Annotated in this window: 88 protein-coding genes and 1 rRNA gene (1 of these 89 only partly in view); 27 read left to right on the top strand and 62 right to left on the bottom strand. The window is 72.8% G+C overall.

The genetic code is table 11. The annotated features are described in order from the left end of the window. The 11 genes from ACH34S_RS40065 to argC all read right to left on the bottom strand — a co-directional run. Positions 1-104 (bottom strand): 16S ribosomal RNA (locus tag ACH34S_RS40065); the annotation flags it as partial. 618 nt (positions 105-722) lie between these two features. Continuing rightward, positions 723-2,000, bottom strand: coding sequence for a tyrosine--tRNA ligase (gene tyrS / locus ACH34S_RS40060; RefSeq protein WP_395958154.1), 1,278 nt, complete (start codon positions 1,998-2,000; stop codon positions 723-725). A 99-nt stretch (positions 2,001-2,099) separates the two neighbouring features. Next, positions 2,100-2,738, bottom strand: coding sequence for a DNA-3-methyladenine glycosylase (locus tag ACH34S_RS40055; protein WP_395958153.1), 639 nt, complete (start codon positions 2,736-2,738; stop codon positions 2,100-2,102). A gap of 4 nt (positions 2,739-2,742) precedes the next feature. Then, positions 2,743-4,161, bottom strand: coding sequence for an argininosuccinate lyase (argH, locus tag ACH34S_RS40050; RefSeq protein WP_395958152.1), 1,419 nt, complete (start codon positions 4,159-4,161; stop codon positions 2,743-2,745). A 215-nt stretch (positions 4,162-4,376) separates the two neighbouring features. Next, positions 4,377-5,573 (bottom strand): argininosuccinate synthase, encoded by a 1,197-nt coding sequence (locus tag ACH34S_RS40045; RefSeq protein ID WP_395958151.1) that lies wholly within the window; start codon positions 5,571-5,573, stop codon positions 4,377-4,379. A 69-nt stretch (positions 5,574-5,642) separates the two neighbouring features. Beyond that, positions 5,643-6,146, bottom strand: a complete 504-nt coding sequence (locus ACH34S_RS40040) for an arginine repressor (RefSeq protein ID WP_395958158.1) — start codon at positions 6,144-6,146, stop codon at positions 5,643-5,645. 8 nt (positions 6,147-6,154) lie between these two features. After that, complete coding sequence (gene argF / locus ACH34S_RS40035; protein WP_395958150.1) at positions 6,155-7,075, bottom strand: ornithine carbamoyltransferase; 921 nt, start codon at positions 7,073-7,075, stop codon at positions 6,155-6,157. Further along, positions 7,072-8,301, bottom strand: a complete 1,230-nt coding sequence (locus tag ACH34S_RS40030; protein ID WP_395958149.1) for an acetylornithine transaminase — start codon at positions 8,299-8,301, stop codon at positions 7,072-7,074. The genes argF and ACH34S_RS40030 overlap by 4 nt, the downstream gene beginning before the upstream one ends. Continuing rightward, positions 8,298-9,236 (bottom strand): acetylglutamate kinase, encoded by a 939-nt coding sequence (gene argB, locus ACH34S_RS40025; protein ID WP_395958148.1) that lies wholly within the window; start codon positions 9,234-9,236, stop codon positions 8,298-8,300. The genes ACH34S_RS40030 and argB overlap by 4 nt, the downstream gene beginning before the upstream one ends. Further along, positions 9,233-10,390: a bifunctional glutamate N-acetyltransferase/amino-acid acetyltransferase ArgJ gene (gene argJ, locus ACH34S_RS40020; protein ID WP_395958147.1), complete on the bottom strand. Its 1,158-nt coding sequence runs from the start codon at positions 10,388-10,390 to the stop codon at positions 9,233-9,235. Before argJ ends, argB begins: the two co-directional genes overlap by 4 nt. Then, positions 10,387-11,415, bottom strand: a complete 1,029-nt coding sequence (gene argC, locus ACH34S_RS40015) for an N-acetyl-gamma-glutamyl-phosphate reductase (protein WP_395958146.1) — start codon at positions 11,413-11,415, stop codon at positions 10,387-10,389. Before argC ends, argJ begins: the two co-directional genes overlap by 4 nt. Positions 11,416-11,552: 137 nt before the next feature. Between argC and ACH34S_RS40010 the strand changes: the two genes are divergently transcribed. The 5 genes from ACH34S_RS40010 (at position 11,553) to ACH34S_RS39990 (ending at position 17,301) form a co-directional block, all read left to right on the top strand. Then, entirely contained in the window at positions 11,553-12,074 is a 522-nt protein-coding gene (locus tag ACH34S_RS40010) for a MarR family winged helix-turn-helix transcriptional regulator (protein ID WP_395958145.1), read from the top strand. Next, a complete protein-coding gene (locus tag ACH34S_RS40005) occupies positions 12,071-13,039 on the top strand; it encodes an ATP-binding cassette domain-containing protein (protein WP_395958144.1) in 969 nt (322 codons plus the stop codon). The genes ACH34S_RS40010 and ACH34S_RS40005 overlap by 4 nt, the downstream gene beginning before the upstream one ends. Then, complete coding sequence (locus tag ACH34S_RS40000; RefSeq protein ID WP_395958143.1) at positions 13,036-13,911, top strand: ABC transporter permease; 876 nt, start codon at positions 13,036-13,038, stop codon at positions 13,909-13,911. Before ACH34S_RS40005 ends, ACH34S_RS40000 begins: the two co-directional genes overlap by 4 nt. Before the next feature lie 186 nt (positions 13,912-14,097). Beyond that, the gene (locus ACH34S_RS39995) at positions 14,098-15,981 is read left to right on the top strand and encodes a hypothetical protein (protein ID WP_395958142.1); all 1,884 of its coding nucleotides are present in this window, start codon (positions 14,098-14,100) and stop codon (positions 15,979-15,981) included. 12 nt (positions 15,982-15,993) lie between these two features. Next, complete coding sequence (locus ACH34S_RS39990) at positions 15,994-17,301, top strand: extracellular solute-binding protein (RefSeq protein ID WP_395958141.1); 1,308 nt, start codon at positions 15,994-15,996, stop codon at positions 17,299-17,301. A gap of 1 nt (position 17,302) precedes the next feature. On the opposite strand, the gene ACH34S_RS39985 is transcribed toward ACH34S_RS39990, so the two are convergent. Beyond that, entirely contained in the window at positions 17,303-18,919 is a 1,617-nt protein-coding gene (locus ACH34S_RS39985) for an ABC-F family ATP-binding cassette domain-containing protein (RefSeq protein ID WP_395958140.1), read from the bottom strand. Positions 18,920-19,169: 250 nt separating this feature from the next. Between ACH34S_RS39985 and ACH34S_RS39980 the strand changes: the two genes are divergently transcribed. From ACH34S_RS39980 to ACH34S_RS39965, 4 genes are all read left to right on the top strand, one after another. After that, entirely contained in the window at positions 19,170-21,902 is a 2,733-nt protein-coding gene (locus ACH34S_RS39980; protein ID WP_395958139.1) for an ATP-binding protein, read from the top strand. Between the two features lie 68 nt (positions 21,903-21,970). Then, complete coding sequence (locus ACH34S_RS39975; protein ID WP_395958138.1) at positions 21,971-22,924, top strand: ATP-binding cassette domain-containing protein; 954 nt, start codon at positions 21,971-21,973, stop codon at positions 22,922-22,924. Then, positions 22,921-23,706 carry an ABC transporter permease gene (locus ACH34S_RS39970; RefSeq protein ID WP_395958137.1) on the top strand — a complete coding sequence of 262 codons (786 nt, stop codon included), beginning with the start codon at positions 22,921-22,923 and terminating at the stop codon, positions 23,704-23,706. Before ACH34S_RS39975 ends, ACH34S_RS39970 begins: the two co-directional genes overlap by 4 nt. Then, the gene (locus ACH34S_RS39965; RefSeq protein ID WP_395958136.1) at positions 23,703-24,497 is read left to right on the top strand and encodes an ABC transporter permease; all 795 of its coding nucleotides are present in this window, start codon (positions 23,703-23,705) and stop codon (positions 24,495-24,497) included. The genes ACH34S_RS39970 and ACH34S_RS39965 overlap by 4 nt, the downstream gene beginning before the upstream one ends. A gap of 58 nt (positions 24,498-24,555) precedes the next feature. Here the strand turns inward: ACH34S_RS39965 and pheT are convergent, their stop codons facing one another. From pheT to infC, 8 genes are all read right to left on the bottom strand, one after another. Next, positions 24,556-27,048 carry a phenylalanine--tRNA ligase subunit beta gene (gene pheT, locus ACH34S_RS39960; protein ID WP_395958135.1) on the bottom strand — a complete coding sequence of 831 codons (2,493 nt, stop codon included), beginning with the start codon at positions 27,046-27,048 and terminating at the stop codon, positions 24,556-24,558. After that, entirely contained in the window at positions 27,048-28,157 is a 1,110-nt protein-coding gene (gene pheS / locus ACH34S_RS39955) for a phenylalanine--tRNA ligase subunit alpha (RefSeq protein WP_395958134.1), read from the bottom strand. The genes pheT and pheS overlap by 1 nt, the downstream gene beginning before the upstream one ends. 138 nt (positions 28,158-28,295) lie before the next feature. Further along, positions 28,296-29,345 (bottom strand): ATP-binding protein, encoded by a 1,050-nt coding sequence (locus ACH34S_RS39950; RefSeq protein WP_395958133.1) that lies wholly within the window; start codon positions 29,343-29,345, stop codon positions 28,296-28,298. Positions 29,346-29,611: 266 nt separating this feature from the next. Further along, positions 29,612-30,106, bottom strand: a complete 495-nt coding sequence (locus tag ACH34S_RS39945; RefSeq protein WP_395958132.1) for an STAS domain-containing protein — start codon at positions 30,104-30,106, stop codon at positions 29,612-29,614. Positions 30,107-30,385: 279 nt separating this feature from the next. Then, complete coding sequence (locus ACH34S_RS39940; protein WP_395958131.1) at positions 30,386-31,237, bottom strand: TrmH family RNA methyltransferase; 852 nt, start codon at positions 31,235-31,237, stop codon at positions 30,386-30,388. A 34-nt stretch (positions 31,238-31,271) separates the two neighbouring features. Next, on the bottom strand, positions 31,272-31,652 hold the full coding sequence (gene rplT, locus ACH34S_RS39935) for a 50S ribosomal protein L20 (protein ID WP_395958130.1): 381 nt from the start codon (positions 31,650-31,652) through the stop codon (positions 31,272-31,274). A 69-nt stretch (positions 31,653-31,721) separates the two neighbouring features. Further along, the gene (gene rpmI / locus ACH34S_RS39930; protein ID WP_176405689.1) at positions 31,722-31,916 is read right to left on the bottom strand and encodes a 50S ribosomal protein L35; all 195 of its coding nucleotides are present in this window, start codon (positions 31,914-31,916) and stop codon (positions 31,722-31,724) included. A gap of 237 nt (positions 31,917-32,153) precedes the next feature. Continuing rightward, positions 32,154-32,705, bottom strand: a complete 552-nt coding sequence (infC, locus tag ACH34S_RS39925; protein WP_205717825.1) for a translation initiation factor IF-3 — start codon at positions 32,703-32,705, stop codon at positions 32,154-32,156. 572 nt (positions 32,706-33,277) lie between these two features. Between infC and ACH34S_RS39920 the strand changes: the two genes are divergently transcribed. Further along, complete coding sequence (locus ACH34S_RS39920) at positions 33,278-33,772, top strand: NUDIX domain-containing protein (protein ID WP_165964394.1); 495 nt, start codon at positions 33,278-33,280, stop codon at positions 33,770-33,772. Between the two features lie 11 nt (positions 33,773-33,783). Continuing rightward, positions 33,784-34,782 (top strand): carbohydrate kinase family protein, encoded by a 999-nt coding sequence (locus ACH34S_RS39915; RefSeq protein WP_395958129.1) that lies wholly within the window; start codon positions 33,784-33,786, stop codon positions 34,780-34,782. Here the strand turns inward: ACH34S_RS39915 and ACH34S_RS39910 are convergent. Next, positions 34,716-35,420 (bottom strand): HIT family protein, encoded by a 705-nt coding sequence (locus ACH34S_RS39910; RefSeq protein ID WP_395958128.1) that lies wholly within the window; start codon positions 35,418-35,420, stop codon positions 34,716-34,718. The two genes, ACH34S_RS39915 and ACH34S_RS39910, sit on opposite strands and share 67 nt — an antisense overlap. Before the next feature lie 172 nt (positions 35,421-35,592). Between ACH34S_RS39910 and ACH34S_RS39905 the strand changes: the two genes are divergently transcribed. Then, positions 35,593-37,011, top strand: a complete 1,419-nt coding sequence (locus tag ACH34S_RS39905; protein ID WP_395958127.1) for a prenyltransferase/squalene oxidase repeat-containing protein — start codon at positions 35,593-35,595, stop codon at positions 37,009-37,011. Positions 37,012-37,016: 5 nt separating this feature from the next. Here ACH34S_RS39905 and ACH34S_RS39900 read toward each other — a convergent pair whose 3' ends face one another. The 7 genes from ACH34S_RS39900 to ACH34S_RS39870 all read right to left on the bottom strand — a co-directional run bounded on the left by ACH34S_RS39900 (position 37,017) and on the right by ACH34S_RS39870 (position 44,501). Further along, on the bottom strand, positions 37,017-37,850 hold the full coding sequence (locus tag ACH34S_RS39900) for a shikimate dehydrogenase (RefSeq protein ID WP_395958126.1): 834 nt from the start codon (positions 37,848-37,850) through the stop codon (positions 37,017-37,019). Continuing rightward, positions 37,847-39,007 carry an endolytic transglycosylase MltG gene (mltG, locus tag ACH34S_RS39895; protein ID WP_395958125.1) on the bottom strand — a complete coding sequence of 387 codons (1,161 nt, stop codon included), beginning with the start codon at positions 39,005-39,007 and terminating at the stop codon, positions 37,847-37,849. Before mltG ends, ACH34S_RS39900 begins: the two co-directional genes overlap by 4 nt. Continuing rightward, on the bottom strand, positions 39,004-39,462 hold the full coding sequence (ruvX, locus tag ACH34S_RS39890) for a Holliday junction resolvase RuvX (RefSeq protein ID WP_395958124.1): 459 nt from the start codon (positions 39,460-39,462) through the stop codon (positions 39,004-39,006). The genes mltG and ruvX overlap by 4 nt, the downstream gene beginning before the upstream one ends. 181 nt (positions 39,463-39,643) lie before the next feature. Then, entirely contained in the window at positions 39,644-42,313 is a 2,670-nt protein-coding gene (gene alaS / locus ACH34S_RS39885) for an alanine--tRNA ligase (protein ID WP_395958123.1), read from the bottom strand. A gap of 2 nt (positions 42,314-42,315) precedes the next feature. Beyond that, on the bottom strand, positions 42,316-42,645 hold the full coding sequence (locus tag ACH34S_RS39880; protein ID WP_395958122.1) for a hypothetical protein: 330 nt from the start codon (positions 42,643-42,645) through the stop codon (positions 42,316-42,318). Further along, the gene (locus ACH34S_RS39875) at positions 42,642-43,118 is read right to left on the bottom strand and encodes a DUF948 domain-containing protein (RefSeq protein WP_395958121.1); all 477 of its coding nucleotides are present in this window, start codon (positions 43,116-43,118) and stop codon (positions 42,642-42,644) included. Before ACH34S_RS39875 ends, ACH34S_RS39880 begins: the two co-directional genes overlap by 4 nt. A gap of 108 nt (positions 43,119-43,226) precedes the next feature. Next, positions 43,227-44,501 carry a replication-associated recombination protein A gene (locus ACH34S_RS39870; RefSeq protein WP_395958157.1) on the bottom strand — a complete coding sequence of 425 codons (1,275 nt, stop codon included), beginning with the start codon at positions 44,499-44,501 and terminating at the stop codon, positions 43,227-43,229. Between the two features lie 269 nt (positions 44,502-44,770). On the opposite strand from ACH34S_RS39870, the gene ACH34S_RS39865 reads away from it, so the two are divergent. The 4 genes from ACH34S_RS39865 to ACH34S_RS39850 all read left to right on the top strand — a co-directional run bounded on the left by ACH34S_RS39865 (position 44,771) and on the right by ACH34S_RS39850 (position 47,184). Next, entirely contained in the window at positions 44,771-45,220 is a 450-nt protein-coding gene (locus tag ACH34S_RS39865; protein ID WP_395958120.1) for a hypothetical protein, read from the top strand. A gap of 104 nt (positions 45,221-45,324) precedes the next feature. Further along, entirely contained in the window at positions 45,325-45,933 is a 609-nt protein-coding gene (locus ACH34S_RS39860; protein WP_395958119.1) for a DUF3105 domain-containing protein, read from the top strand. Next, on the top strand, positions 45,930-46,547 hold the full coding sequence (locus ACH34S_RS39855; RefSeq protein WP_395958118.1) for a DUF305 domain-containing protein: 618 nt from the start codon (positions 45,930-45,932) through the stop codon (positions 46,545-46,547). The genes ACH34S_RS39860 and ACH34S_RS39855 overlap by 4 nt, the downstream gene beginning before the upstream one ends. 76 nt (positions 46,548-46,623) lie before the next feature. After that, a complete protein-coding gene (locus tag ACH34S_RS39850; protein ID WP_395958117.1) occupies positions 46,624-47,184 on the top strand; it encodes a TIGR03086 family metal-binding protein in 561 nt (186 codons plus the stop codon). A gap of 169 nt (positions 47,185-47,353) precedes the next feature. Here the strand turns inward: ACH34S_RS39850 and ACH34S_RS39845 are convergent, their stop codons facing one another. Continuing rightward, positions 47,354-48,628, bottom strand: a complete 1,275-nt coding sequence (locus ACH34S_RS39845; protein WP_395958116.1) for a DUF349 domain-containing protein — start codon at positions 48,626-48,628, stop codon at positions 47,354-47,356. Between the two features lie 32 nt (positions 48,629-48,660). Continuing rightward, positions 48,661-49,407 (bottom strand): peptidylprolyl isomerase, encoded by a 747-nt coding sequence (locus ACH34S_RS39840; protein ID WP_395958115.1) that lies wholly within the window; start codon positions 49,405-49,407, stop codon positions 48,661-48,663. A gap of 219 nt (positions 49,408-49,626) precedes the next feature. Between ACH34S_RS39840 and ACH34S_RS39835 the strand changes: the two genes are divergently transcribed. The 3 genes from ACH34S_RS39835 to aspS are packed head-to-tail and all read left to right on the top strand — an operon-like array spanning position 49,627 to position 53,380. Then, a complete protein-coding gene (locus tag ACH34S_RS39835; RefSeq protein WP_395958114.1) occupies positions 49,627-50,322 on the top strand; it encodes an MBL fold metallo-hydrolase in 696 nt (231 codons plus the stop codon). An 11-nt stretch (positions 50,323-50,333) separates the two neighbouring features. Further along, positions 50,334-51,614: a histidine--tRNA ligase gene (hisS, locus tag ACH34S_RS39830; protein WP_395958113.1), complete on the top strand. Its 1,281-nt coding sequence runs from the start codon at positions 50,334-50,336 to the stop codon at positions 51,612-51,614. After that, entirely contained in the window at positions 51,611-53,380 is a 1,770-nt protein-coding gene (gene aspS / locus ACH34S_RS39825; RefSeq protein ID WP_395958112.1) for an aspartate--tRNA ligase, read from the top strand. The genes hisS and aspS overlap by 4 nt, the downstream gene beginning before the upstream one ends. A 27-nt stretch (positions 53,381-53,407) precedes the next feature. Here aspS and ACH34S_RS39820 read toward each other — a convergent pair whose 3' ends face one another. From ACH34S_RS39820 to pgsA, 18 genes are all read right to left on the bottom strand, one after another. Continuing rightward, positions 53,408-55,582 carry a RelA/SpoT family protein gene (locus tag ACH34S_RS39820; protein WP_395958156.1) on the bottom strand — a complete coding sequence of 725 codons (2,175 nt, stop codon included), beginning with the start codon at positions 55,580-55,582 and terminating at the stop codon, positions 53,408-53,410. A 446-nt stretch (positions 55,583-56,028) separates the two neighbouring features. Further along, positions 56,029-56,553 (bottom strand): adenine phosphoribosyltransferase, encoded by a 525-nt coding sequence (locus ACH34S_RS39815; RefSeq protein ID WP_395958111.1) that lies wholly within the window; start codon positions 56,551-56,553, stop codon positions 56,029-56,031. A gap of 137 nt (positions 56,554-56,690) precedes the next feature. Then, positions 56,691-57,869, bottom strand: a complete 1,179-nt coding sequence (gene secF / locus ACH34S_RS39810) for a protein translocase subunit SecF (protein ID WP_395958110.1) — start codon at positions 57,867-57,869, stop codon at positions 56,691-56,693. A 3-nt stretch (positions 57,870-57,872) separates the two neighbouring features. Next, positions 57,873-59,681 (bottom strand): protein translocase subunit SecD, encoded by a 1,809-nt coding sequence (gene secD, locus ACH34S_RS39805; RefSeq protein ID WP_395958109.1) that lies wholly within the window; start codon positions 59,679-59,681, stop codon positions 57,873-57,875. Positions 59,682-59,726: 45 nt separating this feature from the next. Continuing rightward, positions 59,727-60,221, bottom strand: coding sequence for a preprotein translocase subunit YajC (yajC, locus tag ACH34S_RS39800; protein WP_395958108.1), 495 nt, complete (start codon positions 60,219-60,221; stop codon positions 59,727-59,729). A 194-nt stretch (positions 60,222-60,415) separates the two neighbouring features. Then, the gene (ruvB, locus tag ACH34S_RS39795) at positions 60,416-61,492 is read right to left on the bottom strand and encodes a Holliday junction branch migration DNA helicase RuvB (RefSeq protein WP_395958107.1); all 1,077 of its coding nucleotides are present in this window, start codon (positions 61,490-61,492) and stop codon (positions 60,416-60,418) included. Continuing rightward, positions 61,489-62,094 (bottom strand): Holliday junction branch migration protein RuvA, encoded by a 606-nt coding sequence (gene ruvA, locus ACH34S_RS39790; RefSeq protein ID WP_395958106.1) that lies wholly within the window; start codon positions 62,092-62,094, stop codon positions 61,489-61,491. Before ruvA ends, ruvB begins: the two co-directional genes overlap by 4 nt. Then, positions 62,091-62,699, bottom strand: coding sequence for a crossover junction endodeoxyribonuclease RuvC (gene ruvC / locus ACH34S_RS39785; RefSeq protein WP_395958105.1), 609 nt, complete (start codon positions 62,697-62,699; stop codon positions 62,091-62,093). Before ruvC ends, ruvA begins: the two co-directional genes overlap by 4 nt. Positions 62,700-62,765: 66 nt before the next feature. After that, the gene (gene eis / locus ACH34S_RS39780; RefSeq protein WP_395958104.1) at positions 62,766-63,929 is read right to left on the bottom strand and encodes an enhanced intracellular survival protein Eis; all 1,164 of its coding nucleotides are present in this window, start codon (positions 63,927-63,929) and stop codon (positions 62,766-62,768) included. A gap of 54 nt (positions 63,930-63,983) precedes the next feature. Next, positions 63,984-64,736, bottom strand: a complete 753-nt coding sequence (locus tag ACH34S_RS39775; RefSeq protein WP_395958103.1) for a YebC/PmpR family DNA-binding transcriptional regulator — start codon at positions 64,734-64,736, stop codon at positions 63,984-63,986. Between the two features lie 4 nt (positions 64,737-64,740). Beyond that, entirely contained in the window at positions 64,741-65,370 is a 630-nt protein-coding gene (pdxT, locus tag ACH34S_RS39770; protein WP_395958102.1) for a pyridoxal 5'-phosphate synthase glutaminase subunit PdxT, read from the bottom strand. 147 nt (positions 65,371-65,517) lie between these two features. Beyond that, positions 65,518-66,132 carry a DUF6928 family protein gene (locus ACH34S_RS39765; RefSeq protein ID WP_395958101.1) on the bottom strand — a complete coding sequence of 205 codons (615 nt, stop codon included), beginning with the start codon at positions 66,130-66,132 and terminating at the stop codon, positions 65,518-65,520. A 104-nt stretch (positions 66,133-66,236) separates the two neighbouring features. Then, a complete protein-coding gene (gene pdxS / locus ACH34S_RS39760) occupies positions 66,237-67,160 on the bottom strand; it encodes a pyridoxal 5'-phosphate synthase lyase subunit PdxS (protein ID WP_395958100.1) in 924 nt (307 codons plus the stop codon). Between the two features lie 94 nt (positions 67,161-67,254). Then, complete coding sequence (locus ACH34S_RS39755; RefSeq protein WP_395958099.1) at positions 67,255-68,292, bottom strand: DUF3048 domain-containing protein; 1,038 nt, start codon at positions 68,290-68,292, stop codon at positions 67,255-67,257. A 112-nt stretch (positions 68,293-68,404) separates the two neighbouring features. Further along, the gene (locus ACH34S_RS39750) at positions 68,405-68,947 is read right to left on the bottom strand and encodes a hypothetical protein (RefSeq protein ID WP_132176853.1); all 543 of its coding nucleotides are present in this window, start codon (positions 68,945-68,947) and stop codon (positions 68,405-68,407) included. Positions 68,948-68,957: 10 nt separating this feature from the next. Beyond that, complete coding sequence (locus ACH34S_RS39745) at positions 68,958-70,133, bottom strand: glycosyltransferase family 4 protein (protein ID WP_395958155.1); 1,176 nt, start codon at positions 70,131-70,133, stop codon at positions 68,958-68,960. A gap of 32 nt (positions 70,134-70,165) precedes the next feature. Further along, the gene (locus ACH34S_RS39740) at positions 70,166-71,095 is read right to left on the bottom strand and encodes a phosphatidylinositol mannoside acyltransferase (protein WP_395958098.1); all 930 of its coding nucleotides are present in this window, start codon (positions 71,093-71,095) and stop codon (positions 70,166-70,168) included. Continuing rightward, positions 71,092-71,775, bottom strand: coding sequence for a phosphatidylinositol phosphate synthase (pgsA, locus tag ACH34S_RS39735; protein WP_395958097.1), 684 nt, complete (start codon positions 71,773-71,775; stop codon positions 71,092-71,094). The genes ACH34S_RS39740 and pgsA overlap by 4 nt, the downstream gene beginning before the upstream one ends. Positions 71,776-72,079: 304 nt before the next feature. Here pgsA and ACH34S_RS39730 point away from each other — a divergent pair, with 304 nt between their 5' ends. Together ACH34S_RS39730 and ACH34S_RS39725 are read left to right on the top strand one after the other, a co-directional pair. After that, positions 72,080-74,245, top strand: a complete 2,166-nt coding sequence (locus ACH34S_RS39730; RefSeq protein ID WP_395958096.1) for an elongation factor G-like protein EF-G2 — start codon at positions 72,080-72,082, stop codon at positions 74,243-74,245. Positions 74,246-74,369: 124 nt separating this feature from the next. Continuing rightward, positions 74,370-75,224, top strand: coding sequence for a polysaccharide deacetylase family protein (locus ACH34S_RS39725; protein WP_395958095.1), 855 nt, complete (start codon positions 74,370-74,372; stop codon positions 75,222-75,224). Here the strand turns inward: ACH34S_RS39725 and ACH34S_RS39720 are convergent. Both ACH34S_RS39720 and ACH34S_RS39715 read right to left on the bottom strand, forming a co-directional pair. Then, positions 75,214-75,639 carry a thiol-disulfide oxidoreductase DCC family protein gene (locus ACH34S_RS39720; RefSeq protein WP_395958094.1) on the bottom strand — a complete coding sequence of 142 codons (426 nt, stop codon included), beginning with the start codon at positions 75,637-75,639 and terminating at the stop codon, positions 75,214-75,216. The genes ACH34S_RS39725 and ACH34S_RS39720 overlap by 11 nt on opposite strands. Next, positions 75,636-76,205: an HIT family protein gene (locus ACH34S_RS39715; protein WP_395958093.1), complete on the bottom strand. Its 570-nt coding sequence runs from the start codon at positions 76,203-76,205 to the stop codon at positions 75,636-75,638. The genes ACH34S_RS39720 and ACH34S_RS39715 overlap by 4 nt, the downstream gene beginning before the upstream one ends. 179 nt (positions 76,206-76,384) lie before the next feature. Between ACH34S_RS39715 and ACH34S_RS39710 the strand changes: the two genes are divergently transcribed. Further along, positions 76,385-76,945 carry an Asp23/Gls24 family envelope stress response protein gene (locus ACH34S_RS39710; RefSeq protein WP_395958092.1) on the top strand — a complete coding sequence of 187 codons (561 nt, stop codon included), beginning with the start codon at positions 76,385-76,387 and terminating at the stop codon, positions 76,943-76,945. On the opposite strand, the gene ACH34S_RS39705 is transcribed toward ACH34S_RS39710, so the two are convergent. The 4 genes from ACH34S_RS39705 to ACH34S_RS39690 form a co-directional block, all read right to left on the bottom strand. Continuing rightward, a complete protein-coding gene (locus ACH34S_RS39705; RefSeq protein WP_395958091.1) occupies positions 76,924-77,565 on the bottom strand; it encodes a hypothetical protein in 642 nt (213 codons plus the stop codon). The genes ACH34S_RS39710 and ACH34S_RS39705 overlap by 22 nt on opposite strands. A gap of 20 nt (positions 77,566-77,585) precedes the next feature. After that, positions 77,586-79,562: a threonine--tRNA ligase gene (gene thrS / locus ACH34S_RS39700; protein ID WP_395958090.1), complete on the bottom strand. Its 1,977-nt coding sequence runs from the start codon at positions 79,560-79,562 to the stop codon at positions 77,586-77,588. Positions 79,563-79,848: 286 nt separating this feature from the next. Then, positions 79,849-81,312, bottom strand: coding sequence for a sugar porter family MFS transporter (locus ACH34S_RS39695; RefSeq protein WP_395958089.1), 1,464 nt, complete (start codon positions 81,310-81,312; stop codon positions 79,849-79,851). A 40-nt stretch (positions 81,313-81,352) separates the two neighbouring features. After that, positions 81,353-81,985 carry a class I SAM-dependent methyltransferase gene (locus ACH34S_RS39690; RefSeq protein WP_395958088.1) on the bottom strand — a complete coding sequence of 211 codons (633 nt, stop codon included), beginning with the start codon at positions 81,983-81,985 and terminating at the stop codon, positions 81,353-81,355. Positions 81,986-82,151: 166 nt separating this feature from the next. On the opposite strand from ACH34S_RS39690, the gene ACH34S_RS39685 reads away from it, so the two are divergent. Then, positions 82,152-83,405, top strand: coding sequence for a sensor histidine kinase (locus ACH34S_RS39685; RefSeq protein ID WP_395958087.1), 1,254 nt, complete (start codon positions 82,152-82,154; stop codon positions 83,403-83,405). A 78-nt stretch (positions 83,406-83,483) separates the two neighbouring features. Beyond that, on the top strand, positions 83,484-84,158 hold the full coding sequence (locus tag ACH34S_RS39680; RefSeq protein WP_395958086.1) for a response regulator: 675 nt from the start codon (positions 83,484-83,486) through the stop codon (positions 84,156-84,158). Positions 84,159-84,164: 6 nt separating this feature from the next. Here ACH34S_RS39680 and ACH34S_RS39675 read toward each other — a convergent pair whose 3' ends face one another. Beyond that, on the bottom strand, positions 84,165-84,911 hold the full coding sequence (locus tag ACH34S_RS39675) for an SDR family oxidoreductase (protein WP_395958085.1): 747 nt from the start codon (positions 84,909-84,911) through the stop codon (positions 84,165-84,167). A 49-nt stretch (positions 84,912-84,960) separates the two neighbouring features. Between ACH34S_RS39675 and ACH34S_RS39670 the strand changes: the two genes are divergently transcribed. Beyond that, positions 84,961-86,184 (top strand): acyl-CoA dehydrogenase family protein, encoded by a 1,224-nt coding sequence (locus tag ACH34S_RS39670; RefSeq protein WP_395958084.1) that lies wholly within the window; start codon positions 84,961-84,963, stop codon positions 86,182-86,184. Beyond that, a complete protein-coding gene (locus ACH34S_RS39665; protein ID WP_395958083.1) occupies positions 86,181-86,858 on the top strand; it encodes a TetR/AcrR family transcriptional regulator in 678 nt (225 codons plus the stop codon). Before ACH34S_RS39670 ends, ACH34S_RS39665 begins: the two co-directional genes overlap by 4 nt. On the opposite strand, the gene ACH34S_RS39660 is transcribed toward ACH34S_RS39665, so the two are convergent. After that, on the bottom strand, positions 86,855-87,874 hold the full coding sequence (locus ACH34S_RS39660) for an ROK family transcriptional regulator (RefSeq protein WP_395958082.1): 1,020 nt from the start codon (positions 87,872-87,874) through the stop codon (positions 86,855-86,857). The two genes, ACH34S_RS39665 and ACH34S_RS39660, sit on opposite strands and share 4 nt — an antisense overlap. 72 nt (positions 87,875-87,946) lie before the next feature. Here ACH34S_RS39660 and ACH34S_RS39655 point away from each other — a divergent pair, with 72 nt between their 5' ends. Beyond that, positions 87,947-89,176: an MFS transporter gene (locus tag ACH34S_RS39655; RefSeq protein ID WP_395958081.1), complete on the top strand. Its 1,230-nt coding sequence runs from the start codon at positions 87,947-87,949 to the stop codon at positions 89,174-89,176. On the opposite strand, the gene kynU is transcribed toward ACH34S_RS39655, so the two are convergent. The 6 genes in view from kynU to ACH34S_RS39625 are tightly spaced (at most 49 nt apart) and all read right to left on the bottom strand, a layout consistent with a single transcriptional unit that may run on beyond the window. After that, complete coding sequence (gene kynU, locus ACH34S_RS39650; protein ID WP_395958080.1) at positions 89,102-90,355, bottom strand: kynureninase; 1,254 nt, start codon at positions 90,353-90,355, stop codon at positions 89,102-89,104. The genes ACH34S_RS39655 and kynU overlap by 75 nt on opposite strands. Further along, positions 90,352-91,386, bottom strand: a complete 1,035-nt coding sequence (locus tag ACH34S_RS39645) for an amidohydrolase family protein (protein WP_395958079.1) — start codon at positions 91,384-91,386, stop codon at positions 90,352-90,354. Before ACH34S_RS39645 ends, kynU begins: the two co-directional genes overlap by 4 nt. Before the next feature lie 10 nt (positions 91,387-91,396). Next, positions 91,397-91,969: a 3-hydroxyanthranilate 3,4-dioxygenase gene (locus tag ACH34S_RS39640; protein ID WP_395958078.1), complete on the bottom strand. Its 573-nt coding sequence runs from the start codon at positions 91,967-91,969 to the stop codon at positions 91,397-91,399. Next, positions 91,966-92,412, bottom strand: coding sequence for a RidA family protein (locus ACH34S_RS39635; RefSeq protein WP_395958077.1), 447 nt, complete (start codon positions 92,410-92,412; stop codon positions 91,966-91,968). The genes ACH34S_RS39640 and ACH34S_RS39635 overlap by 4 nt, the downstream gene beginning before the upstream one ends. 49 nt (positions 92,413-92,461) lie before the next feature. Next, a complete protein-coding gene (locus tag ACH34S_RS39630) occupies positions 92,462-93,205 on the bottom strand; it encodes a 2-keto-4-pentenoate hydratase (RefSeq protein WP_395958076.1) in 744 nt (247 codons plus the stop codon). Further along, positions 93,205-93,535 carry the final stretch of a 2-keto-4-pentenoate hydratase gene (locus ACH34S_RS39625; RefSeq protein WP_395958075.1) on the bottom strand. It continues 455 nt past the right edge of the window, so only the last 331 of its 786 coding nucleotides appear in the window; the start codon falls outside the window, past its right edge — the gene reads right to left on this strand; it ends in the stop codon at positions 93,205-93,207. Before ACH34S_RS39625 ends, ACH34S_RS39630 begins: the two co-directional genes overlap by 1 nt.

Here is a 93,535-nt window from a genome sequence, read left to right as displayed (position 1 = left end):
CCGTTCGCCGCTCGAGTACCCCCGAAGGGGCCTTTCCGCTCGACTTGCATGTGTTAAGCACGCCGCCAGCGTTCGTCCTGAGCCAGGATCAAACTCTCCATTAAGGCCAAACGACCAACCGAAAGGGCGAACTCCCGGCGGCCAAACCTCGGAAACAATCCCAGCATCGCAACCCTGAAAGGGTTGCATTGCCTCAAAGAAATCCCTGAACCATCCGAAGACAGCCCACGGGGACGACCCAACCCCCACAAACGGGGACCGGGCCGTATAAAGGCACTGGCTTTTAACACGCTGTTGAGTTCTCAAGAAACGGACACCCACCGCGCTGGATCCGCTTTCGCGATTTCCCGCTCCGGGGCAACCCTTCTAGCCTACCCGATCCGCCCTGTTTGTCAAAATCTGGGCGGTTCAGACCCCTACGTCCGTTTCCGGGCACGACACGTCGCAACCCGGTCGGTTCGTTGAGGGTTTCCCCGCGAGGCCGGGCCGCTTGTCGCGTCCCGCTCCCCCGTGGGGCGTGTAGAACATTAGGTCCCGCCGCGAGGGCCGTCAAATCGAGCTTGCGCGGCGTGAAACCCCAGTTCAAGTACGGTTTTCAAGACCTCCATCATGCCCGGTGACGGTCCTCGTAACCGCACTGTGACGTGTATTTGCCGAAGGTTGCCCTCAACATGGCGACCGCCCGCCCGGAGAGGCTCCGGACGGGCAGTCACGAACAGGGTTCAGGACGCGGTCACCTCGACGCCGCCCACGTTGCGCTTTCCACGTCGCAGGACGAGGAAGCGGCCGTGGAGCAGGTCCGCGGCGGCGGGCACGGCGTCCTCGGACTCGACCTTGGCGTTGTTGAGGTAGGCGCCGCCCTGGGCGATCGCCCGGCGTGCCTCGGACTTGCTCTTGCACAGCCCGGAGGCCGCCAGCAGGTCGACGACGGACGGCAGCTCGCCCGGGGGCACCGCGGCGCGCGGCACCTCGGCGAGCGCGGCTCTCAGCGTGCGTTCGTCCAGCTCCTCCAGGGCGCCCTGGCCGAACAGGGCGCGGGAGGCGGCCATGACGCGGGTGGTCTCGTCCGCGCCGTGGACGAGCGTGGTCATCTCCTCCGCGAGCGCCCGCTGCGGGGCCCTGGCGGCGGGACGGTCGGCCCCCTGCTTGACGAGATCGTCGATCTCCTCGTGGGAGCGGAAGCTGAAGACCTTCAGGAAGTTCTCCACGTCGCGGTCGTCGGCGTTGAACCAGAACTGGTAGAACGCGTACGGCGAGGTCAGGTCGGGGTCGAGCCAGTAGGTCTCGCCGCCGGCCGTCTTGCCGAACTTGGACCCGTCCGCCTTGGTGAGCAGCGGTGTGGTCAGCGCGTGGGCGCTGCCGCCCTCGACGCGGCGGATCAGGTCGACGCCGGCGGTGAGGTTGCCCCACTGGTCGCTGCCGCCCGTCTGGAGCCGGCACCCGTGCCGCCGATACAGCTCCAGGAAGTCCATCGACTGGAGCAGGACGTAGCTGAACTCGGTGTAGCTCATGCCGGTGGTGTCGAGCCGGGCCTTGACGGTCTCGCGGGCCAGCATCCGGTTGACCGGGAAGTGCTTGCCGATGTCGCGGAGGAACTCGATGGCGGACATGGGGCCCGTCCAGTCGAGGTTGCTGACCATGGTCGCCGCGGTGGGGCCGTCACCGAAGTCGAGGAACTTCGACACCTGGCCGCGGATGCGCTCGACCCAGCCCGCGACGGTCTCCTCGGAGTTCAGGACGCGTTCGGTGCTCTTGCCGCTCGGGTCGCCGATCAGGCCGGTGGCGCCGCCGACGAGCCCGATGGGCCGGTGCCCGGCCAGCTGGAAGCGGCGCAGCGTGAGGATCTGGATCAGGTTGCCGAGGTGCAGCGAGGGGGCCGTCGGGTCGAACCCGCAATACAGCGTGACCGGTCCCGCGGCGAGCAGGGCCCGCAGTTCGTCCAGGTCGGTGGACTGCGCGATCAGGTCGCGCCACGCGAGATCGTCCAGGATGTCGGTCACGGTCTCCTCGTTCCGGCTTGCGTTCCGTGTGCCCACCAGGGTGCCCGGGCGGGCGGGTGTCACGCTAACGATATTCAGGGGGCCGCCGCGATCACCGGGTCAGTCGGCAGCGGTGATCTTCTTGCGTTGTCGCGGGACGTGCGCGCGGTAGGGCGAGACGGTCGGGTCGCCGTCGATCCAGAAGCGCCACGGCACCTCCTTGGCGCCGTTCACGCCGGTGCGCGGGCCGTTGCGGACGAGCGCGGGGTCGGCGGGGTCGCCGGCGTGGACGGTGAGCGGGCCGCCGGGCGTGCAGACGTCCAGGCCGTTCTGCTCGCGGGCGATGCCGAGCGCCTGGCAGAGCCGTGCGGGGCCGCGGGCGAGGTCGCGGACGGACGAGCGCGAGCGGCGGGCGCGCGCCACGTCCTCCCCCGCGACGATCTCGCCGGCGCGAAGCAGCACCGCCATGGACGTTCCGTCCGGGCCGCACACGAGGTTCATGCAGAAGTGCATGCCGTAGGTGAAGTAGACGTAGGCGTGGCCGGGCGGCCCGAACATGACGGAGTTGCGGGGCGTCCGGCCTCGGTAGGCGTGGGAGGCCGGGTCGAGGGGGCCCGCGTAGGCCTCGACCTCGGTGAGCCTGACCGCGACCTCGCCGCCGCCGGGCGCGCGGTGGCTGAGCACGTGCCCGAGCAGGGCGGGCGCGACCTCCTCCACGGGGCGGTCGAAGAAGCCGCGGGGCAGCAACGCTCCGTTCATCGCCTCACCCGTCGGAGTCGGCGGCCCAGGCGGCGTGGTCGTTGACGAGCCCGCGGAGCGCGGCGAGCTGCTCGCGGACACGGTCGGGCGCCGTCCCCCCGTACGCCTTCCTGGAGGCGAGGGCCCCCTGGACGTTCAGGACCTCGCGGACGTCCGGCGTCAGGTGCGGCGACACCTTGGCGAGCTCTTCGTCGGTGAGGTCGTCGAAGTCCTTGTCGTTGACCTGGCACCAGACGACGAGGTGCCCGACGACCTCGTGCGCGTCGCGGAACGCGGTGCCGCGCCGGACGAGGAGTTCGGCGAGGTCGGTGGCGAGGGCGAAGCCATCGGGGGCGAGGGCCTCCAGGCGTTCGGTGTTGACCCGCATGGTCGCGATCAGCCCGGACATGGCGGGCAGGACGAGCAGCAGCGTCTCGACGGCGTCGAACGCGCCCTCCTTGTCCTCCTGGAGATCGCGGTTGTAGGTGAGCGGGAGGCCCTTGAGGGTGGTGAGCAGGCCGACGAGGTGGCCGATGAGGCGGCCGGCCTTGCCGCGGGCGAGCTCGGCGACGTCGGGGTTCTTCTTCTGCGGCATGATCGACGACCCGGTGGCGTAGGTGTCGTCCATCTCGATCCAGCGGAACTCCTGCGACGCCCAGAGGCAGATCTCCTCGCCGAGGCGCGACAGGTGGACGCCGATGAGCGCGGCGGCGAAGAGGAACTCGGCGACGAAGTCGCGGTCGGCGACGGCGTCCATGGAGTTGGCCGCGGCGGCGTCGAAGCCCAGCTCGGCGGCGGTGGCCTGCGGGTCGAGCGGCAGCGACGAGCCGGCGAGCGCGCCGGAGCCGAGCGGGGAGATCGCGGCGCGCTTGTCCCAGTCGCGGAGCCGGGCGATGTCGCGGGTGAGCGGCTGGACGTGCGCGAGGAGCTGGTGGGAGAACAGCACGGGCTGCGCGTGCTGGAGGTGGGTCATGCCGGGTGCGGCGACACCGAGGTTGTGCTCAGCCTGCGCGATCAGCGCGGTCTCCAGCTCGACGAGGCGGGAGACGATCTGGCGGGCGTGGTCGCGCAGGTAGAGGCGCAGGTCGGTGGCGACCTGGTCGTTGCGGCTGCGGCCCGCGCGGAGCTTGCCGCCGAGCGCGCCGAGCCGTTCGAGGAGGCCGCGTTCAAGGGCGGTGTGGACGTCCTCGTCGGCGACCGTGGGCCGGAACTCGCCGGTGCGGCACGCCTCCTCGAGGTCGTCCAGGGCACCGATCATGCGGTCGAGCTCGTCGTCGGTCAGCAGCCCCGCCCGGTTGAGGACGCGGGCGTGCGCGCGCGAGCCCATCAGGTCGTAGGGGGCGAGCCGCCAGTCGAACTGGACGCTCACCGAGAGCCGCGCGAGCGCGTCCGACGGGCCGCCCTCGAACCGGCCACCCCACAGGCGCGTCGGTGCCTTCGTCACGAAAATCCTCTTCTTCCCGCCGCTGAACGAACGTTGCATGTCAATCTCACCACGTCCGGGCATGGCAGCACGGCGTGGGGGACGCCGTGGTCACGGCGCCCCCAGCACGGTGACGCGGCGTCCGCCTTAGGGTACGGGGAAACCCGTGCCGGAGGCGGGCGCGTCCGGGTTCCCCCGGTCGGACCCCCCGGCCGGGTTCCCGGTTGGGCCGCCCTTCAGGCGTTCCGGTCGCGCTTGGCGGCGATCTTGCTGGGCAGGCTCCACAGCTCGACGAAGCCCTTGGCGAGGCTCTGGTCGAAGACGTCGCCGGTGTCGTAGGTGGCGAGGTCGTAGTCGTAGAGGGACGCGCCGCTGCGCCGGCCGGTGACGACGGCGCGGCCGCCGTGCAGGGTCAGCCGGACGTCGCCGGACACGTGCTTCTGCGCGTCGGCGATGAACGCGTCCAGGGAGTCCTTCAGCGGCGAGAACCACAGGCCGTCGTAGACGAGCTCGCCCCACCGCTGGTCGACGGACCGCTTGAAGCGGGCGAGGTCGCGCTCGACGGTGACGTTCTCCAGCTCCATGTGCGCGGCGATCAGCGTGATCGCGGCGGGGGCCTCGTAGACCTCGCGGCTCTTGATGCCGACGAGCCGGTCCTCGACCATGTCGATCCGGCCGACGCCCTGCGCTCCGGCGCGGCGGTTCAGCTCGGCGATGATCTCGTACGGGGTGAGCGGGCGGCCGTCCAGCGCGACGGGCACGCCGGCGGCGAAGGTGATGACGACCTCGTCGGCCTCGCGCGGCTCGGCGGGGTCGGCGGTGTAGTCGTAGACGTCCTCGATGGGGCCGTTCCAGATGTCCTCCAGGAACCCGGTTTCGACGGCGCGTCCCCACAGGTTCTGGTCGATGGAGTACGGCGACTTGGCCGACACGTCGATCGGCAGGCCCTTCTCCTCGGCGAACGCGATCGCCTTGTCGCGCGTCCAGGCGAAGTCGCGGGCGGGCGCGATGACCTTCAGGTCGGGGTTGAGCGCGGACAGGCCCGCCTCGAACCGGACCTGGTCGTTGCCCTTGCCGGTGCAGCCGTGCGACACCGTCGTCCCGCCGAACTCCTTCGCGGCCGCGACGAGGTGCTTGACGATCAGCGGCCGGGACAGCGCGGACACCAGCGGGTAGCGGTCCATGTAGAGGGCGTTGGCCTGCATGGCGGGGACGCAGAAGTCCGCGGCGAACTCCTCCTTGGCGTCCACGACGACGGCCTCGGCCGCGCCGCAGGCGAGGGCCCGCTTGCGGATGCTCTCGAGGTCCTCGCCGTCCTGGCCGACGTCGAGGGCCACGGCGATGACGTCGCCGCCGGTCTGCTCGGCGAGGTACGGGATGGCGACGGAGGTGTCCAACCCTCCGGAGTATGCGAGTACGACGCGCTCGCTCATGATCTTTGTCTCCTGTGCGAAGTGTGAGGTTTCGGGTCTTGCGGGCTGGGACGGGGGCCGCGGGCGGCCCTAGCTTCGTCGTTCGCGGCCGTCGGTCAGCCGCAGGAGCGCCTGCGCGACGTCGTCCCCGCCGGTCGGGTCGCGGGCGATGACGAGGATCGAGTCGTCGCCCGCGACGGTGCCGAGGATGGACGGCCATTCGGCGTGGTCGATCGCCGAGGCCAGGTACTGCGCGGCCCCGGGCGGGGTCCGCACCATGACCAGGTTCGCCGACGCCTCGGCGGAGACGAGCAGCTCCGCGGCGAGCCGGGAGAGCCGTCCGGTGAAGGTCTCGGCCGAGCCCGTGCGGGCCCGCCGGATCCGCTCGCCGCCCTCCCCGGGGACGGCGTAGATCAGGCTGCCGTCGTCGGCGCGCAGCCGCACCGCGCCGATCTCCACCAGGTCGCGCGACAGCGTGGCCTGGGTGACCTCGACGCCCTCGTCGCCGAGGAGCCTGGCGAGCTCGCCCTGCGAGTGCACGGGATGCCGGGTCAGCAGCTCGATCACCCGGGCGTGCCGGGCGGTCTTGGTCATGGGGGTGGTCACCGCGAGCGCTCCAGCAGCCAGATGAGCAGCGCCTTCTGGGCGTGCAGGCGGTTCTCGGCCTCGTCCCAGACGCGGCTCTGGGGGCCGTCGAGGACGGACGCGGCGATCTCCTTGCCGCGGTAGGCGGGCAGGCAGTGCAGGACGATCGCGCCGGGGTCGGCGAGGGTGAGCAGGTCCTCGGTGACGGAGTACGGCTCGTAGCGGGAGGTGTCCTTGCCGTCCTGGCCCATGGAGACCCAGGTGTCGGTGGCGAGGACGTCGGCTCCGGCGGCGGCCTTCGCGGCGTCGTCGGTGACGGTCACGGAACCGCCGGTCGCGGCGGCGATCTCGGTGGCGCGGGCGACGACCGCGGGGTCCGGGGGCTGGGACGCGGGGGCGCCGACGCGGACGTGCATCCCGGCGGTGGCGCAGCCGAGCAGGTAGGAGTGGGCCATGTTGTTGGCGCCGTCGCCGAAGTAGGCGAGGGTGACGCCGGCGAGGTCGTCGCCCTTCGCCTCCCGGACGGTCTGCAGGTCGGCGAGGATCTGGCAGGGGTGGAACTCGTCGGTGAGGGCGTTGACGACCGGGACGGTGGTGCCGGCGGCCATCTCGTCGATGCGCTCCTGCCCGGCCGTCCGCCACACGATGGCGCCGACCTGGCGTTCCAGGACGCGGGCGGTGTCGGCGATGGTCTCGCCGCGGCCGAGCTGGCTGGTGCCGGCGTCCATGACGATGGGGTTGCCGCCGAGCTCGGCGATGCCGACCGTGAACGACAGCCGGGTCCGGGTGGACGGCTTGTCGAACAGGACGGCGACCGACTGCGGGCCGTCGAGGGGCCGGAACCGGAACCGGTCCTTCTTCACCTCGGCGGCCAGGTCGAGCACCTCGGCCTGCTCGGCGGGGGTGAGGTCGTCGTCGCGGAGGAAGTGCCTGGTCATGCTCGGTTCTCCGTCGTGGGGGCGGGGGCGGCGGCGTCGAGGATCGAGGGGAAGGCGGCGGTGAACGACCGCGCCTGCCCGGCGGTGAGGACGAGCGGCGGGGCGATGCGCAGGGCGTCCGGCGCGACCGCGTTGATCAGGAATCCGGCGTCGCGGGCGGCGGCCTCGACGGCGGGGGCGTGCGGTCCGGTGAGGACGGCGGCGCGCCACAGCCCGCGGCCCCGGACGCCGCCGAGCAGCGGGTGGTCGATGGCGCGGAGGCCGCCGGCCAGGGTCTCCCCGACGGAGGCGGCGTTGGCGAGCAGGGCGTCCTTCTCGATCGTGGTCAGGACGGCGAGCGCGGCGGCGGCGCTGACGGGGTTTCCGCCGAAGGTGCTGCCGTGGTCGCCCTTCGCGAACAGGCCGCCGTGCGGGCCGAACGCGACGCACGCGCCGATCGGCAGGCCGCCGCCGAGGCCCTTGGCCAGGGTCAGGATGTCCGGCCTGGCGTTCTCGTGCTGGAACGCGAACCAGGTGCCCGTCCGGCCGATCGCGGACTGGATCTCGTCGGCGACGAACAGCGCGCCCGTCGCGTCGCAGATGGCGCGGGCGGCCGCGAAGTACCCGTCGGGCGGGGGGACGACTCCGGCCTCTCCCTGCGTGGGCTCCAGGAAGACGGCGGCGCAGTTCTCGTCCACGGCGGCCTTGAGCGCGCCGGCGTCGCCGTAGGGGACGAACCGGACGTCGATGCCGTACGGCCCGAACGGCTCCCGGATCGCGGCCTTCCCGGTCAGCGACAGCGCGCCCATGCTGCGGCCGTGGAAGCCGTTCTCGGCGGCGACGAAATACGTCCGGCCGTTGGCCTTGCCGTATTTGATGGCGAGTTTCAGCGCGCACTCGTTCGCCTCGGTGCCGCTGTTGCTGAGGAACACCTTCCCGTCACCGTCACCGTCACCGTCGCCGTCGCCGCCGAGCAGCTCGCGGAGCCGCTCGGCGAGCAGCACCTCCGGCTCGTGCAGGAACAGGTTGGACGTGTGCGCCAGCGTCGCGACCTGCGACGACACCGCCTCGACGAGGGCCGGGTGGCCGTGGCCGAGGGAGGTGACCGCGATCCCGGCGATCAGGTCGAGGTACTCGCGGCCGTCGGCGTCCCACACCCGGCAGCCCTCACCACGCGCGAGCGGCAGCGGCGGGACGCCGTAGTTCGGCATGAACGCGGCCTCGAACCGTTCCCTGAGATATCTCATGCCTTGGCACCCTTCGCAGGACCCGGGGGGCTGGGGAGCACCATCGTTCCGATCCCTTCGTCGGTGAAGATCTCCAGGAGGAGGGAGTGCAGGACGCGCCCGTCGAGCACGTGGGCCTGCGGGACGCCGCCGCGCACGGCCGTCAGGCAGGCCTCCATCTTCGGGACCATCCCGGCGGACAGGTCCGGCAGCAGGACGGCCAGCTCGTCGGTGGTGAGGCTGTCGATCACGTCGTCGCTGTCGGGCCAGTCGGCGTACAGGCCGTCGACGTCGGTGAGGACGACGAGCTTCGCGGCGTCCAGCGCGACGGCGAGCGCGGCGGCGGCGGTGTCGGCGTTGACGTTGTAGACCTCGCCGTCGTCGCCGCGCGCGATGCTGGAGATCACCGGGATGCGGCCGTCGTCCAGCAGCGCCCGGACGGCCCCGACCTGCACCTCGACGATCTCGCCGACCTGGCCGATGTCGACGGGCTCGCCGTCCACGACCGCGTGCTTGCGCTCGGCGGTGAACAGGTGCGCGTCCTCGCCGGACATGCCGAGCGCGAACGGGCCGTGCCGGTTGATCAGCCCGACGACGTCGCGCTGGACCTGCCCGGTGAGCACCATCCGGACGACCTCCATGGCCTCCGGCGTGGTGACCCGCAGCCCGGCGGTGAAGGTGGAGTCGATGCCGTTGCGGGCGAGCGCCGCGTTGATCTGCGGGCCGCCGCCGTGCACGATCACCGGCTTCAGCCCGGCGTAGCGGAGGAACACGACGTCCTCGGCGAAGGAACAGCGCAGTGTTTGATCTGTCATCGCGTGCCCGCCGTACTTGATCACGACGGTGGTGCCGTGGAAGCGCTCCAGCCACGGCAGCGCCTTGATCAGCGTCTCGGCCTTGGCCATGACGCCGACCCGGTTCTGGCGCAGCTCCGCGCCCGAGGTGACCGCGCTCATGTGGAGTACGCCGAGTTCTCGTGGACGTAGTCGGCCGTGAGGTCGGTGGTCCAGACGGTGGCGCTGTGCGGGCCCGCCGACAGGTCGACGGTGATCGTCACGTCGCGGGGGCGCAGGTCGACCTTGTCGCGGTCGTCGCCGAACGAGCCGTTCCGGCACACCCACACGCCGTTGATCGCGACGTTGAGCTCGCCGGGCTCGAACACCGCGTCGGTGGTGCCGACCGCCGAGAGCACCCGGCCCCAGTTCGGGTCCTCGCCGTGGATGGCGCACTTGAGGAGGTTGTTGCGGGCGATGGAGCGTCCGACGGTGACCGCGTCATCGTCGGACGCGGCGCCGACGACCTCGATCGCGATGGCCTTGGACGCGCCCTCGGCGTCCACGAGCAGCTGCCGGGTCAGGTCGGCGCACACGTCGGTGAGCAGGGCGGTGAACTCGTCCTCGGAAGGGACGACGCCGGACGCGCCGGACGCCAGCAGCAGCACGGTGTCGTTGGTGGACATGCAGCCGTCGGAGTCGAGCCGGTCGAGGGTGACGCCGGTGGCCGCGCGCAGCGCCCGGTCCAGCACGTCGGCGGGCAGGTCGGCGTCGGTGGTGATCACGCTGAGCATGGTCGCCAGGGACGGGGCGAGCATGCCCGCGCCCTTCGCCATCGCGCCGATCATGTAGCCGCCCGCGCCCGGCCGGAAGGAGATCTTCGCGACGGTGTCGGTGGTGCGGATCGCGTCGGCGGCGGCGAGCCCGCCGTCGCCGCGCGACAGCTCGGCGGCGGCCTTGCCGACGCCGGGGAGCAGCAGGTCCATCGGGAGCCGCTCGCCGATCAGGCCGGTGGAGCAGACCGCGACCTCGCCCGCGGAGTCGTCCAGGAGCTCGGCGACCTTCTCGGCGGTGGCGTGGGTGTCCTGGAAGCCGGGCGCGCCGGTGCAGGCGTTGGCGCCGCCCGCGTTCAGCACGACGGCGTGGACGCGCCCGCCCTTGAGGACCTGCTCCGACCACAGGACGGGCGCCGCCTTCACCCGGTTGCGGGTGAAGACGCCGGCGGCCGCGCGGGACGGCCCGTCGTTGACGACGAGGGCCAGGTCGCGGTTGCCGCTGGGCTTCAGCCCCGCGACGACGCCGGCGGCGCGGAAGCCCCGGGGTGCGGTGACGCTCAAGGGGACACTCCGATCGTGGTCAGGCCGAGTTCTTCGGGAAGCCCGAGGGCGAGGTTGGCGCTCTGCACCGCGCCGCCCGCGGTGCCCTTGGCGAGGTTGTCGACGGCGGCGACGGCGACGACGCGTCCGGCGGACTCGTCGAGCGCGATCTGGACGAGCGCGGTGTTGGCGCCGAGCGTCATGGACGTGGCGGGCCACTGGCCGTCCGGCAGCAGGCCGAGGAAGGGCTCGTCGGCGTACGCCTTCTCGTAGGCGTCGCGCAGGGCGGCGGGGGTAACGCCGGGACGGGCCTTGGCCGTGCAGGTGGCGAGGATGCCGCGGCTCATCGGCGCGAGCGTCGGCGTGAAGGAGACCGTGACCGGTTCGCCCGCGACGGCGCTGAGGTTCTGGACCATCTCCGGTGTATGCCTATGCGTGCCGCCGACCGCGTAGGCGGACACCGAGCCCATGACCTCGCTGCCCAGCAGGTGCGGTTTGAGCGCCCGTCCCGCGCCGGAGGTGCCGGACGCGGCGACCACGACGACGTCGGGTTCGGCGAGCCCGGCGGCGAACGCCGGGAACAGCGCGAGCGTGACGGCGGTCGGGTAGCAGCCGGGGACGGCGATGCGCCTCGCGCCGCGCAGCGCGTCCCGCCGGCCGGGCAGTTCGGGCAGGCCATAGGGCCAGGTGCCCGCGTGGGACGTTCCATAGAACCGCTCCCAGTCACCCGGATCGGTGAGCCGGTGGTCGGCGCCGCAGTCGATGACCAGGACGTCCTCGCCGAGCTGCGCGGCGAGCGGGCCCGACTGGCCGTGCGGCAGCGCCAGGAACACGACGTCGTGGCCGGACAGCGTCTCCGGGGTCGTCTCGGCGAGGACGCGGCCGGCCAGGGATCGCAGGTGGGGCTGGTGCGCGCCCAGCTCGGTGCCCGCGTTGGCGCCCGCCGTCAGCGCGCCGATCTCGAACTCTGGATGTCCCGCCAGGATGCGCAGCAGCTCGCCGCCCGCATAGCCGCTGGCGCCGGCGACCGCCGTCCGGATTCCCATGAGCAAGAGTATGCATGACACTGGATGTCTATTCAAAGCCGGGCGGCCCGTTCCAGCCGACTGAGACGATCGCCACAGCGTGTATTTAGACGGCTAAAAATTTGCTCTCTAACCATTAGGGCCCTAACATCACGGCCATGGAGAACCTCGGCTTCGCCGATCTGCAGGTCCGGCCCATGGAGGAATGGCCGATCGGCAGGCTCTTCGGCCTGGCGTCACGGCTGGCGCAACCGGTGGTCTCGCGGATCATCGAGCAGCACGGCATGACCCCGGCCGGGTTCTTCGTGCTCCGCATGCTGGTCGTCGAGGACGGGCTGCGCCCCGGCGAGGTCGCCAAGCGGCTGCTCGTCACCCCGGCGACCGTCACCTCCGTGGTCGACACGCTGGAGCGCAACGGGCACGTCCGGCGCGAGCGCTCGTACCGCGACCGGCGCGGCGTGATGCTGCGCATCACCGGCTCGGGCCGGCGGCTGGTCGCGGAGAAGTCACAGCTCATCGGGCGCGACCTCGGCCGCGTCTACGACGTCGTCGGCGAGGCCGACGAGGCCGCCGTCCGGCGGTTCCTGGTCGGCCTCATCCGGCGGTTCGAGGATTTTCCGGCCGAAGACGACGACTCACACAGCTCGCACAGCGAAGAAGCGAAGGGAGGCGGCGCGTGACCGAACCCCCAGAAGCCGCCGTCAGAACGGTCGACCTCAGGAAGACCTATCCGGCGTCCGGGCCGCGTCCCGCGGTGCCCGCCGTCCAGGGCATCGACCTGGACGTCCCGCGCGGCGAGTTCTTCGGGCTGCTCGGCCCGAACGGCGCGGGAAAGTCGACCACCATCGGGATGCTCACCACCCTCGTCGTGCCGACCGGCGGCAGCGCCCGCGTGTGCGGCCTGGACGTGGTGAAGGACGCCGTCGAGATCAAGCGCCGCATCGGCGTGGTGTCGCAGAACAACACCCTCGACAGCGACCTGACCGTCGCCGAGAACCTGGAGTTCCGCGGCCGCTACTTCGGCCTCGGCGCCCGCGACGCCCGCAGGCGCGCGGGCGAGCTGCTGGAGCTGTTCGGGCTGACCGAGCAGCGCGGCGGCAACCCGTTCGAGATCTCCGGCGGGCAGGCCAAGCGGGTCATGATCTGCCGGGCCCTCATGCACGGCCCCGAGGTGCTGTTCCTGGACGAGCCGACCGCCGGGCTCGACCCGCAGACCCGCACCAACCTGTGGGAGGTGCTGCGCGGTCTCCAGGCGGCCGGGCAGACCATCGTGCTCACCACCCACTACATGGAGGAGGCGGAGGCGCTCTGCGACCGGGTCGCGGTCGTCGACCACGGCAGGATCCTCGCCAGCGGCACGGTGGACGAGCTGAAGTCCAGCGCGGGCGCCGACACGGTCATCACCGTCACCTACGACGCCGCCGCGCCCGACGGCGTCCACGCCCTCGCCGGCCGGGACGGCATCGGCAAGGTCGAGGTCAACGACGGCCAGGTCCGCGTGTTCGCCGCCGACCCCGACGGCCTCCTCGGCGAGCTGGTCACGATCGGCTCCCGCGCCGGTGTCGGCGTCACCGACGCCACCCAGCTCCGTCCCAGCCTGGAGACCGTCTTCCTCACCCTCACCGGAAGGGAGTACCGGGAATGAGCGCGTCCGCCGCCCCGGCGCCCGCCGCACCAGCCGCGCCCGCCGTCCTCGCGCCGCCGCCGCCCGCGCGGGCGACGCTGCCCCGCACGTTCGCCGCGATGATGGCGCGCGAAGGGCGCGTCATGCGCAAGAACTTCGTGTCCACGTTCACGCGGGTGCTGGTGCAGCCGGTGATGTTCGTGTTCGTGTTCGCCTACGTCCTGCCGAAGCTCGGCGGCGGCGCGATGGCGGGCGGGCCCGGCGGGCCGACGTTCGCCACGATCCTGGTGCCCGGGCTGGTCGGCTCGTCCATCATCATGCAGGCGATGATGGCGGTGATCTTCCCGCTGATGATGGAGCTGAACTGGCAGAAGTCGATCACCGACCGGGCGCTGGCCCCGGTGCCGATCCCGCTGCTGGCCGCCCAGAAGATCATCGCCGCGGCGGCGCAGGGCCTGCTCGGCGGGCTGCTGGTGTTCCCGGCGGTGCTGCTCATCCACGCCGAGGGCCAGGCGCCCAAGGTGCACGTGGACAACTGGCCCGTCCTGATCCTGGTGATGGTCGCCGGGTCGCTGCTGTCGGCCGCGGGCGGCCTGCTGCTGGGCACGCTGATGAACCCGCAGAAGGTCCAGGTCCTGTTCGCGATGGTGCTGCTGCCGATGACCATGCTCGGCTGCGTGTACTACCCGTGGTCGGCGCTGGAGGACATCCGCTGGCTGCAGATCGTCAGCCTGTTCAACCCGCTGGTGTACGTCAGCGAGGGCCTGCGCAGCGCGCTGACGCCGGACGTCCCGCACATGCCCGCGTGGGCGTTCCTCCTGGCCATCGTCGGCGGGACGATCCTGCTGACCTGGGCGTCGATGCGCACCTTCACCAAGCGCGTGCTCACCTGACAGCCGCGCGGGAGGCGGGGCGGGCCGGGAGCCCGCCCCGCCTTCGTCATGCCGGAACCCTGTCGAAATAGCAGCCGTCTCAGTAAAAAAGTGGCATAGGACGTAAATATCGCGTCAAGGTTTCGCCATCCTCGATGGAACCCCCATCCGGCCGATCCCGGCGCGACGAAGGGCAAGAGGGCGCAGATGGCAGACAAGCCTTCACGACCGCCGTGGCCCCAGCACCTGCGCGAGAGTTGGATCCAGCTCGTCGGCGGCGCCGCGCCCATCGCGGGCGGCCTGTCGAGCGCGTACGGGCTCCACCGGCTGCCCCTCTTCCTCGTGGGGTCCCTCGCCGTCCTGCTCCTGATCGACCGCATCGTGTACAGCAGCAGGGACCGCGCCCCGTTCCGCCGCAGGCACGGCCTGGCGAAGGCGGGGCGGGTGGTCCGTCCGGTCCTCGCGCTGCTGGCCGGAGCGGCCGTCGCGCTGGCCCTGTGGGTGGCCGTGCCGCAGGTGGCGCGGCTCGTGTCCCCGCCGCCGGAGGGATGCGAGTCGCTGCCCGAGGCGCGCGTCATGGCCGCGCCCGAGCTCTACGCCGCCGTCCGGTCCGCGGCCGACGAGTTCGCCGAGCGCGCCCCCGACGACGGCCGCGACGGCTGCGCACCGGGCCGGGTGACCGTCTTCGAGGCGCCGCCCGCGGCCCGCATGGACGCGGTGTTCAAAGGAACGTGGGAGTTCTCCGAGCAGCCGCGCCCGGACCTGTGGGTGCCCGCGACCAGCGCGGCGGTGGCCGCCGCGACCGGCGGCGAACCCCGTCCCGAGAAGGGGATGCGGGCGGGCGACACCAAGGTGCGCCTCTGGGCCGGCGGGAACTTCGGGGCGCCCTCGCCGCTCGTCCTCGCCGTCTCGCGGCGGGTCGCCGAGGACCTCGGCCTCAGCGAGACCCACCCCATCTCGCTGGACGGGGTGACCGCCGACATCGACCGGCTGCTCGTCCCGCGCCCGCCGCGGCGCGTCCCCCGCCCGGCGGAGACCGAGTCCGAACTGGCGGGGATGCTCATGCTCTTCGGCGGCAGCACCGGCGACGACGGGAAATCGCGCAGCCGGCGCCGGGAAATCGTCAACCTGGTCGACCGGGACATCACCGTGCCGTCCGATCCCGGCGCCCTGCTGTGCAGGCTCCGCGCGCTCGACAAGGACCACGGCACGACGACCGCGGCGATCGTGCCGCTGTCGTCGGTCGAGGTGTTCAACTCCGGAGCGCCGTGCGGGGCGTCCGTCCTCCCCCAGCAGGAGCAGCTGGTCCCGATGCGGCCCGGGTGGGCGCCCGCGATCGACCGGCCCATCGTGCGGGTCCGCTGGGACGGCGCCGACCCGGAGGGCCACCGGCTCGCGGACAGGTTCGCCGGCTGGCTCGCCCGGCACGGGCCGCCCCCGGTCAAGGGCCCGTCCGGCCCCACCCTCACCCGCGACCACCTCGCGCAGAGCCGAGCGCTCATGGCGAACGCGCAGCGAGAGCTGTCCATCGAGTTCATGCTCGACTACTCGGAGACGATGAACGGGCGGACCGGCACCGGGACCCGCCTCACCGACGCGGTCACCCTCATCGAGAACGCGCTGGACCGGCTCAGCCTCAACCCCGGCAACCAGGTGGGCCTGTGGCGGTTCCCCGGCGGTGCCGGGGGACGCGCGCCCGCCGCGCTCGTCCCCCGGGCACCCGCCGACCCGGCCCAGGCGGAGCGGATCAAGGCGAGCCTGGACGGGCTGCGCCGCGCCGACGCCGACACCACGCCCCTGTTCCACGCGATCGCCGTCGCCGCCGGGCAGGGAACCGGCCGCCGCACGCTGGTGGTGCTCACCGACGGGAAGGACGACGACCCGGGGCGGCGCGGCGGCACGTCCGCCCGGCAGGAGCTCGAGGACGCCCTGGACGACCCCGGCGGCCCGCAGGTCTACGTGGTCGCGCTCACGGGCGCGGGCTGCGGCAGGGACCTGACCAGCTTGGAGCAAGCCCATTCCAGGTTCCACTGCCTGAAGGGAGACCGGAACGCCGACGCGATCCTCAACGCGCTCTTCTCCGCGCCCTAGGAAGGAGCCGGAGTGCCGAAGACCCATCTCATCGCCGCGCTGCTCGGCGCCATGATCACCCTGCTGGCGCTGGTCGGCCACGGCGTGGCGACGTCGCCGGAGCCGCGCTGCGCCGGGGACCGGCCGCTGACCGTCATCGGCGGCAGGGACGACTCGGGCATGCGCCGCGCGCTCATCACCGGATGGCGGGCCCCGGACGGGACGAAAGCCGTGTTCCGCGAGCTGCCGGCGAACATCGACCTGGAGCACAGCGAGCTGGTCGCGACCGCGCGGTCCGAGACCTGCGCGGCCGACGTGTACCTCGTAGACGGGCCGTGGATCCCGGAGTTCGCGCAGGCCGGGTACATCGCCCCCGTCGGCATCCCCGGCGGCGACCTCGCGGCGATCATGCCGGAGCTCCGGCGCACCGGGCAGTACCGGGGCAAGCTCTGGGCCGTCCCGCTGAACACCGACGCGCCGCTGCTCATCTACCGGAAGGACCTGGTGAAGGACGTTCCCCGCACCCGGGCGGACCTCATGGCCGCGGCGGGGAAGGCGGCGAGCGGGCGGCGCGCCGGCCTCATGCTCCAGCTCGAACGCTACGAGGGCTTCACCGTCAACATCCTCGAATCGATCCGCGACCACGGCGGGGACGTCGAGGTCGGCGAGGACGGCTCGGTGGCGCTGGACCGCGGGGCGGTGCTCGCCGCCCTGAACGACCTCGCCGCCGGCATGCGGCGCGAGCGCCCGCCGGTCTCCCCCGCGTCCCTGGACGCCGACGAGAACGACGGCGTCGACGCCTTCGAGCGGGGCGAGACGGCCTTCATGCGCAACTGGCCGGCGTTCTACACGCTGCTCACCAACCGCGAGAAGCTGCGGCCGGACCAGGTCGGCGCCGTCGCGTACCCGGGGGCGCGGGTCCTCGGCGGGCAGAGCCTCGCGATCGCGGCGGGCCTGCCCGCCGGCCGCGCCCGCGCGGCGCGCGCGCTGATCAGGCACCTGACCGGGCGGGCGCAGCAGCAGCGGCTGTTCGCCTGCGGCGGCTGGGCACCGGTGCGCGCGGACGCGTACGACGCGGACGCCGGGGGCTGCCAGGTCCGGAACAAGCGGCTGGTCCTGCACGCCGACGCCGCGGTGATCCTTGAGGCGGTCAAGGGCGCCCACCCTCGCCCGTCGTCGGTCTTCTACCCCGAGTTCAGCGGGGTGCTGCAGCAGCGCCTGCGGGAGCGCCTGCGCTGCCTGGTGCATCCGGCGGAGTGCCCGCCGCAGCCGGCCGACGGCGAGTTCCTGGACCGGCTCACCGCCGAGCTGGAGCGGGCGGCCCGCGGCCGGGGCCGGTGAGTCACGGCGGCTCGATCTCGGTGAGCCCGGTGGCGCGGTCCATGCGCAGCCAGCGGGTCAGGCCGAGCGTCCGCAGGAACGGGACGTCGTGGCTGACCACGATCAGGGCGCCCTGGTAGGCGGCCAGGGCCTGGGCCAGCTGGGCGGCGCTCGCCATGTCGAGGTTGTTCGTCGGCTCGTCCAGCAGGAGCAGCTGCGGGGCGGGCTCGGCGAGCAGCAGCGACGCGAGGACGGCGCGGAAGCGCTCGCCGCCCGAGAGCGTCCCGGCGGGCTGTTCGGCGCGCGCGCCGCGGAACAGGAACCGTGCCAGCCCGGCCCTGATCTCGGACGGTTTCGCCGACGGCGCCCGCAGGCGGACGTTGTCGATGACGGTGAGGTCGTCGTCGAGGACGTCGAGGCGCTGCGGCAGGTACCGGACGCCGTCCACGGCGACGCCAACCGCGACTCCCTCGGGGACGCGCTCGCCCAGCATCGTCCGCAGGAACGTGGTCTTGCCCGCGCCGTTCGGGCCGGTCAGCGCGATCCGCTCCGGGCCCTGGACGATCAGCTCGGCCAGCGTGCCGACCTCCGGTTCGGGCGCGGTGAGGCCCGTCACGGTCGCGACGGTCCGTCCGGCGGGGACGCGGGTGGCGGGCAGCCTGACGCGGATCTCGGCGTCGTCGCGGAGCGCGTCCTCGGCCTCGCTGAGCCGGTCGCGGGCGCCGGCGAGGCGCTCCTCGTGCATGATGCGGTGCTTGCCCGCCGAGACCTGCGCCTGCCGCTTGCGCTCCCCCATCACGATCTTCGGTTCGCGCTTGCTCGCCTCCATCTTGGCGCCGTAGCGCTTGCGGCGGGCCAGCTTGACGTGCGCATCCCGCAGGTCCCGTTTCTGGCGCCGGACGTCGGTCTCGGCGGCGCGGACCGTCCGCTCGGCGGCCTCCTGCTCGACCGCGAGCAGCTCCTCGTAGGCGGACAGGTTCCCGCCGAACGTCCGGACGGCGCCGTCGCGCAGGTCGGCGATCTCGTCGACCCGGTCGAGGAGTTCCCGGTCGTGGCTGACGACGACGAGCACGCCCGTCCAGGACGCGACCGCGTCGTACAGGCGGTGGCGGGCGTCCAGGTCGAGGTTGTTGGTCGGCTCGTCCAGCAGCAGGACGTCGGGGCGGGCGAGGAACCGCGCGGCGAGGGCGACCATCACGGCCTCGCCGCCGGACAGCGTCCGGACGGTCCGGTCGAGGTCCAGATGGCCGAGGCCGAGCCGGTCGAGTTCGGCGCGGGCGCGTTCCTCGACGTCCCAGTCGTCCCCGACGGCGGCGAAGTTCTCCTCGGTGGCCTCGCCGCGCTCGATGGCGTGCAGCGCGGCGCGGGCCCGGGCGATGCCGAGCAGGTCCGCGACGGTCGCGGCGTCGTCCAGGACGAGGTTCTGCGGCAGGTAGCCGATCTCCCCCTCGGCGGCGACGGTGCCGGACGCGGGCGCCAGCTCACCCGCGATGATCTTCAGCAGGGTGGACTTGCCGGAGCCGTTGACGCCGATCAGGCCCGTCCGGCCGGTGCCGAACGCGGCGTCCAGGCCGTCCAGGACGGGGGTGCCGTCCGGCCAGGTGAACGTCAGGTCCGAGCAGACGATGGCGAAAGGCATGAGGCGGCCTCCATGGTGACGAGCAGGTGCGGGACGCATGGAGACACCGCGGAACGCGCGACGCGCCGGCGGGCATGGAAAAGCCCGGCGAGCCGGAAGTCCGTACTGAGGTCACGTGCGCGGGCCGATGGACGGCCTGTGCGCGGTGTCGGACCTCAGATCCTCAATGGACTCCCCTGCCGGGCGGCGATGTGACGGCGTTGAGGATACTCGATGTCCCTTCGCGATACAAATGCGACATGCTGGGCCGGTGGAAGCCGTCAGTCCCGTGTTCGCCGGGCGGGCCGCCGAGCTCGCCGCGTTACGTGCCGCGCACGCGCGCGCCTGCGAGGGCGAGCCCGCCGCCGTGCTCGTCGGCGGCGAGGCGGGCCGCGGCAAGACGCGCCTCGTCGCCGAGTTCGCGCGGGGCGCCCGCACGCTGACCGGCGCCTGCCTCGATCTCGGCGCGGCGAGCCTGCCGTACGCGCCGTTCACCGCGATCCTGCGGCAAGCCGGGCGGGACACGGTCACCGCGCTGATGCCCGCGGCGGCCCTGCCCGAGCTGGCGCGGCTGATGCCGGGCCTCACCGCCGCCACGCCCCCGCCGGACGACGGCACCGGGCAGATGCGGCTGTTCGAGCACGTCCTGGCGCTGGTCGAGCGGCTCGGCGCGGACGACCCGGTCACGCTGGTGGTGGAGGACGCGCACTGGGCCGACCGCTCCACCCGGGACCTGCTGTCGTTCCTGTTCCGGAACCCGCCACGGGCGAGAGTTCTGCCGGTGGTGACCTTCCGTCCGGAGGAGCCCGGCACCCGCCCGCTGTTCGCCGATCTCGCCCGCCTTCCCCACGTGACCCGGCTGGACCTGCCGCCGCTCACCCGGACCGAGGTCGCCGACCAGGTCCGCGGCATCCTCGGCGCCGCCGACCCGGCCGTGGTGCGGGACGTGCACGCGCGCGGCGGCGGCAACCCGCTGTTCGTGGAGGCGCTGGTCGCGAACCCCGGCCCGGCGGTGCCCGGGTCCCTGCGCGAGCTGCTGCTCGCCCGCGTCCACCGGCTCCCCGCCCCCGCGCGCGCCGTGCTGCGGGCGGCGAGCGCGGCGGGCGACCGGGTCGGGCACGACCTTCTCGCGGCCGTGTCCGGCCTGTCCGATCCCGGGCTGAGCGAGGCGCTGCGCCCCGCCGCCGACCACGGGCTGCTGGTCGCGGACGGCCACGGCTACGCGTTCCGGCACGCGCTCATCCGCGAGGCCGTCCTGGCGGACCTGCTGCCCGGCGAGCGCGCCGCCCTGCACCGCCGGTACGCCGAGACCATCGAGAAGTCACCGGAGCTGAGCGACGCGCCCGCGAGCGCGCTCGCCGTCCACTGGCAGGGCTGCGGCGACCACGCCCAGGCCCTGGCCGCCGCGTGGCGGGCCGCCTGGGAGCGGCACGCGGCCGCCGCCTACGCCGAGCAGCTGTCGCTGCTGGAACGCGTCCTCGGCCTGTGGGACCTGGTGCCCGATGCCGCCTCCCTCACCGGCCTGCCCCGTGACCAGGTGCTGGAGGCGGCGGCGGAGGCCGCGGGCTCCATCGGCGACCCGGAACGGGGCCTGCCGCTCATCCAGCGGGCGCTGGACGAGACCGGCCGCGAGGCCGACCCGGGCCGGACCGCGTGGCGGCTGACGGTCCGGGCGATGATGCGCGCCTTCGCGGGCGCGGAGGACGAGCTGGACGACCTGTGGGCGGCCGAGCGGCTCGCCACGGGCCCGGTCCGCGTGCCCGTCCTCGCGCGGCTGAGCGGCCGGCTGCTCGTCTACGGCGAGATGGACGAGGGCGAACGCCTCGCCCGCGAAGGGCTGCGGCTCGCCCGCGCGTCCGGCGACCACCCGGCCGTACCCCATCTGGAGATCACCGCCGCCGCGGCCGCGGCGCGGGACGGGGACGGCGATCCCGCGGCGCTGGAACGGCTCCGGCACGCTCGTCCCGGCCCGCGGGAGCTCGTCCCCGTGCTGAACACGCTGGCGCACTGCCATCTGAACCTGGGCCGTGCGGAGAGCGCGCTGGCGCTGACGGCGGAGGGGCTCGCCGTCGCGGAGGACGCCGGGCTGGCGCACGGCGCGGGTCTCCCGCCGGCCGTCAACCACGTCGAGGCCCTGTACCGGCTCGGCCGCTGGGACGAGGCCGCCGGAACACTCCAGGAACGCCTGGACCGGCATCACGCGCCTGCTTTCCGGGTGCAGATGATGATCTGGCGGATCGCGCTGCTCGCCGCCCGTGGGCACGGTCCCGAGCCCGATCCGGAGGCGCTCGCGGTCCCGCTGGACGCCGGGTTCCCGCAGACGACGCTGCCGCTCGCCCAGATGATCATCGAGTGGCGGCTGGCGGAGGACGACCGGCCGGCCGCGCGTGCGGCGGTGGACGCCGTCCTGCGCCATCCGCGGCTGACCGTGCAGCCCTGCCATCTGTGGCCGCTGCTGGAGGCCGCCGCGCACGCCGGCGGCCCCCGGCTGACCGAGATCGCGGCGCTGGCCGCGGGGCTGCCCGCCGCGACGCCCGTGGCGCGGGCGCACGCGGCGACCGTGGCCGCGCTGACCGGCGGTCCCGCCGCGTGGGACACCGTGATCGCCGCGTGGGAGGGGATGGAGCAGCCGTATCCGCTGGCGCGGGCGCTGTTCCATGGCGCGTGCGCCGACCTGTCCGCCGGGGACCGCGCGTCCGCCGGAAACCGCCTCGACCGGGCCGCCGGGATCGCCGCGCGGCTCGGCGCCGCGCCGCTGGCCCGGCGGATCTCCGAGCGCGCCCGGCGCGCGGGCCTGGCCGGCCCGGACGGCGGGCCGCTGACCGCCCGCGAGTCGGAGGTGCTGCGGCTGCTGGCGCGCGGCCGCTCCAACCGGGAGATCGCCGAGGAGCTGTTCATCTCGCCGAAGACCGCGAGCGTCCACGTCTCGCGCATCCTCGCGAAGCTCGCTGTCTCCTCGCGCGGCGAGGCCGCCGCGGCGGCCCGCGACCGCGGCCTGGCTTAGCCGCCGAGCGGCCTTCATAAGCCGCCGCCTTATGGCCGCGCGGCGTGCCTTACCTGGACGGTGGTGGCATGGAAGCCGCCGTCCGCACCTCCGGCCTGCGCCGCGTCTACACGCGCAGGCGCCGGGACGACGTCGTCGCGCTGGACGACCTGTCCCTGACCATCGGCCAGAACGAGATCCACGGGCTGCTCGGCCCGAACGGCGCCGGGAAGACCACCCTCGTCAAGATCCTCTCCACGGTGCTGCTGCCGTCCGCCGGATCGGCGCGGGTCCTCGGCCATGACGTCGTGTCCGCGACGCGGGACGTCCGGTCGCTGGTCGGGCTCGTCCTCGGCGGCGACCGGGGCCTCTACGACCGGCTGACCGCGCGCCGGAACCTGCTGTTCTGGGGCGCGCTCTACAAGCTCGACGCCCGCACGGTCCGGGACCGCTCCGGCGCGCTGCTGGAGCGGGTGGGCCTCGCCGACCGGGCCGACGACCCCGTCGAGGGGTTCTCGCGCGGCATGCGGCAGCGGCTCCACCTGGCGCGCGGGCTGCTCCACGAGCCGCGGCTGCTGTTCCTCGACGAGCCGACCTCCGGGCTCGACCCGGTCGCGGCCGCCGCGTTCCGGCGGCTCGTCCTCGAACTGCGCGACGAGGGGCGCACGTTCCTGCTCGCCACCCACGACATGGACGAGGCGACGGCGCTGTGCGACCGGGTCACGCTGATCGACCGCGGCCGGATGCTGCTGACCGGCGAGCCCGCGAAGGCCGGGCGGTTCCTCGGCGACCGCGAATGCGTCGACTACGCCGACCCGGACCCGGCGCTCGCGGAGGCCGTGGCCGCGCTGCCCGGCGTGACCGAGGTGGAGCGGCGCGACGGCGCGCCCGGACGGTGGCGCGTCCACACCGCCGACCGGGACGGCACCCGCCGCGTCCTCGCCTGGCTGGTGGACCGGGACGTGCTCAGCGCGCGGCGCGGCCGTCCGACGCTCGAAGAGGTCTACCTGCGCGCGGTCGGCGACCGGGGGATGCGCGTATGAGCGGCGCGCGGGCCACGCTGCGCGTGCTGTGGCGGGCGGTGCTGCTGCAGGTCGCGCTGTCGCGGCGGAGACCGGAGCACGCCCTGATCCTGCTGATCGCGCCCATGCAGACGACGACGATGCTGGCGCTGGTGGTCACGGAGGACCGGCCGGACGCCGTCGTGAACGCCGTCCTGGCGCCGGGCCTGATCGGGCTGTGGGTGGCGGCGCTCGACTACGCCGGACGCGTCGTCACCGAGGACCGCTGGGCCGGGCGGTTCGCCCCGATGATCGCGGCGCCCGCCCCGCTGGGCCAGGTCGTCGCCGGGCGGGTCGCGACGGTCGTGCTGGTCGGCGCGGCGGCGTTCGCGGAGTCGTGGCTGGTCGCGGCGCTCGCCTTCGGGGAGGTGGTGACGGTCGCCGACCCGGTGCCGTTCGCGGTCGCGGTCGCGGCGACCTGCCTGGCGACCGTCGGGACCGCGACCCTCATCTCGGCGGTGTTCGTCATGTCGCGGGCCCACGAGGTGCTCCAGAACTCGCTCGGCTACCCGTTCTACATCCTCGGCGGCATCCTGGTCCCGGTGGCCGTGCTGCCCGGCTGGCTGCACCCGTTCAGCCGCCTGGTGTTCCTGTCGTGGAGCGCGGAGCTGCTGCGCGACGCCGCCCGCGGTGACGCGCACGGCTGGGCGTGGCCGGTCGCGGCGATCCTCGGGCTGGGCACGGCGGCGATGGCGGCCGGGCTGTGGCTGACGCGCCGGTACGTCGACCAGGCCCGCCGCAAGGGGACGGTGGGGTTCGCATGAGGGGCGTGCTGCGGATCGTCCGGGAGTCGCTGATCCTGGGGTTCGCTGAGCTGGGCGCCGTCTACACGTGGCGGACATGGACGTTCGGGTGGCTCGTCCGCCTGCTGTGCCAGGCGACGTTCTACGCCCTGCTCGGCAGCTACGTCGGCGACGAGCAGACCATGCGGTACGTGCTGATCGGCAACATCGTGGTGCTGGCGTGCATGGAGTCCACGATCGTGGTGATCTCGCTGGCCGGGGAGCGGGCGATGGGGACGCTGCCGCTGCTGGCGATCGCGCCGTCCGGGCACCTGCCCGTCTATCTGGGCCGCGGGCTGCAGTGGACGGCGACCGGGCTGACCAGCTCGCTCGTCGCGTGGTTCGCGCTGCCGCCGCTGCTCGGCGTCCCGCTGCCGTGGCCGCGCGCCGCGTACGCGATCCCGGTGATCGTGCTCGTCATCGTCAGCAGCTACGGGTACGGGTGCGCGCTGGCGGGACTGGCGCTGCGGCTGCGCGGCGTCGAGTGGCTGGTGCTGAACTTCGCCTACGGGATCGTGATGACGTTCGGGGGCGTGAACGTCCCGATCGGCGTGTGGCCCGACCCGCTGCGCGTCGCGGCGCACGCGCTGCCCGTAGTGCACGGCCTGGAAGCGATCCGCGCGATCCTGGACGGCGCGTCCCCCGGCCGCATCATGGGCCTGATCGGGCTCGAAGCGCTGGTCGGGGCGTGCTGGTACGCGGTGGCGGCGCTGTCGATGGAGCGCCTCGTGTCCGTCGGGCGCCGCGACGGGAGCCTCGACTACGCGGGCTGACACGCGAACGCGCGCCCCCGGGGTCATCGTCCCCAGGGCGCGCGTCCGGTTTCGCCTGTCAGACGCCGCGCAGGACGGCGCCGGTCCGCTCGGCCGCGGACGCGACCGCGCCGTCGCGGGCCCGTGACGTCTCCTCGGCGGTGAGCGTCCGGTCCGGGGCGCGGAACCGCAGCGCGTACGCCAGCGACTTGCGCCCCTCCCCCACCTGCTCGCCGGTGTAGACGTCGAACAGCCGGATCGCCTCCAGCAGCTCCCCCGCGCCCTCGCGCAGCGCCGCCTCCACCTCGGCGGCGGGCACCGAGTCGTCGACGATCAGCGCCACGTCCTGCGTCGCGACGGGGTAGCTCGACACGTGCGGCGCGCGGACCGTCACCGGGTCGCCGAGGCGGCGCAGCTCCAGCTCCATCGCGCACGACCGCGCCGGCACCCCGTACGCCTTCGTGACGCGCGGATGCAGCTCGCCCGCGTGCCCGACGAGCGTGTCACCGACGTAGAGCGCGGCGCAGCGGCCCGGATGCCACGGCGCGTGCTGGTCGGCCTTCACCGTCAGCTCCACGCCGACCTCGCGCGCCACGGTGCGGGCGGCCTCGATCGCGTCCGCCCAGAGCGCCGGGCGACCCCCGCCCCACCAGCCGGACGGCTCCCGGTCGCCGGACAGCACGACCGCGACCCGGTGCGGCTGGTCGGGCAGCGCCGCCTGGAGCGCGGCCAGCTCGTCGGCCGTCGGGCCCCGGTCGACCGCGAGGCGCGGCGCCCGCTTCGGCGCGTCCGGGTGCGGCCGGAACACCACGCCCATCTCGAACAGGGCGACGTCGCCGTGGCCGCGTCCCACGTTCAGCGCCAGGACCCTGAGCAGGCCGGGCAGCAGCGTGGTCCGCAGCAGCGGCTCCTCCTCCGACATCGGGTTCGCCAGCCGCAGCGTCCGCCGCCTGGGGTCGTCGGAGGGGAGGTGCAGGGCGTCCCAGTCCTTCTCGGCGACGAACGGGAACGCCAGCGCCTCGACGTACCCGGCGCCCGCCAGCGCGCGGCCGACACGGCGGCGCATCCGCTGCCGGACGGTCAGCCCCTTCCCCTTGACCGGGTGCGGGGGCCGCGCCGGGATGTCCTCGTAGCCCTCAAGCCGGATGACCTCCTCGGCGAGGTCGTTCGGGTCGGTGAGGTCGGGACGCCATGACGGCGGCGTCACCGTCAGAACGTCCGCCGTACCAGAAGCAGGGCCCTCGACCGTGCAGCCGACCTGCTCCAGCCGCTTCACGACCGTGTCGCGTCCGTAGGTCACGCCCGCGACCCGGTCCGGGTGGTCGGCGGTGATGGTGACCGTGACCGGCTCGACCGGCGCCTCGGCGTGCGTGACGCCGGGCATGACCTCCGCGCCGCCGAGCTCGGCGAGCATCCGCACCGCCCGGTAGGAGGCGTACAGCGGCAGCTCGCGGTCGACGCCGCGCTCGAACCGGTAGGACGCCTCGCTGTGCAGCCGGTGCCGGCGGCTCATCCGCGCGGTGCCGATGTCGTCGAAGTGCGCGGCCTCGATGACCATGTCGGAGGACCGCTCGTCGATCTCGGTGGCGAGCCCGCCCATCGTGCCCGCCATGGAGATCGGGCCCGACTCGTCGGTGATGAGGATGTCCTCGGGGTCGAGGGTCCGCCTGACGTGGTCGAGCGTCTCCAGCTTCTCGCCGGGGGCGGCGCGGCGCACCACGATCGGGCCGGTGAGCTTGCCCCGGTCGAACGCGTGCAGCGGCTGCCCGAGCTCCAGCATCAGGTAGTTGGTGATGTCGACGGCCAGCGACACCGGGCGCATCCCGGCGCGGTGCAGGCGGACCCGCATCCACATCGGGGTCTGCGCGTCCGGGTCGAAGCCGCGCACCTCGCGCAGCACGAACCGGTCGCACGCGGTCGGGTCGCCGATGCTCGCCGGATACGACTCCCCGTTCTTCGGCGGCAGATCGACCTGGGCGGGGTCCTTGAACGGGACGCCGTAGGCGGTGGCGGCCTCGCGGGCGATGCCGCGGATCGACAGGGCGTAGCCGCGGTCGGGCGTGACGGCGATGTCGAGGACGTCGTCGCGCAGCCCGAGCAGCTCGATGGCGTCGACGCCGACGGGCGTGTCCGGCGGCAGGACGAGGATGCCGCTGTGGTCGTCGCCGATGCCCAGCTCGGTGACCGAGCAGATCATGCCCTCCGACACCCGGCCGTAGGTCTTGCGGGCGCCGATCTCGAACCCGCCGGGCAGCACGCCGCCGGGCAGGATCACGACCACGTGGTCGCCGACGGCGAAGTTCGTCGCGCCGCAGATGATGTTCTGCGGCTCGCCGGTGCCGTTGGCCTTGCCGACGTTCACCTGGCAGTAGCGGATCGGCTTCTTGAACTCGGTGAGCTCCTCGATCGCGAGGACCTCGCCGACGACGAGCGGGCCGGTGATGTCGGCACCGGCCTGCTCGACGGTCTCGACCTCCAGGCCCGCCGCGATCAGCTCGGCGGCCAGCGCGCGGCCCGTGACACCGGCGGGAAGCTCGGCGTACTCGCGCACCCAGGAAAGCGGGGCCCGCATCAGATCTCCATCCCGAACGGGAGGGTGAACCGGACGTCGCCCTCCACCATGTCGTACATGTCCTCCACGCCGTGCCGGAACATCAGCGCCCGGTCGACGCCGAGCCCGAACGCCCAGCCGCTGTAGCGGTCCGGGTCGACACCGCAGGCGACCAGCACCCGCGGGTTGACCATGCCGCAGCCGCCGAGCTCGATCCAGCCCTCCGAGGCGCACGTCCGGCACGGGGCGCCGCCCGGCTCCGCGGACGCGCCGCGGCACACGAAGCACTGCATGTCGACCTCGCCGGACGGCTCGGTGAACGGGAAGAACGACGGCCGGAACCGCGTCTTCAGCCCCTCGCCGAACATGCCGGACACGAACGCGTCGATGCCGCCGCGCAGATCGGCCATCGTGAGGCCCTCGTCGACGGCGAGCCCCTCCAGCTGGTGGAAGACGGGGCTGTGCGTGGCGTCCAGCTCGTCGGTGCGGAACGTGCGTCCCGGCGCGACCACGTACACCGGCAGCTCGCGCGACAGCAGCGACCGGATCTGCATCGGCGAGGTGTGCGTCCGCATCACCAGGCCGGACCCCTCCGACTCGACGAAGAAGGTGTCCTGCATCGTGCGGGCGGGGTGGTCGGGCAGGAAGTTCAGGGCGTCGAAGTTGAACCACTCCGCCTCGACCTCGGGGCCCTCGGACACCTCGAAGCCGAGCGAGACGAAGACGTCGGCCATCCGTTCCTGCATGGTGGTCAGCGGGTGGCGGGCGCCGCGCGGGGCGCGGTCCCACGGCAGCGTGACGTCGACGGTCTCCTCGACGAGGACGCGCTGGTCGCGCTCGTCCTCCAGCTCGCCCTGGCGCTCCTTGAGCGCCTGGGCGACGGCGCCGCGGGCGGCGCCGATGCGCTTGCCGGCGTCGGCGCGGGCCGCGGGCGGCAGCGCGCCGATCTCGCGGTTGGCGAGGGCCAGCGGCGAGCGGTCGCCGGCGTGGGCCAGGCGGACCTGCTTCAGGTCGTCGAGATCGGCCGCGGCGGCGATGGCCGCGAGGGCCTCGTCGCGGGCCCGTTCGAGCTCTTCCGGCTGCAACGCGGACACCTCGACGGGATCGTAGGACTTGTTGGGTGCAGACATGGCTGTGTGATCGACTCCGGTCGGCGTGGGACGCCCGCAGTCTAGTGCGCGGGCGGTGAAGATCCGGAAAGCGTGCGCGAATCGCGCTGGCCCTGTCGGGACCCCTGGTGACCGGCCTTCCCGGCGCGTGCGCCGGGCTCAGGTGGCGTAGTCGGGGGCCCCTGCGGGCACGGTAAATCGGAACTCGGCGCCGCCGCCGGGCGCCCGCCGCACGGTGATCACGCCGCCGTGCGCCTCGACGAGCCCCTTGACGATGTAGAGCCCGAGGCCGGTGCCGCCGCGGCGGTTGCCGCCGGGGCCGCGCCAGAACTGCCGGAAGACGCGCGGGACGGCCTCGGGCGGTATGCCCTCGCCCTCGTCGCGCACCGACACGGCCGCTCCCTCCTTGTGCGCGTCCGGCTCCACCACGATGGTGACGGTTCCCGCCCCGTGGCGCACCGCATTTTCGACCAGGTTACCGAGGATCTGGTCCATCTTGTCGGGGTCGAGCCACATCTCCGGCAGCTCGCCGCGGGCCTCGAACCTGAAGCGGTCCTCCGGATCACCGGCCGCGACCCGGCCCGCGATGACCTTGCGGACCTCCTCGGGGATGTCGACGACCTGGCGGTGCATCTCCAGCCGGCCGGCCTCGATGCGGGACACGTCCAGCAGCTCGGTGATCAGCCGGGTGACGCGGTCGGCGTCGGCGTTGACGGTCTCCAGCATCACGCGCTTCTGGTCGTCGTTGAAGCGGTGCCACTTGGCCAGCAGCGTCGCGGTGAACCCCTTGACGCTGGTCAGCGGGGACCGCAGCTCATGGGCGACGGTGGAGACGAGGTCGGCGCGGTCGCGTTCGCGGCGGGCGCGCTGCAGCGCGTCGCGCAGGCACACCGTGAACCGCTCCACACGGCCGTTGCGGTCGCGCCGGTACGCGGCGGTCACCAGCACCTCGGTGCCGCCGGGCAGGAACAGCACGCGCTCGGGGTGCCGGGTGCGGGTGGACAGGCCTTCGTAAGGGGCCAGGCACTTCCACCAGTCGCGGCCCTCGGCGTCGTGCAGCGGCAGGACGTCGCGGAAGTCGCGGCCCATGGCGGACGCGGCGGCGACCCCGGTCATCCGCGCGGCGGCGGCGTTGAACACCACCACGCGGGCGTCGCGGCCGGCGACGATCAGGCCGTCGGGCAGGTCGTCGGGCGGCACAGCGCCCATATCTGACACACCACCCGGAACCGGCACGGACCCGGAACCTTTTGCGGGCGCGCGCGAGGCCACGCGAGGGGGTTCCTCTCCGCCCACAGCGGCCTCCAGAACACCGAAGGGAACGCGGCCTGTCGAGAAGAGACTCTAGCCGCAGTCGGGCGTGTTGCGGGACCCGGAAACCGCCCGGCGGCAAGGCATGTGTGGCCCTCGGGCACGGTTGCGGCGGCCCTGGAACGCCCTCTCACCAGGGCCGGTGCCGGCGGTGGCGGCGGAGATCATCTGGAGGTGGTGGACGAGTCGTGCTCGGCAAGTGCGGCGGCCACGTCCGGGTGGACGGCGAACAGGCGGTCCAGCCCCGTGATGCGCAGCAGCCGCAGCTGGGCCGGGCGGACCCGGGCCAGCGAGATCTCCCCGCCCGACACCATGATCCGGTTGCGCGCGGCGACCAGGGCGCCGAGCCCGGCCGCGTCGCAGAACTCGACGGCGGCGAAGTCGACCACCAGCCGGCGCGGGCCCTCGCCGCGCGCCTCGACGAGCCGCGCGCAGAGCGTGTCGGCGGTGCGCAGGTCGATCTCGCCGGTCACCACGACGACGGCGGACTCGCCGCGCACCATCGCGACCTCGACCTCCAGTTCGCCCACGGCGCCCGTGTCGGGAACGGTGAGCGGCGGCGGGGCCTCGTGCGGCGGGCCGGGGGCCCGGGCCGTGCGGCACCTCACCTCCGGTCCGCGCCGGCCCGCCCTCCTGGCCGGCCTGATGTCCTCGCTCATCACTTCGCCCCCACTCTGCACGGCATCGTCGCCGTACCTGGTCAACGCACTGATCAACACCGTAAGCACCGGAACTACCTGGGCGGATCCATCGCCCGGCCCCTTTCCGGCTCCTACCTGCGGACGAGCCCGCCGCCTCGCCCGGCCCCCCGGCCCGGTGTCAGCGTGCAGACCATCTTCGCAGCTCACCCACCGGAGGGCGGCGCTCCAGGCGACCGCTTGCGGCCATCCGATCACGGATCGCACAGGACCCGTGTGACCGGCGGCACGTGCCGTCCGTCACGTCCCGCGCCGGGCACCGCCCTGGGAGCCGCCCTGGGAGCCGCGCTGGGCGCGGGCCGACGCGTAAAGGCATACGGCCGCGGCCGTCGCCAGGTTCAGGCTCTCGGCGCGCCCGTGGATCGGGACCCGGACGACCTCGTCCACATGCCGGAGGATCTCCTCGGGCAGGCCCCACGCCTCGTTCCCGAACACCCAGGCGGTGGGGTTCACGAGGAGGCCGTCGTCGATCGCGTCGTCGAGGGTGCGGCCGCCCGCGCCGTCCGCGGCGAGGACGGTGAGCCCGCCGGCCTTCAGCTCGGGGATGAGCTCGTCGAACCGCGGGCCGACGACGACCGGCAGGTGGAACAGGCTGCCCGCGGAGGCGCGCACGCACTTGCCGTTGTAGGGGTCGACGGACGCGTCGGTGAACACGACGGCCTCCGACCCGGCGGCGTCGGCGGTGCGCAGTACCGTGCCCGCGTTGCCGGGGTCGCGTACGTGCGCGAGGACGGTCACCAGCCGCGGGTTCGGCTCCAGCGCCTTGCCCAGCGGCACGTCCACGAACTCGCAGACCGCCAGCAGCCCCTGCGGGGTGACGGTCTGCGCGAGCTCGGCCATGATCTCGCCGCTGACGCGCAGCACCGGCGCGCCCGCGCGCTCCGCGGCGAGGACCAGCTCGGGGTGGCGGGCCTCGGCCTCGGCCGTGGTGAACAGCTCGGCGAGGCCGCCGGGGATCTCCAGCGCCTCCCGCACCGCCTGCGGCCCCTCGGCGAGGAACCGGTTCTCGCGGCGCCGGAAGGCGCGTTTGGCGAGCCGGCGAGCGGCCTTCACCCTCGGTGATCGCAGGGAGGTCAGCTCGCGGCCCGCCATATCGCTCCGCCCGCCCGTGTCCGGGAGACCCGGATCAGGCGGCCTCCGTGCTTCCCTCGGCGGGGAGCGCGTCCTTGGCGACCTGGACCAGGGCGGCGAACGCGGGCGCGTCGTTGACGGCGAGCTCGGCGAGCATGCGCCGGTCGACCTCGACGTCCGCGGCCTTCAGGCCCTGGATGAACCGGTTGTAGGTGATGCCGTTGGCGCGGGCCGCGGCGTTGATCCGCTGGATCCACAGCCGGCGGAACTGGCCCTTACGGTCCTTGCGGTCCCGGAACGCGTAGGTCATCGAGTGGAGCTGCTGCTCCTTGGCCTTGCGGTACAGGCGCGAACGCTGACCGCGGTAGCCGCTCGACCGCTCCAGGACGACCCGACGCTTCTTGGCGGCGTTGACCGCCCGCTTCACGCGTGCCACGTGCTGAACTCCTTCGTGGGGGCCGGGGCCGTCGGGCCTCGGCCGGTCGTTGACGTTCCTGGTCGAGTGCTACTTGCGCAGCAGCTTCTTGATGTTCTTGGCGTCGGCGTCGGCCACCACGGCCGGGCCGCTGAGCCGCCTGGTCCGCTTGGACGGCTTGTGCTCGAGCAGGTGGTTCTTGTTGGCGCGGCGGCGCATCACCTTGCCGGAGCCGGTCAGCTTGAAGCGCTTCTTGGCACCGCTGTGAGTCTTGGTCTTCGGCATGGTCGCCGTCGTCTCCCTTTGTCCCGGCCCCCGTGCGGACGGCACGGGGGCGCACCTGATCGGCGCACCGCACGGGTCCGTCCGCTCCGTGTCCGTGGACGCGCCAGGTCAGGCTTCAATGTACGTGCGCCGCGACCCCGCTCTGCGCGAGGACGCGGAGGTGGGACCGCCCCGAGGCCGCGGAGCCGGCGTGGCTCGCGTGGCTCGTCGCGGACCGCGCGCCGGTCCCTGCGACCCTCAGGCGGTGCCGGCTTCGGTCTCCTGCCCGCGGGCGGTCTTCTTCTTGTGCGGACCGATCACCATGATCATGTTCCGGCCGTCCTGCTTGGGCCGCGACTCGACGAAGCCGAGCTCCTCGACGTCGTCGGCGAGCCGCTGCAGCAACCGGTACCCGAGCTCGGGACGGGACTGCTCACGACCGCGGAACATGATCGTGACCTTCACCTTGTCCCCGGCCTTCAGGAACCGCACCACGTGACCCTTCTTGGTCTCGTAGTCGTGCGGGTCGATCTTCGGCCGGAGCTTGATCTCCTTGATGACCGTGTGCGCCTGGTTCTTCCGCGCTTCCCGGGCCTTCATCGCGGACTCGTACTTGAACTTGCCGTAGTCCATGAGCCTGGCGACGGGCGGGCGCGCGGTGGGCGCCACCTCGACGAGGTCGAGATCCGACTCACGCGCGATTTCAAGGGCCTTGGCGATGGGCACGATGCCCACCTGTTCGCCGTTCGGGCCGACGAGACGGACCTCGGGCACGCGAATGCGGTCGTTGATACGCGGTTCGGCGCTGATGGGACCTCCTTGGGGCCTTTCTCACGTTCGCTGGACCGGTCGTACCCCAAGGCTTCCACGAGAAAAGCCCCGCACGACTCACGTACGGGGCCACCTTCGGTCGCCCTGGACGGTGGAGCCGCTCAGGGGCGACGGCGACAGCGGACGCGGATGCGCCCGTTCGCCGGACCGAGAACCCACCGGCCTTCCAGGCCGGTCAGGTGGGAGGTGGCCTCCGCTTGTGCGCCCGGCGCGTGCTTCCCTTATGGTCGCGCGCGCAGGGCCGGTCGGCCACAAAGAATACCACCTGGAGGGAGCTAGTGCGCCAGGCCCAGGGGTGTCCTCCGGGGACCGTTCTGGTGAGGCCTGCGTGAGGTACGCCACCTTCATCAACGGGAGAGGCGCCCGTCCCATTCCCGGGCGCGGCGGGCCGGACGGGCTGTTTGGGCCCGGCGGGCCTCTCGGCATCCCGGCCGCGGCTTGTTACCGTGAAGCGAAGACGGCACGTCTTCCAGCCCCCGCCCGCCGCCGTTCAACGGACGAGCTCCGCTCGGCGCCCGGTGGGGCCGGCACCAAGGGAGGTAGTTCCCGCGATGCCCTCGGTCGAGGCCGGCGCGGCCGGCCCCCTCACCGCCCTGCCACCGATCGGCCTGGCGTTCGCCCAGAAGGCGTTCATCGTCTCCGGAGGACGGCTGCTGCTCGTCCGCAAGTCGGCGTCCGACCCGTTCCATCCCGGCCGCTGGGAGGTGCCCGGCGGGCGGCTGGAGGTGGAGGACGATCTGGACCTGGACGACCACATCCGCCGGGAGGTGTGGGAGGAGGTCGGACTCAAGGTCGATCCCGGCCCGCCGTTCCACCTGTGGCAGTGGTTCATGCCCGACCGCTCGGCGCCCGGCGGTGGCCAGATACGTGTGGTCGCGGCGGCGCGGCGGTGCAGGCCGGTGACGCTCGACGCCACCCTGGAGAACCAGGAGACCGGCGACCATCTGGACGGCTGCGCCTGGGTGCCGCTGCCCGAGGTGAGCGCCTACGACCTGATCCCGAGCCTGCGTCCGGTGATGCGGGCGTTCCTGCTCGCGCCCGGGTGACCGCCGAACGCATGGCCTCGTCTCGCTCACCGGCGGATCGGCCCGGCCTGGACGGCGTGGCCGAGCGCCGCTTCGACATGTTCGTCATCGGGGACGTGGGGATCGAGGTCCGCGCGACGCTGCCGGACATCCGGTTCGCGGACGTGCACGCCGACCGGCTCACCTACGCGCCGGCGCGGGCGATCGTCGCCGGGACGGCGGTCAACCTCGCCCGGTGCGCGACGCGCTACTTCCGCCGGGTGGGCGTGCTGGGCAAGGTCGGCGACGACGACTTCACGCCGGCGATCCGCCGGGAGCTGCTGCGGATCGGGGCCGACGACCATCTGCGCGTCGAGCCGGGCGTCCCGAACGGGGTCTCGGTGATGCTGCGCGACCGTCCGGCACCGGCGGCGGGGGCTGGCGCGGGAAAGGGCGTGCGGCTGCTGGTCGTCCAGGAGGAGCCGCCGGGGCGCCGATTGACCGCGGCGGAGGTCCGCTCGGCCGCGGCCGGGATCGAGGCCGCGGACGTGCTGGTCACCGACGGGTACTCGCTGCTGTCCCCGGTGTCGGGGGAGGCGCTGCGCACGGCGGCGCGGATCGCCCGCGACGCGGGGACGAGGGTGGCGTTCGACCTCGTCCCGCACGACGCCGACGCGCGGCTCCCGGCGGAGGAGATCGTGCCGATGCTGGCGCTGGCGGACCTCGTGATCTCCGAGGCGCCCACGCTGGCGCGGCTGCTCGGGAGCGCGGCATCGGCACACGGGGCGCACGGGGTGCGGGAGCTGCTCCCGGTCCTGGACCGGGCGGTGCCGGGCCGTCCGCTGTGGCTGCTTCGCTTCGGCGACACGTCGCTGGAGCACGCGCTCGCCTACCGGCGGGACGGGCTGCTGATGGAGTACCCGACCGGTTACGGGGCCGGCGTGGAGCGCGCCGGGTTCGGTGATCGGCTGGCGGCGGCCGAACTCTACTGGTGGCTGTCGGGTGGGGCGTCGGCGTCCGGTGCGGCGGACGTCGCCCCGCGCAGTGCCTGAAGGGTGCGCAGGAAGCGGCGCCTGCTGGCCGGCAGCCCGAACGTCTCCTGCCAGCGCCATGTCCCGTTCTGCCCGGCGGCCGTGACCGCCCAGCGCAGGAACTGGCTCCGGACCCCGTCACCGGGATGGACGGTCGCGACACCGTCCTCCTCGACGAGAAGGTAGGAGCGGCCGGTGCTCAGGTACGCGCGCAATGCGGCGTGGTCGGCGGGTGCGCCGGGGAAGCCGCGTTCCTCCACGATCGCCCGCACGCCGGGTGTTCCGGGGAGGAAGTGCCAATGGGCGTGGTCGATGCACGCGCCGCCGCCTTGGGAGCGCGCCGGGCCGTGCTCGAACAGCAGTAGCTCGCGCGTCCCGTAGGCACGGTCGTAGAGGCGGGCGACGCGGTCACGCCATCGCAGGGCGCGTTCCCACAGCGCCGGGCCGAACGCGGCGGCGCACGGATGGTGTTCGCGGGTCACCAGCAGGATGTGCCCCTCGGCGAGTGGCGCCACGTCCGGCATCAGGAGGAAGTCGGCGTCGCGGGCGATGACGCCGGACTCCCCCGGCAGGTCGGCCATGCCGTTGAACCGGAATCGCAGGGGCGGGCACAGGACGCAGTCGTGGACGGGCGCGGTCCACGCCGTCGGATCGGCCAAGCCTCCTCCAGGCTTCACGGGGTCGCGGGGAATCGCTCGCCTCTCCAGCGTGCCCGGCGCCCGCGCGGGCGATCGTCGTCGCCAGGGTTGTGTACGGCCACGGATAGCGACATCAGACGCGAGGGGTACAGGGATCGACTTTGCGGGCACAAAAGAAGGAGAAGGCCCCATCGTGAACCAGACACCCCGACTCCCCGCTCCGGCGCCGCGCGCCGACCCGCCCGCCGACATGCCACGGCCCGGACCGCGGCTGCGGCGCGGTGCGTCCCGTCCCGACGAGGACGCGGCCGTCATCGACATGGCGGTGCTGGAGACCCGGCTGAACGAGTCGCTGGACGTCCTGCGCGACGCCTACGCGCCCGCGCTCGGCGCCGGCGGCGGCTGGTACCACGAGCTGACGCGGCCCGAGCCCGGCACGACCGCGACGGCTCTCGGCCTGCTGGCGTTCGTGGAGGCGGGCCGCCCGTTCGAGCACTTCGACGACGGCCTGGCCTTCCTCGCCGCCCGCCAGACGAGCTCCCAGGACGAGCTCCGCGACGGCGGCTGGGCCACCAAGACCAGCCTCGGCATGCCGGTGGTGGAGGCGACCGGCTGGATCGCGCGGTTCCTGGCCCGCGCCCGCTGCGACCTCCGCGAGGACGCCCCCGACCTGCGGCGCGCCTACCAGTGGCTGCTGCGCAACCAGAACCCGGACGGCGGCTGGGGCTCGCTGCTCGGCTGCCCGTCCCGGGTGTGGCTGACATGCCTGGCGCTCCGCGCGCTCAGCCAGCTCAACCCCTACGACCCGGCGGTCGACCGGGGCGTGGAGTGGCTGACCGCGGACCGGACCGCGCACCGCCCCGCCTGGGGGCCGACGCAGGCGTCCACGCCGACCGTCACCCACACCGCGTTCGCGCTGGTGACGCTGGCTGAGGCGCGTCCGGACCTGCGGTCCGAGCGGCTGCTGGACGCCTACGACTGGCTCCTGGCCAACCTCGACCCGGACGACGAGCACACCTGGATCGAGACCTACGACGTCTCACCGGACGGCGTCACCGCGCAGGGCACCGGGCCGAAGCCGGTGTGGCGGCTGGCGCTCTGGCACCACGGGCTGCCGATCGCGCTCGCCGCGCTGCTGCGGGACCCGCGCGGCCCGAACGGAACCGCCGTCGCGCGCGCGTTCGGGACGCTGGTGCGCGGCGAGGTCGGCGGGCCGAGCCGCCCCGGCTTCCCGGGCAGCGGGCGGACGTCGCTGTGGACGCTGTGGTGGCGGCTGGAGACGCTGATCGCGCTCGCCCGGATCCCGCTCGCGGGGCGCGCCGACGTCGTGCACTGGCTGCCGGACGCGACGGTCGTGCAGCGCTCCCATGCCCGGGAACGTCCGCTGGCCGACCTGCTGCCGCACCGCCGGCTCGTCGATCCGGTGCGGTTCGCCCGGCGGCACTGGGCGGCCTTACTGCTGATCCTGGTGTGCCTGTGCAGCGCGTTCGGCGTCGCGGCCGGCGTGTGGGGCTGGAAGGACTTCTGGCTGAGCGTGATCCTGCCGGTCATCCTCACCGGCTTCAGCGAGTCGATGCGGCGGCGCCGCACCCAGCGCGGTCCCCCGCCCTGACCGGTTCAGGACCGGCGCGCGAGTTCCGCTTCCCCGGCGGCGCGCATCGCCTCGACGGGGACGTCGTCGCGGCCGGTCATCAGCGCCACCTGCCGGACGGCCTGGTGCAGCAGCATCGTGAAGCCGCCGACGACCGTCCCGCCGGACGCCTCGACCGCCGCCGCGAGCGCCGTCGGCCACGGCGCGTACACCACGTCGAACAGGGCCGCGCCGGACGCGGCGACCGGCCCGGCGAACGGGTCGGCGGCCCGTCCGGGCAGCGTCGAGACCACCAGCTCGGCGGGCAGGTGCGCGGTCGCCTCGTCCAGCGGGACGACCCGGACCGTGAGCCCGAACCGCTCCCCCACCCGCGCGGCCTCGGCGGCGCGCTCGGGGGTGCGGGCGGCGAGGACGGCCTCGCCGGTCCCGAGCCCGGCGAGCGCGGCCAGCGCGGACGCCGCCGTCGCGCCGCCGCCGAGCACCAGCACGGACGGGGGCGCCTTCACGCCCGCCTCGGTGAGCGCCGTCACGATGCCGTGCACGTCGGTGTTGTCGCCGTGCCGCCGCCCGTCCCGCAGGACGATCGTGTTGGCGCCGCCGACGTTCACCGCCAGGTCCGACACCGTGTCGACCAGGCCGAGCGCGACCCGCTTGAGCGGCATCGTGAGCGACAGGCCCGCCCATTCGGGGCCGAGGCCCTTCAGCAGCTCGGCCAGGCCGTCCTCGCCGCACTCGATGGCGTCGTAGGACCAGTCGTCCAGGCCCATGGCGGCGTAGGCCGCGCGGTGCAGGACCGGCGACAGCGAATGCGTGATCGGCGACCCCAGCACGGCGGCCCGCCGCGTCGTCTCCTGCGTCACTGGCCCGGGTGCGCCTTCTGCCACGCCCGGAACTTCTTCTCCAGCTTCACCCGCTCCGCCTCCGTCGTGGCGAACTCGGTGATCTTGTTGGTGGGGTCGGTGGCGATGAAGAACAGCCACGTTCCCCGCTCCGGGTTGAGCGCCGCCTCGATGGCCTCCGGCCCGGGGCTGGCGATCGGGCCCGGCGGCAGGCCCTTGTGCTTGTAGGTGTTGTAGGGCGAGTCGACCTGCAGGTCCTGGTTCGTGACCGTCAGCGTCCGCTTGTTCAGCGCGTACAGGACGGTCGTGTCGAACTGGAGCGGCATGCCCTTCTCCACCCGGTTGTAGATCACCTGGGAGATCTTCGGCAGGTCGCTGGGCTTGCCGCCCTCCGCCTGGACGAGGCTGGCCAGCGTGATGACCTTCGCCGGGTTCATGCCCGCCTCGCGGGCCTTCCCGGCCAGGTCGACGCTCTCCGCCTCCGCGTTGAAGCGGGCGACCATCTGCTTGAGGATCTGCGCCGCCGAGCCGTTGGGGTCGAGGTCGTAGCGTCCCGGGTAGAGGTAGCCCTCCACCTTGCCCTTCGCGTACGCGGGCAGGCCGAGCGCCTCGGGCTTCTTCGCGGCGGCCTGGAAGTCCTTGACCGAGATGCCGGTCTTCTTCGCCAGCAGCTCGTAGGTCTCGATGGCCCGGCGGCCCTCGGGGATCGTGATCTGGTTGCCGGCGCGGGACTTCGGGTCCAGCAGCAAGGCCATCGCCGCGGCCGACGACATCCTCAGCCGCATCTGGTAGAAGCCCGGCTGGATGCTGGAGGCGCGCGTCTCCTTCGTGTAGGCCTGCACGAAGGCGCGGGAGCTCTTCACCACGCGGTGCTCTTCCAGCGTCGCGCCGATCTGCGAGCCGGACGCCCCGTCCTTGATCTGGACTGTTACCTTCCCGGAGCCCTGGCCGTCGTAGTCGGGCGGGTGGCGCTTGTCGTCCAGCCACGCGTACCCGAGCACGCCGCCGGTGCCGAACACCGCGACGAGGAACGCCATGGCGAACAGCGCGGCGGCGCGGCCGTTGCGTTTGCGGCGCTTCTGGCGCTTGCCCAGACGGCGCTGGTCACGCCTGCCATGGCGCTCGTCGTACTGGCGGCCGTCGCCGTACGGGTCTGAGAAAAGGTCCAAATCGTTCATGAGCTTCCCCGGACGATCTCGCCTGGGGGACGCCCAGTCAACCGTTCCGCGTCAAGGGCCGCCTGGAGCAGGACGGTCGCGGCCGCCTGATCGACGACCGCGCGCCGCACCTTGCCGTGCACGCCCCCGGCGCGCAGCCCGCTCTCCGCCGTCACGGTCGTGAGCCGCTCGTCGTGCAGCCGGACCGTGTCCGCGGGAAGCCGGGCGGCCAGCCTGGCCGCGAACCCGCGGGCCGCCTCCGCCGCCGGGCCCTCGCGGCCCGACAGCGACGTCGGCAGCCCCACGACGACCTCGATCGCCTCGTGCTCGGCGACGAGCGCCACGATCCGGTCGATGTCGCCCTTGCCGCTCTTCACCGTCTCCAGCGGCGACGCGAGGATTCCGCCGGGGTCGCAGCGCGCGACCCCGATCCGGACACTCCCAACGTCTATCCCCAGCCGGGTGCCCTGCCTCATTGCTTCGCTCCGCTCAGCGGCTCAGAGCGCTTTCTCGGCACCGGCTTCCCTCGTCGCGTGCTCGCTCCTTCGTCGCTGCGCGCGCTCCTCAGTCCAGCCGGCGCCGCGCTCTTCGCGGGCCTCATCGCCTCGCCCCCGCTCGGCGCGCCGGTCCCGGTGTCCTTGCCCCGAAATCCCGGGCTCACGCGGCCCCTACGGCCTGTTCGACCGCGGCGAGGGCGTCGCCCATGGCGGCCGGGTTCGCGCCGCCGCCCTGCGCGAGGTCGTCCTTGCCTCCGCCGCCCCCGCCGAGCGCCTTGGCGGCGAGCCCGACGAGCCCGCCCGCCTTCAGGCCCCGGTCGCGGGCGCCCTGGGTGACGGCCACGACCACGACGGGCCGGTCCTTCGGCACCCCGGCGACCATCACCACGGCGGGCCGGGACGTGAGCCGCCCGCGGACGTCGACGGCGAGCTTGCGCAGGTCGTCGGCGCCGGTGCCGTCCGGGGCGCGGTGCCCGACGAACGCGATGCCGCCCACGTCCTTGGCCGTGTCGGCGAGCGACGCCGCGATGGCGAGGACCTGCTGGGAGCGGAGCTTCTCCAGCTCCTTCTCCGCGTCCCGCAGGCGCGTGACGACGCCGGAGATCCGCTCGGGCAGCTCCTCCTTGCGGGCCTTCATCTGCTCGGCGAGCTGCGCCACCAGGACGCTCTCGCGGGCCAGGAAGCGGAACGCGTCGATCCCGACGAGCGCCTCGACCCGGCGGACCCCGGCGCCGATCGACGACTCGCCCAGCACCTTGATCAGGCCGAGCTGCCCGGAGCGGGCGACGTGCGTGCCGCCGCACAGCTCGCGGGAGTAGTCGCCGACCTCGACGACGCGGACCTCGTCGCCGTACTTCTCGCCGAACAGCGCCAGGGCGCCCATCGCGCGGGCCTCGTCGATCGAGGTGTGGAACGCGCGGACGTCCAGGTCGCCGACCAGGACCTCGTTGACCTCGTCCTCGACGTCGCGGAGCACGCTCGGCGGGACGGCGCCGGAGGCGGTGAAGTCGAACCGGAACCGGCCCGGCGAGTTCTCCGACCCGGCCTGCGCCGCGGACTCGCCGAGCGCGCGGCGGAACCCGGCGTGCACCAGGTGGGTCGCGGTGTGCGAGCGGGAGATCGCGCGGCGGCGCTCCACGTCCACCTCGGCGTGCGCGGAGTCGCCGGCCTGCGCCTCGCCGCCGACGACGCGGCCGCGGTGCACGATGAGGTCCGCGAGCGGCGACTGCACGTCCGTGACCTCGATGACGGCGCCGTTGCCGAGCCTGATCACGCCGTGGTCGGCGAGCTGCCCGCCGCCCTCGGCGTAGAACGGGGTGCGGTCGAGGACGACCTCGACCTCCGTGCCCTCCCCCGCCGCGGGCGCGTTGGCGCCGTTGACCAGCAGGCCGACCAGGCGGGCGTCGCCGAGCAGGTGCCCATAGCCGATGAAGTCGACCTGGCCGCCGGCGCCGGTGAGCAGCTCGTCGAGGACGGACACGTCCAGGTTGCCGGTGCGCTTGTCGCGGGCGTCCTTCTTGGCGCGCTCCCGCTGCTCGCGCATGAGGCGGCGGAAGCCGTCCTCGTCCACCTGGAGGCCCTGCTCGGACGCCATCTCCAGCGTCAGGTCGATCGGGAAGCCGTAGGTGTCGTGGAGCTTGAACGCCTGCTCGCCCGCGAGGGTCGCGCCGCCCGACCGGCGGGTCTCCTCGACGGCGGTGTCGAAGATGGCGGTGCCGGTGCGGAGCGTCTGGAGGAAGGACTCCTCTTCGGCGTCGATGACCGTGTGGATGTTCGCGGCGGTGCGGACCAGCTCGGGGTACTGCTCGCCCATCGCGGCGATCGCGACGGCGGTCAGCTCGTTCATGAGGCCCGCGTTCTCGCCGCCGAGCAGCCGGAGGTTGCGGATGGAGCGGCGCAGGATGCGGCGCAGGACGTAGCCGCGGCCCTCGTTGGAGGGACGGATGCCGTCGGCGACCATCATCGTCCCGCTGCGGACGTGGTCGGCGATGACGCGCAGCGACACGTCCGCGCGGTGGTCGCGGCCGTACCGGGCGCCGGTCAGGTTCGCGGCGCGGTCGAGGACGCGCCACAGGGTGTCGGTCTCGTAGATGTTGTCGACGCCCTGCAGGATCGCCGCCATGCGCTCCAGGCCCATGCCGGTGTCGATGTTCTTGGCGGGCAGGTCGCCGAGGATCGGGAAGTCGGTCTTGCTGTCCCCCGGGCCCCGCTCGTACTGCATGAAGACGAGGTTCCACACTTCGAGGTAGCGGTCCTCGTCGGCGACGGGCCCGCCCTCGCGGCCGTACTCGGGGCCGCGGTCGTAGTAGATCTCCGAGCACGGCCCGCACGGGCCGGGGACGCCCATCGACCAGAAGTTGTCCTCCATGCCGCGCCGCTGGATGCGGTCGGTGGGGACGCCGACCTTGTTGTGCCAGAGGTCGGCGGCCTCGTCGTCGTCGGTGAAGACCGTCACCCAGAGCTTCTCTTCGGGGAACCCGAAGCCGCCGTCGTCCCGGGACCGGGTCAGCAGCTCCCAGGCGAACGGGATCGCCTGCTCCTTGAAGTAGTCGCCGATGGAGAAGTTGCCCAGCATCTGGAAGAACGTGGCGTGCCGGGTGGTCTTGCCGACCTCTTCGATGTCGGGCGTCCGCACGCACTTCTGGGCGCTGGTCATCCGCGGCGACGGGGGGGTGCGCTGCCCGAGGAAGTACGGCTTGAACGGGACCATGCCGGCGTTGACCAGCAGGAGGGTCGGGTCCTCGGCGACCAGGCTGGCCGAGGGCACCACCGTGTGCCCGCGCTCCTCGAAGAACGTGAGGAAGCGGCGTGCCACCTCTGCCGACTCCATGATCAGTGGCCATCCTTGTCGTGGTCGATGTGATCGATGATCGTGTAACGCGCTTTCAGCACCCGGCGGGGTCGGGCGAGCTCGGCGTCCGGCGGGGCCTGGTCCATGCGGACGGCCTCACGCAGCTCCTCCTCGCGGGCCCTCATCTCCGTACGGACGTCGGAGGCGAAATGCCTCAGCCGTTCGCCCGCGCCCTGCCCCGTCGACACCGCGCGCGCCGCGACGCCCTCCGGGGACCAGGTCCGCGTGAACCGCACGACGCGGCGCTTGACGCGGTGCGAGACGTAGACGCCGGCGCCCGCTCCGACGGTGAGCCAGAACAGCCGCTTCATCTGCGTCCCCTGCCCGAGGACCGGGCCTGCAGCTCCGGCCGCGCGCTCCGCGCGTTCCGGGACCGGCCCCGGCGGGAACGGTCCTGCCGGGGCGGGGCGTCGCCGGGGTGCGCGGCGCCGTCGCCGTCGCGGCCGGCTAGGGCCTTGCGGACGCCGTAGGAGAACGCGGCGGCCTTCACCAGCGGCCCGCCCACCACCGAGGTCATGACGGTGGTGACGGCGGAGACGTTCTGGGTGACGCCCGCGACCTGCTTGGTGATGACGTCGGTGCGGCCGAGCTGCTCGTTGGCGCGCTGGACCGTGCGGGTCATGTCGTCCATCAGGGGGCCCGCCTGGTCGCCGAGGTCGCGGACGACCTCGCCGGCCTCGCGGAGGAGCCGGGCGAGCCTCAGCAGGGTGAGCGCGATGAACGTGACGAGCACCGCCCAGAACACGGCCACGATGAGACCTGCGAGCTGTCCACCAGTGAGCATCAGGGCTTTCCGTTCGTGCGGTTCCGGCTGTCCGGGCCGGGGCATGGCCTGATCGACCTTACCGGTCCCCCGCACCGCGTGGCGGGAGCACCGGCCGGACAAGATCGATCAGCCGCGGTCGCGTCCCTCGCCGGGCGGGCCGCGCAGGACGGACCGTATCCGCGCGAGCACCTCGGTGAACCGGGCCTCGGCGCCGTGCCGGGTCGGCCGATAGTACTCCCGCCCGTCGACCGGATCGGGCGCATACTGCTGCTTCACCACCCCGCCGGGGTGATTGTGCGCGTATTTGTAGCCTTCGCCGTGCCCGACCTTCGCGGCGCCCTTGTAGTGCGCGTCGCGCAGATGCCCGGGGACGGGCCCGACGAGGCCCTTGCGGACGTCGCTCAGCGCCTCGTCCACGGCCGTGATGACCGCGTTCGACTTGGGCGCCAGGGCGAGGTGGATCACGGCCTGGGCGAGGTTGATGCGGGCCTCGGGCAGGCCGACGAACTCCACCGCCTGCGCCGCGGCGACCGCGGTCTGCAGGGCGGTCGGGTCGGCCATGCCGACGTCCTCGCTGGCGTGGACGATCAGCCGCCGGGCGATGAACCGCGGGTCTTCCCCCGCCTCGATCATGCGGGCCAGGTAGTGCAGGGCGGCGTCGGCGTCGCTGCCGCGGATGCTCTTGATGAACGCGCTGATGACGTCGTAGTGCTGGTCGCCCTCGCGGTCGTAGCGGACGGCGGCCCGGTCGACGGCCTTCTCCAGGACGCCGACGTCGATGGCGCCGCCGTCGTCGACGACCAGCGAGGCGGCCTCCAGGTAGGTGAGGGCCCGGCGGGCGTCGCCTCCGGCCAGCCGGACGAGGTGGTCTTCGGCGGCGGCGTCGAGGGTCAAGGCGCCGCCCAGGCCGCGCTCCTCGGCGAGCGCCCGGTGGATGACCTCGCGCAGCTCGTCCTCGCCGAGCGGCTCCAAAGTCAGCAGCAGCGACCGCGACAGCAGCGGGCTGATGACGGAGAAGAACGGGTTCTCGGTGGTGGCGCCGATGAACGACACCCAGCGGTTCTCCACGGCGGGGAGCAGCGCGTCCTGCTGGGCCTTGTTGAAGCGGTGGACCTCGTCGACGAACAGGACCGTCTGCCGCCCCGCCATGCCGAGCTCGCGGCGGGCCAGGTCGATCTCGGCGCGGACGCGCTTGACGCCGTCGCTGACTGCGGAGATCTCCACGAACCGGCGGGAGGTGACGTGGCTGACGACCGTGGCGAGGGTCGTCTTGCCGGTGCCGGGCGGGCCCCACAGGACGAGCGACATCGGCACGTCCCGGTCGACGAGCTGGCGGATCGGGGTGCCGGGGCCGAGCAGATGGGCCTGGCCGACGACCTCGTCCAGCCCGCGGGGCCGCATTCGCACGGCGAGCGGCTGCCGCACGTCTGCCCCGCCTGCCGCCGCCGGGCTCGGGGCCGCCGGCGCGGCCGGCCCGCGCTCCGGGACCGGTGCGTCGAAAAGGCCCTCCGGCTCGCCCGATTCCGCCCCGCTGGTCACGCTCCGACACTATCTCGCGGCGCCGACATCCCCGGACGCACCGGCTCGTGCCACAGTGCTCCGGAACGTGGGAACCTGGGGCCCGGTTCCCACGTTGGAACGGCGCGAATGTCGCATTCAGGAGCGTGACGGTGTCCGGTACGACCCCGCGCAGGCGCCACGGGCCGGCAGGGCTGCTCGTGGTGCTCTTCGTCGTGGGCGGGCTGATCTTCAGCTACGGGCTGCGGCACGGCCCGGTGGAGCGGCTGTGCACCGAGCACGCCGTGAGCGTGCCCGTGGCCGCCGCGGCCGCCGTGACCGGCCACCACACTCCCGGCCCCGGGGGTTCGGCGCTCCACGGCCTTCACAAGCTCTCTGACGCGGTATTGACAGCGCCGCTGAAAGACAGGCCCGCGCAGCCGCCGCTGGACGCGTGCCTGTGCCTGGCGGCCCTGTTCACCCTCGTCCTGCTCGCCCTGGCGATCGCGCTGCGCCGCCCTGCCACGCGCCTGCCCGCCCGGACCGGCTGGACGCTCGTCCGGGCCCCCGCGGGCACGTCCAGGCCCGCGTTCCGGCCCCCGCTCCAGGTGCTCCGGCTGTGACGGACCGGCCGTAAGGCCGCCGCATCCGCCGTGTCGACGTCCATCGCGACACGGCGCTGCCCTTCTGTCCGACATCCAGCCACAGCACCGAGAGGACCGCTCTCATGTCCAAGAGCGCCCGTAACAAGAACGCCCGCAAGACCAAGAACGCGCTCACCCAGCGCGAGACGCCGTGGGGCGCCATCGCCTTCTTCACCCTGATCGGCGTGGTCGCGACCGTCGTCATCGGCTACGCGTTCATGCAGTCCAGGCCGTCGTCGGCGGACGACGCGTCCATCGCGGGCATGGTCACCAAGGACGGCCTGGGCCGCGACCACACCACCAGCCCGGTCAAGTACGAAACCGACCCGCCCATGGGCGGTGACCACGACGCCGCCTGGAACAACTGCAACGGCCGCGTGTACGACGCGCCGCTGCGCAACGAGAACGCCGTCCACTCCCTGGAGCACGGCGCCGTCTGGTTCGCCTACCGTCCCGGCCTGCCCGCCGCGCAGCTCGACGCCCTCAAGGCCAAGGTCACCGGCACCGACTACACGTTCCTGAGCCCGTACCCGTCGCTGGACGCCCCGATCGTGCTCAGCGCCTGGGGCCGCCAGCTCAAGCTCCAGGACGCCTCCGACAAGCGCGCCGACCAGTTCCTGCGCGCCTTCGTGAAGGGCCCGCAGACGCCCGAGCCCGGCGCGCCGTGCGACGGCGGGAAGGACACGCCGTGACCCCAGATGCGGGGCGGGGACGGCGCGTCGCCGTCGTCCTCGCCGCCCTCGTCCTCGTCGCCGGCGCGGCGCTGGTGGCGCTCACCCTGTCGCGCTCGGGCGAGCCGGGCACGGACGGCCCCGAGGCGGGGTTCGCCCGCGACATGAGCTCCCACCATGCGCAGGCGGTGCGGATGTCGTTCATCGTCCGCGACCGGACGGACGACCAGGACGTCCGGCTCCTGGCCTACGACATCATCAACACCCAGTCCGCGCAGATCGGCATGATGACCGCCTGGCTGGACGAGTGGGGCCTCCCCAAGGTCGACACCGCGGGCCCCATGCGGTGGATGTCGGGGCACGGCGGGCACCGGCAGGGCGGCACGATGCCGGGCATGGCGACCCGGGCGCAGCTCGCCGACCTGGAGAAGGCGTCCGGACGCGGCGCCGAGATCCTGTATCTGCGCCTGATGACCGCCCACCATCGCGGCGGCGTCGCCATGGCCGAGGCGGTGCTGGCCCGCACCGGCCACGACCGGGTCCGCCGCCTGGCCCGCACGATGGTGGACGGCCAGCGCTCCGAGATCGCCTTGATGAACGAGATGCTCCGCGAGCGGGGCGCCGCCGCGGCCTGACGCGCTCCGCCGGCCGAGCCAGGCGACCTTCGCGATAGCGCTTGACAGGCCGGTCGGATCGCGCGTCACTGACCAGATGGCTCAGAACCTCAGCGGCTACCACCGGGCCCTCGACCTGTTCGAGGGCCTGGTCGCCGGCGTCTCCCCGGACGGCTGGGACGCGCCGTCGCCCTGCGCGGGGTGGACCGCCCTGGACGTCGCCGGCCACGTCACCGGCGGGCAGCACCTGGTCCAGGCCCTGGCCACCGGGGAACCCGTCCCGGACATCGGCCGCGACCCGGCCCGGTTCGTCCCGGACGAGGTCCTGATGAGCTGGCGGGCGGCCCGCAAGGAATGCGCCGCCGCGCTGACCCCCGACGCGCTGCGGACCCCCATCCCCTTCGGCGCCCTGGGCCACCTGCCCCTGGCCGACTACCTGGAGGCCTACATCCTGGAGCCGCTCGTCCACTCCTGGGACCTGGCCCAGGCGACGAACCAGCCGTCACACCTCGACCCGGACCTCGTCCACCACGCCTTCGCCACCGCCCAGGTGGTCTCAGCCCCTCTCAGAGCCAAGGGCCTGCTAGCCGCCCCCCTGCAACCCCCAACAGGCGCCACAGAACAAACCCGCCTCCTAGCCTTCCTGGGACGTTGTTAATCGGGGGGACGACCCCCCGAGCCCCCCGGCTGCGCGGCACGGGTCTCCTCGCTCCGGTCGCTGGCGCTCCCTGCGCTGCGGGGACGCGGCGCGCCGGGCATGCCCGCTGCGCTCGCTGGCGCTCGCTCCGCGTGCCTGCCCGTAACCGTCGGCTGAGGTTAGAACACTCCTACGAGAATTCTGCGAGGGTGCGCTCGGCTTCTTCTAGCCAGGCGCGGCGGGCGGTCAGGGCCTCTTCGGCTTCCTTGACGTCCTTTTCGCGGCCGGCGTCGCGGGCCTTGCCCAGGCGGCGTTCGAGCTGCTCGATGGAGTTGCGGAGCTGGGTGACGGTGGCCTCGGCGCGGGCGCGGGCCTCGGGGTTGGTGCGCCGCCACTCGTTCTCCTCGGCCGAGCGGACGGTCTCCTCGATCTTGCGGAGCCGGCCCTCCAGGCGGTCGCGCTGGTCGCGGGGGACCATCCCGGCGGCCTCCCAGCGCTCCTGGATGGCGCGGAGCGCCTGCCTGGCCTGCCGGACGTCCTTCACGGGCAGCAGCCGCTCGGCCTCGGCGAGGATCTTCTCCTTCTCCTCGGCGTGCTCGCGGAACTCGGCGTCGCGCTCGGCGAACGCGGCGCTGCGGGCCTGGAAGAAGGTGTCCTGGGCGCCTTTGAAACGGGTCCAGAGGTCTTCTTCGGCGTCGCGGGAGGCGCGGCCCGCCGTCTTCCAGCGGCGCATCAGGTCGCGGTAGGCGGCGGCGGTCTCGCCCCAGTCGGTCGAGCCGGACATCGCCTCGGCCTCGGCGACCAGGCGCTCCTTCTCCCTGCGGGCCTCCTCGCGCTGGTCGTCCAGGGTGGCGAAGTAGGCCTTGCGGCGCTTGGTGAAGGCGTTGCGGGCCGACGACAGCCGCTTCCACAGCGCGGTCTCGGTGGGCCGGTCGATGCGGTCGGCGGCCTTCCACTCCTCGACGAGCTGGCGCAGCCGCTCCCCGCCGTTCTTCCAGTGGGTCTCCTCGGCCGCGATCCGCTCGGCCTCGGCGACGATCCGCTCCTTGACCTCGCGGGCCTCGTGGCGGTGCTGCTCGCGCTGGGCCTTGACCTCCTCGCGGCGCCGCCCGACCTGCTCGCTCAGGCCGTCCAGGCGGCGGCCGAGCGCGTCGAGGTCACCGACGGCGTGCGCCTCGGAGACGGCCTCGCGGAGGCGGTCGATGCTCTGCTGCGCCTGGGCGGGCTGCAGATCTGTGGTGCGGACGCGCTGTTCGAGTAGGCCGATCTCGGTGACGAGCGCGTCGTACTTGCGCTTGAAGTAGGCCAGGGCCTCTTCGGGCGCGCCGGCCTGCCAGGAGCCGACGACCCGCTCGCCGCCGGTCGTCTTGACATAGACGGTGCCGTCCTCGTCCACCCGGCCCCAGGGATCGGTCGCGCTGGACACCTTGCCTCCTGAATCGCGGGTCCGAACGGCGCACGCCATCCGGACCCTCAACACCTTAGTATCCCGTTCGCCTATTTCCCGGCGATCGTGACGTCCTGGATCTCTACCTTCTTTTTGGGCTTGCCATCGCCTTTCGGGTCAGAGCCCGCGTCCGCGACCTTCTTCAGCACGTCCAGCCCCTTGGTTATCTTCCCGAACACGGTGTAGTCGGGCTGGAGCTGAGAGTCCTTGTAAACCAGGAAGAACTGGCTGCCGTTGCTGTCCGGCCCGCTGTTCGCCATGGCGAGCGTGCCCTCGGTGTAGGTGGCGCCGTTGGTGTTCTCGTTGGCGAACTCGTAGCCCGGCCCGCCCGTTCCCTGGCCGGTGGGGTCGCCGCATTGCAGAACGTTGAGGCCGCCGCTCGTGAGCCGGTGGCACGGCGTCTTGTCGAAGTAGTTCTTCTGCGCCAGATGCGCGAAGGAGTTGACGGCGCAGGGCGCCTTCGCGCCGTAGAGCTGCATCTCCACGTCGCCGTTGTTGGTCTTGACGGTCGCCTGGACGGTGCCCGTGTAGGCGGGCTTGGCCGGCGGCTTTCCGGCGTCCTTGGACGCCGGGCCCCGCCCGGCCTTGTAGTCGCACTTCGGCCCCGCGGCCGTGGACTCGTCGTCCTTGCCCGTCACGACCATGAACACGGCGCCGCCGACGGCGATGACCGCCACCGCCGCGGCGGAGCTGATGATCTTGAGTCGGCGGGCCTTAGCCGCCTCCTGCGCCCGTCGCTGCTGCTGGCGCTCGTAGCGTTGCCGCGCGAGCTCCTTCTTGCGGTCCTTCCCCGCCACGTGCTGCCCCTCCGGTGTGATCAGTTGAACGTGCAGCGCATAGTAGCGGCACCCGCGAGTAAAAGCGCCTCCGCTTTCAGGGAGCGGTTTCCCACCCCACCTTTCGCGCGTACGCGCGTGCCCGCGACACGGCGACGGGCCTATCTCGTTCGCGGAGGCAATGGCCGCGCCGGTACCCTCGGACACGCCCACCCGAGATGGTTCGAAGGAAGGACGACCGTGCTCGTCGCCGGGTTCCCCGCCGGGTCATTCGCCGCGAACTGCTTTGTCGTGGCGCCCGCCGCGGGTGAGGAGTGCGTGATCATCGACCCCGGCCAGGACGCCGAGGCCGGGATCGACGACATTCTGCGCGAGCAGCGGCTGAAGCCTGTCGCGGTGCTGCTGACGCACGGCCATATCGACCATGTCTGGTCGGTGGCCCCGGTCTGCGGCGCGAAGGACGTCCCCGCCTACATCCATCCCGATGACCGCGAGCTGCTCACCGATCCGGCGAAGGGCCTGTCTCTCGGCGCGGGGCAGCAGCTGTTCGGCGGCCTGGAGCTGACGGAGCCGGACGACGTGCGGGAACTGACCGACGGCGCGACGCTGGAGCTCGCCGGGCTGCGCTTCACCGTCGACCACGCGCCGGGCCATACGCCCGGGTCGGTGACGTTCCGGACCCCGAAGACGCAGGAGATCCCGGACGTGATGTTCAGCGGCGACCTGCTGTTCGCCGGGTCCATCGGGCGCACCGACCTGCCGGGCGGATCTTACGAGCAGATCCTCGCGAGCCTGTCCCGGGTGTGCCTCACCATGCCCGACGAGACGGTGGTCCTGCCCGGGCACGGTGAACAGACCACAATCGGCCGCGAGCGCGCGACCAATCCGTTCCTGTCGGAACTCATTCCGGCGGACGGCCCCAACAAGGGATTCTGAGTCAGAGAGACATGAGTTCGAGCTTCCAGGCCCCCAAGGGGGTCAATGAATACGTCCCGCCGCGCGCGGACCTCTTCTATGCCGTCCGCGAGGCGTTCGCCGAGCAGGCGCGGCTGGCCGGATACGGCTATATGGAACTGGCCGTGTTCGAGAACACCGCTCTGTTCAAGCGCGGCGTCGGAGAGTCGACGGACGTGGTGTCCAAGGAGATGTACACCTTCGAGGACAGGGGCGGCCGGTCGCTGACGCTGCGGCCCGAGTTCACCGCGTCGGTGCTGCGGTCCGTGCTGGAGAACAACCTGCACAAGGGCGTCCTGCCGGTGAAGGTGTGGACGACCGGCCCGGCGTTCCGCGCCGAGCAGCCGCAGCAGGGCCGCTACCGGCAGTTCTACCAGCTCGACCTGGAGGCGATCGGCAGCGAGGACCCGCGGGTCGACGCCGAGACGATCGCGATCGCGTGGAACTGGTACCGCTCGCTCGGCCTGACGCGGGTGCGGCTGCTGCTGAACTCGCTCGGCTGCCGGGAGTGCCGCCCGGCCTACCGGGCGCTGCTGCAGGACTTCCTCCGCGGCCTCGACCTGGACGAGGACACCCGCGCCCGCGTCGAGATCAACCCGCTGCGGGTCCTGGACGACAAGCGCCCCCGGGTGCGGGCCCAGATCGCGGACGCCCCGCTGATGGCCGACCACCTGTGCCCGGCCTGCAAGGCGCACCACGACCGGGTCCGCGAGTTCCTCACCGACCTCGGCATCGCGTGGGAGGACACCCCGACCCTCGTCCGCGGCCTCGACTACTACACCCGCACCACGTACGAGTTCGACCACCCGCTGCTGGGCGCGCAGTCCGGCATCGGCGGCGGCGGGCGCTACGACGGCCTGTCGGAGGACATCGGCGGGCCGCCGCTGCCCGGCATCGGGTTCGGCCTCGGCCTCGACCGCACGCTTCTGGCCGTGGACGCCGAGCGGCAGGAGGACAGGCGCGACGAACTCCCCGTCAAGCCGCGCTGCGAGGCGTTCGGGGTCCCGCTCGGCGAGGCGGCGGAGCGGCGGCTGTTCACGTTGATCAACGAGCTGCGCCGGGCCGGGATCGCCGCCGACATGGCGTTCGGCGGGAAGCGGCTGAAGGGCGCCATGAAGGACGCCGACCGCTCGGGCGCCCGGTACGCCGTGATCCTCGGGGAGCGAGATATCGCGGACGGCGTCGCCCAGGTCAAGGATCTGGCCGCGGGCGAGCAGACCGCCGTCCCGCTCACCGACATCATCACGACGTTGAAGGAAAGGCTCGCACCATGATCCGCTCGCACGAGGCGGGGACGCTCCGCAAGGAGCACGCAGGGCAGCAGGTCACCCTCGCCGGCTGGGTCGGCCGCCGCCGCGACCACGGCGGTGTCACGTTCATCGACCTGCGCGACGCGTCCGGCACCGCCCAGGTCGTCTTCCGCGAGGAGGACGCGGCGCACGACCTGCGCTCGGAGTTCTGCGTCAAGGTCGTCGGCGAGGTCCGCGTCCGGCCGGAGGGCAACGAGAACCCCGAGCTGCCGACCGGTGACGTGGAGGTCGCCGCCGCCGACATCGAGGTGCTGTCGGACGCGGCGCCGCTCCCGTTCCCCATCGAGGGCGACGTCAACGTCAACGAGGAGATCCGCCTCAAGTACCGGTACCTCGACCTGCGCCGCGACGCCGTCGCGCGGGCCATGAGGATCCGGTCGGAGGCGTCGTTCCTGACGCACGAGGTGATGCGCGAGCACGGCTTCGTCAACGTCGAGACCCCGACGCTGACGCGGTCGACGCCCGAGGGCGCCCGCGACTTCCTCGTCCCCGTCCGGCTGCAGCCGGGCCACTGGTACGCGCTGCCGCAGTCGCCGCAGCTGTTCAAGCAGCTGCTCATGGTCGGCGGGCTGGAGCGCTACTACCAGATCGCCCGCTGCTACCGCGACGAGGACTTCCGCGCCGACCGGCAGCCGGAGTTCACCCAGATCGACATCGAGATGTCGTTCTGCGACCAGGACGACGTCCTCACCGTCGGCGAAGACCTCGTCGCCCGGCTGTGGAGGGAGATCGCCGGGCACGAGATCCCCCGCCCGATCCCCCACATCACCTACGCCGACGCGATGTCCCGGTTCGGATCCGACAAGCCCGACCTGCGGTTCGGCCTCGAGCTGACCGACATGACCGAGTACTTCGCCGGGACGTCGTTCCGCGTGTTCCAGGCCCCCTACGTCGGCGCGGTCGTCATGCCCGGCGGCGCGGCCCAGACCCGCAAGGAGCTGGACGCCTGGCAGGACTGGGCGAAGGCCCGCGGCGCCCGCGGGCTGGCGTACGTGCTCGTCCAGGAGGACGGGACGCTCGGCGGCCCCGTCGCCAAGAACCTGTCCGACGCCGAGAAGTCGGGCCTGGCCGCGAAGGTCGGCGCCGACGCCGGTGACGCGATCTTCTTCGGCGCGGGCAGGCGGCACTCCACGCAGGAGCTGCTCGGCGCGGCCCGGCTGGAGATCGGCCGCCGCCGCGACCTGATCGACGAGTCGGCGTGGGAGTTCGTCTGGGTCGTCGACGCGCCGATCTTCGAGCCGGTGGAGGACGACAAGGGCGAGCAGATCGGCTGGACGTCCGTGCACCACCCGTTCACGGCCCCGAAGCCCGGGTTCGCCGCGACGTTCCAGGACGACCCCGGCGGCGCGCTCGCGGACGCCTACGACCTCGTCCTCAACGGGACGGAGATCGGCGGCGGGTCGATCCGTATCCACCGCGCGGAGATGCAGCAGCGGGTGTTCGAGGTGCTGGGCCTGTCGAAGGAGGAGGCCGAGTCGAAGTTCGGGTTCCTGCTGGAGGCGTTCAAGTTCGGGCCCCCGCCGCACGGCGGCATCGCGTTCGGCTGGGACCGCGTCGTCATGCTCCTCGCCCGCCAGGACTCGATCCGCGACGTGATCGCGTTCCCGAAGGCGGCCTCCGGCTATGACCCGCTGACGGCCGCGCCGACGCCGATCACGCCGCAGCAGCGCACCGAGGCGGGCGTGGACGTGATCCCCGAGGATGAGCCCGCCGAGCCCGCCGGGGGCTGAGCGACCGATACGTGAGCGGCGCCGCCCTTAGCGGGTGGCGCCGCTGGTCGTCCGGTAGACGTCGTAGACGCCGTCAATGGACCGGACGGCCTTCAGTACGTGCCCGAGGTGCTTCGGGTCGCCCATCTCGAACGTGAACCGCGACACCGCGACCCGGTCGCGGGTCGTGGTGACCGATGCCGACAGGATGTTGACGTGCTGGTCGGACAGGACGCGCGTCACGTCCGACAGCAGCCGGGGCCGGTCGAGCGCCTCGACCTGGATCGCGACGAGGAAGACCGAGTCTTCGCCCGGAGACCATTTGACGTCGATCAGCCGGTCGGGCTGCGCCTTCAGGCTGGCGATGTTGGAACAGTCGGCGCGGTGCACCGACACACCGTGCCCGCGCGTCACGAACCCGACGATGTCGTCGCCGGGCACCGGGGTGCAGCAGCGCGACAGCCGGACCCACACGTCCGGGTCGTCGGCGACGACGACGCCCGGGTCGCCCGCCGGACGGCTCCGCTTGCGGCGGGTCGGCAGCGCGATCTCGGCGAGGTCTTCGTCGGCGCTCTCCACGCCGCCGAGCGCGTCCACGAGCTTCTGCACGACGTTCTGCGCCGAAATCTGGCTCTCGCCGACCGCCGCGTACAGGGACGAGACGTCCGGGTAGCGGAGGTCGCGGGCGAGGGCGAGCAGCGCCTCCCCGGACATCATCCGCTGCAGCGGCATGTTCTGCTTGCGCATCGCGCGGGCGATGGCGTCCTTGCCGGACTCGATCGCGGTGTCGCGGCGCTCCTTGGAGAACCAGTGCTTGATCTTGTTGCGGGCGCGGGCGCTCTTGACGAAGCCGAGCCAGTCGCGGCTCGGGCCGGCGTCCTGCGACTTGGAGGTGAACACCTCGACGGTGTCGCCGTTGTCGAGGGTCGACTCGAGGGGCACGAGCCGCCCGTTGACGCGGGCGCCGATACATCGGTGCCCGACCTCGGTGTGGATCGCGTACGCGAAGTCGACCGGCGTCGCGCCCTGCGGAAGCGCGATCACGTCGCCCTTCGGGGTGAACACGAACACCTCGGAGACCGACAGGTCGAACCGCAGCGACTCCAGGAACTCGGCCGGGTCGGCGGTCTCCTTCTGCCAGTCGAGGAGCTGGCGGAGCCACTGCATGTCACCGGCCTTGCGGCCGCCGACCGTCTCCTCCTTGTACTTCCAGTGCGCGGCGACGCCGTACTCGGCGCGGCGGTGCATGCCCCACGTGCGGATCTGCAGCTCGACGGGCTTGCCCTCCGGGCCGATCACCGTCGTGTGCAGCGACTGGTACATGTTGAACTTCGGCATCGCGATGTAGTCCTTGAACCGGCCGGGGACCGGGTTCCATCGCGCGTGGATCGAGCCGAGCGCGGCGTAGCAGTCGCGGACGCTGTCGACGAGGACCCGGATGCCGACCAGGTCGTAGATGTCGTCGAAGGAGACGTCCCGCGCGATCATCTTCTGGTAGATCGAGTAGTAGTGCTTCGGCCGGCCGGTCACGGTGGCCTTGATCCGGGCCTCGCGCAGGTCGGTGGAGACGTTCTCGATCACTTCCTGCAGGTAGACGTCGCGGCGCGGGGCGCGTTCGGACACCAGCCGGGCGATCTCGTCGAACCGCTTCGGGTACATGGTGGCGAACGCGAGGTCTTCCAGCTCCCACTTCAGCGTGTTCATGCCGAGCCGGTGCGCGAGCGGCGCGAACACCTCGAGGGTCTCGCGGGCCTTCTTCTCCTGCTTGTGGCGCGGCATGTAGCGCAGCGTCCGCATGTTGTGCAGCCGGTCGCCGAGCTTGATCACCAGGACGCGGATATCGCGGGACATGGCCACGACCATCTTGCGGACGGTCTCGGCCTCGGCGGCCTCGCCGTACTTGACCTTGTCGAGCTTGGTGACCCCGTCGACCAGCGAGCCGATCTCGTCGCCGAAGTCGGCGGTGAGCTGCTCCAGGGTGTAGGGGGTGTCCTCGACGGTGTCGTGCAGCAGCGCGGCGCAGAGCGTCTCGGTGTTCATGCCGAGCTCGGCGAGGATGGTCGCGACGGCGAGCGGATGCGTGATGTACGGGTCGCCGCTCTTGCGCTTCTGGTCGCGGTGGTGGTGCGCGGCGACGTCGTAGGCGCGCTCGATGAGCCGCAGGTCGGCCTTCGGGTGCGTGTTGCGGACGGTCTTGATCAGTGGTTCTAGTACCGGGTTCATAGCGGGGCCGCGCTGGGCGCCCAACCTGGCGAGCCTACGGCGCACCCGGGCGGCAGACGGTGGAATCGTGGCCGGCGTGGGCCTGGACGGGACTGCGGACGGGGCGGCGTCCGCCGGGGTGCCGGACGCTTCGGCGCCGGCGCGGGGGCCGGAAGGCTGCTGCGGAGGGGGCGTGGCGGTTTCGGAGGATGTGGCGGTCTCGGAGGGCGCGGCGGTCTCGGGAGGCTTGCGGGCGGGCGGGCGCGGCGTTTCCGCCGCGGGCTCCCGTGCCGGGCGGGCCCCTGCCGTGGGGGCCTCGGCGGCGTCGTTCACCGCGTCGGTCGATACCACCTCACCTGGCACCCAGCCTCCTTAGCCGTGCGGGCGCGATTGCCTCCGTGCCCCGCGGGATGCGCCCGTCCCCACCGGGCCCTGATTGCGCCAGTGTATCCGGCACCCTTTTCGTACTAGACCGTAACCAGGGAATGAACGTTTAGATTCCGCAGCTTGTCGCGTCCGTTGAGGAACGACAGCTCGAGCAGGACCGACAGCCCGGCGACCTCCGCGCCGCTCCGCCGGACGAGTTCGGCGGCGGCCGCGGCCGTCCCGCCGGTGGCGAGGACGTCGTCGACGATCAGCACCCGCTCGCCGGGCCGGAGCGCGTCGAGATGGATCTCGATCGTCTCGGTCCCGTATTCGAGATCGTAGGTCTCCTCGTGCGTCCGCGACGGCAGCTTCCCCTTCTTGCGCACCGGGACGAAGCCCGCGCCGAAGTGGTAGGCGACGGGCGCGGCGAGGATGAAGCCGCGCGCCTCGATGCCGACGATCTTGTCGATGGTGCCGCGGCCGTAGTGGTTGACGATGGTGTCCACGACCCCGGCGAAGGCGACATGGTCGGCCAGCAGCGGCGTGATGTCCTTGAAGACCACCCCGGGCTGCGGGTAGTCGTCCACGTCGCGGATCCGGTCCTGGATCAGCTTGCCGAGGTCCACGTCGCGCTCCCTGTGCCGATATCGGCCGTCGTCCTGCCGCTCTCTATGCCCGCACGGGCCGTGCCCGCACCCTTCACGAGACCCCGTGACGGGTGCGGGCACGGCCCGGTGCGTCCTGCCGGTCCTGCTGTCGCGTGCTACTTGCCGCCGCCACCGCCGCGGCGCTGCTGGCGGGTGCCGCGCCTGGGCTGCTGCCGCTGCCCCGTCTGCACCACCTTCTTCACGGTGACGGTGCTTCTGAGGTCGGTGGCGTCATCGCCCGGTTCACCGGACGCCTCGCCGGACGGCGCGTCGTCGGGCGCCTCCCGCGGCCCGCCCGCGGTGGCCTTCACCTTGGCGGCCTTGGCCTGCCGCTTGGCGCTCTGCTCGCGCCGGGCGAGGTTCTCGCGGATCTGCTTGTACTTCGGCTCGCGCTCCTTGAACTGGACGAGCAGCGGCGTCGCCACGCAGATCGACGAGTACGTCCCGACGATCATGCCGACGAACAGCGCGAGCGACAGGTCCTTCAGCGTCCCGGCGCCGAACAGCGTGGTGCCGATGAACAGGATCGCGCCGACCGGGAGGATCGCCACCAGCGAGGTGTTCAGGGAGCGCACCAGCGTGCTGCTGAGCGCCTGGTTGGCCGCCTGGCTGTAGGTGGTCTTGGAGGTCGGGGTGAGCGGTTTCGTGACCTCCTTGATCATGTCGAAGACGACGACCGCGTCGTACAGCGAATAACCGAGGATGGTCAGGAAGCCCAGCAGGGTCGCCGGTGTGACCTCGAACCCGGACCAGGCGTAGATGCCCGCCGTGATCACCAGGTCGTGGACGAGGGCGACGACGGCGGCGACCGCCATCCGCCACTCGAACGCCAGCGACAGGTACAGGATGATCAAGATCATGAAGACGATCAGCGCCTGCCACGCCTTCTCCTGGATCTCACCGCCCCAGGAGGCGCCGACGACCTGCGTGCTGATCTTGTCGGCGGGGACGTTCAGCTCCTGACCGACGTGCGTCTTGACCTCGGTGACGTGCGTCGAGGTCAGGCTCTCGGTCGTGACCCGCCAGTCGCCGCCGGCCTTCTGCACGATGACCTGGTGGACGTCGCCGCCGGCGACGGCGGCGCGGACCTCCTCGATCGAGGCGCCGGGGGCCTTGAACGTGAAGACCGACCCGCCCTTGAACTCGACGCCGAAGTTGAGGCCCTGGACGAGCAGTCCCGCGATGGACAGCACCAGGAGCAGCCCGGAGATCGCCGTCCAGATCTTCGGGCGGCCGACGATGTCGGCGCTGATCTCGCCACGGTAGATCCGCGAGGTGGCGGAACGCAGTCCCATGGCTCAGACCTCCTGGCTCGTGCCGGCGGTGGCGGCGGACGTCTTCTGCGCCGCGCGATGGAGCTTGCGCGGGTCGAGGCCGGACAGCGGATGGCCGCGGCCGTAGAACTTCGTCCGGGACAGCAGCGCGACGAGCGGCTTGGTGAAGAAGAACACCACGACGATGTCGATGAGCGTCGTCAGGCCCATCGCGAACGCGAACCCGGCCACGCCGCCGACCGCGAGGAAGTACAGCACCAGCGCGGCGAGGAAGGTCACCGCGTCGGCGACCAGGATGGTGCGCCGCGCCCGCTTCCAGGCGGTCTCCACCGACGGCCGGAGCTTGCGCCCGGCTCTCAGCTCGTCCCGCAGCCGCTCGAAGTACACGATGAACGAGTCGGCGGTGATGCCGATGGAGACGATGAGTCCGATGATGTGCGGGAGCGAGAGCCGGAAGTTGATCCCGTCACCGAGGATCACGACCGAGAGGTAGGTGATGCCCGCCGCCACGATCAGGCTGGCCACCGCGACGAGGCCGAGGCCGCGGTAGTAGAACATGCAGTACAGGACGACGAGGCCGAGCCCGATCGCGCCGGCGATGAGCCCGCCGGTCAGCTGGTCGGAGCCCAGTGTGGAGGACACCTCGTCGATGGAGCTCTGCGTGAACTCCAGCGGCAGCGCCCCGTACTTGAGGACGTTCGCGAGGTCGGTCGCGTACCGCTGGTCGAAGCTGTCGGGCGGGCCGTCGATGGTGGCGGTGCCGCCGGTGATCGCGCCCTCCCTGATGCTGGGCGCGGAGACGACGCGCCCGTCGAGGACGATCGCGACCTGCGCCCGGGGAGAGTTCGGGTCCTGCTGGTAGGCGGCGTAGGCGTCGGTGGTGATCTCGCCGAACTGGCGGCCGCCCTTGCCGTCGAAGTCGAGCGAGACCGACCAGCTGGCCTGGCCCTGCTGGGCGTTCGGCGGCATCGGGTTGGCGCCGTCCACGTTCTCGCCGAGCACCCGGACGGGTCCGAGGATGTACTTGGCGATCTGGCCGCCTTCCTCGTCCTGGTCGCAGGCGGCGACGAACTGGCGCTTCGGGTCGTTGGAGCCGGGGGCGCGCCGGTCGCCGGTGTAGCAGTTGAGCGCCTCGAACTGCTGGATGACGGCCCGGTCGGTGACGCCGGTGTAGTCCGCCGGTGGCGCTCGCGGGTCCTGGCCCGGCAGCGGCTGGCCTGCCGGCGGGACCAGCGGCGACGTCGGGGACGGCGCCGCTGACGGGCTCGCCGAGGCGGACGGCGTCGGCTCGGTCAGCGCGCCCGACAGCGCCTTGCCGCGCGGCGTGGGCGACGCGGACCCCGACGGCTTGGCGCTGGTGGACGGCGTCGCCGACGGGCTCTTGTCGTCGCCGGGCTTGGCGTCGCCGGACGGGCTCGCGCCCGGCGCCGGGGCCGTGCCCGCCGACGGCTTGCCGTCGGCGACGGCGAACACCTGGCGGAACTGGAGCTTCGCCGTCGTGCCGATCAGGCTGACGACGCGGCCCTGCCCTTCTCCGGGCACGTTCACCACGATGTTGTTGCTGCCCTGCTTGGCGACCTCCGCGTCGGAGACCCCGAGGCCGTTGACCCGCTGGGTCATGATCTTGACGGCCTGGTCCATCTGCTGGGCGGGCGGGTTCTTGCCGGAGGAGGTCTTGGCGGTGAGCGTCACCGTCGTGCCGCCGGCGAGGTCCAGCCCCAGCTTGGGCGTCGTCTGGCCCTGCCAGACGGCGACGCCGGAGAGCACCACCAGGATGGCGAAGAGCGCGAGAAGCGTGCGCCCCGGCTTGGGAGCGATACTGGGCGGAGCCACTTGTCGTCTTACTTCCCGTCTAGGTTTTCCGACACCGGGGAAGGGTCAGGCGGACGGCTTGTCCGACGCCTTGACCTTGGTCCTCCCCTTGGGCTTGGACTCCTCGTCCTCGTCCGCCCCCTCGGACTCGGCCTCGTCGTCCGCGGCGTCCTCGACGCCGTCCTTGGAGAGGTCGACGGCATCGCCGTCGTCGGCCTCGTCCTCGCCCGCCTCGTCGTGCTCGTCGTCGAGGTCTTCGGGCTCGTCGTCCTTGAGGACCTGCATGACGGCGGCCTTGACGAAGCGCACCTCGACGCCGTCGGCGATCTCCAGCACGACGCCGTCGTCATCGACCTCCACGACGGTGGCGCGCATGCCGCTGGTCGTCAGAACCCGGGCGCCGGGCGTCATGGCGTTCTGCATCTCCATCTGCTGCTTGCGTCGCCGGCTCTGCGGGCGGATCAGCAGGAAGTAGAAGACCAGGGGAACTGCGACGAGAAGGAGCAGGTTGAAGGCCCCGCTCCCGCCCGATTCCGCGGCGAGTATAAGTTCGCTGCCCATTACAGGGGCATCCTTCCGATGTCGTTTGCCCAGCCTTGTGACCGGAGCCTTGTGACCGGACCGGTCACGTCCACGGGACCGCCGGCTGGAGAACGGTCGACCAAGTCCCGGAGTCTAGAGAGTACGCCAGACCCCGGCAACGACGCGACGATCGACGACGCCGGGAAGTTCCCAACCCGTTACCCGAATGATCACTATTCGGGCCGATCGGCCGTCTCGTCCCGGTCTTCCTCGATATCGAACAGCGTCCCGGCCATCGGCGCCGTCGGCGGCGGAGTCAGCCCGAGATGTGCCCATGCGGCGCCCGTGGCGACCCGTCCCCGCGGCGTCCTGGCCAGCAGGCCCTGCCGGACGAGGAACGGCTCGGCGACCACTTCCACGGTCTCCGGCTCCTCCCCGACGGCCACCGCCAGCGTCGACAGGCCGACCGGACCGCCGCCGAACTTGCGCAGCAGCGACCCGAGGACGGCCCGGTCGAGCCGGTCGAGGCCCCGTTCGTCCACCTCGTACAACGCCAGGGCCGTCCGGGCGGATTCCCTGGTGACCGTCCCGTCGCCGCGGACCTCGGCGTAGTCGCGGACGCGGCGCAGCAGCCGGTTGGCGATGCGGGGCGTGCCGCGCGAGCGCCCGGCGACCTCGGCGGCGGCGTCGTCGCTGATCTCCACGTCCAGCAGCCGCGCCGACCGCCGGACGATGACCTCCAGCTCGGCGGGCTCGTAGAAGTCCATGTGGGCGACGAACCCGAACCGGTCGCGCAGCGGGCCGGGCAGCATGCCCGCCCGGGTGGTGGCGCCGACCAGCGTGAACGGCGCGATGTCCAGGGGGATGGCGGTGGCGCCGGGCCCCTTGCCGACGACGACGTCGACCCGGAAGTCTTCCATCGCCATGTAGAGCATCTCTTCTGCGGGACGCGCCAGGCGGTGGATCTCGTCCAGGAACAGCACCTCGCCCTCGGCGAGCGTGGACAGCACCGCCGCGAGGTCGCCGGCCCGCTCGATGGCGGGCCCGGAGGAGATACGCAGCGGCTGCCCCAGCTCCGCCGCGATGATCATGGCGAGGGTGGTCTTGCCGAGACCGGGCCCGCCCGACAGCAGCACGTGGTCGGGCGTCCGGCCGCGCCGCAGGGCGCTGTGCAGCACGAGCGAGAGCTGCTCGCGGACGCGTTCCTGCCCGATGAAGTCGTCGAGCTTCTTGGGCCGCAGCGCGGCCTCGATCATCTGCTCCTCGGGCCCGTCCGCGCCCGCGGAAACCAGCCGTTCGGGTTCGCTCATTTGCTGAGCTTCTTAAGCGCGGACTTCAGGAGGGTCGCGACGGGGGGCGTCTCGGCGCCGTCGAGGTCGGCGGCGACGGCGGACACGGCGGCGTCGGCGTCCTTGGCGGACCAGCCGAGGTTGATCAGGCCCATCTGGACCTGCTCGCGCCACGGCTCGGTGCGGGCGGGCGCGCGGACGTCGGCGCCGCCGTCGCCGATCGGGCCGCCGAGCCGGTCCTTCAGCTCCAGGACGATGCGCTGCGCGCCCTTCTTGCCGATGCCGGGGACCTGGGTGAGCGCGGTGACGTCCTCGGTGGCCATCGCGCGGCGCAGCGCGTTCGGGGTGTGCACGGCGAGCATCGCGAGCGCGAGCCGCGGCCCGACGCCGCCGGCGGTCTGCAGCAGCTCGAAGACGGTGCGCTCGTCGTCGTCGGCGAACCCGAACAGGGTGAGCGAGTCTTCACGGACGATCAGCGACGTCGGCACCTTCGCCTGCTCGCCCACCCGCAGCCCCGCGAGCGTGGCGGGGGTGCACTGGACCGACAGGCCGACGCCGTGCACGTCGATCACCGCCCCGTCGGGCCCGGCGGCGGCCACCCGGCCGCTGACGAAGGCGATCATTCGCTGGCTCCTCCTCTGCTCTTGGCGGCACTGCTCCGGGCGGCGAGGCGTTCCCGCTCGGCCCGCGCCGCCTCCTCGATCCGCGACCGCTGGGCGTTCGCCAGGCGCTGCTGGGCGCCGCCGCGCCACACGTTGCAGATGGCGAGCGCGAGTGCGTCGGCCGCGTCCGCGGGCTTGGGCGGCGCGTCCAGGGACAGGAGCTGGGTCACCATCCTGGTCACCTGGGCCTTGTCGGCGCGGCCGTTCCCGGTGACGGCGGCCTTGGCCTCGCTCGGGGTGTGCAGCGTGACGGGCAGCCCGCGGCGGGCCGCCACCAGGATCGCGATCCCGGCGGCCTGCGCGGTGCCCATCACGGTGCGGACGTTGTGCTGGGAGAACACCCGCTCGACGGCGACGGCCTCGGGCCGCAGCTCGGCCACGAGCGCCTCGATGCCCGCCTCGATGCCCAGCAGGCGCAGGGCGATGTCGTCGTCGGGGGCGGTCCGCACGACGGACACGTGCACCAGCCGGAGCCGCTTGCCCGGGGCGCCTTCGACGACCCCCACCCCGCACCGGGTGAGCCCGGGGTCCACCCCCATCACCCGCACGGCCACTCCTTCGATCATCTGTTCGGCCGAACGCTATCAAGCCGGGAGGACACCGTCTCCCGGGCGTAGAGCGTGTCCCGGAACTCAGAAGAAGTCGAGGCTGAACGGGGCGGCGGCGAACGCGGCGGCCAGCGCCGCGGGGTTCCCGCCCGCTAGCAGCCCGGTGCGGCGCAGCGTGGCGACCGGGACGCCGGCGTACAGGGCCGCGAGTCCCCGCGCGCCGACCCGGACGGTGTCCGCGTCGCCGCCGCGCGGCTCGGGCGAGCGTTCCAGCCGCCCCTCGCCGTCCTTGATCTCCAGCCGCCAGTGGCCGGAGTTCGCGGGAAGCTGCGGGTCGTCGATGAGGAGGGGAACCGCGGCGCTGACGCCGGAGGGATAGCCGCGCGCCTCGATCGCGGCGGGCGCGTCCACCAGGCGCAGCATCCACTGGTTGCGGGTGACCGTCTCCCATTCCCGCTCGCGGAGCAGCCACAGCGCCGGGTCGAACGGCGCGAGGCAGACGCGGACGGTCTCCGCGGTCGAGGAGCCGGAGCCGACGATGGCCCACAGGGCCCGCAGCGTCCGCTCCGACGACGCCACGAGCTTGGTGACTTGCATCCCGTCGCCGCTGTCAGCCCACCGGTAGGAGAGGAACCCGTCCTCGGCCAGGTAGCAGTACTCGTCGCGGTTCTCGAGCGTCCTGCGCCACATGGCCTCGGGCGTGCCGACGGGGCCGCAGTCCAGGGACGCCTGGTGGGTCCGCCCGACGACGGCGGCCACCTCGGCGGCGTCGTCCACGCTCGCCCTGCGGACGGGGACCCGCTCCGCCGCGACCCGGCGCAGCGCCTCGGTGTCGATCACGATGTGGTGCTGCGCGCCGGCCTGCTCCCAGCCCACCGACCGGTAGAAGGCAGTGGTGGCCGGATACAACATCGCCAAGGGGTGGCCGAACCGGACGCAGCGCTCCAGGAGGTCGGTCATCAGCCGACCGCCGAGCCCCCGGCCCCGCTCCTCCGGCGCGACGGTGATCCCGCTCAGGCCCGCCATGGACACGGCCCGCCCGTGCCACCACTGGGTCATGTCGTACAGGGTGCCGGTGGCGACGACCTCGCCGCCGTCGAACGCGGCGAGCACCCGCCCCGCCTCCACCGTCGGCAGGAACGAGGTGTTGCGCCGTTCCCACGTCTCGTCCGTCATCGGCCCGAAGGCGCGGGACAGGATGTCGCGGACGGCGGTCGCCTCGGCCGCCTTCAGGGCACGGATCTCCATGATCCAGACCGTATGCCACGCCTCCCGGTGCCGGGAGCGCCGCCGGGGTGCCGGCTAGTCGAGTGTGGCGAGGACCTCGTCGCTGACGTCGAAGTTGGCGTAGACGTCCTGGACGTCGTCGGAGTCCTCGAGCGCGTCGAGGAGGCGGAAGACCTTCTTGGCGTTGTCCTCGTCGAGGGGGACGGTGACGCTCGGCAGGAACTTGCTCTCGGCCGAGTCGTAGTCGATCCCGGCGTCGACCAGGGCGGTGCGGACCGCGACCAGGTCGGCGGCCTCGCTGACGACCTCGAAGTTCTCCTCGTCGAGGTCGTTGACCTCCTCGGCCCCGGCGTCCAGGACGGCCATCATCACGTCGTCCTCGCTGGTGCCGGACTTCGGGACGATCACGACCCCCTTGCGGTTGAACATGTAGGAGACCGAGCCCGGGTCGGCGAGCGAGCCGCCGTTGCGGGTGAGCGCGACGCGGACCTCGGAGGCGGCCCGGTTGCGGTTGTCGGTCAGGCACTCGATCAGGATGGCGACACCACCGGGCGCGTAGCCCTCGTAGGTGATGTTCTGCCAGTCGGCGCCGCCGGCCTCTTCCCCGGCGCCGCGCTTGCGGGCGCGCTCGATGTTGTCGTTGGGGACCGAGTTCTTCTTCGCCTTGTAGATGGCGTCGTAGAGGGTCGGGTTGGCGTCCGGGTCACCGCCGCCCGTCCGGGCCGCGACCTCGATGTTCTTGATGAGCTTGGCGAAGAGCTTGCCCCGCTTGGCGTCGAGGGCCGCCTTCTTGTGCTTGGTGGTCGCCCATTTGGAATGGCCGGACATTCTGTCATTCCTCCTCTGTCGTCCGGCGCACCAGATCGGCGAAGTAGTGGTGCACGCGGAAATCGCCTGTCAGCTCCGGGTGGAACGCGGTCGCCATGAGACGCCCCTGGCGGACGGCGACGATCCTACCGGCGTTCGGGCCCCCCTCCGGCACGGGCGCGGTGCGTCCGAGCACCTCGACGGCGTCCCCGACTGACTCCACCCACGGCGCGCGGATGAAAACGGCGTGGTACGGCGTGTCCCCCATGCCGGTCAGCACGACGTCGGACTCGAACGAGTCGACCTGTCGGCCGAAGGCGTTGCGGCGCACGGTCATGTCGATCCCGCCCGCGGTCTCCTGGCCGGCGACGCCGTCCCGGATCCGGTCCGCCAGCATGATCATCCCGGCGCAGGAACCGTAGGCGGGCATCCCGGCCTCGATCCGCTTGCGGAGCGGTTCCAGCAGGTCGAACGAGCGCGCCAGCCGCCACATCGTGGTGGACTCCCCGCCGGGCAGGACGAGCCCGTCCACCCGCTCCAGCTCCTCGCGGCGGCGCACGGCGAGGGTGCGCGCGCCCGCCGCCTCCAGCGCGTGCGCGTGCTCGCGCACGTCGCCTTGCAGGGCGAGGACACCGATCGTGGGCACAGCAGTCACGTGGAACCTTCCGGGGGATCGACCAGCTTTGGACGTTCCGTACAACGCCGTGCGGCACGGCACGTCTTCCCAGCGACGGGGCGCCGGGGGGCGTCGAGCGGAGCCCGTCCGTCGAATGGCGGTGGGCGGGGGCTGGAGGACGGTGGTTCAGGCGTGTTTGAAGCGGCGGAGCGGGAGCTCCAGCGGCAGGAAGCCGTCCTCGCCGCGGTCGGCGATGCCGCGGCCGAACATGTGCGCCTCGGCGAGCGCGAGCCCGAACTCCTCCGGGTCGAACGGCAGCGGCACGTCGGCCGCGCCCGCGTCGATGGCCTGCCAGAACGGCCGCTCGGCGGGGAGCCGCTCGCCCTGGTCGACGACGACGCCGTCCTCGGCGGTGACGAACACCTCGCGGCGCAGCTCGCCGTCCTCGTACCAGCGGAACCAGCAGCCGCGGATGACGGTGTGCAGGACCAGCACCCCGCAGCGCGAGCCGGGCAGCGCGGCCGCGGCGGTGTCGGCGATCCGGCGGGCGTCGTCGTCGAGGCAGAACAGCCGCCGGTCGCACAGCAGCAGGGCCCGCTCGAACGCGCCGACGAACAGCTCGTCCTCGTACGGCCAGAGCGCGAAGTCGAGGACGGTGTCGCCGGTCTCCATGAGAGTGTCCGCCGGGTAGAGCCCGCGCGCGATCTCCGCGGCGGCGTCCGGATCGGGCACGAGGCCCGGCCGGAACACCTCACCGGGCTCACCCGCGCTCGCGCACGCCAGCGCGACCGACCAAGCCATGCTCTCCCCTCCCGCGGCCGGGCGCCGCCCAGGGATCTCTCCCTGACCGGCCGCGTCGCCAGCGTAAACCCTGTAAGGGCGCGCTGTGGAGTGGGGGCGCCCGTTTACCAGCCGCGTCCGGCGAACTTCTGGTCCTCGCCGAGCGAGGCGGCGCTGATGCCGACCATGGCCTCCCCGAGCCCGCGCGACACCTTGGCGAGGACGCCCGGGTCGTCGTGGAAGGTGGTGGCCTTCACGATCGCCTCGGCGCGCTGCGCCGGGTTGCCGGACTTGAAGATCCCGGAGCCGACGAAGACGCCCTCGGCGCCGAGCTGCATCATCATGGCCGCGTCGGCGGGGGTGGCGATGCCGCCTGCGGTGAACAGCACGACGGGCAGCTTCCCGGCCTCCGCGACCTCCTTGACCAGCTCGTAGGGGGCCTGGAGGTCCTTGGCGGCGACGAACAGCTCGTCCTCGGGCAGGTTCTGCAGGCGGCGGATCTCCTGGCGGATCCTGCGCATGTGGGTGGTGGCGTTGGAGACGTCTCCGGTGCCGGCCTCGCCCTTGGAGCGGATCATCGCCGCGCCCTCGGTGATACGCCGCAGCGCCTCGCCGAGGCTCGTGGCACCGCAGACGAACGGGACGGTGAAGGCCCACTTGTCGATGTGGTTGTCGTAGTCGGCGGGCGTGAGCACCTCGGACTCGTCGACGTAGTCGACGCCGAGCGCCTGCAGCACCTGCGCCTCGACGAAGTGGCCGATGCGGGCCTTGGCCATCACCGGGATGGACACCGCGGAGATGATCCCGTCGATCATGTCGGGGTCGCTCATCCGGGAGATGCCGCCCTCGGCGCGGATGTCGGCGGGCACCCGCTCCAGGGCCATGACGGCGACGGCGCCCGCGTCTTCGGCGATCTTCGCCTGCTCGGGCGTGACGACGTCCATGATCACGCCGCCCTTGAGCATCTCCGCCATGCCGCGCTTGACGCGGGCGGTTCCCTTCTCGGGCGCGGTGTCGTCAGGGACGGGAGTGGAAGTGGGCACGGGCATTCCTCACGTAACAGGCGATTAGTCTCCTTCCATGATATTCCCTGCTTAGCGGAGGCCCGGACCCGGCAGAGTGTCAGCCGCTCCCCGGCGGCGCTTACGGGATGTAGGGCTTGCCGGCGTTGACTAGCACCATCCAGACCTGCCCGGGCGCGAAGTTCATCGGCTCGCCGGTCTCGGTGGTGAACGTGGTGCCCTTGTCCTCGGCCGTGCGGGACCAGTTGGCCTTGTACGCCTTCCCGTCGCGCAGGACGAGCGCCCGCCCCGTGCCGGTGGTGTCGATCAGCGGGGTGTAGCTGCCGAGGAAGTCGTGGAACTTCGACCGGGTGGTCTTGGCGTACTGGATGACGACCGTCTGCCCGCCGAGCCGCCCGCCCTCGGCGGCGCGGCTGGGGCTCCCGCCCCAGCTCGCGAGCCACCGCTTGTGCTTGGCCGACCAGGTGAACCCCATCCGCGCGGTCGGCCACTTCGCGGTGAACGTCTTGACCGGCTTGCCGCCGGTGGCGGGCGCGTCGCCGAAGCGGAACCCGACGTCCTGCGGCGGGGTGGCCTTCGGGGCCCGCTTGAGCAGGGCCTTCGGGTCGGCGTACAGGTTGTACGGGGCGGGCTTGCCGCCGAACCGGTAGTAGGCGCCGCCCGCCTTCTCCTGGGAGACCTCGTACGCGGGCGACTTGCGGACGTACTTCTTCATCTTGCTCTGGACGCCGGAGAACGCGAAGGCGGGCCGGCCGAACTGCGGCAGGATGTGCAGGTCGGAGATGCGGGCGCTGCGGACGGGCCCGACCCGCTTCGGCAGCTTGGAGGAGTACACCGCCATCAGCCGGGTCTCGCCGCCCTCGACCTGCTCGACGTAGACGATGTCGGCGGCCGTCACCCCGCTCTGCGGGAACGCGGGCCGGGTGTTCTCGATCTTGACGGCGAGGACGGGGTTGGTCACGCCCTTCGTGCCGCCGGTGAACGGGTGCGTCGCGGGCTCGGGGGCCGGGGACTCCCCCGGCTCGCCGGTCGCGCGCGGCGGGGGCGCCGACGTGGGGTCGCCGGAGTCAGAGCAGGCCGGCAGGACGGCCGCGGCGGTGAGGACGCCGAGCCACACCGCGGTCCGGCGCCGGCCGGTGGTGCCCCAAACGGATCGCACGATATGCCCCTCCCTTGGACGGTCTGCCAGAGGGTAGCGAACACGGCGGCGTGAACCCGCCCCCTGGCGGGGTACGGTTTCGCGAGGCCAGGCCGTTCAGCGGCCGGGCCGGTCAGATGCCGGGCGGGTCGTCGTCGATCTCGAAGAAGTCCGGGAGCGGGGCGCGGCCGGCGAGCGGCAGGACCCGGATGAGGGGCTTGCGGCGCGCGATCCTGGCCTGGGCGACGGCGTCGTTGTAGAAGCGGCGCGCGTAGGCGACCTTCGCGGCGGACGAGGACAGCTCGTCCAGCACGGCCTCGCCCTCCCCCTTGCCGCGGGCGGTGAGGGTGCCGACGAACTCGGGCTGGTCGACGACGGCGCGCAGCGCCCGGGACAGGTCGCTCTCGGCGAACTCGCGGTTGTCGGCGTCGGCGGTGCGCGCCTCGTGCGCGGCGGTCGCGAGAACGAGGCTGGCGGCCGGGTCGAGCAGCCGGGACGCGGCCAGCTCCAGCGCGGCGGCGGCGCGCCTGACCAGGGCGGCGTCCAGCGCGGCGCGGGCGGTCTCGACGCGGACGTGCAGCCGGTCGAGGCGGGTGGCGCGCCACGACACGTACACGGCGACGAGGAACGCGACGGCGACCCAGAACAGGACGTCGATGATCCAGTCGTAGGACATCCGCCGCCGCCTACGCGCCGAGGCCGGACTCGACGACGCCCACGCCCGAGTCGGTGACCGTCTCGTAGACCCGGAGCACGTCGCGGGCGACGGACGACCAGTCGTAGGCGCGCACGGCGGCGCGCGCCTCCGCCGACAGCTGCTTGCGGCGGGCCGGGTCGTCGAGGAGGTCGCCGGCGGCGGCCGCGAGGGCCTCGTGGTCACCGGCCGGGAACAGCGCCCCGGCGCGGCCGCCGAGCAGGACCCGGTCGAACGCCTCGATGTCGCTGGCCAGGATGGGCGCGCCCGCCGACATCGCCTCCACGAGGACGATGCCGAAGCTCTCGCCGCCGAGGTTCGGCGCGACGAACACGTCCACCGAGTGGTAGGCGCGGACCTTGTCGGCCTCGCTGACCATGCCGAGGATGACGACGCGGTCGCGCAGCTCGGGCGAGACGCGGGACGCGACGTCGCCGACGTCGCCGGGCCCGGCGAGCAGGAGCCGCAGGCCGGGGCGCCGCCGTCCGAGGATCTCGAAGGCGCGCAGCAGGACGTCCAGGCCCTTGCGGGGCTCGTCCATCCGGCCGAGGAACCCGAGCACGCCGCCGTCGCCGTCGCCGGGCGTCCCGGCGCCCGCGGACGGGACGCGGCCGGGCCAGCCGGGCAGCGGGTCCGCCATCGCGTACCGCTCGGTCGCGACGCCGTTCGGGATCAGCACGGCGTCGCCGCCGAGATGGTCGACGAGGCTGGTGCGGGCGGCCTCGGACACGGCGATCCGGCCGGTGAGCTTCTCCAGCGCGCTGCCCAGGATAGGCGACATGGCCGACAGCGCCCGCGACTTCACGAACGAGGCGTGGAAGGTGCCGACGATCGGGCCGTCGGCCGCCCAGCAGGCGAGCAGGCCGAGCGACGGCGCCGCGGGCTCGTGGACGTGCAGGACGTCGAAGCCGCCCTCGTTGATCCAGCGCCGGACGCGTCCCGCCGACAGGAACCCGAACGCCAGCCGGGCCACCGACCCGTTGTAGGGGACGGGGACCGCGCGCCCGGCCGACACGGCGTAGGGCGGGAGGCGCGCGTCGTCGTCCGCGGGCGTGATCACCGAAACCTCGTGGCCGAGCGCGATCAGCGCCTCGGCGAGGTCGCCGATGTGCTGCTGGACGCCGCCCGGCACATTCCACGTGTACGGGCAGACGATGCCGACCTTCATCCCCATGCCGACCTTCACCCCCGCACCGGCTTTCATCTACCCCCGTCCGCAAGGTCTTCCACCCAGACCTTCTGCAGCATGTGCCAGTCTTCGGGGTGGGCGGCGATGCCCGCCTCGAAGACCCCCGCGAGTTCCTGGGTCATGGCCTGGATCTTCTCCTGCCTGCCGCCCTCGTCCGGTATCCGGATCTCCTCGTGGACGCGCGCCGCCCAGTACTCGCCCTCGTACCAGAGTGTCACGGGGATGAGGGCGGCGCCGGTCTGGAGGGCGAGCGACGCCGGAACCGCGGGCATCCGGGCGGTGGCGCCGAAGAACTCGACGTCGATGCCGCTCTCGGTCAGATCGCGGTCGACGACGAGGCACACCGGCCTGCCCGCGCGGAGCCGCTGGGCCATGCGCCCGTACGCCGACGCGCCGCGGTGCGCGAGCACCTCCATGCCGAGACCCTCCCGGAACTCGACGAACCGGTCGAACAGCGACTCGGGCCTGAGCCGCTCGGCGACCGTGGTGAAGGGATACCCGCAGTGCACGAGCCATGCGCCCGCGTGCTCGTAGTTGCCCATGTGCGGCAGCGCGAGGATGACGCCGCGGCCGGAGCCGAGGGTGGTGAAGATCTTCTTCTCGCCGGTGATGCGCATCCGGCCGAGGATCCGCGCCCGGTCGTACTCCGGTAGCCGGAACACCTCCAGCCAGTAGCGGAAGTAGGACCGCAGCACCTTCTTGCTGAGGACGCGGACCTCGTCGTCGACGGCGTCCTTGCCGAGGACGCGGCACAGGTTCTTCTCCAGCTGCCGCACGCCCGCGCCGCAGCGGTGCCAGGTGCGGTCGGCGAGCGCGGTGAACGCCAGGCGGGCCGCGCCCTCGGGCATCTTCCGGACGACCGTCCAGCCGAAGGCGTAGGCGGCGTCGGCGACCTCGTCCCGCAGTTCCGCGGCGCGCTCCCGCGGGCGGGCGGCGTTCACGGTCTCGGCTCCGGCGCGGAGTCTCTGGCCGGGGCGCTCTCGTCGGCGCCGCCATCGGACTTCGCCTGGTCGCCGGACGTGGCGGCGTCCTTCGCCTGGGCGTAGACCGTCGCGAACCGCTGCCCGATGGTGATCGTGCTCAGCGCGGCGAGCGCCCACAGCGCGACCGCGAGGATGAACGGGACGCCGAGCCCGTCGAACCCGGCGGCGACCAGCGCGACGATGAGGCGCTCGGCGCGCTCGGCGATGCCGACGTTGCAGGTGTAGCCGAGCCCTTCGGCGCGGGCCTTGGCGTAGGACACCACGACCCCGGCGACCAGGCAGTACAGCGCGACCCCGGCGAGCAGCTCCCGGTCGTCCCGGTACAGCCCGATCATCAGCCCGGAGAAGATCGCGGCGTCGGCGACCCGGTCCATGGTGGAGTCGAGGAACGCGCCGAACTTGGAGATCTTGCCGGTGACGCGGGCGACGGCGCCGTCCAGCATGTCGAACAGCACGAACGCGGTGATGACCATCGTGCCCCAGAAGAACTCGCCCAGCGGGAACAGCACGAGCGCGCCCGCGGCGACGCCGAGCGTCCCGACGACGGTGATCGCGTTCGGCGACGGCCCGATCCGCGCGACCGCGTGGCCGACGGGGGTGAGGGCGCGTTCCAGTCCGGGCCTGATCTTGTTGAGCATCGCCGTCCGTTCTGCTGGTCTCGGGGCGCCAATCGTAGTGCGACCGGCGCGTACCGGTGCCCGCGCCCGGGTTTGCGCCCGCCGCGCCGCGGACAGATCACGGTTGATTGTCCTTCACCCCTTGTGGTCCCGCTCGCCACGGGAAAAGGTGGTGGTACGGGTGTGACGTCGGTCACGCACGTTGGACGAGGTCGGACGCCGCACTCGGACGTCAGGGCCGGGCCCCGCACCGGGGGGCCGGGCCCCAACCGTACGCGGGCCCCGCACGTGTGCGACACGCGCGGACCCCTCCGAGGAGGTAGTCATGGCGGACAAGGGAGGCCACCCGGGAGCCCCCGGCAGGGCACCGGAGGCCGGCGGGTGCGACAAGGTGCGCAATGTCGCGCTGGTCGGCCATTCCGGGGCCGGGAAGACGACGCTGGTGGAGGCGCTCCTCGCCGCCACCGGCACGCTGCAGCGGGCGGGAAAGGTCGAGGACGGCACCACCGTCAGCGACTTCGACGAGGTCGAGGTGCGCCAGCAGCGCTCGGTGAACCTCGCGCTCGCCCCGTTCGAGCACGGCGGCATCAAGATCAATCTCATCGACACCCCCGGCTACGCCGACTTCGTCGGCGACCTGCGGGCCGGGCTGCGCGCCGCCGACGCGGCGCTGTTCGTGATCTCGGCGGTGGACGGCATCGACGGCCTCAGCCGGATGCTGTGGGAGGAGTGCGCCGCCGTCGGGATGCCCCGCGCGGTCGTCGTCACCAAGATCGACCAGCAGCGCGGCGACTTCGACGACGTCGTCATGACCTGCCAGGACGTCTTCGGCGAGGGCGTCGCGCCGCTGTACTTCCCCATCAGCGAGGGGGACTCGCTGAAGGGCCTCATCGGGCTCCTGACGCAGCGGTGCCTCGACTACTCCACCGGGAAGCGCACCGACTGCGACCCCGGCCCGGAGTACCTGGACCAGATCGCCGAGCAGCGCGCGTCGCTGATCGAGGGGATCATCCAGGAGAGCGAGGACGAGTCCCTCATGGACCGGTACCTCTCCGGTGAAGACCTCGACGTCAAGGCGCTCATCGGCGACCTGGAGACCGCGGTGGCGCGCGGCAGCTTCTACCCCGTCCTCGCGACGTCGGTGCCGCACGGCGACCATCCGGGGCCGGTCGTCGGCATGCTGGAGCTGCTGGAGATCATCACGCAGGCGTTCCCGTCCCCGCTCGAACACGGCATCCCGCCGGTGACCCCCGTGAAGGGCGGCCCGGCGAAGGAGGTCACCTGCGACCCGGACGGGCCGCTGATCGCCGAGGTGATCAAGACCACGTCCGACCCGTACGTCGGGCGGATCTCGCTGGTCCGGGTGTTCTCCGGGACGCTGCGTCCCGACACGACCGTGCACGTCTCCGGGCACGGCATGGAGGACCGCGGCCACGAGGACCACGACGTCGACGAGCGCGTCGGCGCGCTGACGTCCCCGCTCGGCAAGGCGCAGCGGACGGTGTCGTCCTGCATCGCGGGCGACATCTGCGCCGTCGCGAAGCTCACCCGCGCCGAGTCCGGCGACACCCTGTCCGACCCCGGCTCCCCGATGGTCATGGCCCCGTGGACGATGCCCGACCCGCTGCTCCCGGTGGCGATCCGGGCGAAGTCCAAGGCCGACGAGGACAAGCTCAGCCAGGCGCTCGGCCGGCTCGTCGCCGAAGATCCCACGCTGCGGCTGGAGAACAACTCCGAGACGCGGCAGCTCGTGCTGTGGTGCATGGGCGAGGCGCACGCCGACGTGCTGATCGACCGGCTCAAGACCCGGTACGGCGTCGAGGTCGAGCGGGTCGAACTGCGCGTCCCGCTGCGGGAGACGTTCGGCGGGTCCGCCAAGGGTCTCGGCCGGCACGTCAAGCAGAGCGGCGGGCACGGCCAGTACGGCATCTGCCACATCGAGGTGGAGCCGCTGCCGTCCGGTGGCGGCTTCGAGTTCGTCGACAAGATCGTCGGCGGGGTGATCCCCCGGCAGTTCATCCCGTCGGTCGAGAAGGGCGTCCGGCAGCAGATGACGCGCGGCGTGTCCGCGGGATATCCGCTGGTGGACATCAAGGTCACCCTGCACGACGGCAAGGCCCACTCGGTCGACTCCTCGGACATGGCGTTCCAGGCCGCCGGGGCGCTCGGGCTCAAGGACGCGGCCGGTCAGGTGCCGATCCTGCTCCTGGAGCCGGTCGACAAGGTCGCCGTGCTCATCGCCGACGAGTACGTGGGCCCGATCATGTCCGACCTGTCGTCGCGGCGCGGCCGGGTGCTCGGCTCACGCGCGGTGCCCGGCGGCCGCACGATGATCGAGGCGGAGGTGCCGCAGCTGGAGATCGTCCGGTACGCGATCGACCTGCGGTCAATGTCGCAGGGCACCGGCACGTTCAGCCGGGAGTTCCTGCGCTACGAGCCGCTCCCGTCGCATCTGGCCGACAAGGTCGCCGCCGAGTCCAAGGAGGGGTGATCCCCCTTGAGGAGTGCTCCGGTACGGGGAGAGACCCGTACCGGAGCTCATCCCCCCGACTGATCATGATTCGGTCCTGAGGCGGAGGCCGGGCCCGGTTCGCCCGTGAGAACCTCAAGTCGCCATGGGAAAAACGGGGGATGGGACCGCGGCGTCGGGGCCGACGCGCCGCAAGGTCATCAAGGGGCTGGGCATCGCCGCGAGCGGCCTCGCGCTCGGCGGCGGGATCGGCGCCGCGGCGCCGCGCGAGGACGGCGAGGCACCGGCGATGGCCGTCCCGGACGCCGCGCCCTGGCGGCCGGCGGCCACCCACGGGCACGTCGATGTGACCTGGTCCGTCGACACCTCGCAAAAGCTGGTGGCGCTGACGTTCGACGACGGCCCCATGCCGAAGTGGTCCCCGATGGTCTACGACGTCCTCGACGAGGAGCGCGTCAAGGCGACGTTCTTCATGGTGGGCGAGCGGGTGGTCCGCAACGCGCGGCTGGTGCACGGGCGGATGGACCGGCACGAGGCCGGCAACCACACCTGGGGGCACGCCGACCTGGCGCGGCTCCCCCATCGGGAGGTCTGCCGGCAGATCCACCGGGCGCACGCGGCGATCGCGACGATCACCGGAAGGGAGCCCCGGCACCTGCGGCCCCCGTTCGGGCGGCTGGGCGGCGCGACGCTGAGCGCCGCCGGGGAGCTCGGCTACGACGTCACCATCTGGTCGATCAAGATGCTGGAGAAGACCTACCAGCACGACCCGCCGAAGCTGGTCGACTACATCGTCGAGAACACCACGCCCGGCACGATCGTGCTGGCCCACGACACCGGCAAGCCCGACCGGCTGGTGGCGCTGCGCAACCTCGTCCCCATGATCCGCGGGCTGCGCGCGAAGGGGTTCGAGTTCGTCACCGTCTCCGAGCTGATGGCGGCGGCCACGCCGCCCGCGCCCCCGGCCGGTCAGCCGCTGACGCAGCCGGTCACCCACTGATCTCCGGCGGGCGGGCGCCGGGGCGCTGCTCGGCGGGGAGGCTGCACGCCGCCGTCCCGCCCGGCATGTGGTGCCGGTTGGCCGCGACGAGCCGGTAGACGGCGCGCGCGGCCCAGCTCACCGGCGCGGTCCGCATGAGCACGCCGGGCACCCGCCAGGCGCCGCCCGCGTCGGTCAGCAGCCGCCCGACGGCGTCCGCGCCGCCGCTGACCCGGCCGAGCCGGTCGACCCACAGCACCTCGTGCTCGGCGCGCTCGACCGTCGTGCCGAGCTCGTCCAGGTCGGCGAGCTGGAACGGGACGATCTCCGCCCGGACGGGCACGTACCGCTCCAGGAACCGCACCGAGGACGTGCAGAAGCCGCAGTCGCCGTCGTACACCAGCACCGGGCGATCACGCCGCCTGAGCGGGCTCATGACGCGGGCCAGGCGTCGGCGAGCATCTGCCGGGTGTCGCGCAGGAGCTGCGGCAGCACCTTGGTGTGCCCGACGACCGGCATGAAGTTGGTGTCGCCGCCCCAGCGCGGGACGACGTGCTGGTGCAGGTGCGCCGCGATCCCCGCGCCCGCGACGAGCCCCAGGTTCATGCCGACGTTGAAGCCCTGCGCGCCGCTGGCCTTGCGCAGCGCGGTGAGCGAGTGCCGCGTGAACACCGCCAGCTCCGTGTACTCCGCCTCGTCGAGGTCGGCGTAGTCGGCGACGTGCCGGTACGGGACGACCATGAGGTGCCCGGAGTTGTAGGGGTAGAGGTTCAGCACCGTGAAGACCGACGCGCCGCGGGCGACGATGAGGCCGTCCGCGTCGGGCATGTCAGGGATGTCGCAGAACGGGCAGCCGTCGCCCGAGCCCGCCCCGGTCGGCTTGCCCTCGCCCTTGATGTAGGCCATCCGGTGCGGGGTCCACAGCCGCTGGAATCGGTCGGGCTCGCCCGCGCCGCCCCTCTCCTCCTCGAAGCGGGGCCCAGGCTGGTTCTCTGCGCTCAAGGCGGCGGTCTCCTTTTGTTCACGGCCTGACCAGCAGCATAGAGAGAGACGCCCCCGATGCTGTAGCCGGGCTGCCCGGCGGGCGCGGGCGGGGGACGCGCCCGCGATCACATCCGTACGTGACGTCCCGCGGGTCGCTCCGCCACCATGGTCACTCCACCGACCCCCAGGGAGCGATCATGACCGGGCTCGACAAGGGCTTCAGCGGAAGTGGCGAGCCGAGACCGGAGCCCGGCGCCGGGCCCTACTTCCCCGGTCCCGCCGCGCGGCGCGGGCCGGTGCCGCCGCCGAGGGCCCCGCTCCCCGCGCCGACCTCGGCGGTGACGTCGGGCGCGAACGTGCTGCCGATGACGCTGCACGGCACGCCCGGCGACATCACCACGGCGGTGGACGGCCGCATCACGATCGAGAACGGGGTCATCGGGAAGATCGCGGAGCTGGCCGCGCTGGAGATCGGCGGGGTCGCCGCCCTCGTCCCCGCTTCGCCGGGCCCGGACGCCCAGAAATCGGACACCGTGCGGGCCGGGGTGCGCGTCGATCTCGACGAGCACGCCGACGAGGTCGCGCTCGACGTCGCCATCGCGGTGGAGTACGGCACCGTCATCAAGGACGTGGCCAAGCTGGTGAAGGCGAACGTGGCGCGGGTCGCGGGCCTGATGCTGGGGATGCGGATCGCCGCGGTGAACGTCTCGGTGGAGGACGTCCGGCTGCCCGCCGATCAGGCCGCCACGCGGGCGTAGCACGTCTGCATGGCGACGCCGACCGACACCGTGGTGACCTTGACGCGCTGGACGAGCCCCGGCGCGACGCCCCTGAAGTGGAACGTGTGCGGCCCGCCGCGCTTGACGGTGGTCTGCTGCGCGGCCGAGCGCCCGCCGTCGAGGGACATCTCGGCGCGGAGCGCCCCGCTGGAGGAGACGGTGATCACGACGTCGACGCCGTCCTGGACGGCGCGGTAGTAGGCCGTCCCGCGCGGGCACCACGACGGCTCGGCCGAGCCGTTCTGCTCGGGGATCTCGGGACCGCCGCCGCCCGCACCGCCGGGGTAGGGGTCACCGCGGCCGTCCTGCCGCGGGGTGGCGCGTTCCGGGGACACGGGACCGGTGCCGCCGGGGGCGCCCTGGCCCTCGCCGGGCGGCGCGGCCGACGGGCTCGCCGAGCCGGCCGCACCGGCGGCCCCGGCCTCCTTACGGTCGTTCATCAGCGGCATGAGGAGCACCGCGAGCGCGGCGGCCGCCAGCAGCACGGCGCCGCCGTAGCCGCCGACCCGGACCCAGGGCGAGCGGGGCCGGCGGGCGCGCCACGCCCGCCGGGGGCGCCACGCCGGGCGCCGCCCGCCCTTCCTCCACCGTCCGTTCAACCCGGGCCTCCAGCCGCCCGTCAGATCTGCACGCGGGCCTCGACCGCCTTGACGATCTCGTCGGCCGCCTCGGCGATCGGGACCCCGTTCTTCTGCTCGCCGTTGCGGTACCGGAACGACACGGCGTCCTTGGCCACGTCGTCGTCGCCCGCCAGCAGCATGTACGGGATCTTCTGCTTCTGCGCGTTGCGGATCTTCTTCTGCATCCGGTCGGACGAGGCGTCCACCTCGACCCGGATCCCCCGCTCGCGCAGCGCGGCGGCGACCTTCTCCAGGTGCGGGACGTGCGCGTCGCCGATCGGGATCCCGACGGCCTGCACAGGCGCCAGCCACGGCGGCATCGCGCCCGCGTAGTGCTCCAGCAGCACGCCGAAGAACCGCTCGATCGACCCGAACAGCGCCCGGTGGATCATGACGGGCTGCTGCCGGGTGCCGTCCGCGGCCTGGTACTCCAGCCCGAACCGCTTGGGCTGGTTGAAGTCGACCTGGATGGTGGACAGCTGCCAGGTCCGGCCGATGGCGTCCTTGGCCTGGACGGAGATCTTCGGCCCGTAGAACGCGGCGCCGCCGGGGTCGTCGACCAGGTCGAGGCCGGACTCCTCGGCCGACTCGCGCAGCGCGGCGGTGGCCTCCGCCCATTCGTCGTCGGAGCCGATGAACTTCTCGGAGTCGTCCTTGGTGGACAGCTCCAGGTAGAACTCGTTCAGCCCGTAGTCGCGGAGGAGGTCGAGGACGAAGGCGAGCAGCTTCTTGATCTCGTCGACCATCTGCTCGCGGGTGCAGTAGATGTGCGCGTCGTCCTGGGTCATGCCGCGGACGCGGGTGAGGCCGTGCACGACGCCGGACTTCTCGAACCGGTACACCGACCCGAACTCGAACAGCCGCAGCGGCAGCTCCCGGTAGGACCGCCCGCGCGCCCGGAAGATCAGGTTGTGCATGGGGCAGTTCATCGGCTTGAGGTAGTAGTCGCCGCCGTCGACCTCCATCGGCGGGAACATGTCGTCCTTGTACCAGCCGAGGTGCCCGGAGGTGTCGAACAGGTCGCCCTTGGTGATGTGCGGGGTGTTGACGAACTCGTACCCGCTCTCCTCGTGCCGCCTGCGGGAGTAGTCCTCCATGACGCGGCGGACGACGCCGCCCTTCGGGTGGAAGACGGCGAGGCCGCTGCCGATCTCGTTCGGGAAGGAGAACAGGTCGAGCTCGGCGCCGAGCCTGCGGTGGTCGCGCTTCTCGGCCTCCTCCAGGAACCTCAGGTACTCGTCCTGCTTCTCCCTGGACTCCCAGGCGGTGCCGTAGATGCGCTGGAGCTGCGGGTTCTTCTCGCTGCCGCGCCAGTAGGCGCCGCCGGTCCGCATCAGCTTGAACGCGGGGATGACGCGGGTGGACGGCAGGTGCGGGCCGCGGCACAGGTCCTTCCAGCGCAGCTCGCCGGACTTGGCGTCGAGGTTGTCGTAGATGGTCAGCTCGCCGCCGCCGACCTCGACGCTCGCGCCCTCGGCGGCCTCTTCCGCGCCGCCGGAGCCCTTGAGGCCGATCAGCTCCAGCTTGTAGGGCTCGGCGGCCAGCTCGGCGCGGGCGTCGTCGTCGGACACGGCGCGGCGGGAGAACCGCTGCCCCTGCTTGACGATCTCGCGCATCCGCTTCTCGACGCGCTTGAGGTCGTCGGGGGTGAACGGCTCGGCGACGTCGAAGTCGTAGTAGAAGCCGTTCTCGACGGGCGGGCCGATGCCGAGCCTCGCCTCGGGGAACAGCTCCTGGACGGCCTGCGCCATGACGTGCGCGGCGGAGTGCCGCATGATCGCGCGCCCGTCGTCGGACCCGATCTCGACGGGCTCGACCGCGTCGCCGTCGCGCAGCCCGGCCGCGAGGTCGCGCAGCTCGCCGTTCACCCGGGCCGCGATCACGGTGCGGCCGTCGGCGTCCAGCGCCTGGCCCGCGGTGGTGCCCGCCGGCACCGCCCGCTCGCCGCCGTCGAGGGTGATGCGCAGCTCGGACACGGTTTCTCCTCGTGGTGATGGGCCGGGATCAGCGGGTTCCGATGGTATCGACTCGGGATGGGCGCTGAACGCCTCCGCCTTCATCTCCGATGCTCCTCTCGTCGTGGCGGGCACCGGGGCGGTCCCGGTCAGCGGCCCTGAAATGCGAAGGGGCCCCGGGATCGCTCCCGGGGCCCCACCGCGTGCAATGTCAGGACATGCCGCCGTCGCGCCGGGAGTGACCCGGCGTCGTCGTCTCGAACACGTGCGGCATGGGTCCAGCCTAGCCGAAAGGCGCGCAGAGCGCTCAGGGGTGGGCTCCGGGGGTGGCGAGCTTGTCCATGTCCTCCAGTTCGCGGCCCTTGGTCTCCGGGACGAGGCGCATCACGAACAGCAGCGCAAGGACGGACGCCGCCGTGTAGATCCCGTACGCCAGCCCGAGCGAGATCCCGGACAGGCCCGGGAACGTCATGGTGATCACCCAGTTGGCGAGCCACTGCGCCGCCGCGGCGACGGCGAGCGCGGACGCCCGGAGGAAGTTGGTGAACATCTCCCCCAGCATCACCCAGACCACCGGGCCCCACGTCGCGGCGAACGAGGCGACGAAGACGTTGGCGGCGACCAGCGCGACGGGCCCGGCGAGGTCGCCGAGGCGGGGGTCGCCGTCCACGACGGGGGCGGTGGCGAAGCAGATCGTCAGCAGGCCGAGGCTGATCGCCATGCCGGTGGCGCCGCCGAGCAGCAGCGGGCGCCGCCCGATCCGGTCCACGAGCGCGATCGCCACCAGCGTGAACATGACGTTGACCAGCGAGTTGATCACCGAGGTGAGCATCGCGTCGTTCTCGGAGAACCCGACCGCCTGCCACAGCGAGGACGAGTAGTAGAAGATCACGTTGATGCCGACGAACTGCTGGAACACCGACAGCAGGATGCCGACCCAGACGATCGGCTGCAGCCCGAGCCGGGAGCCGCGCAGGTCGCTCAGCCGGACGGGCCGGTCGCTGGCGATCGACCGCTCGATCTCGCCGATCTTGCCGTCCACGTCCCCCCGGCCCAGCACCCGGGCGAGCACCCGCCGCGCCTTGGTGACCTGGTGCTTCTTGACGAGGTAGCGCGGCGACTCGGGGATCGTGGTGGCGATGACGCCCCAGATGACGGCCGGGACGACGGCGCTGGCGAACATCCACCGCCAAGCGCTGCCGCCCCACGGGAACTCCCCGCCCGCGCCGCCGTCGGACACCTGGGCGATGACGTAGTCGACGACGAGCGCGGTGAAGATGCCGAGCACGATCGCCATCTGCTGGAGCGAGCCGAGCCGGCCGCGCAGCTCGGCGGGCGCGATCTCGGCGATGTAGGCGGGCGCGATGACGGACGCGGCGCCGACCGCGAGACCGCCGATCACCCGCCAGAACGTCAGGTCCACCGGGTTGAACGCCAGCGCGGAGCCGACCGCGCTGATCACGAACAGCGCGGAGGCGATGAGCATCACCCGGACCCGCCCGATCCGGTCGCTGATCGGCCCGGCGAACCAGGCGCCGACGGCGCAGCCGAGGAGCGCGGACGAGACGACGAAGCCGACCGCGAAGCCGCTCAGGTCGAACCGGTCCTGGATGGCGTCGACCGCGCCGTTGATCACCGAGGAGTCGTAGCCGAAGAGGAAGCCGCCGAGCGCGGCGGCCCCGGCGAGGAGCACGGCGGTGGCGGTCGAGTGGGACGGCCCTTCCGGCCGCCGGTCGTCCGCGGGTCGCGGTCCGCTGCCCGGTGTGGTCATGCGGGCTGATCTTCCCCGCGAAACCGACCTTAGTCACCGGCTAGTCGCGGACGGCGACCCCGATGACGTGCGGCGACGCCGGGTTGGCCCGGGCGGGGGTGGGGAACTCGAAGTGCCGCTCCTTCCGGACGGTGAACCCGGAGCGGGGGATCCATTCGTCGGTCGGGCGGGTCACGTGGCAGCCGGCGGCGAGGAACGGCCACACCAGGTCGGCGTAGCGCTGGAAGCGCACCTTGCCCGGCGTCCTGGCCCGGACGTGCTCGTAGTAGCGCAGCTCGCCGCCGGGCCTGAGGACGCGCCGCAGCTCGGCGAGCGCGCGGACGGGTTCGCGCACCGAGCACAGCACGAGGGACGCCACCGCCACGTCGAAGGAGCCGTCGTCGACGTCGAGGTCCTCGGCGAGCCCGGGCCGCACGGTGACGGAGACGGGCGCGACGGCGGCGGCGCGGGCGGCCTTGGCGCGCAGCCGCGGCTCGGGCTCGACCGCGACGACCTCGGTGACCCCGGGCGGGTAGTGCGCGAAGTTGGCGCCGTATCCGGCGCCCACCTCCAGGACGCGGCCGGACACCCCGGCGAGCAGCTCGGCGCGGTGCGCGTCGCCGCCCGCCTTGGCGCACCCGGCGTCGAGGCGCGGATAGCAGCGGGCGAAGATCGGATGGTTCAGGTCGCTCATTCCCGCAGTCTCCGTCCCCCTGACGATCATGGCAAGATCACCCTCACTGGACAACGGTGTCCGGATTGTCCGATATTCGGATGCGGGCTGATACCCAGGATGCGGGTCGCATCTCCCTCCGCCGGGTCAGGCCGGTCCGGCGGAGGTGGATCTAGGCTCGACGCAAATGAACGAACCAGACCACGCCGCGCACGGGGCACGGAACCGGCTGGCCACGGGCGTCCGCGCCGCCGTCGTGCCCGGCCGCGACGACCCGGCCGTCACCCTGCTGCCCGGCACCCTCGCGCTGCGCGTCCCGATCCTGGCGATCCTGCTCGCGATGACGATCGGCTTCACCGCCGGGTCCATCGCGATCGCGATCGTCGACTACCACGTCCGGCCGGGGCTCGCCTGGCCGCTCGGGGTACTGCAGGCGGCGCCGCTGATCTTCGCGGCGCGGTGGCCGCTGGCCGCGTGGCGGGTCGCGGCGGCCGGGCTGCTGCTGACCGTCGTCGCCCGGCACGGGACGGGGTTCATGCCGTGGCCCGTCACCGCGATCCTCGCGCTGATCGTCATCCTGTTCTTCGTCGGCGTCGGCGCCGACCGGCAGACCACCGTGGGCGTCGGCACGGTCACGATCGCGGGGGTGCTGCTGCCCGCGGTGGCGTTCGGGATGCCCGGCTGGTTCGGGATGATCCTCGCCGGGATCGCGGCGCTCGCGCTGACGTTCGGGGACGCGGTCGGCGGCCGGCACTCGGCGGTGGAGGAGCTGCGGCGCCGCGAGGAGCAGCACCGGGAGGACCTCGCCCGGCAGGCGGTGCTGGAGGAGCGCGCCCGCATCGCCCGCGAGCTGCACGACGTGGTCGCGCACCACATGTCGGTGATCGCGATGCAGGCGGAGGCCGCCCCCTACAAGATCCCCGACCTGCCGGACGCCGCGAAGCAGACGTTCGGGGTGGTGCGGGACGCGGCCCGCGAGGCGCTCACCGAGACCCGCCGGGTCGTGGGGCTGCTGCGGTCCGCCGACGAGGGCGCCGAGCGGGCTCCGCAGCCCGGCCTCGACCGGCTGGACGACCTGGTCGCCGGGGCCCGCCGCTCCGGGCTCTCGGTGGCGAGCGTCGTGGTCGGGATGCCGCGCCCGCTGCACGCGGGCGTCGACCTGTCGGCGTACCGGATCGTCCAGGAGTCGCTGAGCAACGCGTCCCGGTACGCGCCGGGCGCACAGGTGCAAATCGAGATCAAGTACGGCGCGGACGCGCTGCGAGTGTCGGTGACCGACGACGGGCCGCGCAGCACGCCCGCGGAGTCGCAGGGCGGCGGGCACGGCCTGGTCGGGATGCGCGAGCGCGTGACGATGCTCGACGGCCGCTTCGAGGCGGGCCCGCGCGAGGGATCCGGCTGGTCGGTCGTCGCGGAACTGCCGTACGGGGACCCGGACTGATCGCCGGACCGTCCTCCAGCCCCCACCCACCACCATTCAACGGACGAGCTCCGCTCGGCGGCCCGTAGTGTTGGGCGTGTGACGATTCGGGTGTTGATCGCCGACGACCAGGTGATGATCCGCGACGGGCTCGCGGCGTTGCTGTCCTCCGATCCGGGGATCGAGGTGATCGGGCAGGCGGGCAACGGCCGCGAGGCGGTGGAGCTGGCCCGCAAGCTCGACCCGGACGTGATCGTCATGGACATCCGGATGCCGGAGATGGACGGCCTCGCCGCCACCGCCGAGCTGGTCGGCGAGCCCAGATCGGACGCCGACCCGGCCGGGGTGCGGCCGAAGGTCCTCGTCCTCACGACGTTCGACCTGGACGAGTACGTGTACGAGGCGCTCGGCTCCGGCGCCAGCGGGTTCCTGCTGAAGGACGCGTCCGCCGCCGATCTGGTGAACGGCGTGCGGGTCGTGGCGGCCGGGGACGCGCTGCTCGCCCCGTCCATCACCCGGCGGCTGATCGGCGACTTCGCGCGGCGGCGCCGCCACCAGCGGCCGAGCCCGAAGGCGACGGCGGCGCTGACGCCGCGGGAGCTGGACGTGCTGCGGCTGATCGCCCGCGGGCTGTCCAACGCCGAGATCGCCGGGGAGCTGGTGCTGGCCGAGCAGACGGTCAAGACGCACGTCGGGCACGTGCTGACCAAGCTCGCGCTCCGCGACCGCACCCAGGCCGTCGTCTACGCCTACGAGAACGGCCTGGTGGGCTGACCCGGCTCAGCGGGGGCCCGGCACGCCACGGAACCTGAACGGCTCGGACGGGCGCCCCGGCACGACGTACCAGGCCTCGCCCGTCCCGTCCGCGTCGAGGATCCGCATGAACGCGGTCACGACGTCGTCCACGTCCAGGATCGGGAACCCGGTCTCCTGGAGATGGCCCTTGAGCGGGACGAGGATGGCGGTGTCCGCGAAGGACGGGCACAGGGCGTTCACCCGGACGCCCTCGCCCGCCAACGCGGGGCCGAGCGAACGGACGAGCCCGACCACGGCCGCCTTGTTCGCGCCGTAGACCGGGTCGAACGGCGCCGCGGTGAGCGCGGCCATGCTCGCGGTCGCGACGATGTCGCCGCCGCCGCGGGCGCGGAGCGCGGGCAGCGCGGCGTGCACGCCGAACACGACGCCGTCGAGGTTGACGCCCATGGCCCGCCGGTAGGCGGCGAGGTCGAAGCCGTCGCCCACTCCCCCGCCGCCCGCGACACCGGCGTTGAGGAAGGCGACGTCCAGGCCGCCGAAGCGGTCCACGGCGGCGGCGACGGCGGCCTCGCTGTCGCCGGGCTCGCGGACGTCGCAGCGGACGAACACGCCGTCCAGCTCCTCCGCGAGCGCCGCGCCCGCCGCCGCGTCGACGTCGGCGAGGACGACGCGGGCGCCGCCGCGGGCGAGCCGCCGCGCCACCGCCGCGCCGATGCCGTTGGCCCCGCCCGTGATCAGCACGACCTTCCCAGACGCGTCGAATGCAGGCATGCCGGGGGCTCCCTCGTGAAGTAACTGACTCGTCAGTTACGGTAACGGAATGGACTTCGGTTTGAGCGAGCGGGCCTTGGAGTACCACGGCCGCCTCCAGGAATTCATGGCCGCCCACGTCTACCCCGCCGAGCCCGTCTACGCCGCCCAGCGGGCGGAGCTGCGCGCGGAGTGCCGCGAGCACCACGTCCCGCGGATCGTGGAGGACCTCAAGGTAGAGGCGCGCAAGCGCGGCCTTTGGAACCTGTTCCTGCCCGGCAGCAAGGACCCGGCGCACGGCCTCTCGGTCACCGACTACGCCTCGCTCGCCGAGACGCTGGGCCGCTCCCCCGAACTCGGCCCCGAGGCGGCGAACTGCGCGGCGCCCGACACCGGGAACATGGAGGTCCTGCACCTGTTCGGCACGCCCGAGCAGAAGGAGCGGTGGCTGGCGCCGCTGCTGGACGGTGAGATCCGCAGCGCGTTCGCGATGACCGAGCCGGACGTCGCCAGCTCCGACGCCACCAACATCGCCACCCGCATCGAGCGCGACGGGGACCACTACGTCATCAACGGCCGCAAATGGTGGATCACCGGCACCGCCGATCCGCGCTGCAAGATCATGATCGTGATGGGCAAGACCGACCCGGACGGGCACCCGTACCGGCAGCAGTCGATGGTGCTCGTCCCGATGGACACGCCCGGGGTGGAGATCGTCCGGCCGCTGCCCGTGTTCGGCTACCAGGACCAGCACGGCCACTGCGAGATCACGTTCACCGACGTCCGCGTCCCGGTGGAGAACCTCGTCGGCGAGGAGGGCGGCGGCTTCGCGATCGCCCAGGCCCGCCTCGGGCCGGGCCGCATCCACCACTGCATGCGCGCGATCGGCGTGGCGGAGCGGGCGCTGGAGCTGATGTGCGAGCGCGCCATCTCCCGGGAGGCGTTCGGCGGGCCGATCGCCAGGCAGGGCGTGGTGCGGGCGCAGATCGCCGAGTCCCGGATGGCGATCGAGCAGGCCCGGCTGCTCACCCTCAAGACCGCGTGGCTGATCGACAAGCACGGCGTCCAGGCCGCGAGGTCGGAGGTCGCGGCGATCAAGGTGATCGCGCCGCGGGTGGCGCTGGACGTCGTCGACAAGGCGATCCAGGTGCACGGCGGCGCGGGCGTCAGCGGCGACACGCCGCTCGCGGCCATGTGGGCGGGCCTGCGCACGCTGCGGCTGGCGGACGGTCCCGACGAGGTCCACGTCCGGTCCGTCGCCCGCGCCGAGCTGGGCAAGTACCCGGGCGCATGAGCCCTGGAGAGGCCGTGCCGGGGAGGGCGGAGCCGGGCGGGCGGCGGCGGATGCCGCATGCCCGGCGGCGCGAGCAGCTGCTCCAGGTCGCGCTGGCGGAGTTCGGCAGGCGCGGCTACCACCTGACGCAGATGGAGCACGTCGCGGCGGCGGCGCAGGTGTCCAAGGCGCTGCTGTACCAGCACTTCGCGTCCAAGGACGAGCTGTTCGCCGAGGTCACCGAGTCGATCGTGGCCGAGCTGACCGCGCGGCTGAACGCGGCGGTGCTCGCCGCGCACGGCTCGGCGGCCGGCATCCGCGCCATGATCCGGGTGCTGTTCGACTACGCCACCGAGGAGCCGGACGCGTGGGCGCTCCTCGTCGGGCATCTCGACAAGCCCGAGGTCGGGCCCGAGCTCCGCGAGCTCCGCGACCGGCTCGGCACCGCGTTCGCCGACCTGCTGCTGCGCCGCCGCCGCGCCGACCCGAAGCTGTCGCGGGCGGCGCTGGAGGTGAACGAGCGGCGGGCGCGGCTGCTCGTCCCGCTCATGTACGGGTCGATGCTGTCGATGGTCTCGTGGTGGCTGGAGCACCCCGACACCCCGCGCGAGGTCGCCGAGCAAATGGCCGGGGAGTTCATCTGGCTCGGCCTCGACCGGCTCCGCACCGGTGAGCGGCTGCCCAAGGACTTCTAGCGGAACACGTCGTCGCGGGCCAGGTCGAGCGCGGTCAGCACCGCGCCGCGCAGCACGGTGTCGCCCTCCACGGCACCGGCCCGGACCTCGGTGGACGCCGGGGACATCCGGCCGAGCCGCGCGGCGACCAGCCCGGCCAGCCGGTCGCCGCCCGCGCGGCCCAGCGCGCCGCCGAGGATGACGAGCCCGGGGTCCAGGACGGCGACCAGCGTGAACACGCCCTGGACGATCACGTCCGCGAGCGCCTCCGGGGCGAGGTCGCGGACGGCCCCCGACTCCATCAGGTCGCAGAAGTCCTTGCCGCCGAACTTGAGCAGGCCGACCTCGCCCGCCCCGCCGGACGCGCCGCGGCGGAGCCGTCCGTCCAGGAAGACGGCGGCGCCGATCCCGTCGGCCATCCAGAGCAGGGCGAAGTCGTCGCGTCCGGCGGCGGCGCCCGTCCGGTGCTCGGCGATGGCCGACAGGTTGACCTCGTTCTCCAGCGTGACCGGCGCGTTCAGCCGCTCCGCCAGCGCGGGCCCCAGGTCGGGACGCCAGCCGGGAACGCCGCTGTCGGTGGCGAGCCCGGTACGCGGATGGATCAGGCCGGGCGTCCCCAGCACCACCGTGTGCGGGCCGCGCCCCCCGGCGGCCTCCGCGATGGCCTCGGCGATGAGCGCCACCAGATCCGGGGCCGCCGGAAGCGGGCGCGACGCGGCACCGGCCTCGTTCCCCGCGATGTCGGAGACGCTCACATGGACCGCGTCCCGCCGCAGGTTCACGCCCGCCACGTGCGCGCGGGCCGCCACGAGACCGTAGAGGCGCGCGTTCGGGCCCCGCCGCTCGGCGCCCGTCTCCCCGGCGATCTCGATCAGCCCGCCTGCCCGGAGCCGCTCGATCAGGTCGGACACGGTCGGCCGGGACAGCCCGGTCAGCGCGCGCAGTTGCGGCGCGGTCAGCGGGCCGTGCTGCAGCATCAGATCGAGCGCGAGGCGGTCGTTGATCGCGCGGGCCATGGTCGGGTCGGCGGTCTTCACACTCCAATAATAATCAGGGTTCCTGCCTATTCCGGTTTTCATCAGGAAGCCTGCCTGTTAGTTTCTGGGACCATGAACCCTCAGCACCGCGCCATCGGCGCCGTGTTCGCCGTCCACGGAGCCGTGGCCGGGACGCTCGCCACCCGCATCCCATGGATCCAGGACCGGCTCGACCTCTCCCCCACCGTTCTCGGGCTCGCCCTGCTGTGCCCGTCCCTCGGCGCCTTCTCCGCCATGCCGACCGCGAGCCGCCTCGCGCACCGGATCGGCGAGCGGCGGGCCATCCGCATCCTGGCGGCGGCGTGGTGCGCGGTCCTCGCGCTGCCCGCGCTAGCACCCGCGCCCGCCTGGCTGTTCGCGGCGATGCTGCTGTACGGGGCGGCGTCCGGCATGTGCGACGTCGTCATGAACGCGCACGGCGTCGCCGTCGAGAAGCACCTGCGGCGCCCGATCATCTCCGGGCTGCACGGCCTGTGGTGCGTCGGCAGCCTGACCGCGGGCGGCGTCGGCATCCTCGCCGCGCACAACCGGGTGGACGCCCGACTGCACCTCGGCCTGGTCGCCGTCGTGCTGCTCACCGCGGCCCTCGTGGCCGGACGCGCGCTGCTCGCGGACCGGCCGTCCGAGGGCGTCCCGGTGCCGCGCCGCTTCGCGCTGCCGACGCGGGCCGTCCTCGCGATCGGCCTCGTCGGGTTCTGCGGCACCTTCGCCGAGGGCGCGAGCGCCGACTGGGCCGCCGTGTACCTGACCGAGGTCGCGGACGCTGGCCCCGGCCTGGCCGCCGCCAGCTTCACGATCTTCATGTCGTGCATGGCGGGCGCGCGGCTGGTGGGCGACCGGCTCGTCCGGCGGCTGAACGCGGTGAAGGTCGTCCGGTGCGGCGGCGCGATCGCGGTGCTCGGCGGCGTCCTGGTCGTGGTGTCCCGCGCCCCGCTGCCCGCCATGGCCGGGTTCGCGCTGCTCGGCATCGGCGTCGCGACGGTCGTGCCGCTGGTCTTCGCGGCCGCCGCCGACACCGGCCCGAGCGCCGGCGAGGGCGTGGCGGGCGTCGCGACGATCACCTACCTGTCCGGCCTGACCGCCCCCGCCGTCACCGGCTGGACGGCCGGCGCCCTCTCCTACCCGGCCGCCTTCGCCATGATCACCTGCGTCGTCGCGCTCATGACCGTCTCCGCCGGAGCCCTCCGCCCGCGCGCCGCGCCCAAGCCGGCGCGCGCCGGGACGCCGCTACAGGACGGCGGCGAGGGCGTCGGCGGCTCGGTGGCAGTCGTGGAAGGTGCAGTAGAGCGGGACGGGCGCTAGGCGGACGACGTCCGGTTCGCGGGCGTCCGCGATGACGCCGTGTCCGGCCGCCAGGCGTTGGACCAGGGCGCCCGCGTCGTCCACCCGGAGGGAGAGCTGGGCGCCGCGGGACGCCGGGTCGGGCGGGGTGATGATCTCCAACCCGTTCAGGGGGGCCAGTCTTGTCGCCAGGTAGGCGGTCAGGCGCTCGCTCTTGGCGCGCAGGGCGTCCATGCCGACACGGTCGAAGATCTCCAGGGAGGCCAGGACGGGCGCCAGCGCCAGGATCGGCGGGTTGGACAGCTGCCAGGCGTCGGCCGACGCGGGCGGCGCGATGTCCGGGTCCATCCGGAAGCGGACGGACGGGTCGGTGCCCCACCAGCCGGAGAGCTTCGGCACGGACGCGTCCTGGACGTGCCGCTCGTGGACGAAGCATCCGGCGACCGCGCCCGGCCCGGAGTTGAGGTACTTGTAGGTGCACCAGGCCGCGAAGTCGACGTCCCAGTCGTGCAGCCGCAGCGGGACGTTCCCGGCCGCGTGCGCGAGGTCCCAGCCGACGACGGCCCCGGCGGCGCGGCCCGCCTTGGTGATCGCGGGCATGTCCATGAGCTGGCCGGTCAGGTAGTTGACCCCGCCGAGCAGCACGAGCGCGACGGTGTCGCCTTCGCGTTCGAGGTAGGCGACGACGTCCTCGGTGCGCAGGTTCTCCTCACCCGGGCGCGGTTTAAGGCGGACGACCGTCGCGGCCGGGTCCAGGCCGTGGTGGACGGCCTGGCTGGCGACCGCGTACGAGTCGGACGGGAACGCCGTGTCCTCGATGACGATGCGGGTGCGCGTCCCGGCGGGGCGGTAGAAGCTCGCCATCAGCAGGTGCAGATTGACCGTCAGCGAGTTCATCGCGACGACCTCGTGAGGCTGGGCGCCGACAAGGCGTGCGGTGGGCTCGCGCGCCAGCTCGTGGTAGTCGACCCAAGGACGACGGCCTTCGGTGTGGGCCTCTACGGCGAGCCTGGCCCAGTCGTCCAGTTCCTCGCGGAGCCGCTCCGCGACGGTCCTCGGCTGGAGGCCCAGGGAGTTCCCGGCGAAGTACGCCGCCTCGGCGTAGGTTCCGCCGGGGGCGGGCGGGACGAGGAACTCGCCGCGCAGCGTGGGCAGCGGGTCGCTCGCGTCGAGCCGCCGTGCCTCCTCTTCACGGTTCACGGGGTGCTTCCTTCGGTCACCAGTTCCTCTTCTTCCGCGGCGGCGGCGAAGAACGTCTCGGCGTTGCCGCCGAGCAGGAGGGCGCATTCCTCGTCGTCCAGGCCGGGGCAGTCGCGGATCGTGCCGCCCGGTTCCAGCTCGCCCAGCGGGAACGGGTAGTCGGTGCCCAGCATCACGCGTTCCGGGCCCATCACGTCCACGAGGAGCCGGAGGGCGCGCGGGTCGAACACCGCCGAGTCGACGTAGAACCGGTCGACGTACTCGGACGGCGGGCGCGGGGAGGCGGCGCGGACGATGTCGCGGCGGTGCCAGGCGTTGTCGGCGCGGCCGAGCAGGAACGCGAAGCTGCCGCCGCCGTGGCAGAAGCACAGGCGCAGGGACGGCGGTATCCGCTCGAACGCCCCGGACAGCATGAGGCCGAGGATGCTGAGCTGCGTCTCGGCTGGCATGCCGCAGAGCCACGGGAGCATGTGGCCGCGCATCCGGTCGGCGCCGAACATGTCCCAGGGGTGCGCGAGCACGGGCAGGCCGAGGTCGGCGCAGTGCGCGAGGAACGCGGTGATCCCCTCGTCGTCGAGGTTGCGGTCGCCGACGTGGTTGCCGATGTGGACGCCGCGGTGCCCGGCCGCCTTCGCGCGGGCCGCGACGTCGCAGGCGAGCGCCGGGTCCTGCAGCGGGACCTGGCACAGCGGGAGCAGCCGGCCGGGCGCGTCCGCGCAGAAGGCGAGGATGCGCTCGTTCACCAGGTCGCACCAGTCGGCGGCGCGGCCCGGCTCGGCGGCGTAGCCGAACATCAGCGGGGTGGACGAGACCGCCTGGACGTCCACCCCGGCCGCGTCCATGTCGGCGAGGCGGCGGGCCGGGTCCCAGAGCGCCTCCCCGACCGGGCGGTACTCGTCGTCGCCGCTCATCATCATTCCGGTGCCGCCGCCGTCGACGCGCAGCCACGGCTGCCCGGCGCCGGTGAGGAGGGCGCCCTCCCGCCGGGAGATCCGGGGGAAGACGTGCGTGTGGACGTCGATGACCGTCACGGGACCCTCGTCACGCCCGGGTCTCGGTGGCCGGGACCATGGCCTCCGGCCACAGCTTGCCCGGATGGACGGCGCCGCAGTTCGGGCATTTGCGGTCCCCGTCGTAGAAGCTCTGGAACACCGGCGGCAGGTCGTCGACGATCGAGCGGACCTGCAGGTCGGCGCGGTGCACGAGGTGGTGGCACTCGGTGCAGTACCACTCGAACGCCTCCAGCTCTCCCTCCGGCCGCGGGATCTCCACGACCAGCCCGATCGACCCGGCCTCGGGCCGCTGCGGCGAGTGCCGGACGTGCGGCGGCAGCAGGAAGATGTCGCCCTCGTTGATCTGCAGGTCGACCGGCGGGCGGCCCTCCTCCTCCATGACGCGCAGCACCATGTTGCCCTTGAGCTGGTAGAAGAACTCCTCTCTCGGGTCGTCGTGGAAGTCGGTCCGCTGGTTCGGGCCGCCGACCACCATGACGATCAGGCCCGCGTCGTCGAACACCTGGACGTTGCCGACCGGCGGCTTCAGCAGGTCGCGGTGCTCGTCGATCCACGACTCGAAGTTGAACGGCCGTCCGAACGACAGCTGCGGCAGGGTCATGCTCCGGCCTCCTTGGCGGTGATGCGTTCTGTGGGGATGTGCGCGACGCACGAGATCTCGATGAGCAGGTGCGGGTGCGGGAGCTGGTGCACCGCGACGGTGGTGCGAGCGGGCCCGGTCTCGTCGAAGTACTCGCCGTAGACCTCGTTGTACCCGCCGAAGTCGTTCATGTTCACCAGGTAGGTGGTGACGTTGACCAGGTCGCGCAGGTCGCCTCCGGCGGCCTTGAGGAGGTCGCGGACGTTCTCGATGACGGCGCGGGTCTGCGCCCGGATGTCGAGGTCGGTGACGCCCATCGGGTCGGCGCTCGCCCCGGCGAACGTCCCGTCCGGGCGGCGCGAGCTCGTCCCGGACACGAACACCAGGTCGCCGGCCCGCTTCACGTGCGGGAACCGTCCGCGCGGGGCGGCCTTGCCCTCGACGAGGATCGCGTCGTCGCTCATGCCTGCCTCCTGTGAGAGGGCGACCCCCACACCCCCCGGTTCGCTTCGCTCATGCCGTGACCTCGACGCTGCCGAGGCCCGCGCCGGTGACGCGGACGTGCGCGCCCTTCGGCAGCGGGACGGCCGCCGTCGCCGCGCCCGCGAGGACGACCCAGCCGGGTTCGATCTTCATCCCCGCGCCGAGCGCGAGCCGGGCCGCCGCGCGCAGCGACCGCGCCGGGTCGCCGAGGATCGCCGCGGAACTGCCCGTCTCGACGGGACGCCCGTCGATCTCCATCAGCAGGCCGATGTTCGACACGTCGTGCGGCGGGTGCCAGGCCCCGAACCCGAACCGGGCGGCGGACGCGTTGTCGGCGATGACGTCCGCGAGGGTGAACTTGAAGTCCCGGTAGCGGGAGTCGAGCACCTCGAACCCGACCGCGACGCCGGTCACGGCCGATTCGACCTCCGCGGGCGAGCGGACCTCGCGGCCGATCAGATACGCGATCTCCGGTTCGATCCGCGGATGGATCAGCGTCGAGACGTCCACGGTCGAGCCGGTGAGCATCGCGTCGGTGAGCACCCCCCAGATGACGTCGTCCACGCCCATCTGCGCCATCTTCGCGCGGCTGGTGAAGCCCATCTTCACCCCGGCGAGCCGCTCGCCCCGGCGGCGGCGCCGCTCGATTCCGGCGCGCTGCACGGCGTAGGCGGTGGCCACGTCGAACGGCGTGCGTTCGGTGAGCTTCGCCACGGGCAGGACGTCCCGGGCGGCCTTGTCGAGACGTTCGGCAAGCAAGTCGACGTCCACCATCAGCCTTTCTCCTTACCGAAGGCGGCGCGGACGTCGCCCAAGCCGTCGATGCGGGCCTCGAACACGTCGCCGGGCGCGGCCGGGACGACCGGGCCGAGCGCGCCGGTCAGGACCGTGTCCCCGGCGCGCAGCGGGCGGCCGACGCGGACGAGCGTGTCGGCGAGCCACAGCGCCGCGTTCAGCGGATGGCCGAGACAGGCGGCGCCGGTCCCGGTCGAGACCTGCTCGCCGCGGCGCTCCACCACCATCCCGCACAGGCGCAGGTCGACGTCCTTGAGCGGGACCGGGCGGCTGCCCAGCACGTACAGGCCGGACGAGGCGTTGTCGGCG

It is taken from the genome of Actinomadura sp. 3N508 (genome assembly GCF_044326375.1).
GTDB lineage: Bacteria > Actinomycetota > Actinomycetes > Streptosporangiales > Streptosporangiaceae > Spirillospora.
The sequence above is the reverse complement of the archived record's forward strand: the minus strand, read 5'-3'. Positions and strand labels throughout refer to the sequence as shown.

What these genes read in the sequence shown, in the direction of transcription:
- ACH34S_RS39850 (WP_395958117.1), top strand. Translation starts at nt 46,624, where the DNA reads ATGGCTCAGAACCTCAGCGGCTACCACCGGGCCCTCGACCTGTTCGAG.
- argC (WP_395958146.1), bottom strand. Translation starts at nt 11,415, where the DNA reads ATGGGAATCCGGACGGCGGTCGCCGGCGCCAGCGGCTATGCGGGCGGC.
- ACH34S_RS39730 (WP_395958096.1), top strand. Translation starts at nt 72,080, where the DNA reads ATGGCGGACAAGGGAGGCCACCCGGGAGCCCCCGGCAGGGCACCGGAG.
- ACH34S_RS39970 (WP_395958137.1), top strand. Translation starts at nt 22,921, where the DNA reads ATGAGCGGCGCGCGGGCCACGCTGCGCGTGCTGTGGCGGGCGGTGCTG.
- yajC (WP_395958108.1), bottom strand. Translation starts at nt 60,221, where the DNA reads ATGGGCAGCGAACTTATACTCGCCGCGGAATCGGGCGGGAGCGGGGCC.
- ACH34S_RS39995 (WP_395958142.1), top strand. Translation starts at nt 14,098, where the DNA reads ATGGCAGACAAGCCTTCACGACCGCCGTGGCCCCAGCACCTGCGCGAG.
- ACH34S_RS40055 (WP_395958153.1), bottom strand. Translation starts at nt 2,738, where the DNA reads ATGAACGGAGCGTTGCTGCCCCGCGGCTTCTTCGACCGCCCCGTGGAG.
- ACH34S_RS39690 (WP_395958088.1), bottom strand. Translation starts at nt 81,985, where the DNA reads ATGAGCGACCTGAACCATCCGATCTTCGCCCGCTGCTATCCGCGCCTC.
- ACH34S_RS39630 (WP_395958076.1), bottom strand. Translation starts at nt 93,205, where the DNA reads ATGGTGGACGTCGACTTGCTTGCCGAACGTCTCGACAAGGCCGCCCGG.
- ACH34S_RS40040 (WP_395958158.1), bottom strand. Translation starts at nt 6,146, where the DNA reads ATGACCAAGACCGCCCGGCACGCCCGGGTGATCGAGCTGCTGACCCGG.
- ACH34S_RS39975 (WP_395958138.1), top strand. Translation starts at nt 21,971, where the DNA reads ATGGAAGCCGCCGTCCGCACCTCCGGCCTGCGCCGCGTCTACACGCGC.
- ACH34S_RS39845 (WP_395958116.1), bottom strand. Translation starts at nt 48,628, where the DNA reads ATGGCGTGCGCCGTTCGGACCCGCGATTCAGGAGGCAAGGTGTCCAGC.
- secF (WP_395958110.1), bottom strand. Translation starts at nt 57,869, where the DNA reads ATGGGACTGCGTTCCGCCACCTCGCGGATCTACCGTGGCGAGATCAGC.
- ACH34S_RS39745 (WP_395958155.1), bottom strand. Translation starts at nt 70,133, where the DNA reads ATGAAGGTCGGCATCGTCTGCCCGTACACGTGGAATGTGCCGGGCGGC.
- ACH34S_RS39720 (WP_395958094.1), bottom strand. Translation starts at nt 75,639, where the DNA reads ATGAGCCCGCTCAGGCGGCGTGATCGCCCGGTGCTGGTGTACGACGGC.
- eis (WP_395958104.1), bottom strand. Translation starts at nt 63,929, where the DNA reads ATGGAGATCCGTGCCCTGAAGGCGGCCGAGGCGACCGCCGTCCGCGAC.
- pheT (WP_395958135.1), bottom strand. Translation starts at nt 27,048, where the DNA reads ATGCGGGCCCCGCTTTCCTGGGTGCGCGAGTACGCCGAGCTTCCCGCC.
- hisS (WP_395958113.1), top strand. Translation starts at nt 50,334, where the DNA reads ATGAGTTCGAGCTTCCAGGCCCCCAAGGGGGTCAATGAATACGTCCCG.
- ACH34S_RS40010 (WP_395958145.1), top strand. Translation starts at nt 11,553, where the DNA reads ATGGAGAACCTCGGCTTCGCCGATCTGCAGGTCCGGCCCATGGAGGAA.
- ACH34S_RS39985 (WP_395958140.1), bottom strand. Translation starts at nt 18,919, where the DNA reads ATGCCTTTCGCCATCGTCTGCTCGGACCTGACGTTCACCTGGCCGGAC.
- ACH34S_RS39675 (WP_395958085.1), bottom strand. Translation starts at nt 84,911, where the DNA reads ATGCCTGCATTCGACGCGTCTGGGAAGGTCGTGCTGATCACGGGCGGG.
- ACH34S_RS39860 (WP_395958119.1), top strand. Translation starts at nt 45,325, where the DNA reads ATGTCCAAGAGCGCCCGTAACAAGAACGCCCGCAAGACCAAGAACGCG.
- ACH34S_RS39665 (WP_395958083.1), top strand. Translation starts at nt 86,181, where the DNA reads ATGAGCCCTGGAGAGGCCGTGCCGGGGAGGGCGGAGCCGGGCGGGCGG.
- rpmI (WP_176405689.1), bottom strand. Translation starts at nt 31,916, where the DNA reads ATGCCGAAGACCAAGACTCACAGCGGTGCCAAGAAGCGCTTCAAGCTG.
- ACH34S_RS39940 (WP_395958131.1), bottom strand. Translation starts at nt 31,237, where the DNA reads ATGGCGGGCCGCGAGCTGACCTCCCTGCGATCACCGAGGGTGAAGGCC.
- ACH34S_RS39670 (WP_395958084.1), top strand. Translation starts at nt 84,961, where the DNA reads ATGGACTTCGGTTTGAGCGAGCGGGCCTTGGAGTACCACGGCCGCCTC.
- ACH34S_RS39725 (WP_395958095.1), top strand. Translation starts at nt 74,370, where the DNA reads ATGGGAAAAACGGGGGATGGGACCGCGGCGTCGGGGCCGACGCGCCGC.
- ACH34S_RS39765 (WP_395958101.1), bottom strand. Translation starts at nt 66,132, where the DNA reads ATGGCTTGGTCGGTCGCGCTGGCGTGCGCGAGCGCGGGTGAGCCCGGT.
- pdxS (WP_395958100.1), bottom strand. Translation starts at nt 67,160, where the DNA reads ATGCCCGTGCCCACTTCCACTCCCGTCCCTGACGACACCGCGCCCGAG.
- alaS (WP_395958123.1), bottom strand. Translation starts at nt 42,313, where the DNA reads ATGGAGTCGGCAGAGGTGGCACGCCGCTTCCTCACGTTCTTCGAGGAG.
- pheS (WP_395958134.1), bottom strand. Translation starts at nt 28,157, where the DNA reads ATGTCTGCACCCAACAAGTCCTACGATCCCGTCGAGGTGTCCGCGTTG.
- aspS (WP_395958112.1), top strand. Translation starts at nt 51,611, where the DNA reads ATGATCCGCTCGCACGAGGCGGGGACGCTCCGCAAGGAGCACGCAGGG.
- ACH34S_RS39640 (WP_395958078.1), bottom strand. Translation starts at nt 91,969, where the DNA reads ATGACCCTGCCGCAGCTGTCGTTCGGACGGCCGTTCAACTTCGAGTCG.
- pgsA (WP_395958097.1), bottom strand. Translation starts at nt 71,775, where the DNA reads ATGCTCAACAAGATCAGGCCCGGACTGGAACGCGCCCTCACCCCCGTC.
- ACH34S_RS40030 (WP_395958149.1), bottom strand. Translation starts at nt 8,301, where the DNA reads ATGAGATATCTCAGGGAACGGTTCGAGGCCGCGTTCATGCCGAACTAC.
- argF (WP_395958150.1), bottom strand. Translation starts at nt 7,075, where the DNA reads ATGACCAGGCACTTCCTCCGCGACGACGACCTCACCCCCGCCGAGCAG.
- ACH34S_RS39710 (WP_395958092.1), top strand. Translation starts at nt 76,385, where the DNA reads ATGACCGGGCTCGACAAGGGCTTCAGCGGAAGTGGCGAGCCGAGACCG.
- argB (WP_395958148.1), bottom strand. Translation starts at nt 9,236, where the DNA reads ATGAGCGCGGTCACCTCGGGCGCGGAGCTGCGCCAGAACCGGGTCGGC.
- ACH34S_RS39870 (WP_395958157.1), bottom strand. Translation starts at nt 44,501, where the DNA reads ATGCGGCCCCGCGGGCTGGACGAGGTCGTCGGCCAGGCCCATCTGCTC.
- ACH34S_RS40000 (WP_395958143.1), top strand. Translation starts at nt 13,036, where the DNA reads ATGAGCGCGTCCGCCGCCCCGGCGCCCGCCGCACCAGCCGCGCCCGCC.
- ACH34S_RS39880 (WP_395958122.1), bottom strand. Translation starts at nt 42,645, where the DNA reads ATGAAGCGGCTGTTCTGGCTCACCGTCGGAGCGGGCGCCGGCGTCTAC.
- ACH34S_RS39750 (WP_132176853.1), bottom strand. Translation starts at nt 68,947, where the DNA reads ATGTCCTACGACTGGATCATCGACGTCCTGTTCTGGGTCGCCGTCGCG.
- ACH34S_RS39920 (WP_165964394.1), top strand. Translation starts at nt 33,278, where the DNA reads ATGCCCTCGGTCGAGGCCGGCGCGGCCGGCCCCCTCACCGCCCTGCCA.
- ACH34S_RS39875 (WP_395958121.1), bottom strand. Translation starts at nt 43,118, where the DNA reads ATGCTCACTGGTGGACAGCTCGCAGGTCTCATCGTGGCCGTGTTCTGG.
- ACH34S_RS39945 (WP_395958132.1), bottom strand. Translation starts at nt 30,106, where the DNA reads ATGAGCGAGGACATCAGGCCGGCCAGGAGGGCGGGCCGGCGCGGACCG.
- mltG (WP_395958125.1), bottom strand. Translation starts at nt 39,007, where the DNA reads ATGAACGATTTGGACCTTTTCTCAGACCCGTACGGCGACGGCCGCCAG.
- ACH34S_RS39695 (WP_395958089.1), bottom strand. Translation starts at nt 81,312, where the DNA reads ATGACCACACCGGGCAGCGGACCGCGACCCGCGGACGACCGGCGGCCG.
- ruvB (WP_395958107.1), bottom strand. Translation starts at nt 61,492, where the DNA reads ATGAGCGAACCCGAACGGCTGGTTTCCGCGGGCGCGGACGGGCCCGAG.
- ACH34S_RS39635 (WP_395958077.1), bottom strand. Translation starts at nt 92,412, where the DNA reads ATGAGCGACGACGCGATCCTCGTCGAGGGCAAGGCCGCCCCGCGCGGA.
- ACH34S_RS39965 (WP_395958136.1), top strand. Translation starts at nt 23,703, where the DNA reads ATGAGGGGCGTGCTGCGGATCGTCCGGGAGTCGCTGATCCTGGGGTTC.
- ACH34S_RS39685 (WP_395958087.1), top strand. Translation starts at nt 82,152, where the DNA reads ATGAACGAACCAGACCACGCCGCGCACGGGGCACGGAACCGGCTGGCC.
- ruvX (WP_395958124.1), bottom strand. Translation starts at nt 39,462, where the DNA reads ATGAGGCAGGGCACCCGGCTGGGGATAGACGTTGGGAGTGTCCGGATC.
- ACH34S_RS40045 (WP_395958151.1), bottom strand. Translation starts at nt 5,573, where the DNA reads ATGAGCGAGCGCGTCGTACTCGCATACTCCGGAGGGTTGGACACCTCC.
- ruvC (WP_395958105.1), bottom strand. Translation starts at nt 62,699, where the DNA reads ATGATCGAAGGAGTGGCCGTGCGGGTGATGGGGGTGGACCCCGGGCTC.
- ACH34S_RS39915 (WP_395958129.1), top strand. Translation starts at nt 33,784, where the DNA reads ATGGCCTCGTCTCGCTCACCGGCGGATCGGCCCGGCCTGGACGGCGTG.
- ruvA (WP_395958106.1), bottom strand. Translation starts at nt 62,094, where the DNA reads ATGATCGCCTTCGTCAGCGGCCGGGTGGCCGCCGCCGGGCCCGACGGG.
- ACH34S_RS39950 (WP_395958133.1), bottom strand. Translation starts at nt 29,345, where the DNA reads ATGGGCGCTGTGCCGCCCGACGACCTGCCCGACGGCCTGATCGTCGCC.
- ACH34S_RS39775 (WP_395958103.1), bottom strand. Translation starts at nt 64,736, where the DNA reads ATGTCCGGCCATTCCAAATGGGCGACCACCAAGCACAAGAAGGCGGCC.
- ACH34S_RS39655 (WP_395958081.1), top strand. Translation starts at nt 87,947, where the DNA reads ATGAACCCTCAGCACCGCGCCATCGGCGCCGTGTTCGCCGTCCACGGA.
- ACH34S_RS39820 (WP_395958156.1), bottom strand. Translation starts at nt 55,582, where the DNA reads ATGAACCCGGTACTAGAACCACTGATCAAGACCGTCCGCAACACGCAC.